Source organism: Listeria sp. Marseille-Q6474 (genome assembly GCF_946902005.1).
GTDB classification, from domain to species: Bacteria; Bacillota; Bacilli; order Lactobacillales; family Listeriaceae; genus Listeria; species Listeria innocua.
On sequence record NZ_CAMPPS010000001.1, the window covers coordinates 115,344 to 230,686 of the forward strand.

Consider the following 115,343-nt stretch of genomic DNA (forward strand, 5'->3'; position numbering starts at 1 on the left):
GTTGGCGAAAAAATATCTGTGCGAAAAATCGCGAAAAACCTGTCAGTAAGTGAAGGTACTGCTTACCGGGCAATTAAAGATGCGGAAATAATTGGATTTGTTTCTACTATTAAACGAGTAGGTACGCTTCGAATTGAGCGGAAACAAAAAGATAGCATCGAGAAATTAACTTTTGCTGAGATTGTTAATATGATCGATGGACAAGTGCTTGGCGGTCGTGCTGGGTTATATAAATCGCTCAATAAGTTTGTTATTGGTGCGATGACCGTGGAGGCAATGGAACGCTATACGGATGCCGGTAACTTATTAATCGTCGGAAATAGGGTGAGTGCACATGAACTTGCTTTAAAACGCGGTGCTGCGGTACTTATTACTGGTGGTTTTGATACGGACGACGAAGTAAAACAGTTGGCAGATGAGAAGGAATTACCAATTTTATCAACGTCTTATGATACTTTTACAGTTGCGACGATGATTAACCGGGCGATTTACGATCAATTGATTAAAAAAGAAGTTGTTTTCGTAGAGGACATTTTAACGCCGCTTGAAACAACTGCTTATTTGTCCACATCAGATAAAGTGGAAGATTGGCACAAAATGGAAGAAGCAACCGGGCATAGTCGTTTTCCTGTCGTAAATCGGGCGATGCGACTAACTGGTATGGTTACGAGTAAAGATATTTTAGAAAAAAATCCGAGCATTTCGATTGAACGAGTGATGACTAAAAATCCACTAACTGTTGGTCCAAAAATGAGTGTTGCATCAGTGGCACATATGATGATCTGGGAAAGTATCGAAGTCATCCCCGTTGTCAAAGATGATTTAACTTTAATCGGCATCGTTAGTAGACAAGACATTTTGAAATCCATGCAAATGATTCAAAAACAACCACAAGTCGGCGAAACGATTGATGATACGATTGCAAATCAACTTTCCGAAAAAGCAGATACGGGCGAAGAGGCAGATTACGAATTTAAAGTAAGTCCACAAATGACCAATTCGCTTGGGACTTTATCGTATGGTGTATTTACCCAAGTGGTCTGCGAAGTTGTGCAGCAAAAACTATTTTCTATGAAAAAACGCAATGTGGCGATTGAAAATGTAACGATGTATTTTCTAAAACCTGTTCAAATGGATGCGACGATCGTTATTAAACCGCGAATTTTGGAAATGGGACGTAAAGCTGGGAAGTTAGATGTAGAGCTTTATTTAGAAGGGATTTTGACCGGAAAAGCTATAGTCGCTTGTCAAATGATGGAACGTTAAAAAGAAACAGAGGCGAAACAATGAAAAGTGAGATTTTACAACAAATAAAACAATATGAAACGATTATTTTGCATAGACATGTACGACCTGACCCAGATGCATACGGATCACAAATGGGACTTGCAGAAATTATTCGAGCTAGTTTTCCTGAGAAAAAAGTCTACTCGGTTGGAAATGATGAAGTATCGCTCCAATTTCTAGGTGCAGTAGATGAAATAGCTGATGAAGTATATAGGGATGCGCTTGTAATTGTGTGTGATACCGCGAATCAAGAGCGGATTTCAGATGGGCGGTTTAACCTCGGTAAAGCACTAATCAAAATCGATCACCATCCAAATGACGATGCTTACGGTGATTTACTTTGGGTTGATACGACGGCCTCTTCTTGTAGCGAAATGATTGCTGCTTTTTGGGAATCATTTTCAGAAGAGTTAATTCTAAATGAAACAGCTGCAAGACTGCTCTATGCTGGAATTGTTGGTGATACTGGACGGTTCTTGTATCCAAGTACAACAGAAGAAACTTTACTTCTATCTTCGTATTTAGTAACATTTCCGTTTGATCGTCCGGCGCTTTACCGTGAATTATATGAGCTACCAAAAAATACGGTGAAGCTTTCAGGGTATATTTTGCAAAACTTTGTCATGGATGAAAATGGCGCTGCAACCGTTTATTTAAGTGATACGCTTTTGAGAGAGTTTGAAGTAGATCCGCGCGACGCTTCCGCACTTGTATCTTGCATCGAAAATGTGGAAGGAATTAAGGCGTGGATTATGTTCATTCAAGAAGGCCCGGTTTTCAGAGCGCGGTTACGTTCAAAAGGACCAGTTATTAATGAACTAGCCAAAGAATACGGTGGCGGCGGACATCCACTCGCTTCTGGCGCGACTCTTCATAATGAAGAAGAAATAAAAGAAATGACAGCAAAACTTGCGCGCATCTGTGCAACTAAATAAGAAATAAAGCCAGTTTAACTAACTGGCTTTATTTTTTATATAAAAACGCGAACACACTTTCTTTTTTTTAGCTTAACCGATATAATGGAAAAAGAGAGTTTTGAAAGGAGAGAGGATAGTGGGGTTTGTTCATTTACAAGTTGCGAGTGCTTATGATTTGCTTTCTAGTACAGCATCAATCGATAAGTTAATCGCTAAAGCAAAAGAATACCATTATCCAGCCTTAGCAATTACGGATAAAAATGTACTTTACGGAGTAGTCGAGTTTTATCAAAAATGTTTAGCGGCGGATATAAAACCAATTATTGGGATGACGGTAACAATACAAGGTTACTTAAATCCAATTAATTCATATGAGTTGATATTAATTGCGGAATCAACCGCTGGATATCATGAGTTATTAAAAATCGCGAGTGCCATTCAAACGCGGGAAGAAGGTCCCGAATTACCACAAAGTTGGCTACGTGCGTACAGCAGTAATTTAATTGCCATTTCACCCGGCGCCAAAGGAGAAGTAGAGCGTCTTCTTATGGAAGAAAATCGCGACGGGGCACTAGAAGTTTACGAGAACTTAGTCAGTATTTTTGGCAAAGAATCCGTTTATTTATCAGCCCAAAAAGAAAACCCACGTCTTTTTGCCAAAATAGAAGCTTTTTCAGCAGAAGAAAAGGCTCCTGTTGTTGCAACGAAAGATGTCCAATATATGGAGCCAAAAGATGCTCAGGCTAAAGAAGTTTTGACTGCGATACGTGACAATCGGACTGTGGATTGGGCGACATTACCACTCGCTGGTCCGAATTATTTTACTTCACAAGCTGAAATGGAGCGTGACTGGCAAACTGGTTTTGAAAAACAGGCATGTCTCGAAACAGAGAAATTAGCCGAACGCTGCCACGTTGAAATTGCCTTAGATCAGCATTTATTGCCAAGATTTCCGTTAAATGAAGAACAAAACGCACCTGATGTTTTAAGAGAAACGGCTTATGCTGGCTTAAAAGAGCGGAATTTATTAGCAAAAGAATACCAAGAACGGCTAGATTATGAGCTAAAAGTTATTACGGAGATGGGATTTGCGGATTATTTTCTAATTGTTTGGGATGTTATACGTTATTCTCGAGAAGCAGGAATTTTAACTGGACCAGGTCGGGGTTCTGCAGCAGGATCGCTTGTTTCCTATGCGCTTAGAATTACCGACGTCGATCCAATTCGTTATAACTTGCTATTTGAACGATTTTTAAACCCAGAACGAATAACAATGCCTGATATTGATTTAGATTTTCCAGATAATCGCAGGGATGAAGTAATTTCTTATGTTGTATCGAAATACGGCGAGGCGCATGTTGCCCAAATTGGCACATTCGGAACATTAGCGGCTAAAGCGGCGATTCGTGATACTGCTAGAAGTTTTGGCTTAAATTCAGTACTTTTATCAGAATGGTCGAAGTTAATTCCGAGTCAATTAGGCATTACCTTACAAAAAGCTTTACAAGAAAGTCCTCGCTTAGAAAATCATATTAAAAGTTCCAAAGAAAACGAAATGATATGGGAAGTAGCTTGCCAACTCGAAGGTTTACCGCGCCACATTTCGACGCATGCTGCCGGGATTGTTATTAGCGATAAGCCACTCGTCGAACAGGTTGCGCTTCAATTAGGTAGCGGCGATGCTAGATTGACCCAGTTTGCTATGGGGGAATTAGAAAAAATCGGCTTACTTAAAATGGATTTTCTTGGACTTAGAAATCTAAGTTTATTAGATCGTGTTTTAAAATCAGTTAATTATAATAGAGAAACGCCATTAACTTTAGCAGATATTTCTTTGGAAGATAAAAAAACTTTAAAACTCTTCCAAACCGGTGACACGACAGGTGTTTTCCAATTTGAATCGGATGGTATTCGCCGCGTACTTCGGAAACTAAAGCCGACTTCTTTTGAGGATGTTGTGGCCGTGGATGCGCTTTATCGCCCAGGCCCAATGGAACAAATTGATACTTTCATTGCCAGAAAACATGGGAAAGAAAAAATCCAATACCCACATCCAGATTTAGCACCTATTTTAGAAGTGACTTACGGCGTTATCGTATACCAAGAACAAATTATCCAAGTAGCGAATCAAATGGCTGGTTTTTCACTTGGGGAAGCAGATTTATTAAGACGAGCTGTCAGCAAGAAAAAAGCGGATGTTTTAAACGAGCAGCGGATTCATTTTGTTGAAGGAGCTAAAAGTAAAGGTTATTCAGAGAGTAGTGCTAACCAAGTTTATGACATGATTGTTCAATTCGCGAACTATGGGTTTAACCGAAGTCACGCAGCTGCTTACTCGAAAATCGCCTTTCAATTGGCCTATTTAAAAGCACATTATCCAGCAGCATTTATGTCATCACTTCTTAGTTCTGTTTTTGGAAATGATGACAAAATTTCTCAATATATCACAGAAGCAAAGAACTACGGTATCAACATGTTAGCACCGAGCATTAATCATAGTAATTACTACTTTCAAATGGAAAACGAAACCTCGATTCGTTATAGTTTCCGCGTTATTCGAAAAGTACCAACGAAATTTATTTTAGAAATCATCAATGAACGAAAAAAAGCGCCTTTTAAAGACTTCTTTGATTTTTGTGAAAGAATGCCACATAAAATGCTTTCAGAAACTGTTCTAGAAGCGCTTGTTTTTTCTGGTTGTTTTGATGAATTTGGCGAAGACCGGGCAACTATTTTAGCAACAATAGATGCAGTACTGCAATACATTTCATTACTCGGAGAAGATTCAAAAGGGATGAATCTTTTTGCAGAAGATGACGATTTTTTGAAAAAAATGAAACCACGTTACCGGAAAACCGCACCAATTTCGATTGATGAAAAGCTAGAAAAAGAAAAACTATATACAGGTCAATATGTTTCGGCACATCCCGTATCTTATTACCAAAATAAATTACAAAACCTTGCTATTACAAGACTAGCAAGTGTTAGCTCTGGGAAAATTTATCAAGTTGCAGCCTATGTTCATGAGGTGAAATCAATTCGAACTAAAAAAGGTGAAACGATGTGTTTTTTGACTATTAGTGATGAATCAAAGGAATTAAGTGCAGTTATGTTTCCTGAAAGCTATCGAAAATACGCGAATTTTGCTCAAAAAGGAGAAATTCTTTTTCTTAAAGTGAAGGCAGATACGAGGAATGGCGAACTTCAATTAATTATCAATGAAGCCCAAGACTTAAAAGAAATAAAAGCTCCGGTAAGACTATTTTTAAAAGTCACGGAATCACTGCAAATGGAGCAAATAAAACCGATTTTAGCGCGTCATAAAGGAGACAGTAAAGTCATTATTCACCAAGCGATAACTAAACAAACAACGGAACTAAAAAATATTCAAGTTAAACCGTCAAATGAGTTGCAAGAAGCGCTAGTAGAGTTGCTTGGTAAAGAGAATGTGGTGTTTAAGTAATCTTAGACTTTCTATATTTATAGAAAGTATGTTATAGTTTAACGTGGAAAACAATACTGCGCAGTCTGTCCATTTTGATTCGGATAGACTGGCATTTTGTCTTCTTGTGGGAAAATGCGGTTGAAATATGTTTCACGTCTTTATTCATTTTTCATTTATATAACATTAAAATCGTTATGAACCACAATAGAAAGCGTAAATGGGGAGGGTTATCCTTGCTAGGAGACTTGTTTACAAAACCAAAAAAGAGAAAATATGCCACAATTCCTTCTGATGGGACGAAAGCGGATGTTCCAGAAGGTATTATGACAAAATGTCCAGAATGCAAAAAAATAATGTATACCAAAGAATTGCAAAAGAATCTTATGGTATGTAATTATTGTGGTTTTCACCATCCAATTGGAGCAACAGCTAGAATTGATATGTTAGTTGACGAAGGTTCGTTTGAAGAACTTGATGCTAATTTAACAACGGCAAATCCACTTGGTTTTGAAAATTATATGGATCGAATTGAGAAAGATAAGCAGAAGAGTGGTTTGAATGAAGCGATTGTTACTGGTCATGCTACCATTGACGGTAATCCGCTTGTGATTGCTGTTATGGACTCGCGCTTTAGAATGGCGAGTATGGGGTCAGTAGTTGGCGAAAAAATCCTTCGCGGGGTAGAAGAAGCCGATAAAACAAATAAACCATTTGTTATTTTCACAGCTTCTGGTGGCGCGCGTATGCAGGAAGGAATGCTTTCCTTAATGCAAATGGCAAAAACTTCTGCAGCATTTAAACGGTTTAGCAATCACGGTGGTCTTGTCATTACTGTGATGACACATCCAACAACAGGTGGTGTTTCGGCTAGTTTTGCATCACTTGGAGACTATAATTTTGCAGAACCAGGCGCACTTATTGGTTTCGCAGGACGAAGAGTTATTGAGCAAACTGTTCGTGAAGAACTACCAGAAGATTTCCAAACAGCGGAATTCTTATTAAAACATGGACAACTAGATGACTGTATTTCACGCCTTGATTTAAAAAATAAATTAAGCTTTATTTTAAAAATCCATGTGAAAACACCTGAAGTTGGAGGTGAATCTGATGGCGAATGAAATGGAATTTGAGAAACCAATTTTAGAATTAAAAAGTAAAATTGCAGACTTAAAAGAATACAATGAAACATCAGATGTAGACTTAACGAATGAAATCGAGAAGTTGGAGAAGCGTCTAGCTAAATTAGAAGCAAGCATTTATAGTAATATGACTGCTTGGGACAAATTTCAAGTGGCTCGTCATCCAGAACGACCTACAACACTTGATTATATCTCGCTTTTATTCGAAGACTTTATGGAACTTCACGGCGACCGGACATTTGGAGATGACGCTGCAATAGTTGGTGGAATTGCTACTTTTAAAGGCACTCCAGTCACAGTTATTGGTCACCAACGCGGTAAAGATACTAAAGATAATTTACATCGTAATTTTGGTATGCCGCATCCTGAAGGCTTCCGCAAAGCGCTTCGTTTAATGAAACAGGCAGATAAATTTGGTCGACCAATTATTTGCTTCATTGATACTAAAGGAGCTTATCCAGGTCGCGCTGCAGAAGAACGTGGTCAGAGTGAAGCGATTGCTAGAAACCTTTATGAAATGAGCGATATGAAAGTACCAATTATTTCTATTGTTATTGGTGAAGGTGGAAGTGGCGGTGCGTTAGCTCTTGGCCTTGGTAACCAAATTTTTATGTTAGAGAATGCTGTTTTCTCTGTTATTTCACCAGAAGGTGCTGCAGCAATTTTATGGAAAGATGCAAGTCTAGCCAAAAAAGCAGCGGAGTCTATGCGAATCACAGCAGGAGATTTATACGAACTAGGTATTACTGATGGGATTATTCCTGAAGTAAAAGGCGGTGCTCATCGCGATTTAGCAGCACAAGCAGAAGAAATTAATAAAACTATCACGAAATCCCTTCATGCATTAATGGCCTTTTCTGAAGAGCAACTAATTGAGCAACGTTACGATAAATTCAAAAAAATCGGCGTTTATGAAACATTATAAAGTCCAAAAGAAGATGATTCTCTTATTTTTAGGGAATCATCTTCTTTTTATATAGTAATGTAGAAAAGAAAGTTTATAAGTTCACAAGTATAGACCAATTAAAGCGTTATTTAGTTAGAAAGCCATTTTGCGGGTGAAATGGAATAGACCGATATAAAAAAGCGCATGTGCAAGCGGTTACGCTTTAAAAAAGTGTTCTGTTGGAGCTTTTCATTTGACCTTTTTTCATGTAGAATAAACACATGTGATGAAAAACAATATCATTGTCTGAGGTGGTAAGTAAAATGAAACGAATTGCAATTTTAACAAGTGGAGGAGACGCTCCAGGAATGAATGCAGCCACTCGCGCTGTTGTACGGAAAGCAATCTATGAAGGACTTGAAGTTTACGGTATTAACTATGGCTTTTTAGGGCTAGTCAATGGCGATATTCGTAAATTAGAATTAGGTTCTGTTGGTGATTTACTTCACCGCGGAGGGACATTCCTTTATTCCGCAAGATATCCTGAATTCGCTACAGAAGAAGGACAACTTAAAGGAATTGAACAATTGAAAAAACATCAAATCGATGGCTTAGTTGTTATCGGTGGAGATGGTTCTTATCACGGCGCGGAAGCACTTACAAAACGTGGATTCCCAACTATTGGTATCCCAGGAACAATTGATAATGATATTTCTGGAACTGATTTTACTATTGGTTTTGATACAGCGCTAAACACTGTGCTTGATGCACTTGATAAAATCCGCGATACAGCGACAAGTCATGAACGTACTTTCATTATTGAAGTTATGGGTCGTGACGCAGGTGACATCGCACTTTGGTCTGGTCTTGCTGGTGGTGCTGAAGCTATCATCGTTCCAGAAGAAAGCTTTAACATGGACGATGTTGTAGATCGTTTAAACAAAGGTCGCGAACGTGGTAAAAAACATAGTATTATTGTAGTTGCTGAAGGAGTTATGTCTGGTAACGAGTTTGCCAAACAACTAGCTGAATATGGCGATTATCATGCACGTGTAACTGTTCTTGGACATGTTCAACGTGGTGGTAGCCCAACTGCATTTGACCGTGTCCTTGCAAGTCGTCTTGGTGCGCGCTCAGTAGAATTATTGCTAGAAAACCGCGGAGGATTAGCTGTTGGAATCCGTGAAAATAGAATTGTCGAAAATAATATTGGTGAAATTTTAAAAGAAAAACACACTCTTGATCAAAAATTATTTGATCTTGCATCTATTTTGTCGATTTAAAACGGCTGAAGAGCTGGCTGCCATGACAAAGCATGGTAGCCTTTCTTTGTGAAAAATTTTAGTAACGTATAAAAATAGACTTTGAGAAAAAAGAGAAGTCAATTGTTAATCAAGCATGCTGTAACAATCTGGAAAACGTTTTCTTGTTATCGTTACCATGCTTCACAATTGCGCTCTTATTCACAAACTTACTTGTTTTGCAAGGTTGTGACTGGTAAAATAGGTAATATATGTTTATAATGAATACGAATGAATAGCTAAGTTCTAGGAGGAGTAATAACATGAAAAAAACGAAAATTGTTTGTACAATTGGTCCTGCAAGTGAGTCAGTTGACACATTAGTTCAGTTGATCGAAGCAGGAATGAACGTTGCACGTCTTAATTTCTCTCACGGAGATTTTGAAGAGCACGGTGCGCGTATTGTAAATATCCGTGAAGCATCGAAAAAAACTGGCAAACAAGTTGCTATCTTACTTGATACAAAAGGTCCAGAAATCCGTACAAACGACATGGTCGGCGGAAAATTAGAATTCCAAACAGGTGACGTTGTACGTGTATCTATGACTCCTGTTGAAGGAACAAAAGAAAAATTCTCTGTAACTTACGGAGAACTTTATGATGACGTAGAAATTGGTTCTTCCATTTTACTTGATGACGGTTTAATCGGTCTTGAAGTAATCGAAAAAGACGAAGCTAATCGCGAACTAGTAACTAAAGTACTTAACCCAGGTGTACTTAAAAATAAAAAAGGTGTTAACGTACCGAATGTTTCTATCAACCTACCAGGAATCACAGAAAAAGATGCTGCTGATATCCGCTTCGGTTTAGAACAAGGTATTGACTTTATCGCTGCATCTTTCGTACGTCGTGCTACAGATGTTCTTGAAATTACTAAAATTTTAGAAGAGCATAACGCAACTCACGTACAAATCATTCCTAAAATCGAAAACCAAGAAGGCGTTGACAACATCGACGAAATCTTACAAGTATCTCAAGGCTTAATGGTTGCTCGTGGTGACCTAGGCGTTGAAATTCCAGCTGAAGAAGTTCCGATTGTACAAAAAGAACTTATCAGAAAATGTAATAAACTTGGTAAACCTGTTATTACTGCTACACAAATGCTTGATTCCATGCAACGTAACCCACGTCCAACTCGCGCTGAAGCAAGTGACGTAGCGAATGCGATTTTTGATGGAACAGATGCTATTATGTTATCCGGTGAAACAGCTGCTGGGGATTATCCAGTAGAAGCAGTTAAAATGATGGCGAAAATCGCTGTTCGTACTGAGGAAGTTCTAGTTGCTCAAGATAAATTTGCACTTAAACTTCATGAAAATACAGATATGACAGAAGCTATCGGTCAAGCAGTTGGTCATACTGCGAAAAACCTAAACGTTCAAACTATCGTTGCTGCGACTCAAAGTGGTCACACAGCTCGTATGATTTCTAAATACCGTCCAAAATCTCATATCGTTGCTGTAACATTCAACGAACATGTATATCGCGGATTAGCTCTTTCTTGGGGCGTATATCCTCGTCTAGCTACTCCTGTTAGCAATACAGACGAAATGTTCGACCTTGCAGTAAAAGAATCTCTTGCTTCTGGTGTTGCGAAACAAGGCGACCTAATCATCATCACTGCTGGTGTTCCAGTTACAGAAAGCGGAACAACAAACGTTATGAAAATCCAATTAATTGGTGAAAAAGTAGTTAAAGGCCAAGGTATTGGTAGCAAATCAGTTATTGGTAAAGCAGTAGTTGCTAAATCCAATGCAGAAGCTCTTCAAAAAGCAGAAGAAGGCGGAATCTTAATCGTTAAAACAACTGATAAAGAAATCCTTCCTGCATTCGAGAAAAGTGCTGCAGTTGTTGTCGAAGAAGGCGGCTTAACTAGCCACGCAGCAGTTGTTGGAATCAACCTTGGCATTCCTGTCATCGTTGGCGCTAAAGACGCAACATCTCTTGTAAAAGACGGTGAAATCATCACTGTTGATTCTCGTCAAGGTGTTGTATATAACGGCAAAACAGCAACTCACTAAAATTAACCTTTCTAAAAGCGTCCCGCTAGCGGGACGCTTTTTTTGTGTCTACGCTTGTATTGTTTTTCGATTGCGCCAAAATAGGTTATAATAGTCATTAAGTATTGGAGTTGATTTTATGAGAAAATTTATTCTTTATTGGGCTTTATATGGCTTAATAGAATTGATTATGTATGTTTGGCTATTCCAAGTAATCGGTTTTTGGCCACTTCTTTTTATTCAAATAGCTTCGAGCGCCTTTGGTATTTTTATTTTCAAACGCCTTGGAGGCAACCTTTTCCGGAATTTACGTGATGGACGAACAGTAGCGCCATATTTATTAGATAGCCTATGCTTTTTTATCGCGGGTTTCCTATTAATTATTCCAGGAGTTATTACCACTATTTTAGGGCTAGTTATTTTTATCCCGTTTTCTCGTAAACTATTAAAACCTAAATTAACGAAATGGCTTGGAAACCAAAAGAAACACACACAATATTATTATTTTGATATGTAATTGAAACCTCTATGGGAAAAAACTTTCTATAGAGGTTTAGTTGAAAAAAGGGTAATTCATTTTCCTTATGGCATTTTAGTATTACTATAAGGTATGTTTATGATATAATAATTGTTATCTCGCTTCCTAGATGCGTGATATTGAAAGGTGACTTAGTATGTTTACGGAAAGTATGTTGTTTTTACTTCTTTTTTTACTTCTTGGACTTATAGCAAAAAATAATTCGCTTATTATTGCGGTAGCTGTCGTTATTTTATTAAAGTTATTTCACGTCGATGGTAAAGCAATGGAACTGATTCAAGCTAAAGGAATTAATTGGGGCGTAACGATTATTACTGTTGCTATCTTAATTCCAATCGCGACGGGTCAAATCGGTTTTAAAGATTTAATTGATTCTTTTAAATCGGCAGCTGGCTGGATTGGTCTTGGGGCAGGAATTGCTGTTTCTATTTTAGCGAAAAAGGGTGTCGGCTATATGGCCGTTGATCCACAAGTAACTGTTTCACTTGTATTTGGAACGATTTTAGCAGTAGTACTGTTTAGAGGGATTGCTGCTGGACCGGTAATTGCAGCGGGTATTGCGTATATGGCAATGCAGTTAGTTGCATTCATAAAATAAATACATAAGTAAAAAAGGATAAAAGGAGGAAACGAAATGACGTTATCTAAAGGGTTGGAAAATGTATATGTTGCTGAGACTTCCATTAGTTCTATTATTGATGATATGTTAACGTACGTTGGTTACGGTATTGATGATTTGATGGAAAATAATGCTTCTTTTGAAGAAGTGATTTACTTATTATGGCATTTACGTTTGCCAAATAAAGAAGAATTTAAAAAGTTTAAATTAGAAATCCAAGAAAATATGGCAGTATCTGAAACCATTATTACAAGTTTAAGAATGCAAAATCATCAAAAATTGCATCCAATGAGCGTTTTAAGAACAACGGTATCGATGCTAGGTGTGTTTGACACCGAAGCAGAATTAGATGACGGGGAAGCTGTGTACCGAAAAGGGCTACGTCTTCAAGCGAAAATGCCAACGATTGTTGCCGCTTTTTCAAGAATTCGTCGCGGACTTGATCCAATTCCACCAAGAGAAGATTTAAATATGGCGGCAAATTTCCTTTATATGATTACAGGGGAAGAAGCGGATGAGTTATCGGTAGAAGCAATGAACAAAGCGCTAGTACTGCACGCAGACCATGAGTTTAATGCATCTACATTTACAGCTCGAGTTTGTGTGGCAACGCTTTCGGACGTTTATTCTGGTGTAACATCTGCTATTGGTGCTCTAAAAGGCCCACTTCATGGTGGTGCGAACGAACGCGTATTTGATATGCTAGAAGAAATCGATGCAGCTGGCGATGTACGTAATTATATCCAAGAAAAAATCGATACTAAACAAAAAATCATGGGCTTTGGTCACCGAGTTTATCGTGGTGGGGATCCGCGTGCCCAACATTTACGTGAAATGTCTAGAAAATTAACTGCTGAAAAAGGCGAAGAAAAATGGTTTGATATTTCACTGCAAGTAGAAGAAGCTGTTTGGGAATTAAAACATTTAAAACCTAATGTTGACTTTTATTCAGCTTCCGTTTACCACGCGCTTGGGATTGACCGCGATTTATTCACGCTAGTATTTTCTGTAAGCCGTGTTTCTGGTTGGTTAGCGCACATTTTTGAACAATATCGTGATAATCGTCTTATTCGTCCACGTGCTATCTACGTTGGACCTGAAAATAGAAGTTATTTACCTGTAGAAGAACGAATTTAATGGAGGAGGAACAAGTTTTATGAGTCAAAAAATTCAAGTAGAAAATGGTGTTTTAAAAACACCGAACAACCCAGTCATTCCTTTTATTGAAGGAGATGGAACAGGTCCAGACATCTGGGCAGCTGCAAAACGCGTTTTAGATGCGGCAGTTAAAAAAGCTTACAATGGCGAAAAAGAAATTGCTTGGAAAGAAGTTCTAGCTGGCGAAAAAGCATTTAAACAAACTGGCGAATGGCTTCCACAAGAAACACTAGATACAATTGATGAGTATTTAATTGCTATTAAAGGGCCACTTACAACGCCGATTGGTGGCGGAATTCGCTCTCTAAACGTTGCTTTACGTCAAGAGTTAGATTTATATGTATGTTTACGACCAGTTCGTTATTTCAAAGGTGTTCCGTCACCAGTAAAACGTCCTGAAGATACTGATATGGTCATTTTCCGTGAAAATACAGAAGATATTTATGCGGGAATTGAATTTAAAGAAGGTAGTGCAGAATCGAAAAAATTAATTGATTTCTTAAAATCGGAGTTTGGCGTGGATAAAATTCGTTTCCCGGAAACTTCTGGTATTGGGATTAAACCAATTTCAAAAGAAGGAACAGAGCGTTTAGTCCGTTCAGCGATTGAATATGCGATTAAAGAAGGACGTAAATCTTTAACACTTGTACACAAAGGAAATATCATGAAATTCACTGAAGGAGCTTTCAAAAATTGGGGCTATGACTTATGTGAACGTGAATATGGCGATAAAGTATTTACTTGGAACGAGTATGATCGTATCAAAGAAGCAGAAGGTACAGAAGCTGCTGATGCAAAACAAAAAGAAGCGCTTGCTGCTGGGAAAATATTAGTAAAAGATTCAATTGCAGATATTTTCTTACAACAAATCCTTACGCGTCCAGCTGAATTTGATGTGGTAGCTACAATGAATTTAAATGGAGATTACATTTCTGATGCCCTTGCTGCTCAAGTAGGTGGAATTGGAATTGCTCCTGGAGCGAACATTAATTACTTAACAGGCCATGCGATTTTCGAAGCAACACATGGTACTGCTCCAAAATATGCTGGTCTTGATAAAGTCAATCCATCATCCGTTATTTTATCTGGAACATTACTACTTGAACATATTGGCTGGGGTGAAGCAGCAGCACTGATTAACCACTCTATGGAAAAAACTATCGCTGCAAAAACCGTAACATATGATTTCGCTAGATTAATGGATGGAGCTACAGAAGTTAAATGTTCGGAATTTGCGGATGAGTTAATCAAAAACTTCTAAAATAAGTCAATTTTAAACGATAAAACTAGTTCGTAATATCTTTTTATAAAGGAAATGTACGTATTTTAAACAAACCATTTAATCCCATTCGGATAAGTGGTTTGTTTTTATGTTCCTATGGTAAAATAGACACAAGTGAATGATAATATCGAGGAGGATATCCCTGTGAATAAATTAGTATTAATTGATGGAAATAGTATTGCGAACCGCGCGTTTTATGCGTTGCCGCTCTTAAATAATGATAAAGGTGTATATACAAATGCGGTGTACGGATTTGCAATGATGCTGATGAACGTACTTGAAAAAGAAAAGCCTAGCCATGTGCTCGTTGCTTTTGATGCAGGAAAAACAACCTTCCGCCACACTACATTTAAAGGATATAAAGGTGGTCGCCAAAAAACGCCAAGTGAATTATCCGAGCAATTTCCATTTATCCGAGAGCTCTTAACAGCTTACGATATCCCGCAATATGAACTTGCTAACTACGAGGCCGATGATATTATCGGGACGTTAACAAAAAAAGCAGAAGCAGACGGAATGGAAGTCGCTATTATAACAGGAGACCGCGATTTAACTCAACTTGCTTCTCGGAAAACCACTGTTTATATTACTAAAAAAGGTATAGCTGATATGGAAACAAACACTCCAGAAACCTTAAAAGAAAAATATGACCTAACACCATCGCAAATCATTGATATGAAAGGTTTAATGGGAGATTCATCTGATAATATTCCCGGCATTCCTGGCGTAGGTGAAAAAACAGCCTTGAAACTTTTGCATGAATTTGGTGGTACAGTTGAAAGTGTCCTTGAACATGCTGAAGAAATTTCAGGTAAAAAATTAAAAGAAAAAGTACTAGAAAATAAAGAATTAGCTATTTTAAGTAAAGAACTTGCGACAATCAATGTAGATTCACCAATTGAATGTACAGTCGAAAGTACGAAATATGATGGCTATCAAACAGAAAAAGTCATCCCACTATTAAAAGAAATGAACTTCACAACACTTTTGAAAAACATCGAAGGAGATACAGCGGAAGAAGCAAAAGAATTAAAAGAACTATCTTTTGAAATAGTAACCGAATTAAAAGAACAACACTTTGGCGGGAAAACCGCGCTTTATGTGGAACTGGAAAATGATAATTATCATACCGCAAACTTTATTGGATTAACTGTTCATTCTAGCCAAGGAACTTACTTCTTTACGAAGGAAACTGCAGAAAAAAGTGTGGTTTTCCGTAATTGGGTGGAAAGTGACGAAATAAAAGTCGTTTATGATGCGAAAAAAACAATGGTAGCGATGAACCGAATTGGTTTTGCTATAAAAGGTGTCACTTTTGATATTATGTTAGCTTCTTATTTACTAAATCCATCAGATTCCATTGATGACTTTACAAGTGTTGCTGTGAGACATGATTATACAGAAGTAGAAACAGACGAAGCAATTTATGGAAAAGGTGCTAAACGAAGCACGCCGGAAGAGAACATTGTTGCTGCCCACTTAGCCAGAAAAGCAGTAGCAATTGCTGAACTAGAGAAAAGATTAGTAGATGATTTAGAGGAAAATGAGCAATTAGCTTTGATGGAAGATTTAGAGTTACCACTGTCATTTGTCTTGGCTCAAATGGAAATGCAAGGAGTTAGCGTAGATACAAAACGCTTAGAAAATATGAAAGTAGAATTAGCTGGTAGATTGAAAACATTAGAAGAATCGATTCATTCACTAGCTGGCGAAGAATTTAACATCAATTCACCAAAACAATTAGGTGTCATTTTATTTGAAAAACTAGAACTTCCTCCAGTGAAAAAAACCAAAACTGGTTATTCAACCGCAGCGGATGTACTAGAGAGCTTATCAGGAAAACATGCGATTATTGATGAAATTTTATTATATCGTCAACTTGGTAAAATTCAATCTACCTACATTGAAGGCTTGCTTAAAGTAACTGACAAAGAAACGCATAAAGTACACACGCGTTTCAACCAAACGTTAACTCAAACTGGACGTTTAAGCTCTGTAGATCCGAACTTACAAAACATCCCGATTCGACTTGAAGAAGGCCGGAAAATCAGACAAGTTTTCGTACCAAGTAAACCTGGTTGGAAAATGTTTTCCGCCGATTACTCCCAAGTAGAATTGCGTGTTTTAGCGCATATTTCTGAAGACGAGAATTTAATTTATGCGTTTAAACACGACTATGATATTCATACAAAAACAGCGATGGATGTTTTCCATGTAGAACAAGATGAAGTTGATTCTTTAATGCGTCGTCAAGCCAAAGCAGTAAACTTTGGAATTGTATACGGCATTAGTGATTATGGGCTTTCTCAAAACCTTGGTATCACGAGAAAAGAAGCGAAAGACTTTATTGATCGTTACTTTGTGAGTTATCCAGCTGTAAAAGAATATATGCAAGATATTGTTCGTTTTGCGAAAGAAAAAGGCTATGTAGAGACTATTTTACATCGTCGTCGTTATATTCCGGAAATCGTCAGCCGCAATTTCAATGTAAGAGGATTTGCGGAAAGAACGGCAATGAATACACCTATTCAAGGTAGTGCCGCGGATATTATAAAAAAAGCAATGATTCTCATGAGCGAACGCTTAAAATCTGAGAATTTAGAAGCAAAATTGTTACTTCAAGTGCACGATGAGCTTATCTTTGAAGCACCTGAAGCAGAAATTGCAAAATTAGAAGAGATTGTACCTGATGTAATGGAAAATGCGGTAGAACTTTCTGTGCCACTTAAAGTTGATAGCGCATTTGGCGACACTTGGTATGATGCGAAATAAATAGAGAAACGGGGAGTTTATATATGCCAGAAATGCCGGAAGTAGAAAATGTCCGCGCAACATTACAAGAATTAGTCCCAGGTAAAAAAATAGATCAAGTGATTGTCCGCGTTCCCAAAATGATAGTAGCAACACCACCCGACGAGTTTGTCCATATGCTTGTCGGGCAAGAAATAGAAGCAGTGCGTCGTCGCGGCAAATTTTTACTATTTGACTTAACAAATTGTACGATTTTATCCCATTTGCGTATGGAAGGTAAATTCCGTTTAATGGATGAGAACGAGGAAGTTACTAAGCACACGCATATAATTTTTCATTTTGAAGATCATACCGAATTGCGCTTTTTAGATGTGCGGAAATTTGGGACGATGGAAGTGACAAATAAATACGGCGAGTCAGAAACAAAATCGATAAAAAAACTAGGTCCAGAACCTTTAACACCTGCATTTACATTAGCTGATTTTGCAACTGGAGTAAAAAAAACAAGTAGAGCTATCAAAACAGCCTTACTTGATCAAAAATTAGTTGCTGGTGTTGGGAATATTTATGCGGATGAAATTTGTTTTGAAGCAAAAGTGCATCCAGAGAGAGCCGCCAACTCGCTATCTGATAAAGAAATTAATCGCATATTTGAAGCGACAAAAAGTATCATGACTGAAGCAGTTGCCCTTGGTGGTTCCACTGTTAGAACTTACGTGAATTCACAAGGTAAACTAGGACAATATCAAGATAAATTAAAAGTGTACGGAAAAACTGGGGAACCGTGCGTTATTTGCGGGACACCCATTGAAAAAATTAAACTAAATGGACGCGGGACGCATTTTTGCCCGCACTGTCAAAAATAGAAAGCGAGCTGAAATCATGGGTAAAACAATTGGATTAACAGGAAGTGTGGCAACAGGAAAGTCAACTGTGAGTAACCTGATTCAGCAAGCTGGAATTCCGCTAGTTGATGCTGATGTTGCAGCTAGAAAAGTAGTTGAAAAAGGAACAGATGGCCTAGCGGAAATTGTTGCATACTTTGGAAAAGACATTTTACTTGAAGACGGTACTTTAAACCGGGCTAAATTAGGAGAAATTATTTTTCAAGATAAAGAAAAACGGGAGAAATTAAATGAAATTACCCATCCTCGCGTGAAAGACTATATGTTGAATGAAAGAGAACGCTTTTTTGAAGCAGGAGAAAAAGTTGTATTTTTTGATATTCCGCTACTTTTTGAAAGTCATTTAGAGTCATTAGTGGATCAAATTATCGTGGTTTGGACGACACCGGAAACAGAGTTAAAGCGTTTAATGGAACGAAATAACCTAACTAAAGAAGAGGCATTAGCAAGAATTAATAGCCAAATGGGAATTGATGAAAAGGCGAAAAAAGCCGATTTTGTGATAGATAATAATGAGTCACTTGAAAAAACACAAAAGCAAGTCCTTACATTTATCGAGCGTTTTGTTAATAACAAATAGCCACCCTTACTTTCACATGGTATAATGAGGCATACAAATAAACAGATAAAGAATGCTAGAGATAGGAGTGATTTTTTGTGAGATGTCCTACTTGTAAATATAATGGCACGCGTGTTGTAGACTCAAGACCGGCAGACGATGGTAACTCCATCCGAAGAAGGCGTGAATGTGAAAAATGCGGATTCCGTTTTACTACTTTTGAAAAGGTAGAAGAGAGTCCTTTAATAGTTGTGAAAAAAGACGGGGCAAGAGAAGAATTTGCTCGTGAAAAAGTAAGACGTGGTTTAATAAGAGCTTGTGAGAAACGCCCAGTTAGTGCGGAACAAATTGAAGAAATCGTGAATGAAGTAGAGCGTGAACTAAGAAACATTGGTGACAGCGAAATCGCTTCTGATTTAATCGGTGAAAAAGTAATGAATAAATTAGCGAGTCTTGATGAAGTTGCATACGTGCGCTTTGCATCGGTTTATCGCCAATTTAAAGATATTAGTGTGTTTGTAGAAGAACTAAAAGATTTGATGGAAAAAAATAAAGATAGGTGAGTAAATTGACGGAATTTTGGATGGAGCTTCAGGCGGTAGATAGCTATCAAGTGAAGGCAAGTGGGATTTTGACAGGTGCCGATAGAAAAATAATTACGATGTTGTATCAACCGTTAATGGGGGCAGAATGTCTTGCTTTATACCAAACCCTGTTCACAGAAGTGGAAGAAAACAGACTGTGGTCAGAAGCGCATTCGCACGTCCAACTTTTAAATATGCTTGATATTAGTTTGAAAGCGTTATTCGAGGCGCGATTGAAACTAGAAGGCTTAGGTCTTTTAAAAAGTTATGTAAAAACAGAAAATGACCAACGCTTTTATATTTACGAAATTTTACCTCCGTTATCGCCTGAAAAGTTTTTTTCAGATGGTCTTTTAAATATTTATTTATATAGTAAAATTGGCAATGCGCAGTTTCAGCGTTTGCGTCGTTTTTTTGCAGATGAAACTTTTGAAACAGATACATACAGTGAAATTACTCGTTCGTTCCAAGATGTTTTTGAGCCGTTTAAAGGTGGCAGTAGTGCAGTTCCATCAGAATCTAGCCAGGTTTTAGTGGATAAAATCGTGCCAAAAGAAATCGAATTTGATGACGCGAGTTTTGACTTTAATTTATTCTTAAGTTTACTTTCACCAGGTATGATTGCCAGGGAAAAAATAACAAAAGAAGTGCGCCAAACGATTTTAAAATTACACGGGATTTATCAAGTTTCTGAAAAAGATATGCCGAGTTATTTGTATCGTGCGCTTGATGCAAATGGCGAAATCGACATCGTTTATTTACGAAAAATCGTGCGCGAAGGCTACACGATTGAAAATGGCGCTCCACCAAAATTACAAATGAAGCAGGAAACACCTGTAAAAAAAGAACCAGAAGAAGCTTTAAATGATGAAGAAGCCCTTCAAGTATATTTAGAGAGCATCACGCCATTCCAATTATTAGTGGATATTTCAGACGGCGCGATCCCGGCAGAAACCGATTTACGCGTCGTAGAAGAAGTCATGAATCAACAAAATCTACCGGTTCCCGTGATGAATGTGCTAATTGAATATGTTTTACTTCGCCTAGACCGGAAGCTTTCTAAAAATTACATGATGACTATCGCGGCCCACTGGAAACGAAAAAATGTAAAAACGGCAAAAGAAGCTATGGATCTCGCGTGGCAAGAGCACGAAAAATATAAACGATTACAAGAAGAACCAGCCACACCGAAAAATAATAATTACAATCGAAATTACCAAAAATCCACTAGAAAAGAAATTTTACCGGATTGGTTTGATAAAGAACAAGTTGCTCCAGCAGAAAACAAAATGACAGATAAAGAAAAACAAACGCTTGAAGAACAAGTTCGTGAAATTAAAGAACGACTAAATAAAAGGTAGGTGAAGAATATGGATAACATCGAAAGAACATTAGGACAGCTTTTTGAAGGGCGAGATTTTGAAAAAGAATACCAAGGTTTAAAACAACAAGTTCTCCATTATCAACCAATTCAAGATTTTTTCAAGGAAAATAAAGAAGATATTACGGAACAATTAATTAATCAAAACTTGTCTAATTTGTACGAATTTATGACGCAACATAAAAAATTCACAGAGCAAGAAGAGACATTAATGCCTGGTTATGCTCCAAAACTTGTCCTTAACGGGGAATTCATTACTGTCACCTATTATCCAACAAAAGAAAAAATTGAAGAAGATAAACGTCGTGCTGTCGAGCGGAGAATTCGTTCGCTTTACATGCCAAAACAAGTGGTGGATGCTAATTTAGCTGACTTTTATACCGATGAAGAATCGCGTAAACTGGCGCTTGTTGAAGCTTATCAATTTTTAAATAACTATCCGCCTCAAAATGGTGAGCGTGTGAAGGGGTTATTTATTCATGGTAGTTTTGGGACTGGAAAATCCTACTTGCTTGGAGCACTTGCAAAAGAGTTAGCTTTAAAAGGTATTTCGACAACTTTAGTTTATTTACCAGAATTTATGCGGGAAGTGAAGCAGTCTATTTCGGATAATACTGTTGGCGAAAAAATCCAGTTTGCCAAAGAAACCGAAGTATTAATGCTTGATGATATTGGCGCAGAATCGATGACAGCGTGGACACGCGATGAAGTGCTGGGTGCGATTTTACAATTCCGGATGCAAGAAGAATTACCAACATTCTTCTCGTCTAATTACAATATGGATCAACTTGAGAATCATTTAATGTTTGCTCAAAATGGTACTGAAGAAAAACTAAAAGCTCGCCGAATCATGGAACGGGTGCGTTATTTATCTAAAGAGGTCAACTTAGAAGGAAAAAATCGCCGCTTCTAAAAAGTACTTGCAAATATATCTCATCGGGCTTATAATGTGAAGTAATATAAAACAAAGTGATGAAAAGGACAACCAATTTAACGGAAAATTATAGAGAGGAAGGGCTAGCTGGGAACCTTCTATTGGAACTTAAATTTGGACCACCTTGGAACTTCTATTAGGAACGTTTTTTACTAGTAATAATAGACGGATCGCTCCGTTACAGGCGACAAGAGTGAAGTAGTTGATTTTAGCTATTTCTGAATCTTGGGTGGAACCACGAGCATAAACTCGTCCCTTGACAACAGGAGGGATGGGTTTTTTATTTTGCCCTCCTAACCACATTTAAAAAAAGAAAAGGAGAGATTAGTATGAAAATCACATTTCCAGACGGCGCTGTAAAAGAATTTGAGCCAGGCGTGTCAACAGCTGACATCGCGGCTTCCATCAGCCCAGGTCTAAAAAAGAAAGCACTCGCAGGTAAATTAAACGGAGAATTACTTGACTTAGTAACTCCAATCCATGAAGATGGGGCAATTGAAATCGTCACTCCGGATCATGAAGATGCACTTGGCATTTTGCGCCATAGTACTGCTCATCTAATGGCTCAAGCGCTAAAACGACTTTATCCAGATGTGAAATTTGGAGTTGGTCCAGCGATTGAATCTGGTTTCTACTATGATATTGATACAGAAGCTGTTATTAGTGATGAATCTTTAGTTGAAATCGAAAAAGAAATGCAAAAAATCGTTCGTGAAAATGTACCAATCGAACGCGAAGTTGTTTCTCGTGAAGAAGCAATTAAACGTTTTGAAGCGATTGGCGATCAATATAAATTAGAACTAATCGAAGCAATTCCTGAAGATGAAACAGTGACAATTTATACTCAAGGCGAGTTTTTTGACCTTTGTCGCGGTGTCCATGTTCCTTCTACTGGTAAAATTCAAGTGTTTAAACTGTTAAGCGTGGCTGGTGCATACTGGCGCGGAGACAGCAACAACAAAATGCTTCAACGTATTTACGGCACAGCTTTCTTTGACAAAAATGGTTTAAAAGAATTTATCCAAATGCAAAAAGAAGCAAAAGAACGTGACCATCGTAAATTAGGGAAAGAATTAGATTTATTTGCGAACAGTATCGAAGTCGGTCAAGGACTACCTCTTTGGTTACCAAAAGGTGCAACTATCCGCCGCGTTATTGAACGTTACATCGTGGATAAAGAAGAACGCCTAGGTTACAATCACGTTTATACTCCAATTATGGCAAACGTGGAACTTTACAAAACAAGTGGTCACTGGGATCACTACCATGAAGATATGTTCCCAACTATGAAAATGGATAACGAAGAACTTGTGTTACGCCCAATGAACTGCCCACATCACATGATGATTTATAAAAATGACATTCATAGTTATCGTGAACTGCCAATCCGTATTGCAGAACTTGGCATGATGCACCGCTATGAAATGAGTGGAGCACTTTCAGGACTACAACGTGTTCGTGGGATGACTCTAAACGACGCACATGTATTTGTTCGCCCAGATCAAATTAAAGATGAATTCAAACGCGTTGTGGAGCTAATTTTAGAAGTATACAAAGACTTTGATATTAAAGATTACTCGTTCCGCTTAAGCTATCGTGATCCGAAAAATACTGAAAAATATTTTGACGATGATGCGATGTGGGAAAAAGCCCAAGCAATGCTTAAATCCGCAATGGATGAAATGAATATGGATTACTTTGAAGCAGAGGGTGAAGCTGCGTTTTATGGTCCAAAACTAGATGTTCAAGTAAAAACTGCTATAGGAAAAGAAGAAACTCTTTCTACTGTACAACTTGACTTCTTACTTCCAGAACGCTTTGATTTAACTTACATCGGCGAAGATGGTGAAAAACATCGCCCAGTAGTTATTCACCGTGGTGTTGTATCGACAATGGAACGCTTTGTTGCTTACCTAATTGAAGAATATAAAGGTGCTTTCCCAACTTGGTTAGCTCCAGTTCAAATGGAACTTATCCCAGTTAATGCCGACGCTCATTTAGATTATGCAAAAGGAGTCCAAGATAAATTACAACGCGCTGGACTTCGCGCGGAAGTAGATGACCGTAACGAAAAACTAGGATATAAAATTCGTGAAGCACAAACTAAGAAAATCCCGTACGCATTAGTACTTGGGGACCAAGAAGTAGAAGCTGGTTCTGTAAACGTTCGTCGCTACGGCTCTAAGGATTCAGAAACAATGGATCTAGACGCCTTCATTGCACAAGTAGTAGCAGAAGTAAGTAAATACTAATCTGAAAAATACTGTCTCAAATGGGGCAGTATTTTTTCATGGTGCTTTTTTCCTCTTTTTCCGTTATACTAGTAAAAGATAATGAATAGAACAGGATGGACAATTATGGATGTAAATAATGTAGAACTAGTAATAAGCGCTGTTCGACCAGAGCAATACCCTGAAACAGACCTTCCAGAATATGCACTTGCAGGTCGATCCAACGTCGGAAAGTCATCGTTTATTAATACGATGATTCGCCGTAAAAGTATGGCAAGAATTTCACAAAAACCAGGAAAAACACAAACGCTAAATTTTTATAAAATTGAAGAAGCGCTTTTCTTTGTCGATGTACCAGGCTACGGTTTTGCCAAAGTTTCGAAAACCGAACGCGAAAAATGGGGCGTCATGATTGAAACTTATATTACTTCTCGTGAGCAACTTCGTGGTGTTATTCAAATTGTAGATTTGCGTCATAAACCTACAGAAGACGACCGAATGATGTATGAATTTCTAAAGTATTATGATATTCCTGTCATTGTCGTAGCAACAAAAGCCGACAAAATCCCACGCAGCAAATGGCAAAAAAATGCTAAAATTGTTCGCGAAACACTAGATTTTGATCCTGACGACAAATTTGTCTTATTTTCTTCTGAAACAAAAATGGGAAAAGACGAAGCATGGCAGTTTATCAAAGAAGGAATGGAATAATAGAGAGAGTTGGAATGAAAAATCCAGCTCTTTTTTCCGTCTAAATACATAAACGGACTATTTGGTGTACACATCGAAAAGTGGTAGAATGTATTAGAGTTCAATTTAATTTTAGGAGGATTATCGAATGTTTATTCTCACCATGGGGCTGAATCATCACACAGCACCAATCGACATCCGCGAAAAATTAGTTTTTAAAGAAACAGAAGAAGAAATGGCCTTAGTAACATTACTGCAGGAAAAAAGTATCCTCGAAAATGTTATTATTTCGACATGCAATCGTACGGAGATTGTGGCAGTTGTCGATCAAATACATACAGGCAGATATTACTTAAAACGCTTTATGGCCAATTGGTTTCAAATGGATATGGATAAAATCGAGCCTTATTTGTTTTTTCATGAAGAAACAGAGGCCGTCAATCATTTATATAAAGTAACTGCGGGACTCGATTCACTTGTACTCGGAGAAACGCAAATTCTCGGACAAGTAAAACATGCATTCGAAATCGCGAAACAGACTGGAACAACAGGCACACTCTTAAATAAACTTTTTCGGGAAGTAGTTACTTTTGCAAAAAAAGTGCATCATCATACGAAAATTAACGAAAATGCCGTTTCGGTCAGTTATGCAGCTGTAGAAGTTGCCAAAAAACTATATGGTTCATTAGATAATAAAAAAATCGTCCTTATTGGAGCAGGGGAAATGAGCGAACTTGCTTTACAAAATCTTGCTGGAAGTGGCATTGCAGATATTACTATCATCAATCGCACAAAATCTAACGCAGAAATATTAGCGCATCAATTTCAAGCAAAAGTTGGTGCATATGAAAATATGTCGGACCATTTGTTAGAAGCAGATATTGTTCTCGTCTCAACAAGTGCTGAAGAGCCGATTATTAAACAGGTAGCTATGCAAGAATTGATGGAACAAAAAGCGAGCTCTATGCTTGTAATTGACATCGGCTTACCAAGAAATGTTGAACATGATTGTTCATATATTCCCAATTTCCATTTATATGATATTGATGATTTAGCTGGAGTGGTAAGTGCTAACTCTTTAGAACGTCAAAGGATCGTTCAAGAACTTGAAAACACCATTGAGACAGAAGTTCGAAGCTTTTTTGAATGGGAAAAACAACTCGGCGTCGTTCCTGTCATCCGAGCTTTGCGCGAAAAAGCGTTAGATATGCAAGAAGTTACTATGACTAGCTTAGAAAATAAACTTCCTGGATTAACAGAACGTGAATACATCCAAATCGGGAAACATATGAAAAGTATCATTAATCAAATGCTAAAACAGCCTATCTCAGAATTAAAGGAAATGTCTGTGGAAGAAAATGCAGATACAAGTATTGAACATTTTAAACGGATATTTGGTTTAACGGAAACAGATGTAGCTATAATAGAAAAAGAACAAGCTGAAACGAGGAGTTAATGCATGAAACGGAAAATAATTGTTGGTTCAAGACGTAGTAAATTAGCTTTAACACAGTCTAACTGGGTTATAAAAAAACTCAAAGAAAACTATCCTGAAATCGATTTTGAAATAAAAGAAATTGTTACAAAGGGCGACCGTATTTTAGATGTTACTTTGAGTAAAGTCGGTGGAAAAGGTCTATTTGTTTCTGAAGTTGAGCAAGCTTTGAGCGATGAAGTAATAGATTTCGCGGTACATAGTATGAAAGATGTGCCTTCAAGTTTGAAAGATGGACTAGTCATTGGAGCAATTCCAAAACGTGAATCCCCATTAGATTGTTTTGTTTTTAATGAGGTAAGCACGCTAGATGACTTACCAAAAGGTGCAGTAATCGGCACAAGTAGTCTACGTCGTGCGGCACAACTCTTAAAACATCGTCCTGATTTTGTCGTTAAGCCAATTCGTGGCAATATTGATACTCGGCTTCAAAAATTACATGCTGAAAACTTTGATGCAATCATTTTAGCAAAAGCTGGACTTGCACGAATGGGTTGGCTTGAAAATACGAGTTTAAAACTAGAAGATATATCTCCTGAATTATGTTTACCTGCTGTAGGGCAAGGGGCTCTTGCTATCGAATGTAGAGAAACCGATCTTCAAATTTGCGATATGCTAGCTTCTATTCACCATGACGAAACGGGAATCTGTGTAGAAGCAGAGCGCGTTTTCTTGAAAAAACTAAATGGCGGCTGCGAAATCCCAATTGCTGGATTTGCAACAAAAACAGGCGATTCAGTTCACTTTAAAGGTTTGGTTGGTAACGCAGATGGTTCCATTATTCTTGAATCTGAACGAACTGGTGCGAGCCCAGCTGAAATTGGTAATCAAGTAGCTGAAGAATTGCTGAGTGAAGGTGCAGATACCATTATCAAAGAACTGAGAAACATATGATTAAAAAAATTGTTTTAACAAGAGAAGCGAGCAAAAATAAACCATGGCAAGATTATTTTTCGCAAAATGGTTTCGACGTTGAATCAATTCCACTAATTGAAACGCATCCTAAAAAAATTAGTCTGAGTCTAAAGCAAAAAGAGGCAGACTGGCTTTTTTTAACAAGTGCGAATGCAGTAGAATATTTCTTCAATGAACAAGCTGATAAATTAAATTACAAAATAGCCGTTATTGGCGAGAAAACAAAAGAAAAGTTAGCAGAATATGGATATAAGCCTAATTTTGTTCCGTCCGTTTACCAATCAGAAATATTTTTGTCTGAGTGGTTAAGTGAAAATACTAGCCAAACAAGTATCTTACTTCCACAAAGCAACTTAAGTCGAACGATAATAGAAGATACACTGACGCAAAACGGCCACCTAGTTTTTCCGATTGAATTATATGAAACAAGCTTCCCAGAAAATTCTCAAACAATATTAATCGAACAATTGCAACTAGAGGAAAAACGAATAATTATTTTCGCTAGCCCTTCCGCTTGGAAAAACTTTTATATGATTGCGAAACAATTTTCTATTAAAAATGAAAACTGGCGCATTGCATCAATCGGTAATATAACTACCGAAGCAATTTTAGCAGATGGTTGGGAAGTTACATACCAACCAAAAACCTTCACCATGAAGCACTTAGCTGATTTGATAATACAGGAGGAATTTAAATGAATAATCAATTTGATAGACATCGTCGTTTAAGAAAGACAAAAACAATGCGTGATTTAGTGAGGGAAACAGTTTTACATACAGATGATTTAATCTATCCGATTTTTGTCAAAGATGGTACAGAACCAAAAACAGAAGTAGTTTCCATGCCAGGCGTTTTTCAATTCCCTTTACATGAATTAGAAGCGGAAATGAACGCTGTTGCGAGCCTTGGAATTAAAGCTGTTATTTTATTTGGAATACCTGCTGAAAAAGATGCTGTTGGCACACAAGCTTATCATGACCATGGCATTATCCAAGAAGCAACTAGATTAATAAAAAGCAAATTTCCTGAAATAATTGTGGTAGCAGATACATGTTTATGTGAATTCACAGATCATGGACATTGTGGTGTAATCGAGAATGGTCAAATTCTAAACGATGAATCACTAGAATTACTGAAACAAACAGCTGTCAGTCAAGCTGCTGCGGGTGCGGATATCATTGCGCCTTCAAACATGATGGATGGTTTTGTTCAAGTAATCAGAGAAGGCCTTGATGAAGCTGGGTTCTACGATATACCAATTATGTCTTATGCAGTGAAATACGCTTCTGCATTTTATGGACCTTTCCGTGATGCCGCTGGTAGTGCACCGCAATTTGGAGATAGAAAATCCTATCAAATGGATCCAGCGAATCGCGAAGAAGCATTACGGGAGGCTCAATCGGATGAGCAAGAAGGAGCAGATTTTCTAATAGTGAAGCCATCTCTTTCGTACCTTGATATAATGCGAGATGTAAAGAATCATACGAATTTACCTGTTGTAGCCTATAATGTTAGCGGTGAATATGCAATGGTAAAAGCAGCAGCTCAAAATGGTTGGATTGATGAAGAGCGAATTGTTTTAGAAATGCTGACTAGTATGAAACGAGCTGGAGCGACATTAATTATTACTTACTTTGCAAAAGATGTAGCAACATACTTAAACAAATAGGAGGCGGGAATTTTGCAAAACTATATAAAATCTGAAAAAGCATTTAAAGAAGCAAAAAAAGTTTTACCTGGTGGCGTAAACAGCCCAGTACGCGCCTTTAACTCAGTCGATGCTTCACCAGTTTTTATGGACCACGGGAAAGGCGCCTATATTACTGACGTCGATGGAAATGAATATATTGATTACGTTTTATCATGGGGACCACTTATTTTAGGGCATGCGGATCCTTCTGTTGTTAATGCGATAACAAACGCAGCTATGAAAGGAACTAGCTTTGGTACACCTACAGAAATTGAGACAGAACTAGCAAAACTCGTAATTGAGCGCGTTCCATCTATCGAAATAGTGCGTATGGTTTCTTCGGGAACAGAAGCAACAATGAGCGCTATTCGTTTAGCTCGTGGATACACGAAAAGAGAAAAAATCTTGAAATTTGAAGGAAGTTACCATGGTCACGGAGATTCTTTATTAATCAAAGCTGGTTCAGGGGTTGCAACATTAGGATTACCTGACTCGCCTGGAGTTACAAAAGGTCTTGCTGCTGATACAATTACTGTTCCATACAATGACGTAGAAGGCGCCAAACTAGCTTTTGAAAAATTTGGTGAAGAAATAGCAGCTGTTATCGTGGAGCCAGTCGCAGGAAACATGGGTGTTGTCCCTCCAATTGATGGTTTCTTAGAAGGATTACGAGAACTAACAACTGAATACGGTGCGCTACTGATCTTTGATGAAGTTATGACAGGCTTCCGTGTAGACTATTATTCTGCCCAAGGATACTATGTTGTAACCCCAGACATTACTTGTTTAGGAAAAGTAATCGGCGGTGGATTACCAGTTGGTGCTTATGGTGGTAAAAAAGAAATCATGGAACAAATTGCTCCAGCCGGTTCTATCTACCAAGCTGGTACTTTATCAGGTAATCCGTTAGCAATGAATGCTGGATTTGAAACGGTTCGACAATTAACACCACAACATTATGATGTATTCCGTTCCTTGATTAAGCGCATGGAAGAAGGCTTGACCGAAATTTCAAATAGACACGAAGTACCACTATCAATAAACAAGGCAGGCTCGATGTTCGGCTTTTTCTTCACTGATCAAAAAGTCACTAACTTTGATACTGCTAAAACAAGTGATTTAGAATTTTTCAGAAACTACTACCGAGAAATGTTAGCGCAAGGTATTTTTCTACCACCATCTCAGTTTGAAGGCGTTTTTATTTCTACAATGCATACTGAAAAAGAAATTGATGCGACTTTAGAAGCTTTTGACATTACCTGTAAAATGCTTCGCGGCTAATTGACGAATCTACAAACATTTGTTAAAATTATTTTTAGTATATAGAACTAAATGCGATGAAGAGGAAGAGTAGGTCATTTATTTTTCTAAGAGAGAAAGCGGTCGGTGCAAGCTTTCAAAAATAATGTCTGAAGGTAGCCTTGGAGCAGTTTTCCTGAAATAATAGTAGGGAATAACCGGTAGATCTCGTCTATCGTTAAAACAATGAAGTGCCTATATTTCTTATTGTAGGTAAAAAGGTGGTACCGCGAATAATACTCTTTTCGTCCTTTTATTAGGATGAGAAGAGTTTTTTATTTTGCTTAAAAAGGAGGAATCGTTATGACAGAACAAAACGAAATAAATATGCCTACCAAATACGAACCTAGTAATGTAGAGGCCGGGAAATATAAATGGTGGTTAGAAAAAGAGTTTTTTAAAGCAGAAGGTAATACTGATAAAAAGCCTTATAGCATTGTAATCCCGCCACCAAATGTAACCGGAAAACTTCATCTGGGGCATGCTTGGGATACAACATTACAAGATATAATTACTCGTATGAAAAGAATGCAAGGCTTTGATACACTTTATTTACCAGGGATGGACCATGCCGGTATAGCTACACAAGCAAAAGTAGAAGCTAAATTAAAAGAAGAAAATATTTCTCGTTATGATTTAGGTCGAGAAAAATTCGTTGATAAAACATGGGAATGGAAAGAAGAATATGCTGATTTTATCCGAGAACAGTGGGAAAAATTAGGTCTAGGTTTAGATTATTCCAGAGAACGTTTTACTTTAGATGCCGGCTTATCTGATGCAGTAAAAAAAGTATTTGTTACGCTATACAATAAAGGGCTTATTTATCGTGGACAGTACATTATAAACTGGGATCCAGAAGCAAAAACAGCATTATCAGATATTGAAGTTATTCATAAAGATATAGAAGGAAGTTTTTATCATCTAAAATATCCACTTACTGATGGATCAGGATATTTAGAAGTTGCAACAACCAGACCAGAAACAATTCCTGGAGATACTGCAGTTGCTGTACATCCAAAAGATGAAAGATACCAACACTTAATTGGTAAAACGATTATGTTGCCTATTTTGAACAGAGAAATTCCCATCGTTGCTGATGAATACGTAGAAAGAGAATTTGGTTCAGGAGCAGTGAAAATCACTCCAGCGCATGATCCAAACGACTTTGAAGTAGGCAATCGTCATGATTTACCAAGAATAATTGTAATGCACGAAGATGGAACAATGAATGATAATGCTGGTAAATATGATGGTTTAGATCGTTTTGTTGCAAGAAAAGCTATTATTCAAGACTTTAAAGATTTAGGCTTATTTATAAAACAAGAACCTCATCTTCATTCAGTAGGACATTCTGAAAGAACAGGCGCTGTAGTAGAACCGTATCTTTCATTGCAGTGGTTCGTTAAAATGGAACCTCTTGCAGCTGAAGCATTAGCACTTCAAAAAACAGAAGACAAAGTAAATTTTGTACCTGCTAGATTTGAAAAAACATATGAAACTTGGATGGATAATATTCACGATTGGTGTATTTCTCGCCAATTATGGTGGGGGCATAGAATCCCTGCTTGGTATCACAAAGAAACTGGCGAAATCTACGTTGGTGAGATTGAGCCTGAAAACCTAGATCAATGGGAGCAAGATGAAGATGTTCTTGATACTTGGTTTAGTTCTGCTTTATGGCCATTTTCTACTATGGGTTGGCCTGACACTGAAAATCCTGATTACAAACATTTCTTCCCAACTAATACATTAGTAACTGGTTACGATATCATCTTTTTCTGGGTATCAAGAATGATTTTCCAATCTGTTGAATTTACAGGAGAAAGACCTTTTAAAGATACTTTAATTCATGGTTTGGTACGTGATTCAGAAGGGCGCAAAATGTCTAAATCACTTGGTAACGGAGTAGATCCAATTGAAGTTATTGACAAGTATGGAGCCGATTCATTACGCTACACACTTGCAACTGGTTCCTCACCTGGTCAAGACTTGAAATTTAGTTTTGAAAAAGTAGAGTCTACTTGGAATTTCATTAATAAAATTTGGAATGCATCACGATTTGTATTAATGAATCTTGATGGTATGAAATATGATGAAATCGACCTATCTAATGTGACTGAAGTTAGTGATAAGTGGATCTTAACAAGACTAAATGAAACCATTCAAGCAGTTACTTCTCTAGGTGAAAAATATGAATTTGGTGAAGTTGGCCGAACTTTGTATAACTTTATTTGGGATGATTTTTGTGATTGGTATATTGAAATTGCTAAAATTCCATTATACGGAGAAGATGAAGTTGCTAAACAAACTACAAGATCAGTACTTGCATATACTTTAAATACTACAATGCGCTTGCTACATCCTTTCATGCCATTTGTAACAGAAGAAATTTGGCAAAACTTGCCTCATGAAGGTGAATCTATCACCATTTCCAACTGGCCTGACGTTAATGAGCAACAAATGGACTCAAAAGCATCAACTGCAATGCGGACATTAGTTGAAGTAATTCGAGCTGTACGAAATATCCGTGCAGAAGTGAATACGCCTCTTAGCAAACCAATCGTGCTCGAAATAAAACCAAAAGATGAAACTTATAAAGAAATTTTAGAACAAAACATCTCTTATATAGAACGTTTTTGTAATCCGGAAAAAGTTACTATAGCATTTGACATTGAGCCTTCTAAGACTGCAATGACAGCTGTTGTTTCTGGCGCTGAGATATTTATTCCATTAGAGGCATTAATTGATTTAGACGTAGAAATCGCTCGCCTTGAAAAAGAACTGGAAAAATGGAATAAAGAAGTAGCTAGAGTTCAAGGTAAACTAAATAACGAACGTTTCATTAGTAAAGCTCCTGAAAATGTTGTAGCAGAAGAACGCTTAAAAGAAAAAGATTATCTAGAGAAAAAAGCTTCAGTTCTTGAAAGGATTGAAACGTTGAAAGAAGTTTAATAAAATGATTTGACCTTATCATAAAATCGTGTGGTAAGGTCATTTTTTAAGGTGGTTAAAAAGATGGCATTAAAATCGTATCAGGAAGCTTTGGATTGGATTCATGGCACGCTTCGTTTAGGAATAAAACCCGGATTAGCTCGAATGGAATATATAATGGAAAAGCTTAACCATCCGGAAAAGGCTAATAAGTGGGTACATATAGCTGGCACTAATGGGAAAGGGTCTACTCTAACATTTATTAGAAGTAGTTTAGAAGAAGCAGGATATAAAACAGGAACTTTTACTTCTCCTTATATTGAAACTTTTAATGAACGAATTAGTGTAAATGGTATTCCTGTTAGTGATCAAATGATTGTAGATTTAGCAAATAGAATAAAACCTATAGCTGAAGAACTTGAAAAAACTGTATACGGTCCGCCATCTGAATTTGAAATTATTACAGCAATGATGTTCTTATGTTTTGCAGAGTATGAGCCAATCGATATTGGTATCATTGAAGTTGGGCTTGGAGGAAGACTAGACTCCACAAATGTTCTAACGCCTTTAATCTCTGTAATTACAACCATTGGAATGGATCATATGGAGTTTTTAGGAAATAGCATAGAACAAATAGCTGGCGAAAAAGCAGGAATTATAAAACCTGGTATACCTGTTATTTCTGGAGTCATTCAAAAAGAAGCGCAAGCAGTAATAATAAATAATGCTGTTAGAAACAATTCGAATGTTGCATGGCTAAACAAAGATTTCTTCATTCAAAATAGAGGCGATGAAATCACATTTAGAACATCCCATGGAGACGAAATACCGGACATAACCATTGGCTTGTTAGGAATACATCAGTTAAATAATGCAGCAGTTGCAATAAAAGTACTACAGTATCTAAACACATTTTCATCCTATGAGATTAATCAATCAGCAATTAAACAGGGATTAAAGAAAGCTTTTTGGCCAGGAAGAATGGAATTGCTTGACGTGAAACCATTTATTATGCTGGACGGAGCACACAATCCTGAAGGTGTAAAAACCTTTGCTAATTCAATAAAAACATATCCTGGGCATAAAAAAATAATAGTTAGTATACTCAAAGATAAAAATTATCAAGAAATGATAGCATTATTAAAGACAATTCCTGATACTGAAATTTTATTGACAACTTTTGATTATCCTCGGGCAATGAGTGATTACGAAGTCACACAAATTGGAACTATAGAAGGTATTTCTACTAATCCAAACTGGAAGCAAGCGCTAGATGATATAAAAGAAATCAAAAATGATACTAAGTTTTTCGTTACAGGCTCGCTTTATTTCATTTCTGAAGTCCGTAAATATTTGCTTACATCGCACAACTAACTTTTTGAATAAAGTGAGTATACTTAGAAAAATAAAAAAGTGCAAACTACTAAAATAGTATTTTCGTATGCTAAAAGTAAATAAAAACACCTATTTTCTACTAAGAGAAAATAGGTGTTTTTTAGTTAGTCTACCCAGTGAAAACATCATTTTACCAATGTGAAAAAATAAATCTTCTTTGCTATTCTGTTTGTAACAACTAGGAGGTGGCGGATGGTTTACTTTTTACTAATAATCTATAGTTCTATTTTTATTTCTTTTATTCAAGTCGCAGGGGAATGCTTTCCAATAAAAAAATCATTTCTATTTCGTTTTTCAGAATGTAATCATTGTCAAAAAACGTTATCGTTCTCTCAAATGATACCAATTTATTCATTCCTATTTTTAAAAGGGAAATCTAAATGCTGTCAAACTCCTATTCCGCTTAATTACTTTTTATTAGAATTAACGACACCAATTTACATCCTTCTTCTACATTATCAATTTTCTTTTTCTTATCGTTTTGTTATAGGCTGTATTATTTATTATTTTCTCGCCTTTTTCTTCGTGACAGATATTTTATATTTGCATGTTCCTAATTCTGTAATGATTCTATTCTTTTTAGTATTGTTGACATGTTATATTTCCTTTCAACAACCAGCTGTATCTTTAATCTACTCTAGTCTTATAAGTAATTGTTTCTACTTACTATTTTTTATTTTATTTCGAAAAGGTATTGGGTTAGGCGACATTAAAATACTTATTATTTTAAGTTCTTTTTTAGGTTTTGAAATGGGATATATTGTCTTTTTTCTCTCCATTGTTCTAGGTGCAATCATCCTTTTAAGTGCTTTAGTTTTAAAAAAAGTGGAGAAAAATAAACAAGTGCCTTTTGTACCTTACATTTTTATATCATTTATCATAGTTAGTATTTTAATGAAATGAGGGTTGGGATTTATGCTAGTAAATGAAATCTCGGAAAATGAGAAGCCACGAGAAAAATTACAAAATTATGGGATAGAGGCGCTTTCGACTTCGGAGTTAGTGGCATTAATTATTGAAACTGGAACGAAAACGGAATCAGTTTTAACAATTGCTAATCGAATTATGATGAAATTTAAACATATAGCTGAAATGCAGTACGCGTCTATTGAAGAATTTCAATTAGTGAATGGAATTGGAATTGCTAAAGCCTCAAAAATTATGGCAGCAGTCGAACTTGGAAAACGCATCAGTTTAGTTACGGAACAAAAAGAAATTGTCATTAGATGTCCGGAAGATGCAGTGAAACTAGTAATGCCTGAGTTAGCTTTCCTTTTTCAAGAACATTTCCACTGTATTTTTTTAAACACCAAGAATCAAGTGATTTATAGGCAAACAATCTTTGTCGGTGGTTTGAATGCTTCCATTGTTCATCCTAGAGAAGTTTTTAGACTGGCATTAAGAAAATCATCAGCTTCTATAATGTGTTTTCATAACCATCCGTCTGGTGATCCCGCGCCTTCAAGCGAAGATTTACTTGTGACTAAACGTTTAGCGGAGGCTGGAAATATTGTTGGAATAACGCTTTTAGACCACATTATTATTGGGAAAAACAAATACATTAGTTTAAAAGAAAAAGGCTACTTTTAAACCAAAAAAGTGTTCACAAATTATCTACAGACAGCATTTATTTCCTTGTGTTAAAGTGAGTATCAATTAAAAAGCAGAAGGTGACTTATTATGCCAAAACGATGGAAAGTATATAAAGATAATATTATTGTTTTTTCTATAGTTGTGGGGATGTTTATTATTCCAGTTTTTCTTTGTATTATGGAATTTTCAAAATAAAAATAATTACTTTAAAAAGTTTAATTTCGATAAAATTAAAAATGCAAAAAACATATTTTTAAAGAAAAGTTAAAATTTTTTCCTTCTCATGAAAAATTAATGTCTGATACTCTTACTTATGTTATAATAAGATGGTTGTTTATGTGTCTATACAGAAACATTGACATAAAGGGATAAGGTAACATTAATTTAATGGACGAATAAGGAAACTTAATGTATCCTGTAGAATATTACGAAGGAAAAGGAGAATACAGATGTTTGGATTTGGTAATAAAGATATTGGAATTGACTTAGGAACAGCGAACACACTTGTCTATATGAAGGGAAAAGGTATTGTCCTTCGTGAGCCTTCCGTTGTGGCAATGAAAAAAGACACACAAGAAATAGTTGCAGTTGGTAGCGATGCAAAAAATATGATTGGTAGAACACCAGGAAATATTGTTGCTATTCGACCAATGAAAGATGGCGTTATTGCTGATTATGATACAACAGCAGCAATGATGAAATATTACATACAAAAAGCTGGTAAAAGTGTTAATGCTAGCAAACCACGTGTAATGATATGTGTACCATCAGGCATTACTGGTGTTGAAAAACGCGCTGTGATTGATGCAACTCGTCAAGCAGGGGCTAAAGATGCCTTCACTATTGAAGAACCTTTCGCTGCAGCTATTGGTGCTGGTCTTCCTGTAGGGGAACCAACTGGTAGCATGGTAGTTGATATTGGTGGTGGTACAACAGAAGTCGCTGTAATTTCTCTAGGTGGCATCGTAACAAGCCGCTCTGTAAGAACTGCTGGCGACGATTTAGATGAAGTTATTATTAATTATATCCGCAAAAAATATAATTTATTAATCGGTGATCGTACTGCAGAAGCAATTAAAATGGAAATCGGTTCAGCTAGTCCAAAAGGATTGGACTTATCTCCATTTAGTATTCGTGGTCGTGATTTAGTAACTGGTCTTCCAAAAACAATTGAAGTTACTCCGGAAGAAATCAGTGAAGCACTTTCTGATACCGTTGCAGCAATTATTGATGCTGTAAAAGGAACACTTGAAAATACGCCACCAGAATTATCTGCTGATATTATGGATAAAGGAATTGTATTAACAGGTGGGGGTGCGCTTCTTCGTAACTTAGATACAGTTATTTCTGAAGAAACAAAAATGCCTGTAATTATTGCTGAAGAACCACTTGATTGTGTTGCCATTGGTACTGGTAAAGCGCTAGAAAACATGGACATGTATAAACGCAAAAAAATGAACTAAATGGACACACTCATTTATGTCATATAACAAGATGAATTCGCTGCAAAAAAATGAAAAAAGAGTACTAACGAGATGAGGTGTCGTTATGCCACAATTTTTTCTTAATAAACGTTTGATTATCTTGTTAATATCCATTATTGTTCTTGTCGCGTTAGTTGGTTTTTCTTTACGCGATCGTGAAAATGCTTCGTGGCCAGAACAATTTGTGAAAGATGTTGTTGGATTTGGCGAGAATATTGTAGCTAAGCCTACTTCATTTGTCTCAGGTGTGTTTGGTGGAGTTGCAGACTTAAAAAACACATATACTGAAAATCAACATCTGAAAGAACGTTTAGAAGAATTGGCACAACTTGAAAGTGAAGTTGCAGACTTAAAAAAAGAAAATAAAGATTTAAAAGAAAGTCTAGATATTACTGATAGTATCCGGGACTATGATCCACTGAACGCCTCTGTTATTTCTAGAAATCCTACTAATTGGAATGATCAAGTAGAGATTGACAAAGGCTCAAGCGATGGAGTAAAACCTGATATGGCAGTAACTACGCCGAGTGGTCTTATTGGTAGGGTGACAACAACAGGTGCAAAATCAGCTACGGTTGAATTGTTAACTTCATCGGATGTTAAAAATCGTGTTTCTGCTAAAGTACAGGGAGACGAAAATGCATTTGGAATTATTAATGGATATGACAGTGATACGAAGTTGCTTGAATTAAAACAATTACCTTATGATATGAAGTTTAAAAAAGGACAAAAAGTTGTTACTTCTGGACTCGGAGGGAAATTCCCGGCAGGTATTTTTATTGGTACTATTGAAAAAGTAGAAACTGATAAGATGGGATTATCTCAGACTGCGTTTATTAAGCCGGGTGCTGATATGTATGATCTAAATCATGTTACTGTTCTAAAGCGTTCAGCTGAAGCAGGAACAACGGCAGATGATACATCCAGTTCGGACACGACTGGAGGCAGGTAACCATGAATGTAAAGAAAAATATTGCGCTTCCTGCAATTATGGTCGGAACATTTATTTTAGAAGGTGTCATTAGCCTCCAGTTTGGTAATGGTCTTTTCAATGATAAGCATCTGTTTATTCCACACTTTTTACTTGTAATGCTAACAATAATGACTTGCTTTTATAAACGTAATACTACTTTAGTATATGCTTTTATATTAGGGTTATTGTTTGATATTTATTATACAGGTGTCATGGGGATTTATTTTGCAATCTTTCCGTTTACGGTTTACATTACCGATAAATTTATGAAAGTTTTACAGAATAATATCTTCTTGGTAGGTTTAATCACTGTATTTAATATTATCCTTACTGAGAGTTTGGTATATGCTTTTTATTATTTAATTGGTTCGACCACAATGACCATTCCGGTATTTATTGATCAGCGTCTTTGGACAACGATTTTGTTTAATCTAGCATTCTTTTTAGTTATCTTTTTCCCATTCCGATTATTCCTTGATCGTTTGGTTAAATCAGAATAACTATAGTAATTTTATCAGTTTGAATTCGCTATTACTTGTAAAAGTATGACTGTGGAGTATATCCACAGTTTGCGATTTCAAGCTGTTTTTTTCAGAAAAAGTATTTTTTTATTATCATTTAATTTGAGTTAGTGTATACTAAAGGCTAGAGTATAAATGTTGCGGGGTGAAATGGTATATGAAGAAGAATGTTCAAATTAAAGGCACAAAAAGTGGCATCAGTATTTTTCTTAGTGATAAGGCAAGTATATCGGAGCTGCAACAAGAATTATCGCAATTACTAGCAGATCAAAAGCAAAACCCATACTCTGGTGAAAAATTAGAGGTACAAGTTCAAATTGGGAATCGACTGTTTTCAGAGGAAGAAGAACGCGAAATTTCAACTATTATTCATAACAATAGTCAAATGAAGATTAGCGCATTTTATAGTAATGTTATGTCTAAAGATGACGCTAAAAAATGGAAGGAAAATGACCAAATTTTTTCCATGGCAACGATTATTCGTTCTGGACAAGTTGTTCAAGTTCCTGGAGATTTCTTGTTAATTGGCGATGTGAATCCTGGTGGACAAATTCGTTCTAATGGAAATGTATTTGTTCTTGGTAATATTAAAGGAATCATTCATGCTGGTTTTGAAGGCGATGAAAATGCTGTTGTTGCTGGGAAATTTCTTTATCCATCACAAGTTAGAATAGCTGGCAAAGTGTATGGATTTGATAGTGAAGATTATAAAGAAGTTGCAGATACAGATTTATTTTCTGCGTTTGTAAATGACGCGGGTGAAATAGTAATTGATGAAATACATAAGATAAGAAAAATTAGACCGGAAATTTCTAATTTTCAAGGAGGGCGTTAAACATGGGAGAAGCTATAGTCATTACTTCTGGGAAAGGTGGAGTAGGAAAAACTACTTCAACTGCTAACTTAGGAACGGCACTTGCTCTTCAAGGTAAGAAAGTGTGCTTGATTGATATGGATATCGGTCTTCGTAATTTAGATGTTGTTCTAGGCCTTGAAAATCGGATTATTTATGATTTAGTAGATGTTGTTGAAGGACGCTGCAAAATCCATCAAGCTATGATTAAAGATAAGCGTTTTGATGATTTACTTTTCTTACTTCCAGCAGCACAAACTACGGATAAAAATGCTGTTTCGGGAGAACAAATGATAGAGCTAATTAATCAACTACGTCCTGATTACGATTATATTCTAATTGATTGCCCAGCAGGAATTGAAACAGGATATAAAAATGCGGTTGCTGGGGCTGATAAAGCAATTGTTGTGACTACTCCAGAGATTTCAGCTGTCCGTGATGCGGATAGAATTATTGGCTTGCTTGAAAAAGAAGATATTGAGCCGCCAAAACTTATTATCAATCGTATTCGTACACAAATGATGGTAAATGGGGATGTGATGGACATCGATGAAATCACTACGCATTTATCTATTGAATTACTTGGTATAATTATTGATGATGATGAAGTTATTCGTTCATCTAATAGCGGAGATCCGGTTGCGATGTTACCGAATAATCGCGCCTCTCAAGGATACCGCAATATTGCACGACGCATTCTTGGTGAATCTATCCCATTAATGTCGATTGAAGCGAAAAAACCAGGATTTTTCACGCGCTTAAAACAACTTTTTGGCGGAAAATAAAAAATTAGACCCTTTATCTTTTGGATGAAGGGTCTTTATAAAAGGTGATTAGATGAAAAAACTAGTAATAAATGCAGCTAACATAGAAAAACGTGTAGCAGTACTAGAAGACGACGTGCTAATTGATGTTGAAATTATTCGCCCATCTAACAAAATCCAAGTAGGTGATATTTTTTATGGCTTTATTCAAAAAATAGACCGAAAAATGGATGCAGCTTTTGTTGATTTAGGTAATCAAAATAAAGGTTTTATACATTTAAAAGATATTCCAGCTAGCTATGAAAAAACACAAGGCGCAAAAATACCTGTTCAAATTGTTCGAGAAGGTAGTGCTACAAAACTTCCGCTTTTATCAGCGGTTCTTGAATTTCCAGGAGATTTGCTGATTTATTTGCACGGAAAAGAATATATTTCCATTTCCAAAAGAATTCAGGATAAAGAACCTCTGAAAATAATAATGGAGTCGCTTTTAGAAGAGAATGAAGCAATAATTATTCGCTCTAGCGCAGAAACTGCAACGAAAGAGCAATTAGAATTAGCATTAAACCAAGCAAGAGAAAAATATCAAACATTAGTTAAAGAAGCCGAAACAAGAAAGAAACCTGGCTTACTTTTATCTGCTGCTTCAGGCGTTTTCTTGAGTACGAAGCAATTTATCCAGCGCTATATGCCAACAGAAATTGTTACTGATGATTTTGAATTTGCGAAGATAGTGGAAGCTAATTTTACTGATAAAGAAGTTAGTTTAAAGAAAAGTGCGGACTTATTTGCTGATTTAGGTATTAAGCAACAGATGGATCGTCTTAGCAGACCCGTTGTTCATCTTTCAAATGGTTCTTCTCTTTTTATTGAAAAAACAGAAGCTATGTGGGTAGTGGACGTGAATTCTAGTCGTTTTAAAGGTACAAGTGCTAAAGAAAAAACGGTAGAAGCTGTTAATATAAAAGCGGTTCCGGAGATTTTTAGGCAAATTCGTCTTCGGAATATGAGTGGAATGATTCTTGTTGATTTTATTGGTGGTATGTCAGAGGAGGGGCAAGGAGAGCTGCGTGAGGCGATAGAGAAAGAAAGTCGTGAAGAATACATTACGACACAAGTAGCGGCTTTATCGCAGTCAGGGCTCTTGCAACTAACGAGACGAAAGAAACAACAATCCTTTTTAGAGGTGACAACAATTCCTTGTCCGGTTTGTTACGGGACAGGACACGTTGCTTCAAAAGATACACTTGCTTTTCAACTAGAAAGAGAATTAAGTGGGATTATGATGGGAGATCCAAGTAGCATCCAAGTCATCACCACAGAGGATGTGTTAGATGCGTTCTTAGATTTGAATACCTTTAATAACGCTCCAATTGATTGGGAAGTGGCAGACGAACGAGTTCCTTTTTATCAAATTGCTCGTGTTGAAAATTAAAATTAACAAGTGATTGACATAGACAGCTTCTCTATGCTATCATTTTACTGTTATGTTTGTAGCGCACCAAGCTACAACCGCACAGAGCTGGGTTAAGTATTTACCTTGTGTAAGTCCCCTGTAATGGCGAGTCTTAGTATATGAGGAGGTGCAAGTATGTACGCAATTATTGAAACAGGTGGGAAACAAATCAAAGTAGAAGCAGGCCAAGAAATCTATGTTGAGAAATTAGCAGGTGAAGTTGGTGATGTTGTTACTTTTGACAAAGTTCTATTCGTAGGCGGAGATTCCGCTAAAGTTGGCGTTCCATTCGTGGACGGAGCAACTGTAACAGCTAAAGTTGAAAAACAAGGCCGTGCGAAGAAATTGACAGTTTATAAATATAAACCGAAAAAGAACTACCACAAAAAACAAGGTCATCGTCAACCTTACACAAAATTAACTATTGATGCAATCAATGCTTAATTTGAAAGGACGAAAAAAATGATTCAAGTCGATGTTATGCGAGAAAACAACCAAATAGTTTCTTTTACAATGAGTGGACATGCCGATTTTGCCGAACATGGCAGTGATTTGGTTTGTGCAGGAGCTTCGTCAATTGCCTTTGGGATGGTTAATGCTATTTCAGAAGTACGTGACTTTGAGCCTGTGTTTGAAGAGTCGGAGGGTTACCTTTACTATTCTGTGCCTGCTGATTTTGTTGGAGATGATGTGGTACAAATCTTGCTTACAGGGATGGAAAATCAACTAAGGTCATTAGCGTACAGCTATCCTGATCATATAAAAATTAACTCCAAATAGGAGGTGGAATTTCATGTTAAAATTTGATATTCAACATTTTGCGCACAAAAAGGGTGGCGGTTCGACTTCTAACGGACGTGACTCTGAATCAAAACGTTTAGGTGCAAAACGTGCGGACGGACAATTTGTTACTGGTGGATCTATCCTTTATCGTCAACGTGGTACTAAAATCTATCCAGGAACTAACGTTGGTCGTGGCGGCGATGATACTCTATTCGCTAAAACTGACGGCGTTGTACGTTTCGAACGTATGGGACGCGACAAGAAAAAAGTTAGCGTTTATCCTGAAGTACAAGAAGCTTAAATACAAAATTAAAAACCGTCACTTGTGGCGGTTTTTTTGTGTTTTCTTCTTTGTGAATTAATTTCTTTTAAAAAGGGTTATAACTCTCCTAAATTGGGGTAAAAGTAAAGAGGCAGATGAAGAGACATTGTGAAAAATAGGACAAGTCGTTTGATTGACAGCGTTTTCTTGATGTGATTAAATAGACTCAAGTTAATTAACATGTCAGGAGAAGAGATGGCAATCGAAACGATGCAAGGGTACTAGTGTGCCTACGTTTTGATTGTCATTCTTTTTTTGAAGTTAATTGATAATCGGAATGTAAGGGGACTAGTAAGTGTTAAAATTCCGGTGCTACAAATAAGCAAGAAGAAGGAGTTGGAAAAGATGATTGACACAAGTTTAGCAACACAATTTCTAGGTGAAGTAATTGGTACTGCCATCCTAATTATTTTAGGTGCTGGTGTCGTAGCGGGTGTTTCACTGAAGAAATCCAAGGCAGAGAATGGCGGCTGGGTCGTTGTTACTTTAGCTTGGGGGCTAGGTGTTACAATGGGTGTATATGTTTCAGGATATATGAGTATGGCCCATCTTAACCCGGCTGTAACAATCGGTATGGCGCTTGCAGGTGCTTTCCCGTGGAACTATGTATTGCCGTATATTGTTGCTCAGTTTATCGGAGCATTCATTGGTGCAACACTCGTATGGTTACATTACTACCCGCACTGGAAGAAAACAGAAGATAAACCAACAAAACTAGGTGTTTTTGCAACGGCGCCAGCTATTCGCCATTTTACATCTAACTTTTTTGGTGAAGCATTAGGTACTTTTATGTTAGTGTTTGGATTACTATCACTAGGTGCAAATTCCTTTTCAGATGGATTAAATCCACTTGTTGTTGGCGCATTAATCGTAGCTATCGGGATGTCTCTTGGTGGAACTACTGGTTATGCAATCAACCCAGCACGTGACCTTGGACCAAGAATTGCGCATTTTGTTTGGCCGATTTCTGGCAAAGGTGGATCTGATTGGGGTTACTCATGGGTTCCGGTTATTGGACCAATTATGGGTGGTGCATTAGGTGCTTTAGGATATAATGCAATTATTAATGGCGAACTAGGAATGTGGTTCTGGGTGTTCGCAGTATTATTTGTTTTAATTCTTATTTTAACAATGCAACTCGACAAGAAAAAAGATTTAGCATAAGCTAGAATAATAACTAGCTCTAAACGAAAGTCTCTGGGCTTTCGTTGTACTTAAAACTAGAGGAGGAATTTTACATGGAAAAGAAATATATTTTAGCACTGGATCAAGGAACAACAAGTTCAAGAGCGATGATTATTGACGAAGAAGGAGAAGTAATTGGCGTTGCGCAAGAAGAATTTGATCAAATTTTTCCTAAGCCAGGTTGGGTTGAACATAGTGCCAATGAAATCTGGGCTTCGATTTTAGCAGTAATTGCAGGCGTATTACTCAAAACAAATATTTCTTCTAAAGAAATTGCTGGGATTGGTATTACAAACCAACGTGAAACTACTGTTATTTGGGATAAAGAAAGCGGAAATCCAATTTATAATGCAATTGTTTGGCAATCTCGTCAAACTGAAGATATTTGTAAGCAACTTCGTAAAGATGGTTACGAAGATACGATTAGATCAAAAACTGGTCTTTTGATTGATCCATACTTTGCAGGTACAAAAGCTCGCTGGATTCTTGATCATGTAGATGGCGCACAAGAACGTGCTGAAAAAGGAGAACTTCTTTTCGGTACAATTGATACTTGGTTAGTTTGGAAATTAACTGGTGGTCGTGCTCATATTACCGATTATTCCAATGCTTCCCGGACACTTCTTTATAATATTTATGATTTAGAATGGGATGATGAGCTTCTAAAAATGCTTAATATCCCAAGAGCAATGTTACCTGAAGTTCGTCCTTCCTCTGAAGTATACGCGGACACAGTGCCTTATCACTTCTTTGGTGAAGAAGTTCCTGTTGCAGGTATTGCCGGTGACCAACAAGCCGCATTATTTGGCCAAGGTTGTTTTGAAAAAGGTATGGCGAAAAACACTTACGGAACTGGTTGTTTTTTACTAATGAACACAGGCGAAAAAGCAGTACGTTCTGAAAATGGACTATTAACTACGCTTGCTTGGGGACTTGATGGTAAAGTGGAATATGCGCTTGAAGGTAGTATTTTCGTTGCTGGTTCCGCTATTCAGTGGTTACGTGATGGCTTACGTATGGTTCGTCAATCAAGTGATTCTGAAAACTATGCGAGCCGGATTGAATCTAGTGATGGTGTATATGTTGTACCAGCATTCGTTGGTTTAGGCGCACCTTACTGGGATTCCGACGTTCGTGGTGCTGTCTTTGGATTAACTCGCGGTACTGAAAAAGAACAATTTATCCGTGCGACATTGGAATCTCTTGCTTATCAAACTCGTGATGTACTGTATGCAATGGAACAAGATTCTGGTATTAGCTTAAAAACGTTACGTGTGGATGGCGGGGCTTCTGCTAATAACTTCTTAATGCAATTCCAATCCGATATTCTAGGTGTTCCTGTAGAACGTCCAGAAAACAAAGAAACAACTGTTCTTGGAGCAGCTTTCTTAGCAGGACTTGCAGTAGGCGTTTGGAAAGATAAAAACGAAATTAAAAAACATTGGAAACTAGACAAACGTTTTGAAGTAGAAATGAAAGACGATCAAAGAGAAGATTTATATGAAGGTTGGCATAAAGCAGTCAAAGCTGCACAAGCTTTCAAATAATTGTTAAAAGATGCGCCAAATGTGTAAAAGCATTTGGCGCATTTTTGTGATGTAAAACAAATAAATATCTGGAAATAGAAATAAATATAGTGACAGATGTATAGTTTGTTCGTTATAATGAAAGATAAGACTTTTAAGGAACGGGAGAATATAAAAATTATGTTTGTAGATCAGGTTAAAATATATGTAAAAGCTGGTAATGGTGGGGACGGTATGGTAGCATTCCGTCGCGAAAAATTTGTACCAAACGGTGGTCCTGCTGGCGGTGACGGCGGTAAAGGAGCAGACGTTGTATTCGTAGTAGATGAAGGTTTGCGCACACTAGTAGATTTTCGCTTTAAACGAATCTTTAAAGCAGAACACGGCGAGCATGGCATGAGTAAAAGTATGCATGGACGCGGTGCAGAAGATTTAGTTGTCAAAGTACCACAAGGAACGATTGTGAAAGATATTGATACTGGAGAGATTATTGCTGATTTAGTAGCACATGGTCAGCGCGCAGTTATTGCAAAAGCCGGACGTGGCGGACGTGGTAACAAACGTTTTGCAACACCAGCCAATCCAGCTCCAGAACTCTCTGAAAACGGGGAGCCAGGGCAAGAACGAAATGTACAATTAGAACTTAAAGTATTAGCAGATGTTGGTTTAGTTGGTTTCCCAAGTGTTGGTAAATCTACCTTATTATCTGTTGTATCTGCAGCAAGACCAAAAATCGCTGCTTACCATTTCACGACGATTGTTCCTAATTTAGGAATGGTTGATGCGGGAGATGGACGTAGTTTTGTTATGGCTGATTTACCAGGTCTAATTGAAGGGGCTAGCCAAGGTGTTGGTCTAGGACATCAATTCCTACGCCATATCGAAAGAACTCGAGTTATCGTACATGTAATTGATATGTCTGGTTCAGAAGGTCGCGTACCTTATGAAGATTATATGGCAATCAATAATGAACTAGAACAATATAACTTACGCTTAATGGAACGTCCACAAATCATCGTAGCGAACAAAATGGATATGCCAGACGCGGAAGAAAATCTAAAAGAGTTTAAAACTAAAATCGCTGAAGATATTCCGGTATTCCCGATTTCCGCAGTAACAAAAACGGGTCTACGTGAATTACTTCTTGCAATTGCAGATAAATTAGAAACAACCCCAGAATTCCCACTCAATGAAATTCTGGAACAAGAAGATGAAGATACAGTTCTTTACAAGTATGTTGCTGAAGAACCTGACTTTGAAATTACAAGAGAGCCAGATGGTACATTCGTACTTAGCGGTGCCAAAATTGAACGCTTATTCACTATGACTAACTTCGAACGTGATGCTTCTATTAGCCGTTTTGCGCGTCAACTTCGTGCAATGGGTGTTGATGAAGCACTTAGAAAACGTGGCGCTAAAGACGGAGATATTGTTCGCTTACTTGATTATGAATTTGAATTTATGGATTAAAAAAAGTGCTGCGCCAATCAATTGGCGCACGCTTTTTTCCTAGCTACAATAAAAAGGAGAGTTGAAAATGAAAATTGCTTATTTAGGCCCAGCAGCATCTTTTACTCATGCAGCAGCAGCGAAAGCTTTTCCAAAAGAAGAGATGGTTGCTAAAAGCACTATTCCTGATTGCATTATGGCAATCGAAAAAGAAGATGTGGACGTGGCGGTTGTCCCAATTGAAAATACTATTGAAGGAAGCGTCAATATTACGCTAGACTATTTATTTCATTTTTCAAGTGTCCCTGTTGTGGCGGAAATTGTTCTACCGATTGCGCAACATTTAATGGTTCATCCAGCTCATAAAGCAACTTGGAAATCCGTGCAAAAAGTAATGTCGCATCCGCAAGCCCTTGCCCAGTGCCATACGTTCCTTCAGGCAGAACTTTACGGGGTAGAGCGTGAAGTAACACCTTCGACAGCTTATGCGGCAAAATGGGTTAGCAATAATCCAACTGAACTTGTAGCAGCAATTGCTCCTCGGATGGCAGCCAGTGAGTATGGACTAGAAATCGTTCAAGAAAATGCCCAAGATTTAGAATTGAACCAAACGAGATTTTTTGTTTTAAGTCGTAAGCCAGTTTCCATTTTGTTACCAAAAGAAGAAGAAAAAACTTCGATTTCGGTCATTTTACCTAACAATATGCCGGGAGCGTTACATAAAGTATTGTCTACATTTGCTTGGCGTGACATTGACTTAAGTAAAATTGAGTCGAGACCACTTAAAACGTCATTAGGAGAATATTTTTTCTTAATAGATGTGCTTTCAGAAGGTAAAGAAACACTTGTAACGAACGCTCTTGATGAAATTAGGCTTTTAGGAGGTAAGGCGAACAAACTTGGAACTTACCATGTGCATCGCTTACAAACTACTTAAATAATGAGTTATCGTATTTTATTGCGGTAACTTTTTTTATTTGCGAATAGTTATTTTTTACGTTAAAATTTGTAGGAGAAAAGCTTTACTAAAACTTGAAGGAGTGAAACAGATGGCAGGACATTCAAAATGGAACAATATTCAAGGTCGAAAAAATGCGCAAGATTCCAAGCGTTCTAAAGTATTTCAAAAGTTAGCAAGAGAAATTTTCGTTGCAGCAAAAAAAGGCCCTGACCCGAATCTGAACCCGTCACTTCGATTAGTAATGGATAAAGCAAAAGCAGTCAATATGCCGAATGACAACATCAAACGTGCTATAGATAAAGCTGCTGGAAATACTAGCGGCGAAAATTATGATGAAGTAACGTATGAAGGATATGCGCCAGGTGGAATTGCAGTGCTTGTCCATGCGCTTACAGATAATAAAAATCGTACAAGTACAAATGTCCGTGTTGCTTTCAATAAAAACGGTGGTAGCCTCGGAGAAACGGGAAGTGTCAGCTATATGTTTGATCGTAAGGGCTACTTAGTTATTCTAAGGGAAGGCTTAACCGTTGATGAAGAGGAGTTTATGCTAGAAGCGATTGAAGCTGGAGCAGATGATGTAGAGGTAAGTGATGACGTCTTTGAAGTGTTCACTGAACCCGGAGCATTTTCTGATGTCAAAGATGCTTTACAACAAGATGGTTATACTTTTGCTACAGCAGAACTTTCGATGTTTCCAACTGTCTACAACGAAATTGCAGAAAACAACCAAACACAATTTGATAAAATGATGGAAGCATTAGAAGATGACGATGATGTACAAGAAGTTTATACAAACGCTGAGATAAATTAAGTCAAAACACCCCTTTTGTGCAATCTGAATGGGGTGTTTTATATGAATCAAGAGGAGGAAATAAAAATGAAACCACGTAAAGTTATGGTAATTGGGGCAGGTAATGTAGGGTCGGCTGCGGCTCACGCATTTGTTAACCAAAAATTTGTAGAGGAGTTAATCCTTGTTGATTTAAATAAAGAACGTGTGGAAGGAAATCGGAAAGACTTGGCAGATGCAGCAGCATTTATGTCTGGGAAAATGGATATTTCTGTTCGTGAAGCAAGTGATTGCGCAGATGTCGATATTGCAGTAATTACGGTGACAGCGGGACCGTTAAAAGAAGGGCAAACACGTTTAGACGAACTAAGAAGCACATCAAGAATAGTGGCGAGTATTGTTCCTGAAATGATGAAAGGCGGCTTTAAAGGTATTTTCTTAATTGCCACGAATCCTTGTGACATCATTACGTATCAAGTTTGGAAATTATCTGGACTACCAAGAGAGCAGGTGCTTGGAACTGGAGTTTGGCTTGATACAACAAGATTACGCCGTTTATTAGCAGAGAAATTAGACATTGCTGCTCAAAGTATTGATGCATTTATTTTAGGCGAACACGGCGATTCACAGTTTCCTGTCTGGTCACATTCCTCGATATACGGTAAACCAGTAAATGAATATAGTATGGAAAAACTCGGAGAATCCCTTGATTTAAAATTAATTGGTGAAACTGCCCGTGATACTGGCTTTGAAATATATCATCAAAAAGGCTGCACTGAATACGGGATTGCTGGAACTATTGTAGAGATTTGCCGTCATATTTTCAGCGGTAGTCAGCGTGCTCTAACTGTTTCTTGTGTTCTTGACGGCGAATATGGTCAAACTGGTTTAGCAATCGGCGTTCCAGCAGTTTTAAGCCAAAATGGTGTAAAAGAAATTATTTCCTTAAAATTAAACGAACAAGAGCAACAAGCATTTGATCATTCAGCTGCAGTAATCAAGGAAAATATAAAATCTATATAAGAAGTCAATAATATTATTATGTAAACTAAAAAACGATTTCCTTTTATGAACAAAAACTAGTACAGATGTTCCTTTTTATGCTATCATATAATGTATGACGTGAAACGAAGAGAGGACGAATAAATTGTACGATTACATAAAAGGAATAGTAAAAACGATTACACCAGAATATATTGTTGTCGAAACAGGACAAATCGGCTATCAAATAATTACAGGAAACCCATTTTCCTTTCAACGATTAGAAGGTACTGAAGCGCAAGTCTTTTTGTATCAACATGTTCGGGAAGACAACATTTCCTTGTTTGGTTTCCAGTCAACAGAAGAACGTTATCTGTTCAAAAAATTATTAAGCGTTTCGGGTATTGGGCCAAAAAGTGCGCTAGCTATTATAGCTTCTGGAGATGTAGTACCACTTATTACTGCAATCGAATCAGAAGATGATGTTTATTTGACTAAATTTCCAAGTGTCGGTAAAAAAACAGCACGTCAAATTATCCTTGATTTAAAAGGTAAACTAGCAGATGTAGTTGCAAGTGAAATTGTCTATAAAGCTGCAGAAAACGACATTGTTACTGGGCTTTCACCGCAACTAGAAGAAGCAGTTTTAGCGCTCGAAGCACTTGGTTACAGTACGAGAGAACTAAAAAAAGTTATACCAAAAATGGCAAAAGAAAACGACTTAACAAGCGATGCATACATCAAGCTAGCACTGCGATTAATGACAAAATAGAGAGGAGCTTGTGGCATGGATGAACGAATTATTTCAAGTGAAACGGTAGACGCAGAAGAAGTATCTTTTGAAACTAGTTTGCGGCCACAGACCCTTTCACAATATATTGGGCAAGACAAAGTAAAGAATAACTTAACTGTCTTTATTGAAGCTGCCACACTCCGAAATGAAGCGCTGGATCATGTGCTTTTATACGGACCTCCTGGACTCGGTAAAACAACCCTTGCGATGGTCATTGCTTCTGAAATGGGGAGCGAAATTAAGACAACGAGTGGCCCTGCGATTGAACGCCCAGGTGACTTGGCGACTATTTTGACAAGTTTAGAACCAGGTGACGTTTTATTTATTGATGAAATCCACCGTTTATCGCGAGCAATTGAAGAAATTTTATATCCAGCAATGGAAGATTATTGTTTGGATATTGTTATTGGAACAGGACCTACCGCGCGTTCTGTTCGCTTAGATTTGCCGCCATTTACGCTGATTGGAGCGACAACTCGGGCGGGACTTTTATCGGCACCACTTAGAGACCGCTTTGGTGTAATTGACCATTTAGAATTTTACACGGAAGAGCAATTAACCGAAATTGTCCTTAGAACGTCTGGGATATTGGATACGAAAATCGATGACCTTGGTGCACGTGAAATTGCAAGACGGTCAAGGGGAACCCCGCGGATTGCTAATCGGCTATTGAAGCGTGTTCGTGACTTTGCGCAAGTTAGAGGGAACGGTACAGTTACTGAAAAATTGGCAAAAGAGGCACTGACACTACTTCAAGTGGATCCAAGAGGACTTGATACGATTGACCAAAAGCTACTTCATACGATTATTCAATCATTTAGAGGTGGTCCTGTTGGTTTAGATACAATCGCAGCAAGCATTGGTGAAGAGCGCGAAACCATTGAAGATATGCAAGAACCCTATTTACTACAAATCGGTTTTCTACAAAGAACCCCGCGAGGACGAATCGCGACGGAAACAGCATACAGCCATTTAGGAATAAGTTATGAAAAAGAGGTATAAAGAATGAAAGTAGAAGATTTCGATTTTGATTTACCAGAAGAATTAATTGCGCAAACCCCATTACTTGACCGGACTTCAAGCCGACTAATGGTACTTGATAAAGAATCAGGTGAGATAAAAGATCAACATTTTACTGATATAATTAGTTATTTAAATAAAGGAGATGCACTAGTATTAAACGATACGCGTGTTCTTCCAGCTAGGCTTCATGGAATTAAAGATGAAACTGGCGCTCATATTGAAGTATTACTTTTAAAACAAAAAGAAGGCAATGCTTGGGAAACTTTAGTAAAACCTGCAAAAAGAATTCGTAAAGGCGCTACTATTACCTTTGGGGATGGGGCGTTAAAAGCTACTTGTTTAGAAGAACTTGAGCACGGTGGCCGAATTCTTGAATTTTCTTATGAAGGTATTTTTTATGAAGTATTGGAGCAACTTGGTGAAATGCCACTGCCTCCATACATTAAAGAGCAACTTGCAGATCAAGATCGTTATCAAACAGTTTACGCGAAAGAAAATGGTTCTGCAGCAGCGCCAACTGCCGGACTTCATTTCACCGAAGAGTTATTAGCACAAATTAGTGCCAAAGGTGTAGAAATAATATTTGTAACTCTGCATGTTGGTCTTGGTACATTCCGCCCAGTAGACGTGGAAGATACTCAAAACCACAAAATGCATTCTGAATTTTATCGTTTAACCGAAGAATCTGCTGATCGGATTAATAAAATCAAATCGGCTGGTGGAAAAGTGGTTGCGGTCGGAACAACTTCCATTCGTACTTTAGAAACGATTGCGAGTCGTCATGATGGAAAACTAATTGCAGAATCAGGTTGGACAGATATTTTCATTTCTCCAGGATATGAATTCCAGGCAGTAGATGCGTTAATTACTAATTTCCATTTACCAAAATCGACATTGATTATGCTTGTATCCGCTTTATCTGATCGCACTAAAATATTAGCAGCTTATAACCATGCGGTAGAACAACAATATCGCTTCTTTAGTTTTGGCGATGCAATGTTTATTCATTAATTTGCGAAAAAAATAACAGAAAAGCTTGTTTTCATCGGTAATTTTCGTTATGCTAGTGAATAGAGTAAATTAGAAAGAGGTAACACATGTCTGCCATTCGTTATGAACTAATAAAAACAGATAAACAAACAGGTGCTCGTCTTGGTAAAATTCATACACCACACGGCACATTTGATACACCCATGTTTATGCCAGTTGGAACACTTGCAACGGTGAAAACAATGTCGCCCGAAGAATTAAAAGCGATGGGCGCAGGTATTATTTTAAGTAACACCTATCATTTATGGTTACGTCCCGGAGAAGAATTAATTCGAGAAGCGGGCGGGCTACATAAGTTTATGAACTGGGACCAACCAATCTTAACGGATTCAGGCGGTTTTCAGGTGTTTAGTTTGAGTAAAATGCGTGATATTAAAGAAGAGGGCGTTCATTTCCGCAACCATTTAAACGGAGATAAACTTTTCTTATCACCAGAAAAAGCAATCCAAATTCAAAATGCGCTTGGATCGGACATTATGATGAGCTTTGATGAATGTCCGCCGTATCCAGCGTCTCATGAATATATGAAAAAATCAGTTGAAAGAACATCACGCTGGGCTGAACGTGGCTTAAAAGCACACGAGAGACCAGAAGACCAAGGTTTATTTGGTATCGTCCAAGGTGGAGCTTACGAAGACTTACGCGCTCAAAGTGCTAAAGATTTAGTATCTCTAGACTTCCCTGGATACTCCATTGGTGGATTGTCTGTTGGTGAACCAAAAGACGTGATGAATCGCGTTTTGGAACACACTACACCACTACTACCAGCTAATAAACCACGTTATCTAATGGGCGTAGGTTCGCCTGACTCATTAATTGATGGCGTAATTCGAGGAGTGGACATGTTTGACTGTGTTCTTCCCACACGTATTGCACGAAATGGTACTTGTATGACATCTAGTGGTCGCTTAGTTATTAAAAACGCTAAGTTCACACATGATTTCCGTCCTATCGATGAAAATTGTGATTGTTATACATGTAAAAATTACTCACGTGCATACATTAGACACTTGATTCGTTGTGAAGAAACATTTGGAATTAGACTTACAACTTATCATAATCTTCATTTTCTGTTAAACTTAATGAAGCAAGTCCGTGGCGCTATTATGGAAGATCGTCTTGCTGATTTTAGGGAAGAATTTTTTGAGCAATATGGATTCAATCGTCCTGATGCAAAAAATTTCTAAATATATATAAAGTATCGAAAGGAGTTGGAAAATATGGGTGGCGGTATCGTAACATTTATACCAATTATCTTGATGATCGTTTTGTTCTATTTCTTACTAATCAGACCTCAACAAAAACGTCAAAAAGAAGTACAAAATATGCAAAGTAGTTTAGCAAAAGGTGATAAAATTATTACTATTGGTGGACTTCACGGTATTGTTGAAGCAATTGAAGATGGCACAGTCATTTTGAAATGCGGAAACAGCAAATTAACTTTTGACCGTAATGCAATCAGAACTGTACTTGAAAAAGGTAATACAGTTTCTAATCCAGTTGTAGCAGAAACAACTTCTGATGACACTGAAGTTGTAGAAGACAACAAATAATACTTGAAATAAAAATGCCATTTCCCTTTAAACGGTGGAGTGGCATTTTTTAAACATAAAAATAGAGCTTATACTTTCCATTTAAGCTTTTTTTAGATAAAATGGGAATATGCTTATTGTTTAAGAAAGGGGATGACTTGATGACGGATACATTTTCGGCTTGGTATGAGGATTTAGAACCAGCTATTTTAATTAAAGTGGAAGATTTTCATATTCTAGGCTACCGAGAAATCAAGGCTAGTCACATTTGGGCGTTTTTAACAGAGGAAAAGTGGAAGAATAACCCAGCCCCAGCATTGCATGAAAGAATAAATGATGTCATGCAAATGAAAATTGGACAATTAATGCAGTTTATTATGACAACAGCTGAACAAGAATCTAATAACCATGTTGCTCAAGCGGAAAATTCGCTTCAACCAAATGTGGAAGATTAACAGCCTGCTGACGAATACTTAAATAGTAAGTTATAGTACATAAATTCATTAAGTATTAGTTGTTAGACTGGGATTTGTTATGGTTTAGATGAGGGAGGAACGAAACAGAAATGGTAAAAAAGAGTAAGATAGTTATTTTCTTTCTAGTAGTTGCAATTATCTTCGGTGCTGTATTTGGTACCGCGAAAATGGTTATGCAAAATATTAATCTTGGCTTAGATCTTCAAGGGGGATTTGAAGTTCTATATGAAGTGTCTCCAGCTGATGGTAAAGGAACTGTTTCTAAGCAAACATTAACAGATACAGTTACTTCACTTGATAAACGGGTCAATTCATTAGGTGTTGCGGAACCAAGTATTCAAATCGAAGGAAATAACCGCATCCGTGTCCAACTTGCTGGTGTAACTGACCAAGCAGAAGCACGAAAAATGTTATCAACTACTGCCCAGTTATCATTTAGAGATGCAAATGACAAAATGATGATGAATGGTAGTGACTTGGTTGCAGGTGGCGCTAAACAAGCTTTCGATGCTAGCAATAATCCGATCGTTACTTTAAAACTAAAAAGCGCAGATAAATTTGCTAGCGTAACAAAAACTATTCTAGCAGAAGCACCTGACAATCAATTAGTTATTTGGTTAGACTGGAAAGAAGGACAAAAATACAAAACAGAACGTGAAAAGAAAAATCCAGCTTACTTATCTGCACCAAATGTAAGTAGTGTTCTTGATACAGATAAAGTAGAAATTTCCGGAAGCTTTACAACCGAAGAAGCAAAAGATTTAGCTGAATTGTTAAACTCTGGCGCACTTCCTGTAAAAATGACTGAAGTTTACTCTACATCTGTTGGCGCACAGTTTGGTCAAGATGCATTACAAGAAACTATTTTAGCTGGTATTATCGGCGTTATGGCTATCTTTATTTTCATGATGGCTGTTTACCGTCTACCGGGTGTTATCGCATCTATTACATTAGTTGCTTACACTTATTTAGTTCTATTAATACTAAGCTTACTCAATGCCACACTTACTTTACCAGGGATTGCAGGTTTGATTCTGGGTATAGGTATGGCTGTTGACGCAAACGTTATAACATACGAGCGAATAAAAGAAGAAATCAAGGTCGGAAGGTCGACAAAAGCAGCATTTGAAGTCGGTGGAAAAGAAGCATTCCGTGCGATTTTAGATGGTAACTTAACGACACTGATTGTTGCTGCAGTTCTTTTCTACTTCGGTACAAGCTCTATCAAAGGGTTTGCTACAGTTCTAATCATTAGTATTCTAGTCAGCTTCCTAACAGCTGTTTGGGGTTCAAGATTCTTACTAGGATTACTCGTGAAAAGCAATTGGCTTAACAACAAACCAGGTTTCTTTGCAGTTAAACGAAAAGATATTCATAACTTACATGAAGGTATTAACAGCTTTAGCTTAAAAACGCACTTTGATCGTTATGACTTTGTAAAACATCACCGTCTATTTTTATCTATATTTGCTGCAATAGTTATCGTTGGTATTGTTATACTATCCATCTTTAAATTAAATCTTGGGATTGACTTTGCCAGCGGGACTCGAGCAGAAGTTACAGCTAATCAAACATTGACTGAGACGCAAATTAAGAAAGATTTAGATGCGATTGATATGCCATCGAATGATATTGTGTTCCAAGGCTCAGGATCGAAAACAGCTGTTGTGTCTTACAAAGGAACCTTATCACAAAATGATGTAGCTAAATTTAAAGATTACTTTGAAGATAAGTATAAGCACGAACCAAGCATTAGTACAGTTTCCCCGACAGTTGGGAAAGAACTTGCTAAAAATGGCTTCTGGGCCCTTGGTGTGGCTTCTGTCTTAATCGTGTTATATATCGCTGTTCGATTTGAATTCTATATGGGGATTGCAGCGATACTTTCACTGCTATTCGACGCCTTTATTATCTTCATCTTCTTTAGTGTTACAAGACTTGAGGTTGACTTAACATTTATTGCAGCGGTTCTGACGGTTATCGGTTATTCCATAAATGATACGATAGTCACCGCCGACCGGATACGAGATATTAGCATGAAGATGCAACGCTTTAAAACAAAAGAAGAGATTGCAGATGCTGTTAATAAAGCATTACGTCAAACATTCACTCGTTCCATTAATACAATTCTAACAGTTATCTTTACTGTACTTGCACTTGTATTATTTGGTAGTGAATCAATTCTTAACTTCTCCATTGCTTTACTAGTTGGATTGGTTTCAAGTGTATTCTCATCCATCTTCATGGCCATGCAATTATGGTACGTATTTAAAGCAAGACAGTTACGTAAAAAAGGTCCGATTAGTACGGTTAAAAAGAAAAAACCACGTAATAATGGACAACCTGTAGTTTAAAAAAACAGCCGAATTTCATAAAATGAAGTTCGGCTGTTTTTAATAGGCTTGAAACGGGTAAATAATAAGATAATTGTTGCGAGGAGGAGAGAGAGGATGAAAGAAAACAAAGTTCAATGGCAAGTGATTGTGGGGATTATTCTAGCACTTATTATTGCGATATTTGCAGTTATTAATGTAGACCCAGTTGAAGTCAACTTTTTATTTGCTCAAGCTGAGTGGCCGTTAATTTTAATTATTATAGGTTCTGTACTAGTTGGTTGTTTAATTATCTTTTTCTTAAACATTGCCAAATCACGTGGCATGAAGAAAAGAGTAAAACAATTAACTGCTGAAAAAACAGAGCTAGAACGTCAATTAGCAGCTGCAAAATCGATGAAAACACATTCATCTAATGTAGAAAAACGCGATACTGAAAATACAGTAGAGCCAATTAAATAATAAAGAAGACGCTAACATACTTAGTTAGCGTTTTTGTTTGGAAGATTCCTCTTGGTTTTTCTAGTAATTTTAGATATAATAGGAAGGTTGAGAGGTGGGGTAAAGTGATTCATTCAAAATACTTATGGAATATCGAGGAAGCAAGCGACGAGAAAGCTAGCCAACTAGCCGAACAATTAAAAATCTCGCTTCCACTTGCAAAATTACTTTGGAAAAGAAAAATTACAACGCAAGGACAATTCGATAAATTTTTCCACCCAGAGAAATATGAAAGTTACGACCCATTTTTACTTGCAGAAATGGACCTTGCTGTTGCTCGAATTAAACAGGCAATTGACTTAAATGAGCAGATTTTAGTCTACGGAGATTATGATGCTGATGGTGTGACAAGTATTGCTGTTTTAATGAAGACATTACGACATTTAGGAGCAAATGCCGAATTTTATATTCCAAATCGTTTTACAGAAGGATATGGACCAAATATTGCAGCATTTGATATGGCGAAAAACCAAGGTGTTGATCTCATCATTACGGTGGATAATGGAATTGCCGCACTAGAAGTGATGACGCATGCGAAAGAAATCGGGCTAGATGTCATTGTTACGGATCACCATGAACCGCGTGAAGTCATGCCAGATGCTATTGCAGTAATTCATCCAAAGCATCCTAAATCTGCGTATCCATTTGATGAACTTGCCGGAGTCGGTGTTGCTTATAAATTATCTCATGCCCTTCTTGGTGAGGAACCGAAAGAATTACTGGATCTAGTAGCAGTTGGGACAGTAGCGGATTTAGTTTCTTTAACGGATGAAAACCGACTTTTAGTTCAATTAGGGTTACGCCAATTACGTGAAAATGCTAACTTAGGTCTTGCTGTTTTAGCGAAAAAAGCAAGTTTGAAATTAGAAGAAGCTACAGAAGAAACAATCGGATTTGGACTTGCGCCACGACTTAATGCTGTCGGCCGGCTTGGTCCTGCTGATCCTGCCGCGGATTTACTTTTAACCGAGGATCCAGAAGAAGCACTTTTCTTAGCGGAAGAGATTGATGATGCTAATAAAGAACGGAAACAAGTGGTTGTAGATGTGACGAAATTAGCGATGGCTGCAATCGAGGCAAAAGAATCGCTTGGAAATATCATTGTTGTCTCCGGAGAAGGCTGGAATACTGGTATTTTAGGGATTGTCGCTTCAAAATTAGTTAGCGTTTATTCTCGACCGGCTATCGTACTTGGCATTGATCCAGTGACTGGTGTAGCAAAAGGATCAGGACGTAGTGTAGAAGCTTTTCACTTGTATCAAGCGTTAGATAAGCATCGTTCATTAATGACAGCTTTCGGTGGCCATCCAATGGCTGCGGGACTTACTTTACCAGCAGAAAACTTAGCTGAACTTGATAACAAGCTACAAGAAGAAGCTAGTCACCTTTCCGATGAAGATTTTCGACCTGCTTTGAAAATAGAAGAAAAAATAAACCTTGCAGATATTTCCGTTTCTTTTATAGCGCAATTAGAAAAATTAGCGCCGTTTGGAATGGATAATCCAAAACCAATTTTCCTTTTAGAAGAGATGAAATTAAAAGGAACAAAAAGAATTGGAGCAGATAAAACCCATTTAAAAACGATGCTTGCAAATGAAGATAGTGATGTAACATTAGATGCTATTGGTTTTGGTGTAGGAGATTTAGTGGAGAAAATATCCCCTCATGCGGCAGTAGATGTTGTCGGCGAGCTGTCTATTAATGAGTGGAATAATATTAAAAAGCCACAACTTCGAATGATGGATATTCACATCCCGCACTGGCAACTTTTTGATGTGCGGAATAAAGCCGAATGGTCTAGAATTTTACAAGAACGAAATGAGCAGCGACTTTTTGTTTGCTTTGAAGAAAGAACAGTTACAACCCTCGCGGACCAAAAATATATATTAGTCGATGAAACGAAAGGTTTTACAGCAGATTTTCAAACTGAGGAATTAGTTTTTGCTGATATGCCGGCGAAAGTAGAGCTAATAGAAGAAATTGTACGCGAAACAAAACCAGAGCGAATCTTTGTTCATTTTGATGCTTCTGAAGGTAATCAAATCCCAGCAATACCTGATCGGGGAGCATTTGCTGAACTATATAGCTTAATAAAAAAATTCCAACCATTTCCAATCGAAAAATACACTCCTAGGCTTATACAAAAGTTTGGCTGGAACAAAGAACAAATAGATTTCATGTCAAAGGTGTTTTTTGATTTAGAATTTGCTAAAATGGATAGTGGTCAGATTATTATTAACCAAGTTGTTGAAAAACGTAATTTGGACGAATCCATAGTTTATCAACAAAAGGTAGAAGAAATAACTACTAGAAAAAAACTGTTATACTCCAATTATACTGAACTTCATAGTTGGATGAAATCAATGATGGAAACATCAATTTACCCGAATGCGGAGGAACTAGAAAATGGAAATTAAAGATTTACAAGATTACGTAGCGATTGTGAACGATTGGCCGAAAAAAGGTATTGTTTTTAAGGACATTACGCCACTTATGAATGACGGCGAAGCATATCGTTTTGCTACGGATAAAATCGTGGAATATGCAAAAGAATTAAAAATCGATATTATTGTAGGACCGGAAGCACGTGGCTTTATTATTGGTTGTCCTGTGGCTTATGCGCTTGGAATAGGTTTTGCTCCAGTTCGTAAACCAGGTAAACTTCCACGTGAAACGGTTGAAATGGAATATGATTTAGAATATGGAACAAATAAATTATCCATGCATAGTGATGCCATCAAACCCGGTCAACGCGTTTTAATCACAGATGATTTACTAGCAACTGGTGGAACAATTGAAGCTACAATCAAACTAGTAGAAGAACTAGGTGGTATTGTTGCTGGCTGTGCTTTCCTAATCGAACTAAAAGAATTAGAAGGACATAAAAAATTAAATGGTTACGATCGTTTAATCCTGATGAAATTATAAAAAACGAACTACTCCTGATATTTTAGGAGTAGTTTTTTTCATAAAAATCTCTAAACCACTAGAAAATGTGGAAAAACAAGGAAAAGTGCTTTATAAACAAACAAGCGTCATGCTATAATATTATACAAGAATCTTTTTAGGAACACTCAGTTATTGGGTGTTTTTAAGTTGGATATATGACAAAGAAATAAGAGGGTGAATGTAAATGGCGAAAGAACAAAATCTGACAGCTGAGCAAGTCATCGATATGGCTTCTCATTATATGAATCAGGAACATCTTGCGCTTGTAAAAAAAGCGTATGAATTTGCGCGCGATTCTCATAAAGAACAATTTCGTAAATCAGGTGAGCCGTATATTATTCATCCAATTCAAGTCGCTGGTATTTTAGTAGAACTGAAAATGGATCCATCGACTGTTGCTTCAGGGTTTCTACATGATGTCGTAGAAGATACACCCGTTACACTAGCTGATTTAGAAGAAGTTTTTGGCGAGGAAGTTGCCATGCTAGTGGATGGCGTTACAAAACTAGGTAAAATTAAATATAAATCGCATGAAGAGCAACAAGCTGAAAACCACCGGAAAATGTTTATTGCAATGGCGCAAGATATTCGTGTCATTTTAATAAAACTTGCCGATCGATTACACAATATGCGTACCTTAAAACATTTACCAGTCGAGAAGCAACGTAGAATTGCGAATGAAACCTTAGAAATATTCGCTCCACTAGCGCATCGTTTAGGGATTTCACGAGTTAAATGGGAATTAGAAGACACCGCGTTACGTTATTTAAATCCACAACAATATTACCGTATTGTCCATTTAATGAAGCAAAAAAGAGATGCTAGAGAGCGCTATTTGCATGATGTTATAGACGGGGTAAATGAAAACCTGGACGAATTAAATATTCAAGCTGATATTTCTGGAAGACCGAAACATATCTATTCTATTTACCGGAAAATGTCGGAGCAAAATAAGCAATTTAACGAAATTTATGATTTGCTTGCAGTCCGTATTGTTGTTAGTAGTATTAAAGATTGTTATGCTGTGCTTGGGATTATTCATACGCGCTGGAAACCGATGCCAGGTCGTTTTAAAGACTATATTGCAATGCCTAAATCTAATATGTATCAATCCATTCATACGACGGTTATTGGACCACAGGGCGAACCACTCGAAGTGCAAATCAGAACCCATGAAATGCACCAAATCGCTGAATATGGGGTCGCTGCTCACTGGGCTTATAAAGAAGGTAAAGTCGTTAATTCAAAAACTTCTTTTGATAACAAGCTTACTTGGTTCCGTGAAATTTTGGAATATCAAAATGAGTCGGATAATGCGGAAGAGTTCATGGAAAGCTTAAAACTTGATTTATTTTCTGATGTTGTTTATGTCTTCACACCAAAAGGAGATGTATACGAATTACCAAATGGCTCAGTTCCACTTGATTTTGCTTATCGTGTCCATACCGAAATTGGAAACAAAACAATCGGTGCAAAAATCAACGGAAAAATTGTCACACTAGATTATAAATTAAAAACAGGCGATATTATTGATATTTTAACATCCAAACATTCTTATGGACCAAGCCGTGACTGGTTAAAATTAGTTCAAACTTCACAAGCCCGCAACAAAATCAAGCAATTTTTCAAACGACAAGCAAAAGAAGAAAATGTTGAAAAAGGCCGCGATTTAGTTGAAAAAGAAATTCGACAGCTTGGATTTGAACCGAAAAAAATCATGGTGACTGAAAATCTTCGCAAGTTAGCTGATAAGTTGAACTTTTCTCATGAAGATGATCTTTTTGCAGCGGTTGGTTATAATGGCATTACTGCTTTACAGGTTGCTAATCGCTTAACAGAGAAACTGCGGAAAGAGCGGGAACTTGAAGCTGAAACGGAAAAACTATTAACACAAGCAGAAAATAAACCGTCTAATTCAGATGCTAATAACGAGAAGCTGAAGATTAAACATAATGCCGGTGTCGTAGTTCAAGGGGTAGGAAACTTATTAATTCGTCTTTCTAGATGCTGTAATCCAGTGCCTGGTGATGATATTGTAGGTTATATTACAAAAGGTCGTGGTATTTCCATTCACCGCCAAGACTGCCCGAACGTCCAAGCGATTGAACCAGAACGTTTAATAGAAGTAGACTGGGAAGATACAGATTCGCAAGCAAAAAATGACTATAATGTTGATATTGAAATTTATGGTTATAATCGTAACGGCTTGCTAAATGATATTCTTCAAGTTATTAATAGCTTGACGTCCAATATTAATGGAGTCAATGCCAAAGTAGACAATAATAAAATGGCAACCCTCGTTGTCACACTACAAATTCATAATATTAATCACTTACAGCGAGTTGTGGATAAGATAAAACAAATTCCAGATGTTTATACAGTTAGAAGATTAATGAATTAAAGGAGTGGAAAAGAAGTGCGTGTGCTACTACAAAGATGTTATGAAGCTTCCGTCCGTGTTGAAGGGGAAATTATTAGTGAAATTGCTGGAGGTCTATGTCTATTAGTTGGGTTTACTCATAGTGATACTGAAGAAACAGTAGAATACATGGCAAAAAAAATTATTGGGTTACGAGTTTTTGAGGATGAATCAGAGAAAATGAATATTTCTTTAGCTGAACGCGGTGGAGCGATTCTCAGCGTTTCACAATTCACCTTATATGCGGATGTTAGTAGAGGCAAACGCCCAAGCTTTACAAAATCTGCTCCAGGAGAAAAGGCGGAAGGGTTGTACAATTTATTTAATAACAAACTTTCCGATGCAGGATTTATAGTTGAAACTGGTGTGTTTGGTGCATTTATGGACGTGAAAATTGTCAATAATGGCCCAGTTACTATTATGCTTGATTCTGAAGAAATGCGAAAATAAAAAAGCAATCATTCTAGTGATATTTCATCACTGGAATGATTGCTTTTTTTAGTTAGAAAAATAATTTGATAATCCATCAGTTACTGAATCAGCAATTTGGCTTCTATAAGATGCCGAATTAATGTTTCGTTCGTCTTTTGCAGAACTCAAGTAACCAAGTTCTAGAAGGACAGCTGGTTGAGAATTTTCTCTTACTACATAATAATCGCCAACTCTTGAGCCGCGGTTAGTAGTAGGGAGATCATTTCCAAGCGTAGTATTTATACTTTCAGCGAGCGATTTATCACTATTATCATAATAATAAGTAGTTTGTCCGCTAACACCTTTGCTACTATCTTCTAAGCTATCAAAATGAATACTAATAAAGACGTCTGCTTTATTTTCTGCTGCTACATTAGTCCGAGATTTTAAGGAAACATATTTATCACTATTTCTCGTTAAAATTACTTTAGCGCCTCTTGATTCTAATTTTTCTTTCAGTTTTTTAGCTGTTTTTAAAGTCATTTCTTTTTCTATAGTACCATTAGCGCCTTTTGCTCCTGGATCATTGCCGCCATGACCGGGGTCAATAACAATGGTCGCTTCGGATAATTTAGTTGTTTTACTTCGTGGGCTGGAAGTTTGGCCTTTGTCGGACACATCAACTACCCAGTTAGCAACATAACCTTCTTCGCCGCTTGTGGTACGAATTTTATACCAGTCACCTTGAACTCCTTGAATAGCGAAACCTTGGCCAGAATTGGCTTTTTCAATAACAGCGCCATCTCGTCCTGGTTTATTTCTTATGTTTGTGGAGTCATCGCGAATCGTTACTGTTTGAAGTTCGCTTTCATCTACTTTTGTTACGGATTCACGTATAGTTAAGTACTGAGAACTAACCCATGCGCTTTTACCGTTATACTGAATTTGCGCCCAACCATTTTGTTGGCTTGTAACGGTTACTTGATCACCGTTATTTAGTAATCCAAGTGATGTGCTTGAAGTACTAGGTTTTTCACGTACATTGAGTCCACCATCAGAAGAGACAATAGCAATACTGTTACTTGCTGCGCTGACATCTGTATTTTCTACTAACCAGCTAGCAACCCAGCCGCTATTTCCGTTATCTAATTGAACTTTGTACCATTGATTTTCTTCACCAACTACCCGGAGTACTTCATTTTTTCTGGCTTGGCTTGTTACATCATAGGCTAAACCAGGACCGCTGCGGACATTTAAGACTTCTGCTTTTACGATGACGGAATTCGCATTCGCCATTGCAATTGTTGTAAAAATACCTGCTGCAATCAATAAAATGGAGACAACGGTGATAAAAATGAATTTATTCTTCATTTAAAGCTAACACCACCCATATACTCATAAACTTTTATCTGACAGTAAAATGTTACCATAAAATGCGCTTTCATGGAACTAGAAAGTGGATTTTTATAAAAAAACTGACAAAATGTTGACTTTTCAGTGTGTTTTTAGTAATCTTAGAATAATTCATATTTAAAACTAGCGACAGAGAAAAGTAAGAAAATCCATGCTATACAGAGAATTTATCCCATTTGGCTGAAAGGATAAAGATAGTCATATTTTCCGAAAAGACACTCTCGAGGTTTCTTGTTGAAAACAGTAAACAAGAACGTATTCAGGCGTTAACTGACTTAAGTGAGGACTTATTAATAGTTCTAATTAGGGTGGTACCACGGGTGTAAATAAACTCTCGTCCCTTGTTTTTATAACAAGTGACGGGGGTTTTTCTTTATATTTTTAAGGAGGGGTATGGTGATGGATTTGCAATTACCAAGAGGGACACGAGATATTTTGCCAGAAGAAGTTAGTAAATGGCATTTTTTAGAATCAGCATTTAAAAAAGTTTGTGAAAACTATCAATACGAAGAAATTAGGACGCCTATTTTTGAACACACTGAGTTATTTGAACGAGGAGTGGGTGATTCAACAGACATCGTATCTAAAGAAATGTATACTTTTCTAGATAAAGGTGGCAGAAGTCTTACATTAAGACCAGAGGGAACTGCTTCGGTCGTGCGCGCTTTTGTCGAACATAAATTATACGGCGAAGTTAGCCAACCTATTAAAATGTACTACAATGAGCCAATGTTCCGCTATGAACGTCCACAAGGCGGAAGACAACGCCAATTTACTCAAATGGGAATAGAAGCACTTGGTAGTGATGATCCTTCCATTGATGTAGAAGTTATCTCGCTTGCAATGGAGTTCTTCCGAAAAATTGGTTTAACTAATATTAAACTAGTCATTAACAGTCTTGGTGATAAAGAAAGTCGTTTAAAACACCGAGAAGCACTAGTTGCACATTTTGAACCACATATTGATGAATTTTGTGCAGAATGTCAGGTGCGTTTACACAAAAATCCACTGCGCATTTTAGATTGTAAAAAAGATCATGATAATCCGCTTATTCAATCAGCGCCATCTATTTTGGATTTCTTAAATGAAGAATCAGTTGCTTATTTTGAAAATGTTAAAAAATACCTAACTGCATTAGAAATTCCATTTGAAATTGATCCAACAATGGTTCGTGGTTTAGATTATTATAATCATACAACGTTTGAAATTATGAGTGTAGAAGAAGGCTTTGGAGCGAAAACAACACTTTGCGGTGGCGGGAGATATCATGGTTTAGTAAAAGAATTCGGTGGGCCTGATACACCAGGGATTGGTTTTGGAATTGGCGTAGAACGAATTTTACTTGCCTTAGAAAAAGCCGAAATCAATATTCCAGAAACAAAACCGTTAGAAGTATATGTAATTACTGCACAGCCAGAAGCTGAATTAAAAGCAGTGACACTTGTAAATAAATTAAGACAAAATGGAATTAGCGCAGAAAAAGACTATTTAAAACGAAAATTAAAAGCACAATTAAAAGATGCTAATAGAAAAAAAGCAATATATACCGTAATTCTAGGTGAAGAAGAGTTACAAACAGGTAATTATCAATTAAAAAATATGGAAACAGGCGAACAAGAAGCTGTTTCGGAAACAACTATTATTGAAAAACTAACAAACACCAAGGAGGAGAAATAAAATGGAAAAACGTACAAGTTACTGCGGTGAATTAAACGAAACACATATTGGTCAAAGTGTTATCCTTCATGGTTGGGTGCAAAAGCGTCGCGACTTAGGTGGACTTATTTTCATTGATTTGCGCGACCGTGAAGGAATTGTCCAAGTGGTTTTCAATCCTGAATTTTCAAAAGAAGCATTGGAAATTGCAGATAGCGTTAGAAATGAATTTGTTGTTACTATCAAAGGAAAAGTTCATGCTCGCGGGGAAAAAGCAATTAACGATAAGTTAGCAACAGGTAAAGTAGAAGTTTTAGCAGAAGAAATTACTATTTTAAATACTTCCAAAACACCGCCATTTTACATTGAAGACGGCGTAAATGTTTCTGATGAACTTCGCTTAAAATATCGCTACTTAGACTTACGTCGCCCGGAAATGAACAATATTTTCAAAATGCGTCACACGGTAACAAGAACTTTCCGAAACAAACTAGATGCACTTGGTTTCTTTGATATTGAAACACCTTACTTAACAAAAAGTACACCAGAAGGAGCGCGTGATTATCTAGTACCAAGTCGGGTATACCCAGGTAATTTCTATGCGCTACCACAATCTCCACAAATTTTGAAACAGTTATTAATGACTGCCGGTTTTGATAAATATTATCAAATCGTACGTTGTTTCCGTGATGAAGATTTGCGCGGTGACCGTCAACCGGAATTCACACAAATCGATTTAGAAACAAGCTTTTTAACAAAAGAAGAGATTCAAGCGATTACAGAAGACATGTTGGTGGATGTTGTTAAAGAAGCGAAAAACATTACTATCGAAAAACCATTCCCACGTATGACTTATAAAGAAGCAATGGACCGTTTTGGTAGCGATAAACCAGATATTCGTTTCGGTTTAGAATTACAAAACGTTTCAGAAGTTGTAAAAGATGTTGATTTTAAAGTATTCCAATCAGCTATTGAAAACGGTGGCGAAGTAAAAGCGATTAATGCAAAAGCTGCCGCAGCTAATTTCTCTCGTAAAGATTTAGATGCATTAGGCGTTTTTGTTGCTAATTACGGGGCAAAAGGGCTAGCTTGGCTGAAAGTAGAAGCTGGTGAATTAAAAGGACCAATTGCTAAATTTTTCCCGGAAGATAAAGCAGCAGAACTACAAGCAGCACTTCAAGCTGAAGATGGCGATTTATTGCTATTTGCAGCAGATAAAGCGGATGTAGTTGCAGCATCACTTGGAGCGCTTCGTAATAAGCTAGGGAAAGACTTAGATTTAATTAATGAAGATGAACTTGCTTTCCTTTGGGTAACAGATTGGCCGCTCTTTGAGTATGACGAAGAAGCAGGGCGTTATGTATCGGCGCATCATCCATTCACTTTACCAAAAGAAGAAGATATTCCACTTCTTGAAACAGATTCTTCCAAAGTAATGGCAGAAGCGTATGATATTGTTTTAAATGGTTATGAAATTGGCGGTGGTTCGCTTCGTATTTATAAAAAAGAAGTACAAGAATCGATGTTCCGCGCGCTTGGTTTCACAGACGAGTCAGCGAAAGAGCAATTTGGTTTCCTAATGGAGGCTTTAGAATATGGTACACCGCCACACGGAGGAATTGCACTTGGTTTAGACCGTATTGTAATGATTCTAGCCGGTAGAAATAACTTGCGCGACACTATCGCATTCCCTAAAACAGGAAGTGCAGTAGATCCACTAACAAACGCACCAGGTGAAGTTAGTGCAGCACAATTAGCAGAATTAAAACTAGAAACAGTGAAAAAAGAAACTAACTAAAAAAAGAAGCTGAGCGACCGCGCTCAGCTTCTTTTTTAAAAATCATCACTTAATTCTTGAATATTTTCGACGTGCACTTTATTAACTAATAATCCTTGATTGGAATCATTGGACCAAAATGGGCCGTTAAGTTCCTTCGCTTCACTGGAGCTGATTTTATTTTTATTATAAAAAGTGGCTTCCACATTGTAGCGATTCCCTTTTTCTACTGTATCCCAACTCTCCTTAGAAAGCGGTAAAGTAATTGATTTGTTTCCAGCACCATCAATTTTGCCGGTGACGGTATTATTTTTATCTTTTTGATCCACCACAAAGTTAAATGTAACATCTACTTTTGACGAAGCATGTTGATAAAGGTAATAACCGCCAAAAAGTAGTATGGCTGCTAGAAGGGTGAAAATGGGGATTTTACGCATAGGGAATTTCGCGCCTCCTTATCTGTTCTAAACGTTCTTCCTTTTCCATTATAAGTGTAAAAGCTAAGAAGCGGAAGGGGTAAACGCCATTTCTCATTGATTTTTTAGAATAGAGGCCCCATTTTTAATTAATTCACCATTTTAACTATTCATTTTGCTGGTTTATCTTGTAAAGCATCGATGCCGGTTTCACCTGTGCTGATTTTAACGACCTCGGCAAGTGGATAAATAAATACTTTTCCATCACCAGGTTCGCCAGTTCGAAGAGTTTCTTTAACGACGCGAAGGACATCTTCAACCGGAACAGTAGAAACAACAATTTCAATTTTCATTCGTTCGTGAACATTACTTTCTTTTTTAGTACCGCGGTATAATTCAATAAATCCTTTTTCTAAGCCAGTCCCAAGTGCTTTTGTAACAGTTAGTCCACTTACGCCAATTTTTGCAAGTTCTTTTTGAAATAAATGGAAGCGATTTGGACGTGTAATAATTTCGATTTTAGTTAATCCTGACATATTGTAAGCCCCCTTATTCTTGATATGCTTTTTCGCCGTGTAGCGTCAAATCAAGTCCTTTATATTCTTGTTCTTCGTTTACGCGAATTGGTAAAAATAGTTTGATTACTACGACAATTAGAGCTGTGACTACTGCAACATATGCGACAGTGGAACCAATTGCGATTAACTGTTTTACAACTAAGGAAGCATTACCGTAAAAGAGACCATCTGCTCCAGCTTCATTTACCTTCGTTGTGGCAAAAAGTCCAGTAGCAATACCGCCCCAAATTCCGCCAATTCCGTGTAAGCCAAACGCGTCAAGCGCATCGTCATATTTCACTTTTCCTTTCAACCAGAATACTGCCCAGAAGCAAAGTGCTCCGCCAAGAAAGCCGATAATCAAAGAGCTAGGTACTGTAACGAAACCGGCAGCAGGTGTAATGGACACTAAACCAGCGATAGCGCCAGAAATTGTTCCAAGCATAGTCGGTTTTTTATTGATTAACCATTCAACCAATCCCCAGCCAATAATTCCAGCTGCAGCCGCTGTATTCGTATTAACAAATGCAGTCATCGCTACATTATCAATCGTGAGGGCGCTACCGACATTAAACCCATACCAACCAAACCAGACTAGAATTCCGCCAATAAGAGCAAGCGGGAGGTTATGAGGTGAAGCTGAGTCAGCTTCTTTTCTGCGGCCAATCATAATAGCTAAGACAAGACCCGTTACACCTGAACTGATATGAACAACATTTCCACCAGCGAAATCAAGTGCTCCTAGCTCGCGTAACCAACCACCGTCGCCCCAAACCCAGTGTGCAACAGGGGAATATACTAGTAACGACCATAAAATAATAAAAATCAAGTAAGCAGAGAAGTTCATCCGTTCAGCAAATGCCCCAGAAATGATAGCTACTGTTAAAATAGCGAAAGTCATTTGGAACATCATAAACAGAATATGTGGAATTGCATCTGAGTATGTGTCGTTTGCCGCAAAACCAACATTATGAAGGAAAGTCCAGTCGAAACTTCCGATAAAGCCATTTCCAGGTGCAAAAGCTAATGAATACCCAACGATCACCCAAAGAATAGAAATAATTGCCATGGAGCTAAAACTATACATTGCTGTACTTAACACGTTTTTGCGGCGAACCATACCGCCATAAAATAATGCAATCCCTGGTGTCATCAACCAAACCAATAAAGTACAAAAGAACATAAATACTGATTCCATACTCAACTCTCCTTTTTGTTAGATAAACTAACATGTAATATTTTATTTATGCGTTTATAATACACTATATTCAAATAAAGGCAAGAATATTTTATCAATTCAATCAATTTGGTTAGATTATCTAACATGTAGCGTTTTCAATTGGGTGTTTTTTAGATTTATTTCTGAATAATCAGACAAATAAATGGGCTAGTTTCCGTAAAAATGGTAGATAAAAAGCCTATTAAAAAATAGGCTTTTTCCATTAAATATAAAACATGTAACCATCTGTTAGTTCAGAATCAGTAGAATGTTTTAGTAAGTCAGCAAGAGTAGTTTGATCTAACACGTCGCGGACAGCATTGCGCATTCGAGTCCAAAGTTCTCTCTGGGCTGCTTCTTCATCTTCCATACTTTCAACGAGTACAATGGGACCTTCTAGTGTACGAATAATGTCACCAGCAGTAATTTTTTCAGGGTCGCCGTTTAATACATATCCACCGTGTGCACCGCGGATACTTTTGACAATTCCTGCATTACGAAGCGGTCCGATTAATTGTTCTAAGTAATGCTCGGATAAATTTTTATCTTGAGCAATACTGCGAAGAGAGATAGGCCCATCACCAATCCTTTTCGCGAGTTCAAGTGTTATTGTCAAGCCATAACGGCCTTTTGTTGTAATTTTCATTTTTATATAACCTCCAGTAATTTCAAAAAACACTTATATCGCATCTATTATATCGGAATTGCTGTCAGAAGGCAATGGAAACAAGCGAGTGAACGTACAGGTGTTCTTATGGTATAATAGAAAAGAAGCAAATGAGAAGGAGCGGTTATATGGCAATTCAACCTTTAGCTTACCGAATGCGTCCAAAAGCACTTGATGAAATTGTAGGACAAACGCATTTAGTCGGTAAAGATAAAATTATTTATCGGATGGTCAAAGCGAAACAATTATCTTCTATGATATTATACGGGCCGCCTGGAATTGGAAAAACCTCGATTGCCAGTGCGATTGCTGGTAGTACTAAATATGCTTTCCGGACATTAAACGCAGTAACAAATAACAAAAAAGATATGGAAGTAGTAGCAGCCGAGGCGAAAATGAGCGGTACAGTTATTCTTCTATTGGATGAAGTACATCGTTTAGATAAAGCAAAGCAGGATTTTTTACTTCCTTTACTTGAAAGTGGAGCGATTATTTTAATTGGTGCAACGACAAGTAATCCTTATATCGCGATTAATCCTGCGATTCGAAGTAGAACGCAAATTTTTGAATTAAAACCTTTAACGGTAGAAGATATTATGATAACAATGGACCGAGCTCTTCATGATAAAGAACGTGGACTTGGAAACTATGAAGTGGAAATAGATGAATTTGCGAAAAAACATTTTGCCACGGCGAGTAATGGTGATGTACGTAGTGCTCTTAATGCGCTGGAACTTGCTGTTATTTCTTCTGAACCAAATGAGGACGGGGTTATTCATATTACGCTTGATGTCGCGGAAGAGTGTTTGCAAAAGAAAAGCCTTGCGCATGATAAAGACGGCGATGCTCATTACGATGTTTTAAGTGCTTTCCAAAAATCAGTTCGTGGTAGCGACGTTAATGCAGCACTCCATTATATGGGGCGTTTAATTGAAGCAGGAGATTTAGTGAGTATTAGCAGGAGAATGCTTGTTATGGCTTATGAGGATATTGGTCTTGCAAACCCACAAGCCGGTTCACATACACTTGCTGCAATTCAAACCGCAGAAAAAGTAGGTTTTCCTGAGGCGAGAATTCCGCTTGCAAATGCTGTTATTGAACTTTGTCTTTCACCGAAATCAAATTCTGCTATTATGGCAATTGACGCAGCATTAGCTGATATTCGCCAGGGAAATAGTGGCGAAGTGCCCGATCATTTACGTGATGGTCATTATTCAGGTGCCAAAAAACTTGGTCGAGCAATTGATTACAAGTATCCGCATAATTACGATAATGCATGGGTGAATCAACAATATTTACCTGATCGACTCAAAAATAAATTATATTATGACCCGAAATTCACTTCGAAATTCGAACAAACAATCGCTGGTGTGTACCAAAAAATTAATGAAAATAAAGCGAAAAAAGAATAAAAAATTACCAAACTGAAAAGTCGCTAACATTGAAATTTCGTCTTTCATATGGTATTCTAAGTTAAGAAAAGAAACCCTAATGTATTCGATATAGTTCCTGATATTTTTGAACCGAACAATTTTTTATACCTAGGGAGCTTGGAGTTCCGGCGCGGCGCACATGCCTTCACACGAGGAAGTGCAAACCGTTAGACAGAGCACCCACCTGCTTTAATTGAGAGCGGGTTCAAAGGAAGGGAATCCTAAACGGTACGATTGGGGTTTCTTTTTTGCGTGTAAATAGGAGTTATTCCTCTTTACTTTACAGGAGTATTGCTGTTACAATAAGAAACGATTAACGGCGAACAGGAATTCGTCACCAAAAAAGGACGCGATAAAAAATGGAAAACAGAATTTACTTAGACCATGCTGCGACAAGTCCGATTCATCCAGAAGTTATCCAAACAATGCTTGGCGCAATTACTAATACGTACGGCAATCCATCCAGTATCCATTATGCTGGGCGAGAGGCAAGAAAAGCGCTTGATGAAGCACGTCATACTATTGCCCAAAGTATTCAAGCTGAAGAAAAAGAAATTGTTTTCACTAGCGGTGGTACAGAAGGAGATAACTTGGCTCTTATTGGAACAGCTTTAGCACATAAAGAGAATGGAAAACATATTATCACCTCACAGATTGAGCATCATGCTGTTTTAAAAACTTGTGAATATCTTGAAACGCAAGGTTTTGAAGTCACTTATTTACCAGTAGATGAGCATGGGATAGTGTCTAGTGAGAGCGTGCAAAAAGCTTTACGCCCTGATACAATTCTTGTTTCTATTATGTATGGTAATAATGAAATTGGTACTATCCAGCCGATTGCAGAAATTGGCGCTGTACTTCTTGACCATCAAGCCGTTTTCCACACAGATGCAGTACAAGCTTACGGGCTATTAAATATAAATGTAATAGAACTTGGAGTAGATTTATTAACTACTTCTTCTCATAAAATAAATGGACCACGTGGCGTAGGCTTTTTATACGTCAAAAATGGCACACGTCTTGCTTATCAAATGCACGGCGGGGAACAAGAACGAAAACGTCGCGCTGGGACTGAAAACTTAGCAGGAATCTGTGGTTTTAGTGCAGCTTCTACCATTATGACAAATGAACGTGAACTTAAAAATGAGGAATATGTTTCCTTTAAAAAGCGCATGGCGGAAATTTGGCGTGCAGCGGGCTTAGATTTTGAAGTGAACGGTTTAGAAGCAAATACATTACCACATGTTTTTAGCGTGCGTTTCCCAGGAGTCTCCATTGAGCAATTACTAATGAATTTAGATATGGAAGGCATTGCTGTTTCTAGTGGTTCAGCATGTACAGCGGGAACTGTTGATCCTTCTCATGTTTTAGTAGCTCTTTTTGGAGAAAATCACCCGGCAATCCAAGAAACAGTTCGGATTAGTTTTGGGCTGGGGAACCATTTGGAAGAAATAGAAGCGGCGGCTACGAAAGTTAGTGAAGTCGTGGCGCGTTTAATGAAAAATTAAGAAGGTGAGGAGCTAGCTTTGAGTACAAATAATAGTGACATTCGTGTAGTTGTCGGCATGTCAGGCGGAGTAGATTCATCAGTCACTGCTCATATATTAAAAGAACAAGGTTATGATGTCATTGGTATTTTCATGAAAAATTGGGACGATACTGATGAATTTGGTGTTTGTACAGCGACGGAAGACTATGATGATGTCATTCGAGTAGCAAACCAAATTGGAATCCCGTATTATGCAGTGAATTTCGAAAAAGAATATTGGGATAAAGTATTTACCTATTTCTTAGATGAATATAAACTGGGTCGTACGCCAAATCCAGATGTTATGTGTAATAAAGAAATTAAATTTAAGGCATTTTTGGAACATGCAGAATGCCTTGGTGCAGACTATGTGGCTACAGGTCACTATGCACAAGTAAAAAAAGTAGGCGACGAAATCGAATTACTTCGTGGAGTCGATAATAATAAAGACCAAACCTATTTTTTAAATCAACTTTCCCAAGATCAATTGAAAAAAGTAATGTTTCCGCTAGGTGGTATGGAAAAAACAGAAGTGCGTGAAATTGCGACAAAAGCTGGACTTGCTACTGCCAACAAAAAAGATAGCACGGGGATTTGTTTTATTGGTGAAAGAAACTTCAAACAATTTTTAAGTGAATATCTCCCGGCACAACCTGGTGATATGAGAACTTTGGACGGCGAAGTGCTTGGTAAACATGATGGCCTAATGTATTACACAATTGGTCAACGCCATGGTCTAGGAATCGGTGGAGACGGTGAACCTTGGTTTGTTGTTGGTAAAGATTTAAAAAATAATGTTTTATTTGTAGAACAAGGTTTCCATCACGATTCTTTGTACTCAGATTCGTTAATTGCCACAGATATTTCCTTTACTACCAATTCAGAAAAACCAAAAACTTTTGTTTGCACAGCAAAATTCCGTTACCGTCAAACAGATACAAAAGTAACTGTGAACATGCGTGAAGATGGCACAGCAGAAGTAGTTTTTGCGGATCCAGTGCGTGCAATTACTCCTGGTCAAGCAGTTGTTTTCTATGATGGCGACATTTGCTTAGGCGGGGGAACTATTGATACCGTTTGGAAAAAAGGCGCAAAGTTAAACTATGTTGGTTAAAATTAGAACCGGAGAATCTTGTTTTCTACGAGACTCCGGTTTTTTCCTGTTTAAATGAGTTATTTTAAGGCGATTTTATGGTAAAATATTAAACGATACAAGGAAAAGAGGTCCTTTATGAAAAAGTTAGCGATTTTCGGGAGTGTAATAGTTTTATTTTGTCTTCTAATTTGGGGATATTTTTATTTTAATTCTGAGCCATCAAATGTAGCTGAAGAAGCTGCAAACTCAACAAAAACGGTTGATGTGCTTGAGGAAAATGATATACTTGTTTTTACTCCGCGAAAGTCGGATGCAGGAATCAGCGTTATTTTGTATCCAGGAGCTTTTGTGGACGCACTGAGCTATGCGCCACTTGCGAACAAATTAGCTTCGAGTGGTTATAAAACATACATTGCTGAGATGCCTCTTAATTTAGCTGTATTTGGTAAAAATCGTGCGGCTGATATTATTGATGAAGCACCTGATGAAAAGTTTGTGATTGGCGGTCATTCGCTTGGAGGCGTTATGTCTTCCCGATTTGCACATGAAAACGAGAGTGAAATCGAAGGCGTGTTTTTCTTAGCGAGTTATCCTGATAAAAAAGGTTCGCTGAAAAATGCCTCTTTCCCAGCGCTTTCCATAACTGGGACAAAAGATGATGTTTTAAATAAAGATGCTTATGATAAAAATAAAAAATACTTGCCTAAAGATACTACATTTGTATCTATTGAGGGTGGAAATCATGCGCAATTCGGGTCATACGGAGCCCAGCATGGCGACGGGAAAGCTACTATTAGTGAGGCGGAACAAACTGATCAAGTTTCAAATGCACTAATAGCATGGTTAAATACGTCTGTAAAAAACCAAGAAAGATAGAGGAGAATTTAAAATGGATAAAAATCAATTAGGAATCAAACAAATGCAAGAGGGAAACTTAGAAGAAGCAGTTAAACTATTTACGGAAGTAATTGAAGAACATCCTAGTGATCCAGTTGGTTATATTAATTTTGGTAATGTTTTACTATCAATGGATGATTTTGAACGCGCAGAATTATTTTTCAAAAGAGCGCTTGAACTAGATGACACGGTTCCGGCGGCTTATTATAGCTTAGGAAATTTATATTACGAATTGGAACGTTATCAAGAAGCAGCGGATAGCTTCCAAAATGCAACAAAACAAGGAATGGAAAATGGCGATTTATTTTTCATGTTAGGAATGAGTTTTGTTCAAATGGAAGAGTTAACGCTAGCTATGCCTTATTTACTTAGAAGTGTCGAATTAAATCCAGAAGATAGTGAAGCGTTATTTCAATATGGTATCGTTCTTGCTCGCAGCGGATTTTACGAAGATGCGATTAATATGCTTGAAAGAGTACTTCTTATTAAACAAGAAGATCCAGATGCACTTTATAATATCGGAGCTGCTTATCTGGCATGGCAAGGCGACATTGTACTTGCAAAAAATTACTTTGAACGCGCGCTTGCAACTGGAATACCGCATGAACTTGCTGAGAATGCTTTAAACGCTATTCAAGATTTAGAAAACGAAGCGGAATAAAAATATAGAAAGGAGGCGGCTAAAGATGGCTGAACAAGAATCTCTTGCCTTATTTAATGATACCCCAGAAGAGCTTTTCATGAAGGGGACGATGTTGTCTACCATTTTTTATAATGCCGAAAACCTCTTTTCTGTGGTAAGAATTCTAGTAAAAGAGACGAATGCGAATTGGGATGAAAAGGATATTATTGTAACTGGTTTTTTCCCAGCGCTTCATGAACAAGAAGTGTATACTTTTTACGGAAAAATGCAGGAACATGCTAAATTTGGTCAGCAATTTAAAGCGGACCGGTTTCGAAAAGAAATGCCTCAATCTCGCGCTGGCTTGATTAACTATCTTTCAGGGGAACTTTTCAAAGGGATTGGTAAAGTAACAGCGGAAAACATTGTCGATACAATTGGTGATGACGCGATTACGAAAATACTATCTGACCCAAGTTTACTAAATACTGTTCCTAAACTGCCTTCTGGAACAGCGGAAAGTTTGCTTGCTTCCCTTAGAGAAAATCAAGGTTTAGAGCATGTGATGGTTGGTTTAAATGAATATGGCTTTGGCCCGCAATTATCCATGAAAATTTTTCAGGTATATAAACAAAATGCGATCGAAGTGCTAGAAAATAATCCTTATAAATTAATTGAAGATGTTAAAGGAATTGGTTTCCAGCGTGCTGATGAGCTTGGGCGTAAGCTTGGACTTGGTGGAAACCATCCAGAACGACTTAGAGCAGGAATTTTATTTATGCTAGATTCCGTTTGTATGCAGCAAGGGCATGTCTATATGGAACAAGAGGTTTTGCTCGGGGAAGTAACTTATCTGCTAGAAGAAAGTGAAGGCATTAGGATTGATCAGGCTATTTTACTACAACAAATGGAAAAGCTTGCAGAAGAACAAAAAATAATTACCGAAAATACGCGTGTCTATATGCCGTCACTTTATTATTCAGAAAGCGGTTTTGCTTACCATGTAAAACGGATGTTAAAGCAAACAGAGTATCAAGAACAATTTCCGCAATCGGAGTTTTTATTAGCGCTTGGGGAACTTGAAGAGCGCATTGGCGTGCATTACGGGGAATCTCAACGTGCGGCATTAGAACAAGCTTTAATGTCACCGATGCTCGTTCTTACTGGAGGACCAGGAACAGGGAAAACGACTGTTATTAAAGGAATTGTAGAATTATATGCCGAGTTAAATGGTGTTAGTCTTGATCCACATGCCTATAAAGATGGTGCGACTTTTCCAGTGTTACTCGCAGCTCCAACAGGTCGTGCGGCTAAACGAATGTCTGAATCCACTGGCCTTCCAGCAATGACGATTCACCGGTTACTTGGAATGAATGGCCAAGAACAGATGGATGACGATGCAGAACGATTAATTGATGGACGTTTGTTAATTGTGGATGAAATGTCAATGGTGGATATTTGGCTTGCGAATCAATTATTCCGCGCTTTACCTGCTCATATGCAAGTAGTGCTCGTTGGCGACCAAGACCAGCTTCCTTCTGTTGGACCAGGTCAAGTTTTAAAAGATATTCTACAATCAGAACAAATTCCGACGGTTGCACTTTCAGATATTTATCGGCAAAAAGATGGTTCTTCAATCATTGAAATGGCTCATTATATCAAAGAAGGAATGCTGCCAGCTGATTTTGCGAAAAATAGTGCCGATCGGTCATTTTTCCACTGTACTGTAAATCAAATTGGTGACGTTGTGGAACAAGTCGTGAAAAATGCTAAAAATAAAGGTTTTCGTGCAAAAGATATTCAAGTGTTGGCTCCAATGTATCGCGGTCCAGCTGGAATTGATATATTAAATAAAAAACTACAAGAAATCTTTAATCCAAACGACACTGGTCGCCGAAAAGAAGTACAATTTGGCGAAATCAAATACCGGGTTCACGACAAAGTGTTGCAACTAATCAATCAACCGGAAAAAAATGTCTTTAACGGTGACATTGGCGAAATCGTATCCATTATTTATGCCAAAGAAAATACCGAGAAACAAGATTTAATTGTCGTTCAATTTGACCAAACAGAGGTTTCTTATTACAGGCAAGAATTTAATCAATTAACCCATGCTTATTGTTGTTCGATTCATAAAGCGCAGGGAAGTGAGTTTCCGATTGTTATTATGCCAATTGTGCGTAGTTATTACCGGATGTTACGTAGAGATTTGTTATATACTGGCGTTACAAGAAGTAAACAATTCCTAATTCTTTGCGGAGAAGAAGAAGCTTTCCGAATGGGTGTAGAACGTGTAGATGAAAATAAGCGAAATACCACTCTATCGGAACGTTTAATGAGTGAAGATGTGATGCTCGAACAAATGACAAATAAACGAATATTAACTGCCGAAAACATTACGGAGATTGATCCAATGATTGGGATGGAAGGAATTACTCCAGAACAATTTATGGCAGGATGAAAAACACCCACTTGCGAGTGGGTGTTTTTTTATTGCTCATTATCTTGGAAAAATGGTAAACGAATCGTAAATGTCGTGCCTTTATTTGGCTCGCTAGTAACGCTAATTGTTCCATCATGGTATTCAATTAACTGTTTCACGATAGAAAGACCAATTCCAGATTCCCCGAAAGCTGTATTCGTTCGGGACATATCTGCTTTATAAAATCGTTCCCAAATCTGTTCTAGTTCTTCTGTGTTCATGCCGATGCCGGTATCCGTAATAGTTAATACAGATTCCTTATAATCCTGAGTTCCAGTTAAGGTAATCAGACCATTTTCAGTAAACTGGACACCATTTTTAACAATATTAATAAATACTTGAGTTAAACGGTCATAATCGGCGTAAATATACATATCTTTATCAATATCGACTGTAATCTTATTGCCTTTTTCAGTGGCTACATAATCTAGTTGTTCTTTAATTAGCTCTAAAAATTCATGACCATTAAAGCGAGTTTTTTGTAGTTTGATTTTATTGCTGCGTATTTTTTCATAATCAAGGTTTTCATTAACCAATTTTGTTAATCGTTTTGCTTCCGTATCTATTAAAGCAATACAGCGATCTGTTTCACTTTTTGGAATAATATCGTTTACTAGACCTTCTGTTAAGCCACTAATTGTTGTGAGTGGGGTACGCATTTCATGGGAAACATCCGCGATAAACTGGCGCCGACGTTTTTCTTGTCGTTCAATTTCTTCTTGAGATGTTTCAAGCGTTTCCGTCATTTTGTTGAAATCAATGGCAAGTGCGCCAATTTCATCAAAATTATTCTCTTTTAGCCGCGCTTTATAATTGCCTTGGATCACATCTTTTGTCGCTGAACGCAATTTATTAATCCGATTGACTTGTAGTTTGGACAGAATAGCACTCAAAATAAGCGCAATCGTAATCGACAGTAAAATAGTATAGAACATATAACGATTAATTGTTCCAATCACTTGTTCAGTTCCGCTAATTGGAGAATTCAAGACGATAGATCCAACAAACTTATCGCCATCCATAATAGGCACATAAACAATAGTCATTTCACGATTAAAACGATTGTCGATTTTTTTACTAACTGTTTCACCACTTTTCAATTTTTTCTTATCATCTTTTGAAATTGAAAAATCTTTTGGTAATGGTTGATTGAGCTGAGTAGGGTAAATCGTTTCGTCATCTGCATTTTTGATGGTGTAATGGATCTTTTTAACATCTAAAATGCGCTGATACGTATTAAGAACTTGAATGGTTGCATCTTGCGGCGAGTGGCGAATGTCCATCGAAATCGTTTCACCATAACTAGTTAAATCATCTACTTGGCTTTGATAAAAATAGTCTTTTAGTGAGTGAGAAACAAGCACGCCAATCATAATACAAGCAATAAGTAAAATGATAAATTGTGTGAAAAAAAGTTGGTAGGCATATTTAAATTTCATTCGCTTCATTCCGTTTCATCAAATTTATAGCCTACACCCCAAACAGTGTGTAAAAACGGCTTCGTGTCTGTTGCGATTTTTTGGCGTAAACGTTTGATATGAACATCCACTGTACGCTCATCCCCGTAAAATTGATAACCCCAGACTTGCTCGAGTAACTGTTCTCTTGAAAAAACTTGACGCGGATGTTGCATTAGAAAGTAAAGTAAATCAAATTCTTTCGGAGTCAAGGCATCAAGCAGCTCACCTTGATAAAAAATTTCCCGGGTGCGCTTACTAATTTTAAAATAAGTTGTTTCTAAAATGTCTTCATCATTTTCAGTCGTCGCATGATTGTTTTTTCGACGAGTAACAGCTTTGATACGCGCCATTAATGTAAGTGGGCTAAATGGTTTCGTAACATAATCATCAGCGCCCATTTCAAGACCAAGCACTTGATCAGATTCAGACTCTTTTGCCGTTAAAATAATAATCGGAACATCACTAACTTCACGAATTTTACGGCAAATTGTCATTCCGTCCATATTTGGCAGCATTAAATCAATAATTGCAATATCAAAATCATCCTTAAAAAATGTTTCATAACCAAGTTTGCCATCATGCACAAACGTAGCATCAATTTCTTCTTTCATAAAGAACATTTCTATCATTTCACAAACGCTGACATTATCTTCTATCATAAGTAGTTTCATATTTTGTATTCACTCCTCTTACATTAAAACTAGACTAATTAGACCCAATAATCAAGCCAAATTATTTTTTTCGCGAAAGTTTAAAATATGCATCATAGTTTGTTCATACTTTCTTCATAACTGCCCAGTAATCTTAGTGGGGTAGAAACAGAAATGGAGGAAATTACATGAATTTTTTTAAGAGAGCATGGCTCAGCATGAAAGCAAGAAAAGGTAGATCTGTTTTACAACTAATTATTTTCACAGTAGTGTGTGTGCTTATTTTATCAGGCTTTACCATTCAATCCGCTGCAGATAAAGCAAGTGAATTAGCGAGGGAACAGCTAGGAGGTACAGTAACATTAACTGTTGACCAAGAAAAGCAAATGGCTGCAATGAAAGAAGAGGCTGCAAATAGTGATAGCAGTTCGACAGACTCAAAACCAAAATTTCAAAGTAACCCAATTGATGTAAGCGATGCGAACGAATTAGCATCATTAGATCATGTGAAAAATTACAATTACTATTCAAGTACGCAAGCATTAGCGTCTGGATTTGACCCTATTGAATCTTCAGGAGACACTTCCTCTAGCAGTGATGATTCCTCGAGTTCTAATCAAACAGGAGGTCCAGGCGGTGGAAATGGCGGTCCGCAAATGGTAGATGCAGACTTAAGTATTAGCGGTCTACTTGATTCCGCAACAAGTACCGATTTTGATGCAGGAACAAGTAAATTAACAAGTGGGGTAGCTATTACAGCTAATGATAAAGATAAAAATGTTGCAATGGTAGAAGAAAACTTAGCAGAACAAAATGACTGGAAAGTTGGCGACTCTTTTACCGTTACTTCAAGTGATGGAAATACAAAAGTAACACTAAAAATTGTTGGTATTTATAAAACAACAGATTCAGGAAGTGATATGGCGCAAAACTTCTCTTTCCTAAACCCTTATAACAAAGTATACGTTCCTTATACAGTTGCCAATACTATTAAAGGTTCTGATTATAAAGACACAGTAGACTCTGCCGTTTACACTATGGATGATGCGGCTAATATTTCTGCTTTTGAGAAAGAAGCGAAAAAAGTTGATGGCATTGACTGGGATACATTTAAATTAGATGCTAACGATACACTTTATCAACAAATGATTGGCCCAATTAATAGTGTAGCTTCGTTTTCTAAAAATGTAGTTTATATAGTTAGTATTGCGGGAGCCTTAATCCTAGGCTTACTTGTAATGATGCAAGTGCGTGATCGTAAATACGAAATGGGCGTGCTATTAGCTATTGGAGAAAAACGTGGTAAATTAATCGCTCAGTTTTTTGTAGAAATTTTAATAGTAGCGCTCGTTTCCTTTGGTTTAGCAGCTGCAAGTAGTCATTATGTGGCTCAATTAGCTGGAAACCAATTACTAGCACAGCAAAATTCATCTACTACAAGTGAATCAACTACTTCAGAAAATCGCGGCCCAGGTGGCGGTGGTCCAGGAGGTCCAGGTGGATTTGCGGGAAGTGTTAGTAACTTAACGAAAAATACAGAACAAATTAAAGAACTCAACATCCAAGTAACTTTAGAAGATATGCTGAAAATGGGTGGAATTGGTATTGGAATCGCCTTTATATCCGTTCTTTTACCGGCAGCACTTGTTCTTCGTATGAATCCAAAAACAATTCTAACTAAACAGGAGTAGGTGACGATATGACCAAAGTATTGACGTTTGAAAATATCTCTTATTGGTATAAAACAAAAGATGAATCGATTTTAAGTGATATAAATTATGATTTTGAAGCTGGTGTTTTTTACACTGTAGTAGGAAGTTCTGGCTCTGGAAAAACCACTTTCTTATCGCTTGCAGGAGGACTGGATACACAAAAAGAAGGAGACATCTACTATAAAGGTAGTTCGCTCAAAAGCATTGGCTTACAACAATTTAGAAATAGATATGTATCCATTGTATTCCAAAGTTATAATCTTTTAACGTATATGACCGCTCTTCAAAACGTTACAACTGCAATGGAAATTACCCATGTCAATCAGCCAGACAAAAAAGCTTTTGCACTAAGCATGCTTGAAAAAGTGGGCATTACTGAGAAAATGGCGCGCCAAAAAGTGCTGACTTTAAGTGGCGGACAGCAGCAAAGGGTTTCAATCGCACGGGCGTTATGTTGTGAAACAGAATTAATCGTTGCTGATGAACCTACCGGAAACTTAGACGAACGAACAAGTAAAGAAGTAGTTACGTTATTCCAAGATTTAGCGCATAAAGAAGGAAAATGTGTCATTATGGTAACGCATGACCCTGAAATTGCGAAAGTATCAGATGTAAAACTAACTCTTAAAAACGGAAGCTTTGTTGAAAAGAAACAATCAACGAATAGCTTAATAAACAGTTGACATTTAGCCATCCGTTCTTTATAATTTAGTTTATTGTTGAATAAATATTGATACATGATAGGAATATGATTTTGGTTTCCACGTGATTAGAGAGTTTTCCCTTGGCTGGAAGGAAAACCACGCTTGTGCCGAAGTTGCTCTCCCATTAGATGGTCCGTCTTATCCACGTTAACAGATAATTGAAGAGGTAATGATACAAAGTCTATATCATTGCAAACAGGGTGGTACCGCGATTTGCCAAAATCGTCCCTGTGAGCAATCATATAGGCTTTTTTTGTTGTAAAAAACCAAAAGGAGGAAATAAAAAATGAAACAATTATCAAGCGCAGAAGTAAGACAGCTATTTTTAGATTTCTTTAAAGAAAAAGGGCATACAATCGAACCTAGTGCACCACTTGTACCAAACAACGATCCGACGATTCTTTGGATTAATAGTGGTGTAGCAACAATGAAAAAATACTTTGATGGTTCGGTTATTCCGGATAATCCAAGAATGGCTAATGCACAAAAATCAATCCGTACGAATGACATTGAAAACGTAGGTAAAACAGCCCGTCACCATACTTTCTTTGAAATGCTAGGAAACTTTTCGATTGGTGATTACTTTAAAGAAGGCGCAATTCTTTTTGCTTGGGAATTCCTAACAAGTCCTAAATGGATTGGCTTTGATCCTGATAAATTATATGTCACTGTTTATCCTGAAGACGAAGAAGCGAAAACTTTATGGCGCGAAAAAATCGGCTTAAGTGAAGATCATATCGTGGAAATTGAAGATAATTTCTGGGATATAGGTATTGGACCAAGTGGCCCGGATAGCGAAATTTTCTATGATCGTGGACCAGCTTTTGGAGATGACGAAAGTGACCCAGAATTATATCCAGGTGGCGAAAATGAACGTTACTTAGAAATTTGGAACCTTGTATTTTCTCAGTTTAACCATAATCCAGATGGAACATATACACCACTTCCTAAACAAAACATTGATACCGGGATGGGTCTAGAACGCATGGTTTCTATCATCCAAGACGCGCCAACGAACTTTGAAACAGATTTATTTATGCCGATTATTCGTGAAGTAGAACAAATTTCTGGCGTGAAATACGGTCATAAACAAGAAAATGATGTTGCGTTTAAAGTAATCGCTGACCATATTCGTACCGTGGCATTTGCAATTGGCGATGGCGCATTGCCATCCAACGAAGGACGTGGATACATTTTGCGTCGTTTACTTCGCCGTGCAGTTCGTTACGCAAAAGTACTTACAATCAATGAACCATTTATGTACAAATTAGTGCCAGTCGTTGGTAAAATCATGAATAGTTTCTATCCAGAAGTAGAAAATCAAACAGACTTTATTCAAAAAGTAATTCGTACGGAAGAAGAACGATTCCACGAAACATTAAATGAAGGTCTAGCAATCCTTGAAACGATCCTTAAAAATGCCAAAGAAACAAACGAACAAACTATTAAAGGCGCAGATATCTTCAAATTATATGATACATTTGGTTTCCCAGTAGAATTAACGGAAGAATACGCAGAAGACCATGGCTTAAAAGTCGATCATGCTGGATTTGAAGCTGAAATGAAAGAACAACGCGACCGTGCTCGTTCCGCCAGAGCAGACGTGAAATCAATGCAAGTTCAGGGCGAACTGCTAGCTAATTTAACAGATAAAAGTGAATTCGTTGGCTATAATACAACAGAACATGTTTCTGAAATATTGTATTTAATTCAAGATGATACGCTTGTTGATGAAGTAGCTTCTGGAAGCGAGGCACAAGTTATTTTCAAAGAAACACCATTTTATGCAGAAAGCGGCGGACAAGTTGCTGATAAAGGAACGATAGAAAGTGAAACAGGAGTTGCTTACGTAGAAGATGTTCAAAAAGCTCCTAATAAACAAAACTTACACCGTATTTCTGTAAAAGAAGGCGTATTAAAAACAGGCGACACAGTGAAACTTGCTGTTGACAAAGTAAAACGTCGTGAAACAATCAAAAATCATACAGCAACCCATCTTTTACATCGTGCACTCAAAGATACATTAGGCGAACATGTTAACCAAGCAGGTTCACTCGTTTCCCCAGATCGCTTACGTTTTGACTTCTCTCATTTTGGTCAAATTACAGAAGAAGAATTAACAAAAATGGAAGAAATCGTCAATGAAAAAATCTGGGAACAAATCAATGTTATTATTGAAGAAATGCCGATTGCAGAAGCGAAAGAACTTGGAGCTATGGCCCTTTTTGGGGAAAAATATGGCGAGGTCGTTCGTGTGGTTCAAGTTGGTAAATATAGTATTGAACTTTGCGGTGGCGTTCACGTTCGTAATACAGCAGACATTGGTCTATTTAAAATCGTTTCTGAAACAGGTATCGGAGCGGGAACTCGACGTATTGAAGCAGTTACCGGAAAAGAAGCATATCGCTTTGTGACTGAACAAGAAAATACACTAAAACAAACTGCTAACCTACTAAAAACAACTACAAAAGAAACGCCGCAAAAAGTAGAGCAACTGCAAGCTGATTTACGTGAAGTAAGACGTGAAAACGAATCATTATTAAGTAAATTAGCAAGTGCTGCAAGTGCCGATATTTTTGAATCACCAGAAGAAATCGGTGGCGTAAAAGTAATTGCTAAACAAGTAAATGCGAAAGATATGAACCAATTACGTCAGTTTGTTGATAACTGGAAAGATAAAAAAATTGGTGGCGTTCTTGTTCTAGGAGCAGTTCAAGGTGATAAAGTAAACTTGATTTCTGCAGTTTCAGAAGATGCAATCAAAGCTGGCTATCATGCTGGTAAACTTTTAAAAGAAGTTGCGACACGATGCGGCGGAAATGGTGGCGGACGTCCTGATATGGCACAAGCTGGCGGTAAAAATCCAGCTGAACTAGGAACAGCTCTTGATTATGTTTCTACATGGGTGAAAGAACAACAAGCATAAATTTTCGTTAAAGCACTTCATTTTTCTTTGTTATTTCCGTTCACATGGTGTAAAATGAATAGAGATACATGAAGGAATGAGGTGCTTCGATTATGGATTCAAAAGATCAAACAATGTTTTACAACTTCGGCGATGATTCAATTGAAGAAGATGTAAAAAAATTAATGAAACAAGTCTACGTTGCTCTTGAAGAAAAAGGCTATAATCCCGTTAATCAAATCGTTGGCTATTTACTCTCAGGTGACCCTGCCTATATACCTCGTCACAAGGATGCCCGGAGCATGATACGCCGTTTAGAACGAGATGAAATTATCGAGGAACTTGTTAAAGCGTATCTGAAAAATAACGAAATTGGTGAGAAATGAGAATAATGGGTTTAGATGTCGGCTCGAAAACAGTCGGCGTAGCGATAAGTGATCCGCTTGGTTGGACCGCACAAGGTGTTGAAACCATTCAGATTGACGAGAGCAGAAAACAATTTGGCTACGACAGAGTAAAAGAGCTCGTGCTCGAATACGAAGTTGAAAAAGTCGTTGTTGGGCTACCTAAGAATATGAATAATACCATCGGACCTCGTGCTGAAAGTTCCAAAATATATGCTGAAGTACTTGAGTCAAGAATTGGACTTCCTGTTGTACTTTGGGATGAACGTTTGACCACTTCTGCCGCTGAAAGAACTTTGATCGAAGCAGACGTTTCGCGTAAAAAACGAAAAGAAGTAATTGATAAGTTAGCTGCAGTAATGATTTTACAGTCCTATTTGGACACTACTAATTAATTTGAGGTGAATTTAATGGCAGAAGAACATAACCATAATCATGAAGAAGAAAATATTATTTGGATTACAAATGAAGAAGGAAAAGAAGAAGCTTTTGAAATTCTAATGAGCTTTGATTCAGAGCATTTTGATAAATCATACGTTTTATATTTCCCAGCTGGTAAAGGGGAAGACGAAGAAATCGAAATTCTTGCTTCAAGCTACACGCAAGATGAAAATGGCAATCAAGGACATCTTCAACCAGTTGAAACTGACGAAGAGTGGGATAGAATTGAAGAAATGTTAGCAACTTTCCTAGCTGACGAAGACGAAGAATAATATAAAAAAAGCATGTCCTGACAAAAACTGTCAGGACATGCTTTTTATTTTGCGTTTCTAGCGCGTTTATTCCATACTTTGTAAGCAAGGTAGACAACAATGGCAACTACTAAAGCTAACATTAAATAGCTAATTGGTCGCGTATATTTTTCCACAACGCTCCAATTGGAACCTAATGAATAACCAAGCCATGTCAGAAAAATATTCCACGGAATGCAGCCTAAAATCGTATATATAACAAATTTCCAGACATTCATTTTGGCAATTCCAGCTGGTAAAGAGATAAATGTTCGGATAACTGGCAAAACACGGCCGAAAAATACAGCTCTTGCGCCGTATCGACCAAACCATAATTCTGCTTTATCCAAGTGCTTCACATTTAAGAATATATACTTTCCGAATTTCAATACTAAAGCTCTACCACCGAATTTACCAATGTAGTAAGCAATCAGTGAACCAACTAAGTTACCAGCGATACCAGCAAATACAACGAGCCAGAAATTCAGTTTCCCAGCTTCCGCCATAAATCCGCCAAACAGCATGATAACTTCACTTGGAAGCGGAATGCAGACACTTTCGATAAGCATTCCGAGGAAAATTCCCCAGTGACCAAGTGAGTCTACTAACCACATCGTGAAATCTTGCAAACTTTGTATTAACGTATGTAACATCCAAAAGACTCCTTCAATCTTTATTTAATTGGCAGAAGCAAGTCCTTGACCGATTCTGTCTTGTTCGTTTAATCACGCTGTTTATTATACCGAAAAAACATAAAAACGTCACTTTTTAAGAAAATTTTCCGTATTGAATAGCATTTTTTTTAGATAATCGGTATAATAGATAGGAATTGTTTTCAATGAAATGAGGTCTATAATGAAGAATACAAAAGGTAAGAAAATTACAATTATTATTTCTATTATCATTCTAATTTTAGTAATCGCAACTTTTGCAGGGCATTATTATGTGAAGTCACAGCTAGAGCCAAGAGATGAAGCAAGCAAAGAGAAGATCGCTGTTGAAATTCCAGCAGGATCTAGTATTTCAGATATATCTACTATTTTAGAAGATAAAAAAGTCATTAATAACGCTTCTATTTTCTCTTTTTATGTAAAATACAATAATGATACGAATTTAAAAGCTGGGAATTATGAATTCACGCAAGCTATGAACACAGATCAAATCGTGAAGAAAATGCAAGAAGGAAAGACTGTCGCACCGGCAAAACTAGTCATTCCAGAAGGATATACACTCGATCAAATTGCTGATAGAATCGTCGCTTATCAACCTAAATTAAAAAAAGCCGATGTTCTTAAAATAATGGATGATCCAGAGTTTGTTGCTTCTATTATTAAAGCATTCCCAGAAACTGTCACAAATGATGTTTTGAATAAATCTATAAAACATCCGTTAGAAGGCTATTTATATCCAGCGACATATACTTTTAAAGGCTCGGATGTATCAGCTGAAACGATAATTAAAGAAATGGTGAAAGCAACAGACGTTAATATTGCTAAGTACCGCGACGAACTAACGAAACAAAAAATGTCCGTGCATAAATTCCTAACAATGTCTTCCATTATTGAAAAAGAAGCAACTGCCGATGTGGATCGCAAAATGATTGCTAGCGTTTTTTATAATCGTTTAGCAAAAGATATGCGTTTACAAACTGATCCTACTGTTCTTTATGCGCTTGGTGAACATAAAAGCAAAACAACCTATAAAGATTTAGAAGTAGATTCGCCGTATAACACATACAAAAACAATGGACTGCCACCAGGACCAATTTCTAATAGCGGTGACACTTCTATGGAAGCAGCTCTTTACCCAGAAAAAAGTGATTATCTATACTTTTTAGCGAATACGAAAACTGGTAAAGTTTATTTCTCTAAAACATTAGAAGAGCACAATAAACTAAAAGAAGAGCATATTACGAAAAATAATTAAAATGAACCACTTGTCAGAAACGTGTATTGCATGTTTTTGGCAGGTGCTTTGTTTGTTAAAATGAGGGGATTTAGCAGTGAATGATATAATTCATGATTATTTATTAAAACATATTCCAAAGAGCACGCCTTTTTTTGAAGAATTAGAAGTATACGCAAAGGAACATGAAGTGCCGATTATGGAGCCGGATTCGTTACATTGTTTATTGCAAATTTTAGATATTCAAAAGCCGAAGCGTATTTTAGAACTTGGAACAGCAATCGGCTATTCTGCTTTAAAAATGGCAGATAAACTTCCAAAAACGGAAATTATCACAGTCGAACGTGATGAAGAACGATATAAAGAAGCTTTACATAATATAGAGCGTTACGGGGCTTCTGACAGAATAAAAGTCTTGCTTACGGATGCAATTGAAGGATCAGAAGAAATTTTAACGTATGGTCCGTTTGATGCCATATTTATTGATGCTGCCAAAGCGCAATATGAAAAATTTTTCCATATTTATACAGATTCCCTTGCTCCAGATGGTGTGATTTATAGTGATAATGTTCTTTTCAAAGGACTTGCGCTTGATATGTCACCAGAAAAACAGCGTAAACTTCGAGTTGCTCGTAAAATGCGCCATTTTAATGATTTTTTAGTGACGCATCCTGATTTTGATACTACAACTATTCCACTCGGAGATGGTTTATCTATTTCAAAAAGAAAGAAAACTGGAGGCATATCATGACAAAAAAACCAATCGTAGTCGGTGTAACTGGTGGTTCAGGTTCAGGAAAAACCAGTGTAACTAAAGCAATTTGTGATCATTTTAGCGGGCATTCTATTTTAATGATTGCGCAAGATGTCTACTATCATGATCAAGCAGATATTAGTTTTGAAGAGCGTTTAAAAGTAAACTACGATCATCCGTTAGCATTTGATACGGACTTACTTATTTCCCATATAGCAGCACTACGCCGTTATGAAACAATAGAAAAACCAATTTACGATTATGAAAAATATACGCGGAAACAAGAAGTAGAAATTCAAGAACCTAGAGAAGTAATTATTTTAGAAGGTATTTTAATCTTAGAAGATAAGCGATTACGCGACTTGATGGATATTAAAGTATATGTTGATACAGATGACGATATTCGTTTTATTCGTAGGTTATTAAGAGACATGAAAGAGCGAGGTCGAACGATGGATTCTGTTATCGATCAATATCTTTCTGTAGTAAAACCAATGCATAACGAATTTATTGAACCAACGAAAAAATTTGCCGATATAATTATTCCAGAAGGTGGAGAAAATCATGTGGCAATTGATTTGATGACAACAAAAATTGAATCAATCTTGCAAAAACATGTATAAGTAACAGGTAACACTTGTCAAACAGATTAATTTAAGGTAAAATTTTCCTAGTAAAAAGAGAGACAATTGCTTGCTATTTCTAGCGTGGCATGTTAATCTTTCTCACGAGTAGTAATGTTTTTTTATGAAGGTGCGGAGCGATATCTCCGTGCTTTTCTATACAATAATGAACAAACAAAAGGAGCGAAAACGATTGGCGACAGAAAAAGTATTTCCAATGACCCTAGATGGGAAAGCAAAATTAGAAAATGAATTACAAGAACTTAAGACAGTAAAACGGAAAGAAGTAGTAGAACGGATTAAAATTGCCCGTAGCTTTGGTGATTTATCTGAGAACTCCGAGTATGATTCCGCAAAAGACGAACAAGCTTTTGTTGAAGGTCGTATCACTACTATTGAAAACATGATTCGTAATGCTCAAATCATTGATGCAGCAGAAGCTCATAATGGTTTAGTAACACTTGGAAACACCGTTACATTTATTGAATTACCAGACGGAGAAGAAGAAACATACACGATTGTAGGGAGCGCAGAAGCTGATCCTTTTGAAGGTAAGATTTCTAACGATTCTCCAATTGCTAAAGGTTTACTTGGTCATAAAGAAGGGGAAGAAGTAACTATCCAAACCCCTGCTGGCGACATGAGTGTTAAGATCGAAAAAATCACTGCATCTTAATTTTATCTGTTTTTATACAGCGGTTACTTATAAGGTGGTGAAAGCAAATGGCAGATAATCGACAATCAAATAACCGTCGCATTAAACAAAACTTAGTCGAAGGATCTCGCTCAAGACAAAATACAAAACGAAAAAAAACGAATCTAGTTTTAAATCTTTTAATTATCGTGGTAAGCTTACTTATCATTGGTAGTCTATATTTTGTACTGTTTAAAACAGAAAGCGATCCAACTCAGCAAGAAAACAAAACGGCATCTTCCAATGCGAAAAAAGAAGATGCCGCTAAATCAAATAAAACTTCCGAAAAGAAATCGACTTCTTCGGATGAAAAAACAACAGAAACGACTAAAAGCGATGATCCTAATGTGGCAAAAGTTATTACAAAAGACTGGAAACCAATTGGAACTGAGCAAACTGGTGATCATGTGAATTCCTACAGCTCTACAAGTGTAGACTGGCAAGAAAAACGCAAAGCTTTTTCAGCAGCGACAGATATCCCAATCTCAAATACATCACTTTGGTTTGTAGAGCAAGGGGCTGACCCTGCTACTCAAGCAATTGGTACACTTTCTACTAAAGCAAATCCTGATAAAGCTTACCGTGTTTATATTACATGGGTAGACGGTGAAGGATGGCAACCAACAAAAGTAGAAGAGCTAAAAACAAACGACAAAAGATAAAAGCACAGAAGTTAGTTGTTAACGACTGTGCTTTTTTTGGAGGTTACATAATGACAATAGGCATTATTGGAGCAATGGAAGAAGAAGTTGAACTGTTAAAAAACACCATGCCCAACACAGAAGAAGTAATTATCGGCGGAGCAAAATTTTATATCGGTGAAATTGCTGGTAAAGAAGTTGTGCTTTTAGAATCAGGTATAGGGAAAGTTAATGCTGCCCTTGGTACCACACTTCTAGCAGACCGTTTTAAACCAGAAATTATTATTAACACTGGTTCAGCTGGAGGTATAGGTGATGGCTTAGCAATTGGCGATGTCATTATATCTGATCGCTTAGCATATGGTGATGTTGATGTTACTGAATTTGGTTATACATATGGCCAAGTTCCACGTATGCCAGCTTTTTATCAAGGCGATGCTGTTCTTTTGAAAAAAGCAGAGACTATTTATCGTGATTATTTTGCAGATAGTGAAAATAAAGCAGTATATGGTCTTGTAATTACAAATGATTCATTTATTATGCGTCCAGATCAACATGAAATTATTCGAACATTTTTCCCGGATGTTAAAGCTGTGGAAATGGAAGCTGCTGCCATTGCGCAAGTAGCCTATCAATTTGATATTCCATTTCTTATCATCCGAGCTATATCGGATTTAGCCAATCAAGAGGCGACAATGTCTTTTGATGAGTTTATTCATTTAGCTGCAAAACAATCAGCTACTTGTATCATCGAATTATTAAAAACAATATAAAAAATCCAGGAGAGAGATTCTCCTGGATTTTTTTATTTTACGTATTCTTCCGTTAAAGTAAGGAAATCTTCTACATCTTTAGCGGCTAGGGCAACTGCTTCTTCCCAGAAATCAGCTTTACGCAAGTCGACTCCAAGATGTTTTTCTGCAAGTTGTTCTGTTGTCATCGAACCCGTATCTTTTAGAAGCGCAATATATTTATCTTCGTAGCTAGCACCTTCCGCTTGTGCTTTGTGATAAATACCAAGCGAGAATAAGTAACCAAAAGTATATGGGAAATTGTAAAATGGTACATCAGCAATATAAAAATGTAGTTTAGAAGCCCAAAATTGTGGATGATATTCATCTAAAGCATCTAAGTAAGCTTCACGTTGCGCTTCCTCCATTAAAGAATTAAGTCTATCAACTGACACTACACCTTGTTTGCGTGCTTCATAGAAATTGCATTCAAAAATAAATCTAGCATGAATATTCATAAAGAAAGCAATACTACGACCAATTTTATCTTCTAGTAAGGTGATTTTTTCTTCTTTTGTTTTGGCATCTTTTACAGAAGCATCGGCAATAATCATTTCAGCAAAAGTAGAAGCAGTTTCCGCAACATTCATTGCGTAATCAGTGTTTTCAAATGGCTCTTCACGAATAACATGAGAGTGGAAGGCATGTCCGAGTTCATGTGCAAGAGTTGCCACAGTACCAGGAGCTCCGTCATATGTCATGAAAATCCGACTTTCTTTTTCGACCGGGAAATCCGTGCAAAAGCCACCAGGACGTTTATTATCACGATCTTCTGCTTCAATCCAACCTTTTTCGAAAGCGGATTTCGCGAAGTTTGCCATTTTCGGGCTGAATTTATTAAATTGTTCGATGATAAAATCTGCGCCTTCTTGATAAGTATATTTTTTTGGTTCGCTTGAGAATACAAGAGGAGCTTCGACATCATAAAAGCTTAATTTTTCAAGCCCAAGCAATTTAGCTTTTCTATCTAAGAATCGGACAAAAGTCGGCTTATTCGTTTGAATGACGTTCCACATAGATTTTAATGTTTGTTCATCCAAACGATTAATAGCAAGTGGTTCTTCTAAAATATTATCCCATTTACGAATATCATATGTAGCTAAACGGAAACCTGATAAATGATTTAGAGTATCGCTAAAGAGACGAGATTCTTCTTGCCAAACACGAGTATATTCTTTGAAAACTGCCTGACGGACTGCGCGATCAGGGTGATTTAATAAGTTCAGAGCTTGTCCAGCAGATACAGACTTTTCTTCCCCGTCAGTAGTAATGTGCATCCGTAGTTTACCAACGATTGTATCATAATGGTCAGACCAACCACGATAACCATCAACAGCTAAAGAATTAATCGCTGCTTCTTGTTCTTTACTGCCTTTTTTACGACGGTTTGTACGTGCTTCACTTAAAATAAAACTAATTTGTGACAAACCATTTTGCTGCATTAGTTCATCCCAAACACGGTCAGATATTTGAGCAAATTTGTCATGCCATTCATCTTCTGCCGTCGATAGGGTAGCCACATATTGATAAATTAACGCAGAAAGTTCATTTGCACGAGTATCATTAACATCTGCTGAAGCAAGACACTCTAAAAAAGAACCAGCAGTTAATAAAATTTTTGAGATGTCCGCATTTTGATTAACCAATAGTAGAAATTCTACTGAAGCTTCGACGTTTTCGGGAACTTCCCACTCAGCTACATTCACGACAAAGCTATCCAAATCAGCTTTTACCTCTTGAAGTGTTTGCTGTAATTCTTCAGAACCACTACCGCCAACGTATATATTTTCTAAATCCCAAGTTAATGCATAATCTTTTGACATTCGTCTACCTCCTTAAAAAAATAACATTTCCTTTCATATTATAGCATTTTTCTAAGGTTTTTTTGTAAAATAAGCAGAAAGATGGTAAAATTTATAGATTATTAGTCTAATTGAATGTATGATAGAATAGACTGTACTAAATAAAAGAATGAGGTGCCAATACGTGTTAAAGCAATTCTCACCAGATAAAATGTTGAATACTCCATTTGGAATAACAGCAGATCAGCTTCGTAAAATGGGAAAGACTACTATTTTAACTGATCTCGATAATACGCTGCTTGCTTGGGATCAACTAGATGCAACGGATGAAGTAATCAACTGGTTTACTATATTGAAAGAAGAAGGAATCAAAGTTATGATTTTTTCTAACAATAATGAAGAACGAGTTGCTCGTGTGGCAAAAGCAATTGATGTCCCTTATTTAGCGCGGGCAAAAAAACCCTTAGGCGCTAATTTTCGCTGGGCACTAAAAGAAATGAACGCAACACCAGAAGAAACTGTGATGATTGGTGACCAAATTATGACAGATATATTCGGTGGTAATCGTCAAAAATTAACAACTATTTTTGTTCGTCCTGTAAAACAAACAGACGGTATGGCGACAAAATTAAATCGAATGATGGAAAGTATTATTTTAAAACGGTTAGCAAAGAAAAACCAAATTAAGTGGGAGGAATCACTTTGACAGAAGAAATAAGATGTATTGGTTGTGGGGCCATTATTCAAACAGAAGATCCTGATAAAATCGGCTATGCTCCTAAGTCATCGCTAAATAATGAACAAGTTATTTGTAAAAGATGTTTTCGTCTAAAGCATTACAATGAAATTCAAGATGTGGCGCTAACAGACGATGATTTTTTACGTATTTTAAATCAAATTAGTTCGAAGCAAGCTTTAATCGTCTATGTAGTAGATATTTTTGATTTTGATGGCAGTTGGTTGCCTGGACTTCCTCGTTTTGCAGGAAACAACCCGGTATTACTTGTCGGAAACAAAGAAGACGTTTTACCAAAATCATTAAAACGTGATAAATTAACTCGCTGGATGAGAACTCGTGCAAAAGAACAAGGTTTGGCGGCAACAGATGTTGTTTTAGTCAGCGCTGAAAAAGGGCACGGTTTTGATACTCTTTTAGAAAAGATAGAAGAATTACGAAATGGACAAGATGTGTATGTTGTTGGTTGTACAAATGTTGGTAAATCAACGCTTATCAATCGTATCATCAAACAAGCTTCAGGTGAAAACAATGTGATTACTACGTCGCAATTCCCTGGAACAACACTTGATAAAATCGAAATTCCGCTTGCTGATGGCAATGTACTTGTTGACACACCTGGAATTATAAATCACCATCAAATGGCGCATTTTATCGATACAACAACTTTAAAAGCTATCACACCTAAAAAAGAAGTAAAACCTGCTGTCTTCCAATTAAATGAAGAACAAACCTTATTTTTAGGCGCGCTTGCTCGTTTAGATTACGTGTCAGGTGGAAGAAAATCATTAGTTGTCTATGTATCTAATAATTTACCAATTCACCGAACAAAATTAGAAAAAGCAGATGCATTATATGAAAAACAAGCCGGTTTTGTTCTTCAACCTCCAACAGAAGAAGGGATGAAGACACTTCCTAAGCTCGTACCGTATACCTTTACCGTGAAAGATAAAGCGGATATTGTGTTTTCTGGACTTGGATGGGTGACAATACCTGAAGGCGGCGCAAAAGTCACTGCTTGGGTTCCTGAAGGCGTTAGCGCAACAATCCGGACATCACTCGTGTAAAACTAAGGAGGCCTGGCATTTGGAAAAATATGTTGTTATCGGAAATCCTATTCGTCACTCTTTATCACCAGCTATGCAAAATCGGATTTTCCAAGAACTTGGAATGAACGCGGAGTATAACTCTGTTTTGATAGAAGAAGATACTTTTGAGGTAGAAATAAAAAAATTAATGGATTCTGGAGTGCGCGGATTTAATATTACGACACCATTTAAAGAGCGTATTTTACCATTTTTAGATGAATTAGAGGATTTGGCAGCAGCATCAGGCGCGGTGAATACAGTGCTTAGAAAAGATGGCAAGTGGTATGGATTCAACACAGATGGCAAAGGTTATTTAGAAGGCTTAGAAGAAATTCGTTCGATTACAAAAGATGATTCTATTTTAATCACAGGCGCAGGTGGGGCCAGTAAAGCAATTTATCTTGCACTTAAAAGCCATACTGACGCGAAAATAACCGTTGCCAATCGAACAACGGAAAAAGCGATAGAAATGACGAAAGATAATGATAATCATCATGCCATGACACTAGAACAAGCTGAAAAAGAACTGGCTGATTTTACAATTATTATCCAAACTACTTCTATCGGTCTAGAAGCTTCTAAAAATAAAAGCCCAATTTCGCTTTCTAATTTAACAAAAGGAACAATTTGTTCTGATATTATTTATAACCCAGCCGAAACAGCCTTTTTAAAAGAAGCAAAGAAAAATGGGGCTATTACACAAAATGGCTTACCAATGTTTGTTAATCAAGGGGCACTAGCCTTTGAAATATGGACTGGCATTAAGCCAGAGCGATCACTGATGAAAGAAGCAGTACTCGAACAATTAGGAGGAAACTAATGTTAACAGCTACACAAAAACGTTTTTTAAGAAAAGAAGCACACACGATTCAACCAATTTTCCAAGTAGGAAAGGGAAGCGTGTCACCAAATTTAATTATCCAAGTTAAAGAAGCACTTGAAGCTAGAGAATTAATTAAAATCTCCATTTTGCAAAATTGCGAGGAAGACAAACAAACAGTTGCTGAGAAAATTAGCACACGTGCAGGAGCAGACATCGTTCAAGTTATTGGCAGAACAATTATTCTTTACAAACAATCCGTAAATAAGCAACAAATTAAGTTGCCTTAAATTTGGAGGAAACCTGTCATGAAACATAAAGTCGGTATCTTAGGCGGCACATTTGATCCACCACATTTAGCGCACCTCCATATGGCAGAAGAAGCAAAAGCGCAACTCGGTCTTGAAAAAATCCTTTTTCTCCCCAATAAAGTTCCTCCACATAAACAGATTAGTGGTATGGCTTCAAATGAGGAACGAGTGGAAATGCTTCAATTGATGATAGAAGATAGGGATTCTTTTGAAATTGATACTCGCGAGCTTATGCGAACTGGAAAGTCCTATACGTATGATACAATGCGTGATATGATAAGCGAACAGCCGGATACGGATTTTTATTTTATTATCGGCGGGGACATGGTAGAATATTTGCCAAAGTGGTATCATATAGATGACTTAGTAAAAATGGTGACATTCGTTGGGGTTAACCGCCCACTATATCAAAAAGAAGTTCCGTACGATATTGTTAAAATCAATATGCCGGAAACAGCTATTTCTTCAACTGAAATCAGAAATGATATTGAACATGCAGAAGCCTTTTTACCAGAAAAAGTATGGTCATATATAAAGGAGCATCAACTTTATGGAAAGAAATGAAGTGCTAAAAAAAGTAGAAGAAGCTATGCCAACTGCAAGATTCAAACACACTTTAGGCGTTGAAAAAGCAGCAATAGAACTCGCAGAACATTATCACATGGATGTAGAAAAGGCTAGAATAACCGCCCTGTTACACGATTATGCGAAATACTATGAAGATGATAAAGCGAGAAAAATCATTGAAGACGAGGGATTTGATCCACGTTTATTACAGTTTCATCGCTCGCTTTGGCACGCTCCAGTTGGCGCATATTTAGCAGAAAAAGAGTTTGGCATTACTGATCCAGAAATCTTGGAAGCTATTCGTCTTCATACGACAGGAAGCGGAGCGATGTCCGATTTCGATAAACTCATCTATTTAGCGGATTATACGGAACCTGGAAGAACATTTCCTGGTGTATATAAAGCACGCAGACTAGCACTGAAATCACTTGATGCAGCAATGTTGTTTGCTTTATCCAATACAATAACGTATTTGATTAAAAAGCAACAATCGGTTTTTCCAGATACACTGGATGCCTATAATTATTTTGTTAATTTAAATTTGGAAGGAGAATATTAATAATTTGAACAGTTATGATACATTAATGCTGACCGCAAAGGCAGCAGACGATAAAAGAGCAGAGGATATTTTAGCACTAGACATGAAGGGGTTATCAAGTTTCGCGGATTATTTTGTTATCTGCCATGGTAATTCAGACAAACAAGTCCAGGCAATTGCTCGTGAAATTAAAGAAAAAGCGCTTGAAAACCAAGTAGATGTAAAACGTTTAGAAGGCTTTGATGCGGCTCAGTGGATTTTAATCGATTTAGGAGATGTTATTATCCATGTATTCCACAAAGAAGAGCGTTCTTACTATAATTTAGAAAAACTATGGGGAGACGCGCCACTCGTGGACGTTTCTGCTGCGTTTATTTCTTAATAACTAACAAAAACAGGCGGGTAAAAAATCCGTCTGTTTTTTTAAGGAGAAATCGATAATGAGTTATGAATATTTTCCGGGATTCTATGATAGACTCATGGATTCTGAGCTTTATGATGAATGGTTGGAGTTTTCAGCGGACTTTATTGGTGAAACATCAAAAGAAGTACTCGATTTAGCATGTGGTACAGCTGAATTCGCTCTACGATTAAGCTTTTTAGGGCATCAAGTTACTGGTGTGGATTTGTCGAAAGAAATGGTGGCAGTTGCTAAAGAAAAAGTCGCGGCAGCTGAAATAAATCTACCAATACTAGAGCAAGACATGTCAAAGTTAGCTTTAAATCAAACCTTCGATGTAGTTACATGTTTCTGTGATTCTCTTAATTATTTAGAAACCGAACAAGCACTTGAGAATACTATTAAAGCGGTATCTGATCACTTAAAACCAAATGGCTTATTTTTATTTGATGTGCATTCTGTATTTAAAATAGATCAAGGCTTTAAAGATTATTCTTATGGTGATAGCGATGAGGAAATTTCGATAATTTGGAATTCGTTTCCTGGTGAATATCCCCATTCAGTCGAACATGAGCTAACCTTTTACATTTTAGGGGAGGATAACATGTATAATCGGGTCGATGAATTACATAAAGAAAGGACCTATCCAATCACCACATATAAAGAACTATTAAAAAAATACGGTTTTTCGAAAATTGATGTTTACGCTGATTTCAGTCATGAAAATCCAACAAACAGCAGCGAAAGAATCTTTTTCGTAGCAAGAAAGTAATTTTCCAAGATTACTTTCTTTTTTTATGTGTTTTTGCTCTAAATAATCGAAAAGGAGTTTTTGTTCGTTTGGCGAATAATATAATTAAAGGCGGTGAAATGGATGATGGAACTACTGAAGAAACACAAAAACTATTTTTTAATAGGAATTGCCATTCTTTGTGCTGGAGTAATTTATATAAGTATCCCAACTTCTCAAACAGATAAGGTTACAGCAAACCAAGCGCTAAATACTGAAGAAAAACCACAAAAAGAGGAAAAAAAGAATGCTACACATATCTATATTGACATCAAAGGCGCAGTCCGAACTCCTGGTGTGTATAAATTACCAGTAGATGCCAGAGTGCAAGATGTTGTGAAAGTAGCAGGAGGACTCACAGAAGATGCGGACAACAGCAAATTAAACTTAGCCGAAAAACTAAAAGACGAAATGAGTATCTATGTTTATAAAAATGGAGAAGCAGGATCAGAGGAAGTAGTAAAAGATGATATAGAATCATCTGAAACAGACAAAAAAGTTAATATTAATAGCGCAACGAAGATAGACTTGCAACAAGTGCCCGGAATTGGAGATTCAAAAGCAACAGCTATTATCGAATATCGTGAAAAAGAAGGACTGTTTCAGACAATAGAAGACTTAAAAAATGTTACTGGCATAGGCGAAAAAACAGTTGAAAAATTAAAAGAATATTTGGATGTTAATTAATAAAAGTGGTTGACGAACTTCCTTATAAACACCTATACTAATATTTATCAAATCATAAGGGAGTTTTTAATGTGCAAAGAATCGCATGGGATCAGTTTTTTATGGCGCAAAGTCATCTAATTTCATCAAGGAGCACGTGTACAAGATTAATGGTAGGTGCAACCATAGTACGTGATAAGCGTATTATTGCGGGCGGATATAACGGGTCAATAGCTGGCGGAGATCACTGCGCAGAACATGGTTGTTACGTTGTTGATGGCCACTGTATCCGGACTATTCACGCAGAAATGAATGCGATTTTACAGTGTGCTAAATTTGGCGCTTCGACAGATAAAGCAGAATTATACGTAACACATTTCCCTTGTCTCGCTTGTACGAAATCAATCATTCAAGCAGGAATAAAGAAAGTGTATTTCGCTAAAGACTACAAAAACCATCCATACGCTTTAGAACTATTTAATATTGCTGGAGTTGAATTACAAAAAGTAGAATTTGATGAATCTGTTCTTCAAGTTAATAATTGGAATGCAGAAAAAATGCATACTTTAGTAAAAGAAGCAGCAGTGGAAGTGAATATCGAACCAGAAAAAGCAGAACAACTCTATCAAAACATTTCAAATAAATTGAATTAAATAAGGAGGGAACGTTATCGAGCGATATTTAGCTATCATTATTTTAGCTATTATCTGTACTACTTTTACAAGCTCTATCGTTCCCATATGTATTTGTTTGCTCGGCATCGTTGCTTTTATTAAAAAATCCAAAATTATTCTTCTGTTTGTCCTCGTTTATCTCCTAACTTGTTGTTTTTTATTTTTTGTGGAAAAATCAAATGTGTCTTCTTATACAGCTACTGAATTTAACGGAAATTGCCAAATAATCAATGACTTAAAAGTAGATGGTGATAGCTTCCAAGCTGTAGTACGCTGCCAGAAAGAAAAATTCCAATTGAGTTACAAAATATCAACTGAAAAAGAGCAACAAAATCTTAAAAAGCTCACTTATGGACAATTTATTTCTGTATCCGCTAAGTTAGAGCCCCCTCAAACAAATCGTAATCAAGCTCAATTTAATTATAAAGAGTATCTTAAAGGTAAAAACATTAACTATATATTACAAGTAAATACACTCTATATTTCTGGACAATCTGCTCCGTCCATACTAATGCGCATTCAAAATACACGTTTATTGATAATGAATCATCTAACTGAAAACATCTCTCCAAAAATAACTCCTTATCTACTAGCGTTAATCACTGGTGAGAAAAATGGCTTTTCACCTGAAATGTATGAAGTATATCAACAAATGGGCGTTGTTCATTTATTAGCTATATCAGGGCTTCATGTTAATTTATTAATCGGATCAATTTATTTTTTATTGTTAAAGCTAGGTATAACAAGGGAGCGAGTCACTATTTCTCTCCTTGTATTATTACCTTTTTACGTTATCCTCACAGGAGCAAGTCCGCCTGTAATTCGAGCAGCGACAATGACTGCTTTACTTTTGCTTTCAGAAAAATATGCTACTAAATGGAGTTCTTTTTCTGTTATTTGTATATCTTTTATCTTGTTTTTTATAATACAACCTCATGTCATTTATGAAGTGGGTTTTCAACTTTCTTATGTTGTATCTTTTGGGATAATTTTGTCATCCCGTCAAATATTAGTAAGGCAACAGAGTCCTTTTGTTAAATCGTTGACTATTTCCTTTATCTCAACGATGATGTCTTCTGTTGTTATGATGTATCATTTTTACTCGTTTTCTTGGGTAGGGATTTTCTTTAACCTACTATATGTTCCACTTTTTACAATCATTGTATTACCAGGTTGTTTAGGTGTTTTTTTACTATCTATTATTTCCCCAACATTAATGAAAATTCCTGAATATATGCTTACTTTTTTGATTCAATTAATGGAAAGTTTAACTAATCTCTTTGCAAAGATACCGCATCAAACTATTATTACTGGCAGACCAAACACTATCATGATTGTGCTAATTATCGCTACAATACTACTATTTTTTTATCAGTGGCAAAAGAAACAATTTCCAATCGGAATCTTTATTTGCTTTTGTTTATTATGTTATTTTTCTAGTTTTAATGTTACTGGCAAGGTTAGTTTTATTGACGTCGGGCAAGGAGATAGCATATTAATACAATTACCGAAAAACAAAGGCAATTACCTTATAGATACTGGTGGCGAACTTCTGATGGAGAAAGAAGCTTGGACAAAAAAACGAAAACCTTTCACAATCGGTGGAAGTACTCTCACACCCGTTTTAAAATCAAAAGGAATTAGTAGTTTAGATAAAGTCATCATTACACATAGCGACGCGGATCACATGGAAGGGCTCGATGAACTGCAAAAAAATATTGCCATAAAAGAACTGATTTTTGCAAAAGGGGCAGAAAATAAAGCCATTATGAGAGAAGCTCTTAAGACTATGCCAAAAGTAAAACAAACGATTATTTTATCCGGAGCACAGTGGCAAGTTGGTCAAAATAAATTTGAATGTTTGTATCCAAATGAAATGGGAGAAGGCGGAAACGATGATTCTATTGTTTTAAAAGCAATATTGGATAATAAGACATGGATTTTCACAGGAGATTTAGAAGCAAGCGGAGAAAAGGCGCTTTTAGATAAATCGATTAAGGCCGATATTTTAAAAGTTGGGCATCATGGAAGTAAGACCTCAACCTCTAAAACATTTGTCGAGCAAGTAAAACCAGCTTATGCAATTATTTCTTGTGGTTTAAAAAACCGTTTTGGCCATCCTCATAAAGAAACGATAGACACGTTAGAGGAAGCAGAAGTAATGATTTTACGAACTGATCTACAAGGAGAAATAATCTACACATTTGGAAAGGGCTTCGAAACCACTTTGAAATAAAACTTGCTATCTCTTATTTCATGTTTTACCATAGAAAGAGAAATAAGAGTGAAGCGAGGCGAAATGAATGCTGCCAGAATGGAAACAGATACGCTCCAAAAAAATAACTCCTGTGTATTTAATCATTGGGACAGAAGATTATATTATTAACGAGACAAAGCAACTTTTAATAGATAATATTTTAGATGGGGAAGAAGTCGAATTTAATTATGCTAATTTAGATTTAGAAGAAATGCCAATTGAAGTAGTCATTCAAGAAGCCGAAAGTATGCCGTTTTTTGGCGATAAGCGCCTAGTAATGGCAAATAATCCGATTTTCTTAACCACCGAAAAAAGTAAAAACAAAGTAGAGCACGACGCTGCAAAGTTAGAAGCTTATTTGAATGAGCCCGTTGATTATTCTGTATTATGTTTTGTGGCACGGGTAGAAAAATTAGATGAACGTAAAAAACTTACCAAACTACTCAAAAAAACAGCCACAGTAATAGAAGCGAAACGACCTAATGAAAATGAACTGAAGAAATGGCTTGAAGCAAAACTAAACGAAAACAATATGCAGATGTCCCAAGAGGCGATTACTCGGCTTATTGAACTTACAAGTGGTCAATTAACGACAGCAATGAATGAATTACAAAAACTTATGTTGTATTGCTTTGACACTAAAGAAATCACGGTGCAGGATGTCGAATCTCTAGTCGTTCGTTCTCTCGAGCAAAATATTTTCTTATTACTAGATAAGATGATTGCGATGGATATTGGTGGGGCACTTAGAATTTATTACGACTTGTTAAAACAAAAAGAAGAACCTATCAAGATATTAGCTTTAATTTCTAGCCAATTTCGCTTGTTAAATCAATTAAAGTTACTTGAGCAACAAGGTTATTCACAACAACAAGCTGCAACTAAATTAAAAGTACATCCGTTTCGTGTGAAATTAGCGTCTAAACAAGCAAAGAATTTCTCAGAGCTACAATTAAATCAAGCTTTAAAACGATTGGCTGAAATAGATCTTGAAATGAAAACAGGCTTCGGTGATAAAGAACAGAAGTTAGAATGGTTTTTATTTGAATTACAGGATAATCGCCAAAAAACTGTATAAAAAATAGCTTTGTCTCCTGAGGACAAAGCTATTTTAAAAACAAAAAACACCACACAAGGTGTGATGTTTTATACCTAAACGGTATTATTTAGCTAATTTAGCAGCTAAGCGAGATTTGTTGCGAGCAGCATTGTTTTTGTGAATCAATCCTTTGCTCACAGCGCTATCTAATTTTTTCGATGCTTCTACGTAAAGATCTTTCGCGTTGTCCGCGTTGTTTGCAGCTGCTTCATCAAATTTTTTGATAGCAGTACGCATTGCAGAACGTTGAGATGCATTACGGCTGTTGCGAGTTTCAGCAGTTTTTACACGTTTAATTGCAGATTTAATATTTGGCATTCCATTCACCTCCGTCCAAACTAATGAGGTAGTATTTATTTCATATAACATACCTTTTTAAATTATATCAGAACAAATGCTATTATACCGAAAACACAGCCATATTGCAATAATACTTTCTATTTTATTTTAAATTTATCCGTAATTAATAAAGAAGTCATTGAATGTTAAGCGTTCTACTGATATAATCAAGGATAGCTTGCCATCGGATTTATGCGATGAGTTCTAATCAGGAGCTGGGGAAATGAACAAAGAAGAAATGAATGCAAGACAAAAGAAAATTAGAAACTTTTCGATTATCGCGCACATAGATCATGGTAAATCTACACTCGCTGATCGGATTTTAGAACAAACAGGTGCTTTGACGCATCGTGAAATGAAAAATCAGCTACTAGATTCGATGGATTTAGAACGTGAACGCGGGATAACCATAAAATTAAATGCTGTACAATTAAAATATAAAGCAAAAGACGGAGAAACGTATATCTTTCATTTGATCGATACACCGGGACACGTCGATTTCACTTATGAAGTATCTAGAAGTTTAGCTGCATGTGAAGGTGCTATTTTAGTAGTAGACGCTGCGCAAGGTATCGAAGCGCAAACACTGGCAAACGTTTATTTAGCTCTAGATAATGATTTAGAAATTTTACCTGTAATTAATAAGATTGACTTGCCAGCAGCAGATCCAGAAAGAGTTCGTGCTGAAATTGAAGATGTTATTGGCTTGGATGCATCAGATGCTGTCCTTGCTTCTGCAAAATCAGGTATCGGGATTGAAGACATCCTTGAACAAATAGTAGAAAAAGTACCAGAACCATCTGGTGACGTAGATAAACCACTTAAAGCACTTATTTTTGACTCTGTTTTTGATGCGTATCGTGGCGTAATAGCTAATATCCGTATTATGGATGGCGTTGTAAAAGCTGGCGACAGAATTAAAATGATGTCAAACGGCAAAGAGTTTGAAGTTACAGAAGTTGGTGTTTTCTCTCCAAAAGCAACACCGCGTGATGAGCTTCTTGTTGGTGACGTTGGTTACTTAACAGCTGCAATCAAAAATGTTGGAGATACTCGAGTGGGTGATACAATCACACTTGCGAACAATCCTGCTGAAGAAGCTCTTGACGGATACCGCAAATTAAATCCAATGGTTTATTGCGGACTTTATCCAATTGACTCTTCCAAATATAACGATTTACGTGATGCACTTGAAAAATTAGAACTTAATGATTCAGCTTTACAATTTGAAGCAGAGACTTCTCAAGCATTAGGTTTTGGATTCCGTTGTGGATTTTTAGGTCTACTACACATGGAAATTATTCAAGAAAGAATTGAGCGCGAATTTAATATCGATTTAATTACTACGGCCCCAAGTGTTATTTACCACGTGAATTTGACAGATGGATCTAATATTGTGGTCGATAACCCAGCTGATATGCCTGAACCTGGCGTAATTGAAAGCGTGGAAGAACCATACGTTAAAGCAACTGTCATGGTTCCAAATGATTATGTTGGTGCGGTAATGGAACTTGCACAAAACAAACGGGGGAACTTCATTACGATGGAGTACTTGGATGATATTCGCGTTACTATTGTGTACGAAATCCCACTATCTGAAATAGTATACGACTTCTTCGACCAATTAAAATCATCTACAAAAGGCTATGCGTCCTTTGATTATGAATTAATTGGCTATAAAGCTTCTAAACTTGTGAAAATGGATATTCTTTTAAATGCAGAAAAAGTGGATGCACTTAGCTTTATCGTTCACCGTGATTTTGCCTACGAGCGCGGAAAAATCATTGTCGAGAAATTAAAAGAACTTATTCCAAGACAACAATTTGAAGTACCTATTCAAGCAGCAATTGCAACAAAAATTGTTTCTCGTTCCACTATTAAAGCTCTACGTAAAAACGTACTTGCTAAATGTTATGGTGGGGACGTATCGCGTAAACGAAAACTCTTAGAGAAACAAAAAGAAGGTAAAAAACGAATGAAACAAATCGGTTCCGTTGAAGTACCGCAAGAAGCTTTCATGGCAATCTTGAAAATGGACGAATCGAAATAATAACAAAGATTGTGCTAAGAGCGAATATGTTCATAGCACAATCTTTTTATGTTAAAAGCGAAACCTCCACATATGCACTAGAAAATATGTTAAACTGACTAGTGGACAACGAAGCAAATTTTAAGTGCAAGGAATTGATAAAAATGATAAATACGAACCTATCGAGTAATGAAAGTTCGGCGGTATATATCCATATTCCGTTTTGCGAACACATTTGCTATTACTGCGATTTTAATAAAGTATTCTTAGAAGGCCAACCAGTCGATGAATACGTAGATTTACTAATAAAAGAAATGGAAATGACTGCTGCAAAAGGTCCCATCGCTCCGGTTGACACGGTTTTTGTGGGCGGCGGAACACCTACGACCTTAAATGAAGCGCAAATTGCAAGACTTTGCACAGCCATCCAAGAAATATTACCACTCAAAAATGAAATTGAGTTTTCCTTCGAAGCAAATCCTGGAGATCTTTCTATATCCAAATTACAAGCGATGCAAGATTATGGTGTCAATCGCATTAGTATGGGTGTTCAAAGTTTCAATAACGAGCTTCTTAAAAAAATTGGTCGCATTCATACCGTGAAAGATGTATACCAATCTGTTGAAAACATGCGCAAAGTTGGTTTTGAAAATGTAAGTATTGATTTGATTTTTAGCTTGCCAGGTCAAACAGAGGCTGACTTTAAAGACACTTTAAAACAAGCACTTGATTTAGACTTACCTCACTATTCAGCATACTCACTAATTATTGAACCAAAAACGATTTTTTACAACCTTATGCAAAAAGGAAAACTATTCCTACCTGGCCAAGATGCCGAAGCAAACATGTATGATTTATTACTAACAGAAATGGAAAAACACGGTCGGAAACAATATGAGATTAGTAATTTCGCCAAAGAAGGCTTTCAAAGCAAACACAATATTACTTACTGGAGCAATGAGCATTATTACGGGTTTGGCGCCGGAGCACATGGATATGTCGGCAACACCCGTTATAGCAATTTTGGTCCAATAAAAAAATACATGGAACCATTACAAGAAAATAAACTTCCTACATTCCAACAAAAAGAACTTACTTTAAAAGAAAAAATGGAAGAAGAAATGTTTTTAGGTCTTAGAAAAGTAGACGGAGTTAATAAAAATCACTTCAAGCAAAAATTCGGTCAAGATTTAGATACAACTTTTGCGCATGCTATTCAAAAAACTACTGCAAAAGGCTGGCTTGAAAATAACGAAGAAAATGTGGCACTTACAAGAAGCGGAAGATTTTTAGGAAATAATGTTTTTCAAGAATTTCTCTAAAACCGCATCATTTGACCTTTTTTGACCAAACAATCCTACTTTAGTCTGAAATCGAGTGTTTTCGGTTGACTAAGCTAGAATTGTTTGGTAAATTTATACTTGTATTTAGCACTTGACGTTATTGAGTGCTAAAAGAGGTGATAGATATGTTAACAGAAAGACAACTTCTGATTTTCCGTGCCATCATCGATCATTTCACTTGGACTATTCAGCCGGTTGGATCGAAAAATTTGCTGAAAGAAAAAAGTTTGCCTTATAGTTCAGCGACTATCCGTAATGAGATGGGTGTCCTTGAAGAATACGGTTTTATTGAAAAAACACATTCTTCGTCCGGACGTGTTCCTTCTGAGAAAGGGTATCGCTTCTATGTCGATTATTTGCTCCAGCCCAAGAAGCTAGACAAATCCGACAGACAAATGATTCGTTCTTTCTTTTCAGAGAATTATTACGAAATGGAAGGACTCATCCAAAATTCAGCATTAATGTTATCCGATTTAACCAATTACACGTCCATCTTGCTTGGTCCAGAAGCAACGAAAAATCATTTAAGTGGCTTTAGATTTGTACCAATAAATAATTTCCAGGCAATGCTCATTTTAATTACCGATCAAGGGCATGTTGATAACCATCTTGTGACAATACCCGAGGGCACAACGCTTTCTGATATTGAACGAATGGTCAACATTTTAAACGAACGGTTAGTTGGGCTTTCACTGGATGATTTAAAAGTACAAATACCAATGGAAGTAAAAGAACTACTTGGAAAGCATGTTAGAAACTATGAAAGCTTTATGCATGTCTTTTCTGATTCTTTTGCCCAGGCCAGCCAGCAAAAAGTGTATTTTGGCGGAAAAACAAACATCTTAAATCAACCAGAATTTCATGATATTAATAAAGTCCGTGAGATGCTCCATTTGATGGAAGAAGAACAAGATGTATATGAATTGTTTAGGGATATTCCCGACGGCCTACAAGTTAAAATTGGCCGTGAAAACAATAATAGTCTAATGGAAGATTGTAGTATCATTACAGCAACATACAATATTGCTGGCGAACGTGTTGGCGGTATTGTGCTCCTAGGTCCAACAAGAATGGAATATAGCAGAATGATGGGCTTAGTTGATGTAATGAGCCGAGATTTAACCGATGTGTTAACCAAACTTTATCGTGATAACCAAAATTAGGAAGGCTGAAAAAGCATAAGTTTTTTCAGGAGGTGGCTACAGTGTCTGAGAAAAAGAACAAAAAAGAAAAACTAGCTGAGGAAATCGAACAAGAAGAATTAAATAGTTTAGATGAATCAGAAGAAACAGTGGAAGAAGAAGTGACAGAAGAAACTTTAACAGAAGAACAAGCCAAAATTTTAGAGCTTGAAAACAAACTAGATGAAGTTGAAAATCGTTATCTTCGCATGCAAGCGGATTTTGAAAATGTCAAAAAAAGACATATTGCTGACCGCGATGCTAGCCAAAAATACCGTTCGCAAAGCCTAGCGCAAGATTTACTTCCTGCACTAGATAGTTTTGAAAAAGCTCTTGCAACGACTTCTGATCAAGAAGAAGTGAAACAAATTCTAAAAGGAATGGAAATGGTATACAACCAAATTCTTGTTGCTTTTGAAAAAGAAGGTATTGAGGTTATTCCGGCTGTCGGCGAACAATTTGACCCTAACTTCCATCAAGCCGTTATGCAAGATAGTGATGAAAATGCAGGAAGCAATGAAATCACTGCGGAACTTCAAAAAGGTTATAAATTAAAAGACCGGGTTATTCGCCCATCTATGGTAAAAGTGAATCAATAAAAAATAATTACTGAATAACAGGAGGAAATAACAATGAGTAAAATTATCGGAATTGACTTAGGTACAACAAACTCTGCAGTAGCAGTATTAGAAGGCGGAGAAGCTAAAATTATCCCTAACCCAGAAGGCGCACGTACAACACCTTCTGTAGTTGGTTTCAAAAACGGCGAACGCCAAGTTGGTGAAGTAGCGAAACGTGCTGCAATCACAAACCCAAATACAATTAGTTCTATTAAACGTCACATGGGTACTAACTATAAAGAAACAATCGAAGGAAAAGATTACTCACCACAAGAAATCAGTGCAATCATTTTACAATATCTAAAAAGTTATGCAGAAGACTACCTTGGTGAAACTGTAGATAAAGCTGTTATTACAGTTCCAGCTTACTTCAACGATGCACAACGTCAAGCAACAAAAGATGCTGGTAAAATTGCTGGTCTTGAAGTAGAACGTATTATCAACGAACCAACAGCAGCAGCTCTTGCTTACGGTATGGATAAAACAGAAACAGACCAAACAATCCTAGTATTTGACCTTGGTGGTGGTACTTTTGACGTATCTATCCTTGAATTAGGTGACGGCGTATTTGAAGTACACTCAACTGCTGGTGATAACGAATTAGGTGGAGATGACTTTGATAAAAAAATCATCGACTATCTAGTAGCAGAATTCAAAAAAGACAATGGTATTGACTTAAGCCAAGATAAAATGGCGCTTCAACGTTTGAAAGATGCAGCTGAAAAAGCGAAAAAAGATCTTTCTGGCGTAACAAGTACACAAATCTCCTTACCATTTATCACAGCTGGAGAAGCTGGTCCACTTCACTTAGAAGTAACCCTTACTCGTGCTAAATTTGATGAACTAACACATGATTTAGTTGAACGTACTATTGCGCCAACTCGTCAAGCATTAAAAGATGCAAACCTATCTGCAAGCGATATTGACCAAGTTATTCTAGTTGGTGGATCTACTCGTATCCCTGCAGTTCAAGAAACAATCAAAAAAGAATTAGGCAAAGAACCTCATAAAGGTGTAAACCCGGATGAAGTTGTAGCAATGGGTGCTGCAATTCAAGGTGGCGTAATCACTGGTGATGTAAAAGACGTTGTACTACTTGACGTAACTCCATTATCCCTTGGTATTGAAACAATGGGTGGCGTTATGACTACACTTATCGAACGTAATACAACTATCCCAACATCTAAATCACAAACTTTCTCTACAGCAGCTGATAACCAACCAGCAGTAGATATTCATGTACTTCAAGGTGAACGTCCAATGGCAAAAGACAACAAAACATTAGGTCGTTTCCAATTAGCGGATATTCCACCAGCACCACGCGGAATTCCACAAATCGAAGTATCTTTTGACATCGATAAAAATGGTATCGTAACAGTTCGTGCAAAAGATCTTGGAACTGGTAAAGAACAAAACATCGTTATTAAATCTTCTTCAGGTCTAACTGATGAAGAAATTGAAAAAATGGTTCAAGACGCAGAAGCTAATGCTGAAGAAGATAAAAAGAACAAAGAAAACGCTGAACTTCGCAACAATGCAGACCAATTAGTATTCACTGTAGATAAAACTTTGAAAGAACTAGAAGGCAAAGTTGAAGAAGAAGAAGTGAAAAAAGCAGAAGCAGCTCGCGATGAACTACAAGAAGCTCTTAAAGGCGAAGATTTCGATGCTATCAAAGAAAAAACAGATAGCTTAAACGAAATCGTTCAAAACCTATCTGTTAAATTATACGAACAAGCTGCAGCAGAACAACAAGCAGCAGGTGGTGCAGAAGGTCAAGAAGCTCCTCAAAATGACGATGTAGTAGATGCTGAATTTGAAGAAGTAAACGACGACGACAAAGAAAACAAATAATCTTTTTTAAAGGTAAGGATAATGAGTCAAAGTCTACTGTGGCTTTGGCTTTTTATCTGAAATAAAGTTTTTACAACATCTCTTTCAAATGTTACAATACGTTAGGACTATAAAAATCTATCATGGACAGGAGTGATGGCGGATGGCAAAACGAGATTACTATGAAGTGCTTGGTATTTCCAAAAGCGCCTCAGCGGACGAAATAAAAAAAGCTTACCGGAAACTGTCCAAACAGTATCATCCGGACATAAATAAAGAAGCAGGCGCTGATGAAAAATTCAAAGAAATATCAGAGGCTTATGAAGCTTTAAGTGACCCACAAAAACGTGCGCAATATGATCAATATGGACACGTAGATCCAAACCAAGGCTTCGGCGGCGGTGCTGGTGGTGGCTTTGGCGGAGGCGGTTTCTCTGGATTTGAAGATATCTTTGACACATTCTTCGGTGGCGGAGGACGTCAACAAGACCCTAACGCACCAAGACAAGGTAGCGATTTACAATATACGATGCGCCTTAAATTCAAAGAAGCTATTTTTGGTAAAGATGCAGAAATCGAAATTCCTCGTGAAGAAAACTGTGATACTTGTCACGGCTCTGGCGCAAAACCTGGAACTACACCAGAAAAATGTAGCCATTGTGGAGGTAAAGGTTCTATTAACGTGGAACAAAATACCCCATTCGGTCGCGTAGTCAATAAACGCACATGTCAATACTGTAATGGTACTGGTAAAGAAATCAAAGAAAAATGTCCAACTTGTCACGGTAAAGGCCGCGTGACTAAAACGAAAAAAATCAAAGTGAAAGTTCCGGCTGGTGTGAATGACGGACAACAAATGCGCGTATCTGGCGAAGGGGAAGCTGGTATTAATGGCGGACCTAACGGCGATTTATATGTAGTATTCGTTGTGATTCCAGATGAATTTTTCGAACGAGAAGCTGACGACATTTATGTAGAAGTGCCAATCACGTTCGTACAAGCTACCCTAGGTGACGAAATCGATGTACCAACTGTACACGGTAAAGTTCGCCTCAAAATCCCTAGTGGTACACAAACAGGGACAACCTTCCGCTTACGAGGTAAAGGTGTTCCGCATCTTCGTGGAAACGGAACAGGTGATCAACATGTAATCGTCAAAGTAATCGTTCCGAAAAAACTAGATGATAAACAAAAAGAAATCTTACGAGAATTTGCTTCAACTACAGGAGACAAAGTAGACGAACAAACATCTGGATTTTTTGACAAAATGAAACGAGCTTTTAAAGGCGATTGATGAACGTAGAGGTCGATAGTTGTGCGAGAAGCAACCATCGACCTTTTCTACATACTAAAGGAGTGTTGAAAAATGGAATGGTCAGAAGTAGAAGTCCATACAACAAACGAAGCAGTGGAGCCAGTTGCAAATGTTTTAACGGAGTTCGGGGCAGCGGGAGTTTCTATTGAAGATGTAGCAGACTTTTTACGCGAACGAGAAGACAAATTCGGTGAAATTTATGCATTAAAACGAGAAGATTATCCAGAAGATGGCGTTATCATCAAAGCTTACTTCTTAAAAACCACGGAATTTGTCGAGCAAATCCCAGAAATCGAACAAACATTGAAGAACCTTACAACATTTGATATTCCTCTTGGTAAATTTCAATTTGTTGTGAACGATGTAGACGATGAAGAATGGGCAACTGCTTGGAAAAAATACTATCATCCTGTTCAAATCACAGACCGTATCACGATTGTACCAAGTTGGGAATCTTATACACCATCTGCTAACGAAATAATCATTGAGCTAGATCCAGGAATGGCTTTCGGTACTGGGACACATCCGACAACACAACTTTGTATCCGTGCGCTAAGTGATTATTTACAACCAGGTGATGAACTTATTGACGTTGGCACGGGTTCCGGTGTGTTAAGTATCGCTAGCGCCAAACTTGGAGCAAAATCCATTTTAGCAACAGACCTCGACGAAATTGCTACTCGCGCTGCAGAAGAAAATATTCGTTTAAATAAAACAGAAAATATCATTACCGTAAAGCAAAATAATCTCCTTCAAGATATTAATAAATCCGATGTAGATATTGTTGTCGCAAATATTTTAGCAGAAGTTATTTTACTTTTCCCGGAAGATGTTTATAAAGCACTCAAACCAGGCGGAATTTTCATTGCTTCAGGAATTATTGAAGACAAAGCCAAAGTAGTAGAAGAAGCGCTGAAAAACGCTGGGCTTATCATCGAAAAAATCGAGCAACAAGGGGACTGGGTTGCGATCATTTCCAAACGAGGAGTGGAATAAATGCAACGTTATTTTGTAAATTATGAGCTAGAAAACGATAACGATACACTAAGCATTACAGGAGAAAATTTTCATCATATTGCACGTGTTATGCGGATGAAAGAATCCGACCAAGTTTTCATTGTTTTTCCGAGCAAAAAAACATGTATCGCGGCTATTTCGGCAATAAATGAGGAAGAGGTATTATTAAATCTAGTGAAATGGCTAGAAGAAGATACCGAATTGCCCATTGAAATCACTATTGCGAGCGGCCTACCGAAAGGCGACAAACTAGAACTCATCATTCAAAAAAGTACAGAACTCGGTGCACATAAATTCATCCCCTATAAAGCTGAACGTTCTGTGGTGAAATGGGATGATAAAAAAGTCATTAAAAAAATTGAGCGCCTTCAAAAAATTGCGCAAGAAGCAGCTGAACAATCGCACCGGACTGTCATTCCAGAAATTCATTATGCTGCTAGTTTCAAAGAATTAATGTTTGACCATGTTCACTATGACTATGTTATCGCCGCATATGAAGAGAGCGCCCGAGAAGGCGAGGATAGTGTGCTTACTAACTTATTCCAAACAATGAAGCCTGGACAATCAGTTTTATGCATTTTTGGACCAGAGGGCGGCATAAGTGAAAAAGAGCTGTTGCTTCTTCAAGAAGTAAATGCCAAACTTGCCGGACTCGGCCCAAGAATTTTAAGAACAGAAACTGCTCCACTCTATGTATTATCAGCTGCTTCATTCTATT

The 115,343-nt window shown here is 37.1% G+C and carries 105 protein-coding genes, 1 other RNA gene and 4 other annotated features (2 of these 110 cut by a window edge); of the genes, 96 read left to right on the plus strand and 10 right to left on the minus strand.

From position 1 onward, the window contains the following. The 55 genes from ytoI to dtd form a co-directional block, all read left to right on the plus strand. On the plus strand, window positions 1-1,266 hold the 3' portion of the coding sequence (ytoI, locus tag OC533_RS00590; protein WP_010991612.1) for a CBS-HotDog domain-containing transcription factor YtoI. Its footprint begins 48 nt before the window's first position; only the last 1,266 of its 1,314 coding nucleotides appear in the window; its start codon lies beyond the left edge, outside the window; its stop codon occupies window positions 1,264-1,266. Between the two features lie 20 nt (window positions 1,267-1,286). Continuing rightward, complete coding sequence (locus tag OC533_RS00595) at window positions 1,287-2,222, plus strand: DHH family phosphoesterase (protein ID WP_194323475.1); 936 nt, start codon at window positions 1,287-1,289, stop codon at window positions 2,220-2,222. 118 nt (window positions 2,223-2,340) lie between these two features. Beyond that, complete coding sequence (gene dnaE / locus OC533_RS00600; protein ID WP_033838197.1) at window positions 2,341-5,667, plus strand: DNA polymerase III subunit alpha; 3,327 nt, start codon at window positions 2,341-2,343, stop codon at window positions 5,665-5,667. 215 nt (window positions 5,668-5,882) lie between these two features. Further along, window positions 5,883-6,767: an acetyl-CoA carboxylase, carboxyltransferase subunit beta gene (accD, locus tag OC533_RS00605; protein WP_003767083.1), complete on the plus strand. Its 885-nt coding sequence runs from the start codon at window positions 5,883-5,885 to the stop codon at window positions 6,765-6,767. Continuing rightward, on the plus strand, window positions 6,757-7,713 hold the full coding sequence (locus tag OC533_RS00610) for an acetyl-CoA carboxylase carboxyltransferase subunit alpha (protein ID WP_003771994.1): 957 nt from the start codon (window positions 6,757-6,759) through the stop codon (window positions 7,711-7,713). The genes accD and OC533_RS00610 overlap by 11 nt, the downstream gene beginning before the upstream one ends. A gap of 284 nt (window positions 7,714-7,997) precedes the next feature. Continuing rightward, on the plus strand, window positions 7,998-8,957 hold the full coding sequence (pfkA, locus tag OC533_RS00615; protein WP_003762450.1) for a 6-phosphofructokinase: 960 nt from the start codon (window positions 7,998-8,000) through the stop codon (window positions 8,955-8,957). 281 nt (window positions 8,958-9,238) lie between these two features. Then, a complete protein-coding gene (gene pyk, locus OC533_RS00620; protein ID WP_003771992.1) occupies window positions 9,239-10,996 on the plus strand; it encodes a pyruvate kinase in 1,758 nt (585 codons plus the stop codon). 118 nt (window positions 10,997-11,114) lie between these two features. Next, window positions 11,115-11,492 (plus strand): FxsA family protein, encoded by a 378-nt coding sequence (locus tag OC533_RS00625; RefSeq protein WP_003762447.1) that lies wholly within the window; start codon window positions 11,115-11,117, stop codon window positions 11,490-11,492. A 157-nt stretch (window positions 11,493-11,649) separates the two neighbouring features. Next, window positions 11,650-12,111 (plus strand): DUF441 domain-containing protein, encoded by a 462-nt coding sequence (locus OC533_RS00630; RefSeq protein WP_003762446.1) that lies wholly within the window; start codon window positions 11,650-11,652, stop codon window positions 12,109-12,111. A 36-nt stretch (window positions 12,112-12,147) separates the two neighbouring features. After that, a complete protein-coding gene (gene citZ, locus OC533_RS00635) occupies window positions 12,148-13,269 on the plus strand; it encodes a citrate synthase (protein ID WP_003771989.1) in 1,122 nt (373 codons plus the stop codon). Window positions 13,270-13,288: 19 nt separating this feature from the next. Further along, window positions 13,289-14,551: an NADP-dependent isocitrate dehydrogenase gene (gene icd / locus OC533_RS00640; protein ID WP_070753007.1), complete on the plus strand. Its 1,263-nt coding sequence runs from the start codon at window positions 13,289-13,291 to the stop codon at window positions 14,549-14,551. A 165-nt stretch (window positions 14,552-14,716) separates the two neighbouring features. Then, on the plus strand, window positions 14,717-17,344 hold the full coding sequence (gene polA, locus OC533_RS00645; protein ID WP_194323474.1) for a DNA polymerase I: 2,628 nt from the start codon (window positions 14,717-14,719) through the stop codon (window positions 17,342-17,344). A 23-nt stretch (window positions 17,345-17,367) separates the two neighbouring features. Continuing rightward, complete coding sequence (mutM, locus tag OC533_RS00650; RefSeq protein WP_010991606.1) at window positions 17,368-18,189, plus strand: DNA-formamidopyrimidine glycosylase; 822 nt, start codon at window positions 17,368-17,370, stop codon at window positions 18,187-18,189. Between the two features lie 16 nt (window positions 18,190-18,205). Beyond that, window positions 18,206-18,808 carry a dephospho-CoA kinase gene (gene coaE / locus OC533_RS00655; protein ID WP_003762440.1) on the plus strand — a complete coding sequence of 201 codons (603 nt, stop codon included), beginning with the start codon at window positions 18,206-18,208 and terminating at the stop codon, window positions 18,806-18,808. Between the two features lie 77 nt (window positions 18,809-18,885). Then, complete coding sequence (gene nrdR, locus OC533_RS00660) at window positions 18,886-19,350, plus strand: transcriptional regulator NrdR (protein WP_003762439.1); 465 nt, start codon at window positions 18,886-18,888, stop codon at window positions 19,348-19,350. A 5-nt stretch (window positions 19,351-19,355) separates the two neighbouring features. Continuing rightward, window positions 19,356-20,732, plus strand: a complete 1,377-nt coding sequence (locus tag OC533_RS00665; RefSeq protein WP_194323473.1) for a replication initiation and membrane attachment family protein — start codon at window positions 19,356-19,358, stop codon at window positions 20,730-20,732. Window positions 20,733-20,741: 9 nt separating this feature from the next. Next, on the plus strand, window positions 20,742-21,665 hold the full coding sequence (dnaI, locus tag OC533_RS00670) for a primosomal protein DnaI (RefSeq protein ID WP_003767061.1): 924 nt from the start codon (window positions 20,742-20,744) through the stop codon (window positions 21,663-21,665). Between the two features lie 50 nt (window positions 21,666-21,715). Next, window positions 21,716-21,946, plus strand: a binding site (T-box leader). A gap of 69 nt (window positions 21,947-22,015) precedes the next feature. After that, window positions 22,016-23,938, plus strand: a complete 1,923-nt coding sequence (gene thrS, locus OC533_RS00675; RefSeq protein ID WP_003762436.1) for a threonine--tRNA ligase — start codon at window positions 22,016-22,018, stop codon at window positions 23,936-23,938. Window positions 23,939-24,043: 105 nt separating this feature from the next. Continuing rightward, on the plus strand, window positions 24,044-24,628 hold the full coding sequence (yihA, locus tag OC533_RS00680; RefSeq protein WP_003762435.1) for a ribosome biogenesis GTP-binding protein YihA/YsxC: 585 nt from the start codon (window positions 24,044-24,046) through the stop codon (window positions 24,626-24,628). 127 nt (window positions 24,629-24,755) lie between these two features. Beyond that, entirely contained in the window at window positions 24,756-26,063 is a 1,308-nt protein-coding gene (gene hemA, locus OC533_RS00685) for a glutamyl-tRNA reductase (RefSeq protein ID WP_070753017.1), read from the plus strand. Between the two features lie 3 nt (window positions 26,064-26,066). Then, on the plus strand, window positions 26,067-26,996 hold the full coding sequence (gene hemC / locus OC533_RS00690; protein WP_185625318.1) for a hydroxymethylbilane synthase: 930 nt from the start codon (window positions 26,067-26,069) through the stop codon (window positions 26,994-26,996). Next, complete coding sequence (locus tag OC533_RS00695) at window positions 26,993-27,715, plus strand: uroporphyrinogen-III synthase (RefSeq protein ID WP_194323472.1); 723 nt, start codon at window positions 26,993-26,995, stop codon at window positions 27,713-27,715. The genes hemC and OC533_RS00695 overlap by 4 nt, the downstream gene beginning before the upstream one ends. Further along, a complete protein-coding gene (gene hemB / locus OC533_RS00700; protein WP_070753020.1) occupies window positions 27,712-28,686 on the plus strand; it encodes a porphobilinogen synthase in 975 nt (324 codons plus the stop codon). Before OC533_RS00695 ends, hemB begins: the two co-directional genes overlap by 4 nt. A gap of 12 nt (window positions 28,687-28,698) precedes the next feature. Beyond that, entirely contained in the window at window positions 28,699-29,988 is a 1,290-nt protein-coding gene (gene hemL / locus OC533_RS00705) for a glutamate-1-semialdehyde 2,1-aminomutase (protein ID WP_185512594.1), read from the plus strand. A gap of 47 nt (window positions 29,989-30,035) precedes the next feature. Next, window positions 30,036-30,262, plus strand: a binding site (T-box leader). Between the two features lie 47 nt (window positions 30,263-30,309). After that, a complete protein-coding gene (locus OC533_RS00710; RefSeq protein ID WP_194323471.1) occupies window positions 30,310-32,958 on the plus strand; it encodes a valine--tRNA ligase in 2,649 nt (882 codons plus the stop codon). 63 nt (window positions 32,959-33,021) lie between these two features. Then, complete coding sequence (locus OC533_RS00715) at window positions 33,022-34,311, plus strand: bifunctional folylpolyglutamate synthase/dihydrofolate synthase (RefSeq protein ID WP_194323470.1); 1,290 nt, start codon at window positions 33,022-33,024, stop codon at window positions 34,309-34,311. 213 nt (window positions 34,312-34,524) lie between these two features. Further along, complete coding sequence (locus OC533_RS00720; RefSeq protein WP_010991599.1) at window positions 34,525-35,235, plus strand: prepilin peptidase; 711 nt, start codon at window positions 34,525-34,527, stop codon at window positions 35,233-35,235. A 12-nt stretch (window positions 35,236-35,247) separates the two neighbouring features. Continuing rightward, window positions 35,248-35,922 carry a RadC family protein gene (radC, locus tag OC533_RS00725; protein ID WP_003762424.1) on the plus strand — a complete coding sequence of 225 codons (675 nt, stop codon included), beginning with the start codon at window positions 35,248-35,250 and terminating at the stop codon, window positions 35,920-35,922. A 452-nt stretch (window positions 35,923-36,374) separates the two neighbouring features. Next, a complete protein-coding gene (locus OC533_RS00730; protein ID WP_003767044.1) occupies window positions 36,375-37,388 on the plus strand; it encodes a rod shape-determining protein in 1,014 nt (337 codons plus the stop codon). 85 nt (window positions 37,389-37,473) lie between these two features. Further along, on the plus strand, window positions 37,474-38,361 hold the full coding sequence (gene mreC / locus OC533_RS00735; protein WP_003762420.1) for a rod shape-determining protein MreC: 888 nt from the start codon (window positions 37,474-37,476) through the stop codon (window positions 38,359-38,361). 2 nt (window positions 38,362-38,363) lie between these two features. Further along, window positions 38,364-38,882 (plus strand): rod shape-determining protein MreD, encoded by a 519-nt coding sequence (gene mreD, locus OC533_RS00740; RefSeq protein WP_003762418.1) that lies wholly within the window; start codon window positions 38,364-38,366, stop codon window positions 38,880-38,882. A 178-nt stretch (window positions 38,883-39,060) separates the two neighbouring features. Beyond that, window positions 39,061-39,738 (plus strand): septum site-determining protein MinC, encoded by a 678-nt coding sequence (gene minC, locus OC533_RS00745; protein WP_003762416.1) that lies wholly within the window; start codon window positions 39,061-39,063, stop codon window positions 39,736-39,738. A 2-nt stretch (window positions 39,739-39,740) separates the two neighbouring features. Further along, window positions 39,741-40,541, plus strand: a complete 801-nt coding sequence (gene minD, locus OC533_RS00750; RefSeq protein ID WP_003762415.1) for a septum site-determining protein MinD — start codon at window positions 39,741-39,743, stop codon at window positions 40,539-40,541. 52 nt (window positions 40,542-40,593) lie between these two features. Continuing rightward, window positions 40,594-41,955 carry a ribonuclease E/G gene (locus tag OC533_RS00755; protein ID WP_194323469.1) on the plus strand — a complete coding sequence of 454 codons (1,362 nt, stop codon included), beginning with the start codon at window positions 40,594-40,596 and terminating at the stop codon, window positions 41,953-41,955. A 65-nt stretch (window positions 41,956-42,020) separates the two neighbouring features. Beyond that, window positions 42,021-42,099, plus strand: a sequence feature (ribosomal protein L21 leader region). Window positions 42,100-42,111: 12 nt separating this feature from the next. Beyond that, window positions 42,112-42,420: a 50S ribosomal protein L21 gene (gene rplU / locus OC533_RS00760; RefSeq protein ID WP_003719835.1), complete on the plus strand. Its 309-nt coding sequence runs from the start codon at window positions 42,112-42,114 to the stop codon at window positions 42,418-42,420. A gap of 18 nt (window positions 42,421-42,438) precedes the next feature. After that, on the plus strand, window positions 42,439-42,756 hold the full coding sequence (locus OC533_RS00765) for a ribosomal-processing cysteine protease Prp (protein WP_003762411.1): 318 nt from the start codon (window positions 42,439-42,441) through the stop codon (window positions 42,754-42,756). Between the two features lie 13 nt (window positions 42,757-42,769). Beyond that, window positions 42,770-43,060, plus strand: coding sequence for a 50S ribosomal protein L27 (gene rpmA, locus OC533_RS00770; protein WP_003726866.1), 291 nt, complete (start codon window positions 42,770-42,772; stop codon window positions 43,058-43,060). 366 nt (window positions 43,061-43,426) lie between these two features. Then, window positions 43,427-44,245, plus strand: coding sequence for an MIP/aquaporin family protein (locus OC533_RS00775; RefSeq protein WP_003762410.1), 819 nt, complete (start codon window positions 43,427-43,429; stop codon window positions 44,243-44,245). Window positions 44,246-44,319: 74 nt separating this feature from the next. Continuing rightward, window positions 44,320-45,813 carry a glycerol kinase GlpK gene (glpK, locus tag OC533_RS00780; protein WP_003771956.1) on the plus strand — a complete coding sequence of 498 codons (1,494 nt, stop codon included), beginning with the start codon at window positions 44,320-44,322 and terminating at the stop codon, window positions 45,811-45,813. A 159-nt stretch (window positions 45,814-45,972) separates the two neighbouring features. Continuing rightward, window positions 45,973-47,262 carry a GTPase ObgE gene (obgE, locus tag OC533_RS00785; RefSeq protein ID WP_003767023.1) on the plus strand — a complete coding sequence of 430 codons (1,290 nt, stop codon included), beginning with the start codon at window positions 45,973-45,975 and terminating at the stop codon, window positions 47,260-47,262. Window positions 47,263-47,329: 67 nt separating this feature from the next. Beyond that, window positions 47,330-48,178, plus strand: a complete 849-nt coding sequence (pheA, locus tag OC533_RS00790; protein WP_003762407.1) for a prephenate dehydratase — start codon at window positions 47,330-47,332, stop codon at window positions 48,176-48,178. A 112-nt stretch (window positions 48,179-48,290) separates the two neighbouring features. Continuing rightward, window positions 48,291-49,016, plus strand: a complete 726-nt coding sequence (locus OC533_RS00795; protein WP_194323468.1) for a YebC/PmpR family DNA-binding transcriptional regulator — start codon at window positions 48,291-48,293, stop codon at window positions 49,014-49,016. Between the two features lie 66 nt (window positions 49,017-49,082). Continuing rightward, window positions 49,083-50,018: an L-lactate dehydrogenase gene (locus OC533_RS00800; protein ID WP_194323467.1), complete on the plus strand. Its 936-nt coding sequence runs from the start codon at window positions 49,083-49,085 to the stop codon at window positions 50,016-50,018. A gap of 124 nt (window positions 50,019-50,142) precedes the next feature. Then, complete coding sequence (gene ruvA / locus OC533_RS00805; protein WP_003762402.1) at window positions 50,143-50,748, plus strand: Holliday junction branch migration protein RuvA; 606 nt, start codon at window positions 50,143-50,145, stop codon at window positions 50,746-50,748. A gap of 15 nt (window positions 50,749-50,763) precedes the next feature. Further along, window positions 50,764-51,771 (plus strand): Holliday junction branch migration DNA helicase RuvB, encoded by a 1,008-nt coding sequence (gene ruvB / locus OC533_RS00810; RefSeq protein ID WP_194323466.1) that lies wholly within the window; start codon window positions 50,764-50,766, stop codon window positions 51,769-51,771. A gap of 3 nt (window positions 51,772-51,774) precedes the next feature. After that, on the plus strand, window positions 51,775-52,803 hold the full coding sequence (gene queA / locus OC533_RS00815) for a tRNA preQ1(34) S-adenosylmethionine ribosyltransferase-isomerase QueA (RefSeq protein WP_003762400.1): 1,029 nt from the start codon (window positions 51,775-51,777) through the stop codon (window positions 52,801-52,803). A gap of 86 nt (window positions 52,804-52,889) precedes the next feature. After that, window positions 52,890-54,029, plus strand: coding sequence for a tRNA guanosine(34) transglycosylase Tgt (gene tgt / locus OC533_RS00820; RefSeq protein ID WP_003762399.1), 1,140 nt, complete (start codon window positions 52,890-52,892; stop codon window positions 54,027-54,029). A gap of 33 nt (window positions 54,030-54,062) precedes the next feature. Continuing rightward, window positions 54,063-54,395, plus strand: coding sequence for a preprotein translocase subunit YajC (gene yajC / locus OC533_RS00825; RefSeq protein ID WP_003771945.1), 333 nt, complete (start codon window positions 54,063-54,065; stop codon window positions 54,393-54,395). A 140-nt stretch (window positions 54,396-54,535) separates the two neighbouring features. Beyond that, window positions 54,536-54,829: a post-transcriptional regulator gene (locus tag OC533_RS00830; protein WP_003762397.1), complete on the plus strand. Its 294-nt coding sequence runs from the start codon at window positions 54,536-54,538 to the stop codon at window positions 54,827-54,829. 110 nt (window positions 54,830-54,939) lie between these two features. Next, window positions 54,940-57,204: a protein translocase subunit SecDF gene (gene secDF, locus OC533_RS00835; protein WP_010991594.1), complete on the plus strand. Its 2,265-nt coding sequence runs from the start codon at window positions 54,940-54,942 to the stop codon at window positions 57,202-57,204. 96 nt (window positions 57,205-57,300) lie between these two features. Next, window positions 57,301-57,645, plus strand: coding sequence for a lipopolysaccharide assembly LapA domain-containing protein (locus OC533_RS00840; RefSeq protein ID WP_003771938.1), 345 nt, complete (start codon window positions 57,301-57,303; stop codon window positions 57,643-57,645). 104 nt (window positions 57,646-57,749) lie between these two features. After that, a complete protein-coding gene (recJ, locus tag OC533_RS00845) occupies window positions 57,750-60,101 on the plus strand; it encodes a single-stranded-DNA-specific exonuclease RecJ (RefSeq protein WP_194323465.1) in 2,352 nt (783 codons plus the stop codon). Next, window positions 60,091-60,612: an adenine phosphoribosyltransferase gene (locus tag OC533_RS00850; protein ID WP_185561347.1), complete on the plus strand. Its 522-nt coding sequence runs from the start codon at window positions 60,091-60,093 to the stop codon at window positions 60,610-60,612. Before recJ ends, OC533_RS00850 begins: the two co-directional genes overlap by 11 nt. 205 nt (window positions 60,613-60,817) lie before the next feature. Next, entirely contained in the window at window positions 60,818-63,034 is a 2,217-nt protein-coding gene (locus OC533_RS00855; RefSeq protein WP_003762388.1) for a RelA/SpoT family protein, read from the plus strand. A 15-nt stretch (window positions 63,035-63,049) separates the two neighbouring features. After that, a complete protein-coding gene (gene dtd / locus OC533_RS00860; protein WP_003762386.1) occupies window positions 63,050-63,502 on the plus strand; it encodes a D-aminoacyl-tRNA deacylase in 453 nt (150 codons plus the stop codon). Window positions 63,503-63,550: 48 nt separating this feature from the next. Here dtd and OC533_RS00865 read toward each other — a convergent pair whose 3' ends face one another. After that, complete coding sequence (locus OC533_RS00865) at window positions 63,551-64,834, minus strand: N-acetylmuramoyl-L-alanine amidase (protein ID WP_045553064.1); 1,284 nt, start codon at window positions 64,832-64,834, stop codon at window positions 63,551-63,553. 159 nt (window positions 64,835-64,993) lie between these two features. Continuing rightward, window positions 64,994-65,221 (plus strand) — a binding site (T-box leader). Between the two features lie 54 nt (window positions 65,222-65,275). Here OC533_RS00865 and hisS point away from each other — a divergent pair. Together hisS and aspS are read left to right on the plus strand one after the other, a co-directional pair. After that, window positions 65,276-66,553: a histidine--tRNA ligase gene (gene hisS, locus OC533_RS00870; RefSeq protein WP_033838177.1), complete on the plus strand. Its 1,278-nt coding sequence runs from the start codon at window positions 65,276-65,278 to the stop codon at window positions 66,551-66,553. 1 nt (window position 66,554) lies between these two features. After that, on the plus strand, window positions 66,555-68,330 hold the full coding sequence (gene aspS, locus OC533_RS00875) for an aspartate--tRNA ligase (RefSeq protein ID WP_185625312.1): 1,776 nt from the start codon (window positions 66,555-66,557) through the stop codon (window positions 68,328-68,330). A 35-nt stretch (window positions 68,331-68,365) separates the two neighbouring features. Here the strand turns inward: aspS and OC533_RS00880 are convergent, their stop codons facing one another. From OC533_RS00880 to cymR, 4 genes are all read right to left on the minus strand, one after another. Beyond that, window positions 68,366-68,746 (minus strand): hypothetical protein, encoded by a 381-nt coding sequence (locus OC533_RS00880; RefSeq protein ID WP_112119884.1) that lies wholly within the window; start codon window positions 68,744-68,746, stop codon window positions 68,366-68,368. Window positions 68,747-68,895: 149 nt separating this feature from the next. Next, entirely contained in the window at window positions 68,896-69,261 is a 366-nt protein-coding gene (locus tag OC533_RS00885; RefSeq protein ID WP_003766988.1) for a P-II family nitrogen regulator, read from the minus strand. A 13-nt stretch (window positions 69,262-69,274) separates the two neighbouring features. Further along, window positions 69,275-70,480, minus strand: coding sequence for an ammonium transporter (locus OC533_RS00890; RefSeq protein ID WP_003771923.1), 1,206 nt, complete (start codon window positions 70,478-70,480; stop codon window positions 69,275-69,277). Between the two features lie 244 nt (window positions 70,481-70,724). Beyond that, the gene (gene cymR / locus OC533_RS00895) at window positions 70,725-71,147 is read right to left on the minus strand and encodes a cysteine metabolism transcriptional regulator CymR (protein ID WP_003732594.1); all 423 of its coding nucleotides are present in this window, start codon (window positions 71,145-71,147) and stop codon (window positions 70,725-70,727) included. 149 nt (window positions 71,148-71,296) lie between these two features. Here cymR and OC533_RS00900 point away from each other — a divergent pair, with 149 nt between their 5' ends. The 7 genes from OC533_RS00900 to OC533_RS00930 all read left to right on the plus strand — a co-directional run bounded on the left by OC533_RS00900 (window position 71,297) and on the right by OC533_RS00930 (window position 79,205). After that, the gene (locus OC533_RS00900) at window positions 71,297-72,580 is read left to right on the plus strand and encodes a replication-associated recombination protein A (RefSeq protein WP_194323463.1); all 1,284 of its coding nucleotides are present in this window, start codon (window positions 71,297-71,299) and stop codon (window positions 72,578-72,580) included. Window positions 72,581-72,650: 70 nt separating this feature from the next. Further along, window positions 72,651-72,846, plus strand: a non-coding RNA gene (ssrS, locus tag OC533_RS00905) — 6S RNA. Window positions 72,847-72,960: 114 nt separating this feature from the next. Next, a complete protein-coding gene (locus OC533_RS00910; RefSeq protein ID WP_003762369.1) occupies window positions 72,961-74,109 on the plus strand; it encodes a cysteine desulfurase family protein in 1,149 nt (382 codons plus the stop codon). Between the two features lie 18 nt (window positions 74,110-74,127). Then, window positions 74,128-75,243 (plus strand): tRNA 2-thiouridine(34) synthase MnmA, encoded by a 1,116-nt coding sequence (gene mnmA, locus OC533_RS00915; protein WP_194323462.1) that lies wholly within the window; start codon window positions 74,128-74,130, stop codon window positions 75,241-75,243. Window positions 75,244-75,360: 117 nt separating this feature from the next. After that, window positions 75,361-76,101: an alpha/beta hydrolase gene (locus OC533_RS00920; protein ID WP_003766975.1), complete on the plus strand. Its 741-nt coding sequence runs from the start codon at window positions 75,361-75,363 to the stop codon at window positions 76,099-76,101. Between the two features lie 43 nt (window positions 76,102-76,144). Continuing rightward, a complete protein-coding gene (locus OC533_RS00925) occupies window positions 76,145-76,783 on the plus strand; it encodes a tetratricopeptide repeat protein (protein WP_010991587.1) in 639 nt (212 codons plus the stop codon). 25 nt (window positions 76,784-76,808) lie between these two features. Further along, complete coding sequence (locus OC533_RS00930; RefSeq protein WP_194323461.1) at window positions 76,809-79,205, plus strand: ATP-dependent RecD-like DNA helicase; 2,397 nt, start codon at window positions 76,809-76,811, stop codon at window positions 79,203-79,205. A gap of 29 nt (window positions 79,206-79,234) precedes the next feature. Here the strand turns inward: OC533_RS00930 and pieS are convergent, their stop codons facing one another. Then, window positions 79,235-80,674: a two component system sensor histidine kinase PieS gene (pieS, locus tag OC533_RS00935; RefSeq protein ID WP_194330290.1), complete on the minus strand. Its 1,440-nt coding sequence runs from the start codon at window positions 80,672-80,674 to the stop codon at window positions 79,235-79,237. Then, window positions 80,671-81,357: a two component system response regulator PieR gene (gene pieR / locus OC533_RS00940; RefSeq protein WP_070753048.1), complete on the minus strand. Its 687-nt coding sequence runs from the start codon at window positions 81,355-81,357 to the stop codon at window positions 80,671-80,673. Before pieR ends, pieS begins: the two co-directional genes overlap by 4 nt. A 167-nt stretch (window positions 81,358-81,524) precedes the next feature. On the opposite strand from pieR, the gene OC533_RS00945 reads away from it, so the two are divergent. The 6 genes from OC533_RS00945 (at window position 81,525) to OC533_RS00970 (ending at window position 87,774) form a co-directional block, all read left to right on the plus strand. Next, window positions 81,525-83,027, plus strand: coding sequence for an ABC transporter permease (locus OC533_RS00945; RefSeq protein ID WP_194323459.1), 1,503 nt, complete (start codon window positions 81,525-81,527; stop codon window positions 83,025-83,027). Between the two features lie 8 nt (window positions 83,028-83,035). Next, a complete protein-coding gene (locus tag OC533_RS00950; protein ID WP_010991584.1) occupies window positions 83,036-83,731 on the plus strand; it encodes an ABC transporter ATP-binding protein in 696 nt (231 codons plus the stop codon). A gap of 307 nt (window positions 83,732-84,038) precedes the next feature. Further along, window positions 84,039-86,678: an alanine--tRNA ligase gene (gene alaS, locus OC533_RS00955; protein WP_185520356.1), complete on the plus strand. Its 2,640-nt coding sequence runs from the start codon at window positions 84,039-84,041 to the stop codon at window positions 86,676-86,678. Between the two features lie 92 nt (window positions 86,679-86,770). Next, complete coding sequence (locus OC533_RS00960; protein ID WP_003719797.1) at window positions 86,771-87,043, plus strand: IreB family regulatory phosphoprotein; 273 nt, start codon at window positions 86,771-86,773, stop codon at window positions 87,041-87,043. Beyond that, the gene (gene ruvX, locus OC533_RS00965) at window positions 87,040-87,456 is read left to right on the plus strand and encodes a Holliday junction resolvase RuvX (RefSeq protein ID WP_003762351.1); all 417 of its coding nucleotides are present in this window, start codon (window positions 87,040-87,042) and stop codon (window positions 87,454-87,456) included. The genes OC533_RS00960 and ruvX overlap by 4 nt, the downstream gene beginning before the upstream one ends. 15 nt (window positions 87,457-87,471) lie before the next feature. Then, window positions 87,472-87,774 carry a DUF1292 domain-containing protein gene (locus tag OC533_RS00970; protein ID WP_003738982.1) on the plus strand — a complete coding sequence of 101 codons (303 nt, stop codon included), beginning with the start codon at window positions 87,472-87,474 and terminating at the stop codon, window positions 87,772-87,774. 44 nt (window positions 87,775-87,818) lie between these two features. Here OC533_RS00970 and OC533_RS00975 read toward each other — a convergent pair whose 3' ends face one another. Further along, complete coding sequence (locus OC533_RS00975; RefSeq protein ID WP_010991582.1) at window positions 87,819-88,445, minus strand: DedA family protein; 627 nt, start codon at window positions 88,443-88,445, stop codon at window positions 87,819-87,821. A 202-nt stretch (window positions 88,446-88,647) separates the two neighbouring features. Between OC533_RS00975 and mltG the strand changes: the two genes are divergently transcribed. The 6 genes from mltG to OC533_RS01005 all read left to right on the plus strand — a co-directional run bounded on the left by mltG (window position 88,648) and on the right by OC533_RS01005 (window position 93,182). Continuing rightward, window positions 88,648-89,718 (plus strand): endolytic transglycosylase MltG, encoded by a 1,071-nt coding sequence (gene mltG / locus OC533_RS00980; protein ID WP_194323458.1) that lies wholly within the window; start codon window positions 88,648-88,650, stop codon window positions 89,716-89,718. 76 nt (window positions 89,719-89,794) lie between these two features. After that, window positions 89,795-90,448, plus strand: a complete 654-nt coding sequence (locus OC533_RS00985) for an O-methyltransferase (protein ID WP_033533012.1) — start codon at window positions 89,795-89,797, stop codon at window positions 90,446-90,448. Further along, a complete protein-coding gene (gene udk / locus OC533_RS00990; RefSeq protein WP_003762345.1) occupies window positions 90,445-91,074 on the plus strand; it encodes a uridine kinase in 630 nt (209 codons plus the stop codon). The genes OC533_RS00985 and udk overlap by 4 nt, the downstream gene beginning before the upstream one ends. A gap of 193 nt (window positions 91,075-91,267) precedes the next feature. Beyond that, entirely contained in the window at window positions 91,268-91,750 is a 483-nt protein-coding gene (gene greA, locus OC533_RS00995; RefSeq protein ID WP_003722004.1) for a transcription elongation factor GreA, read from the plus strand. 47 nt (window positions 91,751-91,797) lie between these two features. Next, window positions 91,798-92,430, plus strand: coding sequence for a YrrS family protein (locus OC533_RS01000; RefSeq protein ID WP_003762340.1), 633 nt, complete (start codon window positions 91,798-91,800; stop codon window positions 92,428-92,430). 50 nt (window positions 92,431-92,480) lie between these two features. Then, the gene (locus tag OC533_RS01005; protein ID WP_194323457.1) at window positions 92,481-93,182 is read left to right on the plus strand and encodes a 5'-methylthioadenosine/adenosylhomocysteine nucleosidase; all 702 of its coding nucleotides are present in this window, start codon (window positions 92,481-92,483) and stop codon (window positions 93,180-93,182) included. Between the two features lie 32 nt (window positions 93,183-93,214). Here OC533_RS01005 and OC533_RS01010 read toward each other — a convergent pair whose 3' ends face one another. Then, entirely contained in the window at window positions 93,215-95,023 is a 1,809-nt protein-coding gene (locus OC533_RS01010; protein ID WP_194323456.1) for a M3 family oligoendopeptidase, read from the minus strand. 163 nt (window positions 95,024-95,186) lie between these two features. Here OC533_RS01010 and OC533_RS01015 point away from each other — a divergent pair, with 163 nt between their 5' ends. The 12 genes from OC533_RS01015 (at window position 95,187) to holA (ending at window position 104,927) form a co-directional block, all read left to right on the plus strand. Next, window positions 95,187-95,708, plus strand: coding sequence for a YqeG family HAD IIIA-type phosphatase (locus tag OC533_RS01015; protein WP_003762335.1), 522 nt, complete (start codon window positions 95,187-95,189; stop codon window positions 95,706-95,708). Beyond that, window positions 95,705-96,805: a ribosome biogenesis GTPase YqeH gene (yqeH, locus tag OC533_RS01020; RefSeq protein WP_070753064.1), complete on the plus strand. Its 1,101-nt coding sequence runs from the start codon at window positions 95,705-95,707 to the stop codon at window positions 96,803-96,805. The genes OC533_RS01015 and yqeH overlap by 4 nt, the downstream gene beginning before the upstream one ends. 19 nt (window positions 96,806-96,824) lie before the next feature. After that, window positions 96,825-97,646 (plus strand): shikimate dehydrogenase, encoded by an 822-nt coding sequence (gene aroE, locus OC533_RS01025; RefSeq protein ID WP_003762330.1) that lies wholly within the window; start codon window positions 96,825-96,827, stop codon window positions 97,644-97,646. Further along, entirely contained in the window at window positions 97,646-97,936 is a 291-nt protein-coding gene (gene yhbY, locus OC533_RS01030) for a ribosome assembly RNA-binding protein YhbY (protein WP_003771899.1), read from the plus strand. The genes aroE and yhbY overlap by 1 nt, the downstream gene beginning before the upstream one ends. Before the next feature lie 18 nt (window positions 97,937-97,954). Beyond that, window positions 97,955-98,521: a nicotinate-nucleotide adenylyltransferase gene (locus tag OC533_RS01035; protein ID WP_003762326.1), complete on the plus strand. Its 567-nt coding sequence runs from the start codon at window positions 97,955-97,957 to the stop codon at window positions 98,519-98,521. Further along, window positions 98,508-99,083 (plus strand): bis(5'-nucleosyl)-tetraphosphatase (symmetrical) YqeK, encoded by a 576-nt coding sequence (gene yqeK, locus OC533_RS01040; RefSeq protein WP_194322233.1) that lies wholly within the window; start codon window positions 98,508-98,510, stop codon window positions 99,081-99,083. Before OC533_RS01035 ends, yqeK begins: the two co-directional genes overlap by 14 nt. Window positions 99,084-99,087: 4 nt before the next feature. After that, a complete protein-coding gene (gene rsfS, locus OC533_RS01045) occupies window positions 99,088-99,444 on the plus strand; it encodes a ribosome silencing factor (protein ID WP_003721994.1) in 357 nt (118 codons plus the stop codon). 58 nt (window positions 99,445-99,502) lie between these two features. Next, on the plus strand, window positions 99,503-100,234 hold the full coding sequence (locus tag OC533_RS01050; protein ID WP_194322234.1) for a class I SAM-dependent DNA methyltransferase: 732 nt from the start codon (window positions 99,503-99,505) through the stop codon (window positions 100,232-100,234). 102 nt (window positions 100,235-100,336) lie between these two features. After that, window positions 100,337-100,939, plus strand: coding sequence for a helix-hairpin-helix domain-containing protein (locus tag OC533_RS01055; RefSeq protein ID WP_185561337.1), 603 nt, complete (start codon window positions 100,337-100,339; stop codon window positions 100,937-100,939). A 71-nt stretch (window positions 100,940-101,010) separates the two neighbouring features. Beyond that, window positions 101,011-101,571 (plus strand): ComE operon protein 2, encoded by a 561-nt coding sequence (locus OC533_RS01060; protein WP_003762318.1) that lies wholly within the window; start codon window positions 101,011-101,013, stop codon window positions 101,569-101,571. A gap of 34 nt (window positions 101,572-101,605) precedes the next feature. Then, a complete protein-coding gene (locus OC533_RS01065) occupies window positions 101,606-103,828 on the plus strand; it encodes a DNA internalization-related competence protein ComEC/Rec2 (RefSeq protein ID WP_194323548.1) in 2,223 nt (740 codons plus the stop codon). Window positions 103,829-103,895: 67 nt separating this feature from the next. Next, window positions 103,896-104,927, plus strand: a complete 1,032-nt coding sequence (holA, locus tag OC533_RS01070; RefSeq protein WP_153648115.1) for a DNA polymerase III subunit delta — start codon at window positions 103,896-103,898, stop codon at window positions 104,925-104,927. A gap of 84 nt (window positions 104,928-105,011) precedes the next feature. Here holA and rpsT read toward each other — a convergent pair whose 3' ends face one another. Further along, window positions 105,012-105,266, minus strand: coding sequence for a 30S ribosomal protein S20 (rpsT, locus tag OC533_RS01075; protein ID WP_003726526.1), 255 nt, complete (start codon window positions 105,264-105,266; stop codon window positions 105,012-105,014). A 244-nt stretch (window positions 105,267-105,510) separates the two neighbouring features. Between rpsT and lepA the strand changes: the two genes are divergently transcribed. The 8 genes from lepA to OC533_RS01115 form a co-directional block, all read left to right on the plus strand. Continuing rightward, window positions 105,511-107,337, plus strand: coding sequence for a translation elongation factor 4 (lepA, locus tag OC533_RS01080; RefSeq protein WP_262265210.1), 1,827 nt, complete (start codon window positions 105,511-105,513; stop codon window positions 107,335-107,337). A 143-nt stretch (window positions 107,338-107,480) separates the two neighbouring features. Further along, window positions 107,481-108,638, plus strand: coding sequence for a radical SAM family heme chaperone HemW (hemW, locus tag OC533_RS01085; RefSeq protein ID WP_194323455.1), 1,158 nt, complete (start codon window positions 107,481-107,483; stop codon window positions 108,636-108,638). 146 nt (window positions 108,639-108,784) lie between these two features. Beyond that, window positions 108,785-109,822, plus strand: a complete 1,038-nt coding sequence (gene hrcA / locus OC533_RS01090) for a heat-inducible transcriptional repressor HrcA (protein WP_003721983.1) — start codon at window positions 108,785-108,787, stop codon at window positions 109,820-109,822. 41 nt (window positions 109,823-109,863) lie between these two features. Next, window positions 109,864-110,439, plus strand: a complete 576-nt coding sequence (gene grpE, locus OC533_RS01095) for a nucleotide exchange factor GrpE (protein ID WP_033838169.1) — start codon at window positions 109,864-109,866, stop codon at window positions 110,437-110,439. A 33-nt stretch (window positions 110,440-110,472) separates the two neighbouring features. After that, on the plus strand, window positions 110,473-112,314 hold the full coding sequence (gene dnaK / locus OC533_RS01100; protein ID WP_003762307.1) for a molecular chaperone DnaK: 1,842 nt from the start codon (window positions 110,473-110,475) through the stop codon (window positions 112,312-112,314). A 142-nt stretch (window positions 112,315-112,456) separates the two neighbouring features. Then, a complete protein-coding gene (dnaJ, locus tag OC533_RS01105; protein WP_003721979.1) occupies window positions 112,457-113,587 on the plus strand; it encodes a molecular chaperone DnaJ in 1,131 nt (376 codons plus the stop codon). Window positions 113,588-113,659: 72 nt separating this feature from the next. Beyond that, window positions 113,660-114,604: a 50S ribosomal protein L11 methyltransferase gene (gene prmA, locus OC533_RS01110; protein ID WP_010991567.1), complete on the plus strand. Its 945-nt coding sequence runs from the start codon at window positions 113,660-113,662 to the stop codon at window positions 114,602-114,604. Continuing rightward, window positions 114,605-115,343 carry the 5' portion of a 16S rRNA (uracil(1498)-N(3))-methyltransferase gene (locus tag OC533_RS01115; RefSeq protein WP_194323454.1) on the plus strand. It continues 29 nt past the right edge of the window, so 739 of the gene's 768 nt are visible here — the first part of the coding sequence; the start codon lies at window positions 114,605-114,607; its stop codon lies off the right edge, out of view. It abuts the gene before it with no gap.

Excerpts from the sequence above, each read along its gene's own strand:
- rplU (WP_003719835.1), top strand. The coding sequence starts at position 42,112 with ATGTACGCAATTATTGAAACAGGTGGGAAACAAATCAAAGTAGAAGCA.
- lepA (WP_262265210.1), top strand. The coding sequence starts at position 105,511 with ATGAACAAAGAAGAAATGAATGCAAGACAAAAGAAAATTAGAAACTTT.
- OC533_RS01055 (WP_185561337.1), top strand. The coding sequence starts at position 100,337 with ATGATGGAACTACTGAAGAAACACAAAAACTATTTTTTAATAGGAATT.
- glpK (WP_003771956.1), top strand. The coding sequence starts at position 44,320 with ATGGAAAAGAAATATATTTTAGCACTGGATCAAGGAACAACAAGTTCA.
- pieR (WP_070753048.1), bottom strand. The coding sequence starts at position 81,357 with ATGAAACTACTTATGATAGAAGATAATGTCAGCGTTTGTGAAATGATA.
- OC533_RS00880 (WP_112119884.1), bottom strand. The coding sequence starts at position 68,746 with ATGCGTAAAATCCCCATTTTCACCCTTCTAGCAGCCATACTACTTTTT.
- OC533_RS00840 (WP_003771938.1), top strand. The coding sequence starts at position 57,301 with ATGAAAGAAAACAAAGTTCAATGGCAAGTGATTGTGGGGATTATTCTA.
- OC533_RS00920 (WP_003766975.1), top strand. The coding sequence starts at position 75,361 with ATGAAAAAGTTAGCGATTTTCGGGAGTGTAATAGTTTTATTTTGTCTT.
- OC533_RS00625 (WP_003762447.1), top strand. The coding sequence starts at position 11,115 with ATGAGAAAATTTATTCTTTATTGGGCTTTATATGGCTTAATAGAATTG.
- OC533_RS00855 (WP_003762388.1), top strand. The coding sequence starts at position 60,818 with ATGGCGAAAGAACAAAATCTGACAGCTGAGCAAGTCATCGATATGGCT.
- mltG (WP_194323458.1), top strand. The coding sequence starts at position 88,648 with ATGAAGAATACAAAAGGTAAGAAAATTACAATTATTATTTCTATTATC.
- OC533_RS00865 (WP_045553064.1), bottom strand. The coding sequence starts at position 64,834 with ATGAAGAATAAATTCATTTTTATCACCGTTGTCTCCATTTTATTGATT.
- dnaK (WP_003762307.1), top strand. The coding sequence starts at position 110,473 with ATGAGTAAAATTATCGGAATTGACTTAGGTACAACAAACTCTGCAGTA.
- hemA (WP_070753017.1), top strand. The coding sequence starts at position 24,756 with ATGTTTATTCTCACCATGGGGCTGAATCATCACACAGCACCAATCGAC.
- OC533_RS00595 (WP_194323475.1), top strand. The coding sequence starts at position 1,287 with ATGAAAAGTGAGATTTTACAACAAATAAAACAATATGAAACGATTATT.
- OC533_RS00930 (WP_194323461.1), top strand. The coding sequence starts at position 76,809 with ATGGCTGAACAAGAATCTCTTGCCTTATTTAATGATACCCCAGAAGAG.
- OC533_RS00755 (WP_194323469.1), top strand. The coding sequence starts at position 40,594 with ATGAAAAAACTAGTAATAAATGCAGCTAACATAGAAAAACGTGTAGCA.
- OC533_RS00695 (WP_194323472.1), top strand. The coding sequence starts at position 26,993 with ATGATTAAAAAAATTGTTTTAACAAGAGAAGCGAGCAAAAATAAACCA.
- hrcA (WP_003721983.1), top strand. The coding sequence starts at position 108,785 with ATGTTAACAGAAAGACAACTTCTGATTTTCCGTGCCATCATCGATCAT.
- OC533_RS00960 (WP_003719797.1), top strand. The coding sequence starts at position 86,771 with ATGGATTCAAAAGATCAAACAATGTTTTACAACTTCGGCGATGATTCA.
- OC533_RS00610 (WP_003771994.1), top strand. The coding sequence starts at position 6,757 with ATGGCGAATGAAATGGAATTTGAGAAACCAATTTTAGAATTAAAAAGT.
- OC533_RS00795 (WP_194323468.1), top strand. The coding sequence starts at position 48,291 with ATGGCAGGACATTCAAAATGGAACAATATTCAAGGTCGAAAAAATGCG.
- OC533_RS00710 (WP_194323471.1), top strand. The coding sequence starts at position 30,310 with ATGACAGAACAAAACGAAATAAATATGCCTACCAAATACGAACCTAGT.
- OC533_RS00885 (WP_003766988.1), bottom strand. The coding sequence starts at position 69,261 with ATGTCAGGATTAACTAAAATCGAAATTATTACACGTCCAAATCGCTTC.
- udk (WP_003762345.1), top strand. The coding sequence starts at position 90,445 with ATGACAAAAAAACCAATCGTAGTCGGTGTAACTGGTGGTTCAGGTTCA.
- OC533_RS00850 (WP_185561347.1), top strand. The coding sequence starts at position 60,091 with ATGGAAATTAAAGATTTACAAGATTACGTAGCGATTGTGAACGATTGG.
- OC533_RS01005 (WP_194323457.1), top strand. The coding sequence starts at position 92,481 with ATGACAATAGGCATTATTGGAGCAATGGAAGAAGAAGTTGAACTGTTA.
- OC533_RS00950 (WP_010991584.1), top strand. The coding sequence starts at position 83,036 with ATGACCAAAGTATTGACGTTTGAAAATATCTCTTATTGGTATAAAACA.
- yqeK (WP_194322233.1), top strand. The coding sequence starts at position 98,508 with ATGGAAAGAAATGAAGTGCTAAAAAAAGTAGAAGAAGCTATGCCAACT.
- rpmA (WP_003726866.1), top strand. The coding sequence starts at position 42,770 with ATGTTAAAATTTGATATTCAACATTTTGCGCACAAAAAGGGTGGCGGT.
- OC533_RS00720 (WP_010991599.1), top strand. The coding sequence starts at position 34,525 with ATGGTTTACTTTTTACTAATAATCTATAGTTCTATTTTTATTTCTTTT.
- mreC (WP_003762420.1), top strand. The coding sequence starts at position 37,474 with ATGCCACAATTTTTTCTTAATAAACGTTTGATTATCTTGTTAATATCC.
- pieS (WP_194330290.1), bottom strand. The coding sequence starts at position 80,674 with ATGAAGCGAATGAAATTTAAATATGCCTACCAACTTTTTTTCACACAA.
- minD (WP_003762415.1), top strand. The coding sequence starts at position 39,741 with ATGGGAGAAGCTATAGTCATTACTTCTGGGAAAGGTGGAGTAGGAAAA.
- radC (WP_003762424.1), top strand. The coding sequence starts at position 35,248 with ATGCTAGTAAATGAAATCTCGGAAAATGAGAAGCCACGAGAAAAATTA.
- mreD (WP_003762418.1), top strand. The coding sequence starts at position 38,364 with ATGAATGTAAAGAAAAATATTGCGCTTCCTGCAATTATGGTCGGAACA.
- yhbY (WP_003771899.1), top strand. The coding sequence starts at position 97,646 with ATGTTAACAGCTACACAAAAACGTTTTTTAAGAAAAGAAGCACACACG.
- hemW (WP_194323455.1), top strand. The coding sequence starts at position 107,481 with ATGATAAATACGAACCTATCGAGTAATGAAAGTTCGGCGGTATATATC.
- pheA (WP_003762407.1), top strand. The coding sequence starts at position 47,330 with ATGAAAATTGCTTATTTAGGCCCAGCAGCATCTTTTACTCATGCAGCA.
- OC533_RS00715 (WP_194323470.1), top strand. The coding sequence starts at position 33,022 with ATGGCATTAAAATCGTATCAGGAAGCTTTGGATTGGATTCATGGCACG.
- pfkA (WP_003762450.1), top strand. The coding sequence starts at position 7,998 with ATGAAACGAATTGCAATTTTAACAAGTGGAGGAGACGCTCCAGGAATG.
- thrS (WP_003762436.1), top strand. The coding sequence starts at position 22,016 with ATGAAAATCACATTTCCAGACGGCGCTGTAAAAGAATTTGAGCCAGGC.
- queA (WP_003762400.1), top strand. The coding sequence starts at position 51,775 with ATGAAAGTAGAAGATTTCGATTTTGATTTACCAGAAGAATTAATTGCG.
- OC533_RS00830 (WP_003762397.1), top strand. The coding sequence starts at position 54,536 with ATGACGGATACATTTTCGGCTTGGTATGAGGATTTAGAACCAGCTATT.
- minC (WP_003762416.1), top strand. The coding sequence starts at position 39,061 with ATGAAGAAGAATGTTCAAATTAAAGGCACAAAAAGTGGCATCAGTATT.
- icd (WP_070753007.1), top strand. The coding sequence starts at position 13,289 with ATGAGTCAAAAAATTCAAGTAGAAAATGGTGTTTTAAAAACACCGAAC.
- aspS (WP_185625312.1), top strand. The coding sequence starts at position 66,555 with ATGGAAAAACGTACAAGTTACTGCGGTGAATTAAACGAAACACATATT.
- ruvB (WP_194323466.1), top strand. The coding sequence starts at position 50,764 with ATGGATGAACGAATTATTTCAAGTGAAACGGTAGACGCAGAAGAAGTA.
- OC533_RS00890 (WP_003771923.1), bottom strand. The coding sequence starts at position 70,480 with ATGGAATCAGTATTTATGTTCTTTTGTACTTTATTGGTTTGGTTGATG.
- dnaJ (WP_003721979.1), top strand. The coding sequence starts at position 112,457 with ATGGCAAAACGAGATTACTATGAAGTGCTTGGTATTTCCAAAAGCGCC.
- ruvX (WP_003762351.1), top strand. The coding sequence starts at position 87,040 with ATGAGAATAATGGGTTTAGATGTCGGCTCGAAAACAGTCGGCGTAGCG.
- yajC (WP_003771945.1), top strand. The coding sequence starts at position 54,063 with ATGGGTGGCGGTATCGTAACATTTATACCAATTATCTTGATGATCGTT.
- OC533_RS00945 (WP_194323459.1), top strand. The coding sequence starts at position 81,525 with ATGAATTTTTTTAAGAGAGCATGGCTCAGCATGAAAGCAAGAAAAGGT.
- OC533_RS00970 (WP_003738982.1), top strand. The coding sequence starts at position 87,472 with ATGGCAGAAGAACATAACCATAATCATGAAGAAGAAAATATTATTTGG.
- yihA (WP_003762435.1), top strand. The coding sequence starts at position 24,044 with ATGGATGTAAATAATGTAGAACTAGTAATAAGCGCTGTTCGACCAGAG.
- hemB (WP_070753020.1), top strand. The coding sequence starts at position 27,712 with ATGAATAATCAATTTGATAGACATCGTCGTTTAAGAAAGACAAAAACA.
- hisS (WP_033838177.1), top strand. The coding sequence starts at position 65,276 with ATGGATTTGCAATTACCAAGAGGGACACGAGATATTTTGCCAGAAGAA.
- citZ (WP_003771989.1), top strand. The coding sequence starts at position 12,148 with ATGACGTTATCTAAAGGGTTGGAAAATGTATATGTTGCTGAGACTTCC.
- obgE (WP_003767023.1), top strand. The coding sequence starts at position 45,973 with ATGTTTGTAGATCAGGTTAAAATATATGTAAAAGCTGGTAATGGTGGG.
- coaE (WP_003762440.1), top strand. The coding sequence starts at position 18,206 with ATGGGTAAAACAATTGGATTAACAGGAAGTGTGGCAACAGGAAAGTCA.
- secDF (WP_010991594.1), top strand. The coding sequence starts at position 54,940 with ATGGTAAAAAAGAGTAAGATAGTTATTTTCTTTCTAGTAGTTGCAATT.
- OC533_RS01035 (WP_003762326.1), top strand. The coding sequence starts at position 97,955 with ATGAAACATAAAGTCGGTATCTTAGGCGGCACATTTGATCCACCACAT.
- dnaI (WP_003767061.1), top strand. The coding sequence starts at position 20,742 with ATGGATAACATCGAAAGAACATTAGGACAGCTTTTTGAAGGGCGAGAT.
- OC533_RS00765 (WP_003762411.1), top strand. The coding sequence starts at position 42,439 with ATGATTCAAGTCGATGTTATGCGAGAAAACAACCAAATAGTTTCTTTT.
- cymR (WP_003732594.1), bottom strand. The coding sequence starts at position 71,147 with ATGAAAATTACAACAAAAGGCCGTTATGGCTTGACAATAACACTTGAA.
- OC533_RS00730 (WP_003767044.1), top strand. The coding sequence starts at position 36,375 with ATGTTTGGATTTGGTAATAAAGATATTGGAATTGACTTAGGAACAGCG.
- OC533_RS00900 (WP_194323463.1), top strand. The coding sequence starts at position 71,297 with ATGGCAATTCAACCTTTAGCTTACCGAATGCGTCCAAAAGCACTTGAT.
- pyk (WP_003771992.1), top strand. The coding sequence starts at position 9,239 with ATGAAAAAAACGAAAATTGTTTGTACAATTGGTCCTGCAAGTGAGTCA.
- mutM (WP_010991606.1), top strand. The coding sequence starts at position 17,368 with ATGCCAGAAATGCCGGAAGTAGAAAATGTCCGCGCAACATTACAAGAA.
- rpsT (WP_003726526.1), bottom strand. The coding sequence starts at position 105,266 with ATGCCAAATATTAAATCTGCAATTAAACGTGTAAAAACTGCTGAAACT.
- OC533_RS00775 (WP_003762410.1), top strand. The coding sequence starts at position 43,427 with ATGATTGACACAAGTTTAGCAACACAATTTCTAGGTGAAGTAATTGGT.
- tgt (WP_003762399.1), top strand. The coding sequence starts at position 52,890 with ATGTCTGCCATTCGTTATGAACTAATAAAAACAGATAAACAAACAGGT.
- OC533_RS00630 (WP_003762446.1), top strand. The coding sequence starts at position 11,650 with ATGTTTACGGAAAGTATGTTGTTTTTACTTCTTTTTTTACTTCTTGGA.
- OC533_RS00925 (WP_010991587.1), top strand. The coding sequence starts at position 76,145 with ATGCAAGAGGGAAACTTAGAAGAAGCAGTTAAACTATTTACGGAAGTA.
- alaS (WP_185520356.1), top strand. The coding sequence starts at position 84,039 with ATGAAACAATTATCAAGCGCAGAAGTAAGACAGCTATTTTTAGATTTC.
- holA (WP_153648115.1), top strand. The coding sequence starts at position 103,896 with ATGCTGCCAGAATGGAAACAGATACGCTCCAAAAAAATAACTCCTGTG.
- OC533_RS01010 (WP_194323456.1), bottom strand. The coding sequence starts at position 95,023 with ATGTCAAAAGATTATGCATTAACTTGGGATTTAGAAAATATATACGTT.
- hemC (WP_185625318.1), top strand. The coding sequence starts at position 26,067 with ATGAAACGGAAAATAATTGTTGGTTCAAGACGTAGTAAATTAGCTTTA.
- OC533_RS00975 (WP_010991582.1), bottom strand. The coding sequence starts at position 88,445 with ATGTTACATACGTTAATACAAAGTTTGCAAGATTTCACGATGTGGTTA.
- OC533_RS01000 (WP_003762340.1), top strand. The coding sequence starts at position 91,798 with ATGGCAGATAATCGACAATCAAATAACCGTCGCATTAAACAAAACTTA.
- prmA (WP_010991567.1), top strand. The coding sequence starts at position 113,660 with ATGGAATGGTCAGAAGTAGAAGTCCATACAACAAACGAAGCAGTGGAG.
- OC533_RS01050 (WP_194322234.1), top strand. The coding sequence starts at position 99,503 with ATGAGTTATGAATATTTTCCGGGATTCTATGATAGACTCATGGATTCT.
- OC533_RS00910 (WP_003762369.1), top strand. The coding sequence starts at position 72,961 with ATGGAAAACAGAATTTACTTAGACCATGCTGCGACAAGTCCGATTCAT.
- OC533_RS00800 (WP_194323467.1), top strand. The coding sequence starts at position 49,083 with ATGAAACCACGTAAAGTTATGGTAATTGGGGCAGGTAATGTAGGGTCG.